This is a genomic window from Bradyrhizobium sp. SZCCHNGR1005 (genome assembly GCF_032489995.1).
In the GTDB taxonomy this organism is placed as follows: domain Bacteria; phylum Pseudomonadota; class Alphaproteobacteria; order Rhizobiales; family Xanthobacteraceae; genus Bradyrhizobium.
In genome coordinates this window covers 1-115,343 of sequence record NZ_JAUEZC010000004.1, presented here as the reverse complement: position 1 = coordinate 115,343, position 115,343 = coordinate 1, and the positions used below count along the sequence as shown (strand labels likewise).

Below are 115,343 nucleotides of genomic sequence, written 5' to 3'. Positions count from 1 at the left end.
AATCTCGAGCGATTCGAGATCGGCAAGCGTGAGCCGGCGCTGGTGGCGTTCGCTCGCTACGCCTTCGACATGTCGAAATTCTCCAGCCAAGGCCACGATGTCGCGCTCGGCATTCGCGAGCGCTATCTGTGGGAATTGTTGGAGCCGGACGAGAACGACCCGATCTACAAGCAGATCCCGGGACAGTTCCGGCAGGAACTGCACGACCGTTTCCTGGCGCCGCTCTATCCCTTCGCCTTCGCCGCCCTGACCTTCGCGTTTCTGGGGGCCCCACGCACCACCCGTCAGAGCCGCAACTTCTCGATGGGCGGCGCAATTCTCACCGTGTTCGGGGTGCGCATGGCCGGCTTCGCCTGCTCGGTGATGACGGTCAAGACCCCGGTTGCCGCACTGGTCCAGTATCTCATGCTGTTCGGCGTCATCGGCCTCTCGGTCTGGATCATCGTTGGCGGCGTGGTGGTCGAGCCGCCGCCGGCCCTGATGGAGGCGATCAACAGGTCCAATGCGCGCATCGCGCGGCTGTTCGGAAGGCCGGCCACCGCATGAGCATGGTCACCAACACGCTTGGGCGCTATTTCGCCGGCCGGTTTCTGGTTTCAGCCATCGGCGTGTTCGCGAGCATTTTCGTGCTGCTCGTGCTGGTCGATTACATCGAGATGGTGCGCAGAACCTCCGGCATTGCCTCGGCCTCGGCGATCATGGTCGCGGAGACGTCGCTGTTTCGCGTGCCGCAGCTGCTCGAGAAGATGATGCCGTTCTGCGTCCTGATCGGCGCCATGACCTGCTATCTGGCGCTGTCGCGGCGGCTCGAACTGGTGGTGGCGCGCGCCGCCGGCGTCTCCGCCTGGCAATTCATCGCCCCGGCCCTGGTCAGCTCGATCCTGCTCGGGATCCTCGCCACCGCCGTCTACAACCCGGTCTCCGCCAACTTGCGGGAGTTGTCCAAGCGGATGGAAGCGGAACTGCTCGGCTCCGCGCCGGCCGGCGGCGTCCAAGATGCCTCCGGCTTCTGGCTCAACCAGATCAACAGTGACGGCCAGGTCATCATCAACGCCGCGCGCAGCGAGCAGCAGGGCGCACGACTGACCGGGCTCACGCTCTTCCGGTTCGATACGGACAACCAGTTCAAAGAACGAATCGAAGCGAGAGAGGCGACGCTCGAGGAAGGCCACTGGCTGTTCCGATCGGTGCGCCGATTCTCGCTCGATGAGCCCCCGGTCGATCAGCCGACCTTCATTTTGCCGACAACTCTGACGCCGGCCCAGGTCCGCGACAGCTTTTCCACCCCCGAAACTGTGTCGTTTTGGCAACTGCCGAGCTACATCCGTTCGTCGGAAAGCTCAGGCTTCGCGACCGCGGGCTATCGGCTGCAGTATCATAAGCTTATCGCGCAGCCATTTTTGCTGGCTGCGATGGTGATGTTGGCTGCGTCCGTGTCACTCAGGTTCTTCCGGATGGGTGGCGTTCAAAAAATGGTTTTGAGTGGCGTGGGCGCCGGCTTTCTGCTCTATGTGCTGTCGAAAGTAACTGAAGATTTGAGCAAGGCTGAGTTGATGCATCCGATCGCTGCGGCGTGGCTGCCCGTGTTCGTCGGCGGCCTCACCGGATTTTTGGCCTTGCTCTACCAGGAGGACGGTTAGTGCCGTTCGTCGCCGTCCGACAATCAGCTCTTGCCGCAGCCCGGCAGCAAGCCGTTGCGCGCTGCGCGTGCGCGCGCGCGTCTGTTGTCGTGTCCATTTTCTCGTCCGTTGTCCTCGGACCTCTGCTCGCCTTTGCGTTGACCCTGGTCGTTGCCGCCGCGCTCGACCTGGTCTCCGCCGCGCCCGCCTCGGCTCAGGGCTTCACCTACAATCCGCGCCCCCCGAAACCGGCTCCGCCGCGGGTGGCGAACGACAACCAGATGCTGGTGCAGGCGACCGAGGTCGACTACGACTACAACAACTCGCGGGTGTCGGCGGTCGGCAACGTGCAGCTGTTCTATAACGGCACATCCGTCGAAGCCGACCGGGTGATCTACGACCAGAAGACCAAGCGCCTGCATGCGGAAGGCAACATCCGCATGACCGACTCCGAGGGCAAGATCACCTACGCCAACAGCCTCGACCTCTCGGATGATTATCGCGACGGCTTCGTCGATTCGCTCCGCGTCGAGACCGAGGATCAGACGCGGATGGCGGCAACGCGGGCCGACCGCTCCAGCGGCAATTACACCGTGTTCCAGAACGGTGTGTACACGGCATGCGCGCCCTGTAAGGACGATCCGAAGAAGCCCCCGCTCTGGCAGGTCAAGGGTGCCCGGATCATCCATGATCAGAACGAGAAGATGCTCTATTTCGAGAACGCCCAGCTCGAATTCTTCGGCGTTCCGATGGCGTATATGCCGTACTTCTCGACCCCGGACCCGACGGTGAAGCGCAAGAGCGGCTTCCTGATGCCGGGCTTTTCCTCGTCGACAGCTTTCGGCTTCGGCGTCGAGATCCCATATTATTGGGCGATCGCGCCCGACTACGACGCGACCTTCACCCCGCGCATCACCTCCAAGCAGGGCGTTCTGCTGCAGGCTGAGTTCCGCCAGCGGCTGAACAATGGCGCCTACCAGGTCAAGCTGTATGGCATAGACCAGCTCGATCGGAACGCCCTGGCCGGTCAGCCCGGTGACCGCCAGTTCCGCGGCGGCGTGGAGACCCATGGCCAATTCGCGCTGAACGACAAATGGGCGTTCGGCTGGGACGGCGTCGCGCTGTCCGACTATTTCTTCATGTCGGATTACCGGCTGTCGCAGTTCAAGGATCCCTACACCTCGTTCATGAGCCTGCCGACGGAAGCGATCTCGCAGCTCTATCTGACCGGGGTCGGCAACCGCAGCTTCTTCGACGCGCGCACGATGTACTTCCTGAGCTTCTCAGGAAACCAGCAGACCGTGCCGGTCGTCTATCCCGTGATCGACTACCAGAACGTGTTCAACTATCCGATCCTGGGTGGCGAGGTCAGCTACAAGACCAATTTCGTCAACCTGTCGCGGCAGACCGCCGCGTTCGATCCGGTGAACACGACGGCCAGCACCACCGGCCTCTGCGCGGTCGCCTCGGCCGATCCGCTGGCGCGCCTGCCGTCGCAATGTCTGCTGCGCGGCGTTCCCGGCACCTATACCCGCCTCACCGGCGAGGCGCAGTGGCGCCGCTCCTATACCGACTCGATCGGCCAGATCTGGACACCGTTCGCGATCCTGCGTGCGGATGCGATCAATGCGAGCATTTCGAACCAGCCCGGCGTGTCGAACTTCCTGCCGACCGGAGACACCCAGGCGTTGCGGGTGATGCCGACCGTCGGCCTCGAATATCGCTATCCGTTCATCAACGTGCAGCCGTGGGGAACCACCACGATCGAGCCGATCGCGCAGGTCATCGTCCGCCCCAACGAGACCTATGCCGGCAAGCTGCCGAACGAAGACGCCCAGAGCATGGTGTTCGACACTTCGAACCTGTTCGCGGTGGACAAATTCTCCGGTTATGACCGCGTTGAAGGCGGCGGCCGCGCCAATGTCGGCGTCCAGGCCACCACCCAGTTCGACCGCGGCGGAACCGTCAAGGCGGTGTTCGGGCAGTCCTACCAGCTGTTCGGGCTGAACTCCTTCGCGGTGCGGGACGTCACCAACACCGGCGTCGATTCCGGCCTGCAACGCGCGGCCTCGGACTATGTCGCGAGCGTCGATTATTCGCCCAACCGGACCTATACGTTCAGCGTCCGCTCGCGCTTCGACCAGCAGACCGCGACCATTCAGCGCTTCGAGGCCGAAGCCAGGGCCAATTTCGATCGCTGGTCGGTCGGCGTGACCTATGGCGATTATGCCGCCCAGCCCGATATCGGCTATCTGACCCGGCGCGAAGGCATCCTCGGCAGCGGCTCGGTCAAGATCACGTCGAATTGGGTGGCTACTGGCGCCGCCCGATGGGACCTGCAAGCCAACAAGATCAATCAATATGCCGTCGGCGCAGGCTATGTGGACGATTGCTTCACGCTGGCCGCGAGCTATGTAACGTCCTACAATTACACGGCGGGAACCGCAGCCCCGACGCTCAATCACACATACATGCTGACGATCGGCCTGCGGACACTTGCCAATACGTCCGTTGGCTTCTAACAGCGCGGAGCGGTGTTTCGGAGGGGGAGTTCGGTCGCGGATCGAAGATGCGCCGCTTCACGTTTGAATCCGTTGCGAACAGCGAAGCTTGGTCATGACGATTTCTCTCTCTCTCGTTCGGTTTGTTGCGGCGGGCTGCATCGCCGCGGCCTGTCTCACCTGCGGCCCGTTCGAGGCCCGCGCCCAAAGCATCGTCGTCATGGTCAATGGCGACCCGATCACCGATTACGACATCGAGCAGCGCACGAAGCTCAACTTCCTGAGCACGCACAAGCAGCAGAGCCGCCAGGACGTGCTGAACGAGCTGATCGACGAAAGGGTGAAGATCAAGGAAGGCAAGAAGTTCGGCGTCGAACCCTCCTCGTCCGACATCGACCAGTCTTTCGCCAATATGGGCTCGCGGATGCGGCTAACGCCCGATCAGCTGGCGAAGTCGCTGGAGAGCCAGGGGATCCGGCCGGAGACCCTGAAAGCGCGCATCAAGGCCGAAATCGTTTGGACCAGCCTGGTGCGCGGACGCTACAAGGAGCGGCTGCAGGTCGGCGAGAAGGACGTTGCAGCGGCGGTGGCCGCTGCCGGCGGCGACGCCGAGCAGCAGGGACAGGCCTTCGAATACAAGATGCAGCCGGTGGTTTTGATCGTGCCGAAGGGGGCACCGCAGAGTACGTTCGAGGCACGCCAGAAGGATGCGGAAGCCCTGCGCGCCCGCGTGCAGACCTGCCAGGAGGCCAATTCCTATTTCCGCTCCATGCAGAACGCGGCGATCAAGGAAATCGTGGTCAAGACCTCGGCCGACATTCCGCCCAACTTGCGCAAATTGCTCGACGACACGCCGATCGGTCATCTGACCCCGCCGGAAGTGACCAAGCAGGGCGTCGAAATGGTCGCCCTGTGCGCGCGCAACCCGACGACCGTCGACACGCCGAAGCGGCGCGAGATGCGCGAGAAGATGTACACGGAGAAATATGAGGCGACGTCGAAGGCCTATCTGCAGGAAGTCCGCAAAGCGGCCATGATCGAATATCGCTGATGGTCAGGCCGCTCGCGCTGACATTGGGTGAACCCGCCGGCATCGGTCCCGACATCACCCTCAAGGCCTGGATACGCCGCAAGGAGCTTCAGCTTCCGCCCTTCTATGTTCTGGGCGATCCGGATTTTCTGGCGCAGCGTGCCAACCTGCTCGGGCTCGCCGTTCCGATCGCAGCAACGACGCCGGAAGCCGCCGCTGGCGCTTTCGCCGAGGCGCTGCCTGTGGTGCACACCGGGGTGGCCACCACTGCCCTTCCCGGCCGCCCGGACCAATCCAGCGCCGCATCTGCGATCGCCTCGATCCGCGCCGCCGCCGGCGACGTCACGGCGGGTCGCGCCAGCGCCGTGGTCACGAATCCGATCGCCAAGGCCGTGCTCTATCGCGCCGGTTTCCGCCATCCCGGACATACGGAATTCCTCGCCGAACTCGCCGCCGTGGACGGCAAGGTTCCGCAGCCGGTGATGATGCTGTGGTCACCCATGCTGGCGGTGGTGCCCGTCACGATCCATGTGGCGCTGCGCGATGCGATCGAGCAGCTCTCGAGCCCTCTGATCACCTCGACGGCGCGTATCGTGGCGGCAAGCCTGCGCCGTTATTTCGGCGTCACGCGGCCGCGCCTTGCGATCTCCGGGCTCAACCCGCATGCCGGGGAGGACGGCACGCTCGGCACCGAGGACGATGAGATCATCGCACCTGCGATCGCCACGTTGCGCAACGCCGGGCTCGATGTGCAAGGACCACTGCCGGCAGACACGATGTTTCATGAGGCCGCACGCAAGACCTATGACTGTGCGATCTGCATGTATCACGACCAGGCGCTGATCCCGATCAAGACGCTGGCTTTCGACGAGGGCGTCAATGTTACCTTGGGCCTGCCCTTCATCCGCACCTCGCCCGATCACGGCACGGCCTTTGCCATCGCAGGCACCGGCAGCGCGAACCCTGACAGCCTGATCGCAGCGATCAAGCTTGCCGCGCGCATGGCCGCCGCCGTCTCATGAGCGCGATCGATGATCTCCCGCCTTTGCGCGAGGTCATTCGCGAGCTTTCGCTTTCGGCGCGCAAGTCGCTGGGCCAGAACTTCCTGCTCGACCTCAACCTGACCGCGCGGATCGCGCGCGCAGCAGGACCGCTCGACGAGGCCACCGTGGTCGAAATCGGCCCCGGACCGGGCGGCCTGACCCGCGCCCTGCTCGCGCTCGGCGCGCGGCATGTGATCGCCATAGAGCACGACGAGCGCGCGATTCCGGCGCTGGAGATGATCGCCGAGCGCTATCCCGGCCGGCTCGAGATCGTCTGCACCGATGCGCGGACCTTCGATCCGAAGCCCTATCTTGGCACGAGCAAGGCCAAGATCGTGGCCAACCTGCCCTACAACATCGCGACCAATCTCCTCATCGGCTGGCTCTCGGTCGAACCCTGGCCGCCCTGGTACGAGACGATGGTGCTGATGTTTCAGCGCGAGGTTGCCGAACGCATTGTCGCGCGCGAGAACGAGGAAGCCTATGGACGACTCGGCGTGCTCGCGAACTGGCGCTGCGAAACCAAGATCCTGTTCGATATCTCGCCATCGGCCTTCGTGCCGCAACCGAAAGTCACCTCCTCCGTCGTGCGCCTCGTGCCGCGCCCCGTGCCCGAACCGTGCGAGCGCCGCGCGCTCGAGCAGGTCGCGGCGGCCGCGTTCGGCCAGCGTCGCAAGATGCTGCGGCAAAGTTTGAAGTCATTGCCTGCCGATCCGGCGCGGCTTGCTGCCGCAGCCGGTGTCGACCCGACCCGCCGCGCGGAGACCATTCCGGTATCAGGCTTTGTTGCCATGGCGCGCGAATTGACGAATATTCGGGCCGAAAACAGCTGATCAAATCCAATCAATTCAAGGGAGAAAACCGATGGCATTGATGCGCCGGCAGTCGCTGGTCAAGTTTGACGCGCCGCTTTGCGAAACCATCGTCGAAACCCCGAAGCCGCAGGGACGCGAGGTCCTGGTCCGCGTCGAGCGCTGTGGCCTCTGTCATTCCGACCTGCACATCCAGGACGGCTATGCCGATCTCGGCGGCGGCAAGCGGCTGGACACGACGCGTGGCATGACCCTGCCGTTCACGCTTGGGCACGAGATCGCGGGGATCGTCGAGGAAGTGGGTCCCGACGCCCCGCGGGAGCTGCTCGGCGCCAAGCGCGCCGTCTTTCCATGGATCGGCTGCGGCCAATGCCGCGACTGCGCCAATGGCGACGAGAATCTCTGCACCAGGCAGCGGTTTCTCGGTGTTTCGATCGACGGCGGCTTCGCCACCCACGTCTTGGTGCCGGACGCCAAATACCTGCTCGAATACGACCCGCTTCCGGTCAACCAGGCCGCGACCTTGATGTGCTCCGGCGTCACCGCCTACGGCGCGCTGAAGCGGCTGGTCGACCGCCCGCGGCAGCGCAATCTGCTGCTGATCGGCCTCGGCGGCGTCGGCATGATGGGCCTGTCGTTCGCACAGGCTATGTTCAAGCAGCCGATCTCGGTTGCCGATCTCAGCGCGGCCGCGCGCGAAACCGCGCTGCAGAACGGCGCGGCGGTCGCCTATGATCCGGCCGAGCCGGAGGTCGCAAGGCGCATCCTGAAGGAGACCGACGGCGGCTTCGATGAGGTGGTCGATTTCGCCGGCAACGAGAAGTCGATGGCATTCGCAGTCTCCGTCCTGGCGCGGGGCGGCAAGATCGTGGTCTCCGGCCTGATGGGCGGACAATTCACCCTGCCGATGGTGCAATGGGTCTACAAGCGGATGACCATCGAGGGCTTCATGGTCGGCACCCTCGCCGAGAGCCACGAACTGATGGCGCTTGCGCGCGCCGGCAAGATCAAGCCGCCGCCGATGCGGGAAGAGCCGATGAGCGACGTGCAGACATGGATCGACGCGCTGCGCGCCGGCCAAGTGGTGGGACGTGTGCTGCTCAAGAACTGACGACCGCGCATCCACCTCCGCCAAGCGGAGGTTCGGCTCTGCGGCGCAGCAGCATCTCGCAACGTCTGAGCAGCTAGCCAAGGTTGCTGGTAGCTGTGATCAAAACGAGGAGGCGAAGGATGCGGCCTGTGATCTCACAGGTCACAGATCTGCGCTCGAAATGATGCCCAAACCGCACCATTCTCACGTCGCGATGTGGGAAAAATGCCGCATCCACAATTGAAAACACCGAGCCGGAATTAATCCGGATTTGCGGCTCATTGCGACCCAACTTCTCTCCGAGAACGCAGCGTTCGATCGCGTATCCGGAGTGATGAATGGCAAAACGAACTGCACGATTTGCATTCGCCATCATTCCCGCGATCGCTGGTAGCGCCCTTCTGATCTCGCTGGCTTGCGCCACCCTCGCCGTTGCGGCCGACGACTGCCTCCCCGAACCCACCGGCGACAAGCCTGACGGCCAGCACTGGTATTACCGCTTCGACCGCGCCAAGAACCAGCGCTGCTGGTATCTGAAAGAGCGGGCGTCGAACGGGACGCCGGTCGTCAAGCAGGCGCAGCAGCCGTCCGCCTGGGACTTCGCTCAGCCGGCGCCGCCGAAGGCCGGGCCGCGCCGAACGGATACGGCCGCACCGCGCACCTCTTCGGCCTCCACCGACGCGCCGATGCGTCTGCGCAACGATGACGATGCCGGAACGGCGCAGAAGACCGCGATCTCGGCGCCCGCCACGACAACCGAACGAGCGGGCCTCGAAAGCCCGGCCGATGCCATGGCGGCCATGCCATCGCCTGCGGCTCAGTCGCAGCCGCTCGACGCTGCCATGCCCGACCCCGGACCGGCAGCGGCCACGCTCACCGGCGACGATGCCGCGCTCGATCCGGACACGAACGCTGGCGCACCGCAGCCGGAGGCGGCTACGATCCCCCCGGCCAAGCCGTCAAAGCCCGTCGCGCCAATTCCCATGCTGCTGCTGGTCGTGGTCGGCGCCCTGTCGATCTCGGGCCTGATGGCGAGCGGCCTTTATCGCTTGGGCAGGATTGGACAACGGCGACGGCGCAATGCGAACTGGCAGATGGCGATCGCCAGGACACGCCGCGCGCGCAGCAAAATGCGTACAAAGGCAAAGCCTGCCCATGTCGCTAGCCGGCCCACAGGCGGCAAGAAGAAACCCGTGAGGGCAGCCGCGCCGCGCGTCGTTGCGCACGCATCGGCGCCCGTCGAGATGGCGCAGGCCTCAACGACCATCGACAACAGAAGCGGACTTGCAGAACTGCTCGAAACCCGCGCGGTCAAATCAGCGACAACGCCGGCCGACTTGCCGGCAACCGCTCGGGCCCATGAGGTGACCGGCTCCGGCCGGGCTCCGGCGAACGCCCCCGATCATGCTGCGGCGATCGAGGACAATCTAGACTCCCGCGGTGGACAGTCCGCCGTCCGAGCCTTCGATCCGATGACGCCCGGCAGTTCTGCAGCTGTCGCGCTCGATCGGCGGGTCATCCATCCTGATACGGTCGAGGAGCTGGAACATCTGCTAGGATCTCGTGCCGTCAAACCGGCCAATCCCGCAGCTTACGAGGCGGATCCGTCCGCAGCGCGCCCGAGCGCAGCGCCGACCATCCTCGATCGCGCCGCTGAAATTGAAAACCTGCTGGAATCCGCCGGCGCATCAGCGGTGCGGCCCGCTGCAGCGACACCTCCCGCAAACCTTCACGTCGCATCTGGCGGCGGCCAGCAAGCGGCGCTGGAAGACACCGACCCAGCCGCCGAACTGATAGATCTCCTCGAATCGCGTTTCGCTCCGCCTGAAGATCGCCCGCCGGCCGCCGAGTTCGCGGCCGCCGCCGCTCAATCGCGCTCCGACGAGTTGCCGCCATGGCAGCGCATTCCGATCACAGCGTCCAATGACGATGACGCAGCGTTGCCTCCGCTCGACTTCATCCCGCGCCCGCAAGCATTGCGTCCCCGCACCCGAGACGTGAAACAGGACCAGTCCCTCGACGGCATCCAGGACATCTTGGCGCGGCTTGCACGCCACGGGTAAACCTGCGCCAGACTTGCGCGTCAGGAATCCAGCTGGCGCTGCAGCTTGCGAACGAATGTGGTGAGTCCGACGCGACGCTCGCGCTTCAACCGTTCGGCTTTGAGGATCGATTGAACCTCTGCAAATGCCTCGTCGATATCGTGATTGATCACGATGTAATCGTACTCGGCCCAGTGACTCATCTCGTCGCTGGCGCGGCTCATGCGGGCACGGATCACCTCGTGGGAATCCTGGGCGCGGGTGTGCAGGCGCTTTTCAAGATCGGCGGCTGAGGGCGGCAGGATGAAGACGCTGACGACGTCGGCGCGCGCCTTCTCGCGCAGCTGCTGGGTGCCCTGCCAGTCGATGTCGAATAACACATCCTGTCCGGCCGACAGCGCCGCCTCGACTGGCGCGCGCGGCGTGCCATAGCAGTTGCCGAACACAGTCGCCCATTCGAGGAGTTCGTCGCGCTTCACCATGTCGTCGAAGCGGGCCAAGTCGACGAACAGATAGTCGCGGCCATCGACCTCACCAGGTCGTTTCGCGCGTGTCGTCGCCGACACCGACATCTGCAGCCCCGGCATGCGCTCGATCAACAGGCGCGACAGCGTGGTTTTGCCGGCGCCGGACGGAGACGACAGCACGAACATCAGCCCGCGCCGCTCCACTCCATCGAAGCTGCCGCCGTGAGCCGTCATCCGTCACTCCAAATTCTGAACCTGCTCGCGGAATTGCTCGACCACCGTCTTCATCTCGAGGCCCGTATTGGTCAGTTCGATATCGTTCGATTTCGAACAGCAGGTGTTGACCTCGCGATGGAATTCCTGGGAGAGGAAATCGAGCCTGCGGCCGACAGCGCCCCCCTTCTTGAGCATCTCGCGCGCCTGCGCGACGTGCGAGGCGATGCGATCGAGTTCCTCGCGCACATCGGCCTTCGCGGCGATCAGCAGGGCTTCCTGGGCAAGGCGGTCGGCATCGAACCGGTCGGAGGTTTCCAGCAGCGCCGCAACCTGTTCGGCGAGCCGAGCCTTCACGGCCTCCGGCTTGCGGCCTGGCGATGCTTCGGCCTTCTGCGCCAGCGCCTCGATCTCGGTGACCCGCTGGTTCAGGATCTGCCCGAGCGTTTCGCCTTCGCGGCGTCGCATCTCGACCAGATTCCTCAGCGCCGCGTCGAACGCGGCAATCGCCGCATCCCGTGCAGCCTTGTCCTCGGCCTCGTCGCTCTCCGGCTCGACCACCTCGATCACACCCTTGATCGCAAGCAGCCCGTCGATACTGGGCGCCACCGCATCCAGCTTGCCGGCAAGCGAGCTTGCGACCTTGACGATGGAGGCGAGCACATCCTCGTTGACCCGCACGGTCGAGCCGGCATCGGCGCGCTTGACGGTCAGATTGGCGTAAATCGTTCCGCGCGACAGCACCTCGGCGACCCGCTTGCGGGCGAAGGCCTCGACGTCGTCCCAGCCCTGCGGCAACCGCAACCGCACATCCAGCCCCTTGGCGTTGACCGACTTCAACTCCCACTCGAACGCGTAAGGTCCGCTCGCCCCGTGACTTCGGGCAAAGCCGGTCATGCTCGACAGCCCCATTTGATCAATTTCTCCGGCAGATCAGGTGGCGGCAGATTCGCCGCATAAAAGTTGCGCGAACCTTAAGGCCTTTTGCCGAAATGTTAAGTCCGGTTCTGCAGCTGCGAATGGTGGGTGCAAGGCTACTGCGGAACCGCAGGCGCCGCCGGTTGAACCGCCCCTTGTCGTGCACCAGCCCCGCCCGTGCGCGACGCCGGCTTCCTGGCAGCCGGCTTTGGAGCGGGGGCGCTCGCGGTCGGCTCCGTCGCAGCCGCATTGGCGTTGGCCGGTGGCGCGTCTTCCGGCTCGACCGTGTCGTTCTGGGTCTGCTTCTCCATCGCCCGCAGCCGGGCGACGTTCTTCTGGTGCAGGTCGTAGGTCTCGGTGAAGGCGTGGCCCCCGCTGCCGTCGGCGACGAAATAAAGGTCGCGCGTGCGCGCAGGATTGGCGGCGGCTTCGAGCGAGGCACGCCCTGGATTGGAGATCGGCCCGGGCGGCAGGCCCTCGATCACATAGGTGTTGTAAGGCGACGGCTGCGTGATCTCGCTGCGCTTGATCGGTCGTCCTAACGTGCCTTTGCCCCCAACAAGACCGTAGATGATGGTCGGATCCGACTGCAGCTTGATCCTCTGCTTCAATCGATTGACGAACACCGCAGCGACACGGCTGCGCTCGTCCGGCTTGCCGGTCTCCTTCTCGACGATCGAGGCCAAGGTGACCAATTGCTCCGGCGTCTTGATCGGAAGGTCGGGGCTGCGGCGCTCCCAGATCTCGGCAAGAACGCGCTTCTGCGCCTGCTGCATGCGCTGGATCACCTGATCGCGGCTGGTGCCGCGCGGAAATTTGTAGGTCTCCGGCAGCAGAGTTCCCTCGCGCGGAATTTCGCGCACGCCGCCGGAAAAGATGTCGCTATCGGACAACCGGGCCACGATCTGCTCCGAGGTCAGCCCCTCGGGAATCGTGACCGAATGCTGCACCACCTTGCCTTCGACGATCACCCCGATCACGTCGCGCAACGATGCGTTCTTCTGGAAGGCGTATTCGCCCGGCTTCAGGTCCGAGCTCGCCTTGAGCGCAAATACGCTGCCGATGAACACCCAGGGATTGACGTCGATGACGCCCTCACGCGTCAGCACGTCGGCGATGTCGCGCTTGCCGGCACGCGCGGGGATGTTGACGATCTTGTCTTCCTGCAGCGGACCGGGCGCTTCGATGATCTGCCGGCCGTAGTAGTAGACGGCGCCGGCTCCGATCATCGTGAACAACAGCAGAGTAATGATGGCGTTGCCGACGACCACAAACGGATTGCGCGCCCGATCCGAACGCCGCGGCGGTGGCGGAACCTGCTCCGGCTCGAGCGCGGCGCGCGGACTGCGGGGCGAGATGGGCGGCCGTTCACTCATCGATGCAACCTTCAGTCCTGTCGCCAAGTGCGGCGAATTTGAAGTTCCGACCGGTTTCTCAGCGCGTTCTTCATCGGAACTTCAAATCCTAAGCCGCACTCGATTCAGGTGGTTCTGCTAGCGCTCTACGGTTCCGATGTCGCAAACGAATCTAACTGCGATAAGATGCGAACCTCGGAATCGAAACACTAGTCGTGGCTTGCGATTCCTCACGCAAGCGACCCGAACTCTACGCCCACCTAACGATTCGTTGTCGAATACGGCGAAACGGTGGTTGCGCCGCGCATCGACCTAGCCGCGCATCGACTTAGTTGACGACCCGTCGCAGGATCAGAGAGGCGTTGGTGCCTCCAAATCCGAACGAGTTCGACAGCACGATGTTGATCTCGCGCTTGCGTGGGGCCTGCGGCACGAGATCGATCGCTGTCTGCACCGACGGGTTCTCGAGATTGATGGTCGGCGGCGCGATATTATCCCGAATCGCCAGAATGCTGAAGATCGCTTCGACGGCCCCGGCCGCACCGAGCAAATGGCCGATCGAGGATTTGGTCGAGGACATCGTAACCTTCGAGGCCGCGTTGCCCAGCAATCGCTCCACCGCACCGAGCTCGATCTCGTCACCAACCTGGGTCGAGGTGCCGTGGGCGTTGATATAGTCGATATCGGCAGCGGTGATGCCGGCCCGTTTCATCGCCGCACTCATGCTGCGGAAGCCGCCGTCACCGTCGGGCGCCGGCGAAGTGATGTGATAGGCATCGCCAGAGAGGCCGTATCCCGTCACCTCTGCGTAGATCCGTGCCCCCCGCGCCTTGGCATGCTCGTATTCCTCGAGCACCACGATGCCGGCCCCCTCGCCCATGACGAAGCCGTCACGATCCTTGTCATAGGGCCGCGACGCTCGCTCTGGAGTATCGTTGAACGCGGTCGACAGTGCACGCGCAGCGCAGAAGCCAGCGATACCGATCCTGCTGATCGGCGATTCAGTGCCGCCCGCGACCATCACGTCCGCATCGCCGAGTGCGATCAGACGGCTGGCGTCGCCGATCGCGTGCGCACCGGTCGAACATGCCGTGACCACGGCGTGATTCGGCCCCTTCAGGCCGTGCTCGATCGAGACGTAGCCGGAGGCAAGATTGATCAGGCGCCCGGGGATGAAGAACGGCGAGACCTTGCGCGGGCCGCGTTCCTTCAAAAGAATTGCCGTTTCGGCGATGCCCGTCAGTCCACCGATGCCGGCGCCAATCATGGTGCCGGTAGCGCAGCGGTCCTCTTCGGTCGCCGGGTGCCAGTTGGCGTCGTCGAGCGCTTGGCGCGCCGCGGCCATCGCAAAGATGATGAAATCGTCGACCTTGCGCTGGTCCTTGGGCTCCATCCACTGGTCGGGATTGAACGTGCCATCGCTGCCGTCACCCCGCGGCACCACGCAAGCAATCTTGCTAGGCAGATCGGACACGTCGAACGTCTCGATCCTGCGGGCACCGCTCCTGCCTTCGAGGATGCGTTTCCAGGTCGTTTCAACACCGCAGCCGAGTGGCGACACCATGCCGAGGCCCGTAACGACAACCCGCCTCATCTTTGTTTTCTCCAGACCGGGCCTGAGGCGCGACCGCGTCCAATTGATCGAAAGCGCGCGTCAGGCTGTTGTTTGCTGTGCATCACGTAACGGAAATTGCGCCGCTTCCGGATCGCGCAGCCCGCCAATAGCAAGAAACCGGTCGGCCGCATGCAACGGTCCGGCCGGTTTCGCTTGAGATCGCCGAGGCGTCAGCTCTTGGCGTTCTTTTCCAGAAACTTCGTGGCGTCGCCGACGGTCAGGATGGTCTCCGCCGCGTCGTCCGGAATCTCGCAGCCGAATTCTTCTTCGAAAGCCATCACAAGCTCGACCGTATCGAGGCTGTCAGCGCCGAGATCGTCAATGAAGCTCGCGTTGTCGACCACTTTGTCGGGCTCAACACCGAGGTGCTCGACCACGATCTTCTTTACCCGCTCGCCAATCTCACTCATCGTCCAAACCTCGTGCTTGTTCCCTTAAGATCCGACCCCCGGATGATGGCGTCATCCCGGCTGGTAAACTTCCTTCGCGATCGCGCAAAACAGATGTGCCCCGCAGTGAGCCCCTTTCCGAAATCCGCCGACCCCTGCGGACCAAGACTTCGGAAGCGGGACCACCACAAACTCCATAAATCCAGTGCACCTCCGATTGATGGTCCCGCAGAGGGACCTCAGATCGGTCGCACCAGCCGACGGAAGGCCCGGCGAACGACGGCAAGCTTCGCCCCGCCAATATACAGGGTTTGGAAATCCTGCAATGGCGTTCTTTGTCCCTCCGTTGGCGGTTCGGTTATCATACCCACAAAACCTTCATTATCAGCACGGCCTGGGACGTCTTTTCGCCGCATTCTTCCCAGGGCCCATCCAGATGCCCGGCGGCTCAGATCATCGCCATGCCGCCATTGACGTGGATGGTCTGCCCCGTCACGTAGCCGCCCTCGTTCGAGGCGAGATAGACCGCAGCTGCAGCAATATCCTCGGGCGTACCGAGGCGTGCGGCCGGAACCTTGGTCAGGATGGCTTCCCGCTGCTTCTCGTTGAGCGCGTCCGTCATGGGCGTCTTGATGAAGCCTGGGGCGATGCAGTTGGCGGTCACGCCGCGCTTGGCGTATTCGGCCCCGAGCGTCTTGATCATGCCAATGATTCCCGCCTTGGAGGCGCTGTAGTTGCCCTGCCCGGGATTACCGGTCACCCCCACGATCGAGGTGATCGCGATAATTCGGCCAAATCGCTTGCGCATCATCAGCTTGGTGGCGGCGCGCGCCAGGCGAAAGGTTGCAGTCAGATTGACCTTGATGACCTCGTCCCAGTCTTCGTCACGGAGTTGGACGAACAGGTTGTCGCGGGTGATGCCGGCATTGGCCACCAGGATATCGAGCTGCCCCATGGCCTGCTCGGCAGCCGGGACCAGTGCCTCGACCTCGGCAGTGTCCGAAAGGTTGCAGGGCAGCACATGAACACGCTCGCGGAGCTCGACAGCCAGCGTTTCCAGCACCTCGCGCCGCGTACCGGAAATCGCAACCGTGGCGCCCTGCGCATGCAGCGCCTTGGCGATCGCGTTTCCGATGCCCCCGGTTGCCCCAGTGACCAGCGCGGTCCTGCCACTCAAATCGAACATCCAACTCTCCTCAACGCCGCGTCAGTTGCGGCCGCACTTACGCCGCCGTCGCGGCGATCAAAGCATCTTTCGCAGTCGCGATGTCGGCAGGTCCCCCAACGGCAATTCCAACCGCCCCATCTGCAATACGCTTGACCAAGCCGCTCAGCACCTTCCCGGCTCCGATCTCGAAGAACCGGGTGACGCCCTGGGCGGACATATAGGCGATCGACTCGCGCCAGCGCACCGTCCCCGTCACTTGCTCGACCAAGCGCCTCCGGATCTCGTCGGGATCGCTGATGGGCGACGCCAGGACGTTGGAAACCAGCGGCGAAACCGGCTTGTGGATCGTCACCTTGGAAAGAGCTTCGGCCATGACCTCGGCGGCCGGCTGCATCAACTTGCAGTGGAACGGCGCGGACACCGGCAGGAGCATTGCGCGTTTGGCTCCCCTGGCGCGGGCAATCTCCACCGCACGGTCGACGGCGGCCTTATTGCCGGACACCACGACCTGGCCCGCACCGTTATCATTGGCGGCTTGGCAGACCTCGCCTTGCGCCGCCTCCGCGGCCACGGCCACGGCGACTTCATACTCCAACCCCAAAAGCGCGGCCATCGCCCCCACCCCGACGGGTACCGCCTTCTGCATGGCCAACCCGCGGGTCCGCAACAGCCGGGCCGTGTCGGCAACCGTCAGGCTGCCCGCCGCAGCCAGCGCCGAATATTCGCCGAGCGAATGCCCAGCAACGAACGCCGCATCCCGGCCAACGGAAAAACCCGCCTCCGTTTCCAAGACGCGCAATGCCGCGAGCGACACGGCCATCAACGCCGGCTGCGCATTCTCCGTCAATTGCAGGGTCTCAGCCGGCCCATCCCAGATGATCGCAGTCAGCTTCTCGCCCAGCGCGGCATCGACTTCGTCGAACAGGGCACGCGCCACCGGGAAATTGTCGGCAAGGGCCTTGCCCATGCCAACCGACTGAGAGCCCTGCCCCGGAAAAGTAAATGCTGCCGTCATCGGCCGCTCCTCGAAACGTTCCGAAATCCCTAGAATCCGCTAAATTTGGAATCCGCTGACTTTGGCCGGAAAGACACCGCCGGAGGCGCGGATGTCAAGCGCATGTCACGTTTCAGCCGCTCTCCCCCCACCGAATCAGGCAGGATTCCCTTGCCATCGGGCCGAAAATGGGTATAAGCGCGCCATCCGTGGGTCCCGAGCCGGGAGCTGAACGGACGGTCTCAGCAAAATCACCTCGATCAGGCGACTTTGATGTGGCAGGGCCAGTCGGCCCGTCGTCCCGTGTTTCCGCCTTCTGAGCTGACGTCTACGAGTCCTTTCCATGAAGGGCTCGAAGGGCTTGACGCCGGGCTCCGCGCCAACTTGGAAAGGACATCCATGCCGCTTTACGAGCATGTCTTTCTCGCGCGTCAGGACGCGAGCACCCAGCAGGTGGAAGAACTGACGACCCAAATGACCGGCATCGTCGAGGGACTCGGCGGCAAGGTCACCAAGACCGAGAACTGGGGCGTTCGCTCGCTCACCTACCGCATCAACAAGAACCGCAAGGCTCATTTCGTCCTGCTCAACATCGACGCGCCGTCAGCGGCGATCGCCGAGATCGAGCGCCAGGAGCGCATCAGCGAGGACGTCCTCCGCTATCTGAGCGTCCGCGTCGAAGAGCTCGAGGAAGGCCCGTCGGCCATGATGCGCAAGGCTGACCGCGATCGCGAGCGCGATGACCGTGGCGGCGGTTTCCGTGGCGATCGTGACGGCGGAGGCTTCCGCGGCGATCGCGATGGTGGCGGTTTCCGCGGCGATCGCGGCCCGCGCCGGCCCCGTGACGAAGAAACTCCGGACGAGGAGTAAGAACAATGGCTGAAGCTCCTGCACGTCGCCCCTTCTTCCGCCGTCGCAAGACCTGCCCGTTCTCGGGTCCCAACGCGCCGAAGATCGATTACAAGGATTCCAAGCTCCTGATGCGTTATGTGTCCGAGCGCGGCAAGATCGTGCCGAGCCGGATTACCGCGGTATCGGCCAAGAAGCAGCGTGAGCTTGCGCGCGCGATCAAGCGCGCCCGCTTCCTCGGTCTGCTGCCTTACGTCATTCGCTAAGGCGTCTGCAGTCGGCGGCCGCGTAGGCTGCCGACTGCATCTCACTTGCTCATAAGGCTTCCGGATCGTCCGGTCGCCGATGGTTGGGGTCAAGCTGACCTCTAACCGCTCGAAAGGAGCGGGACAGCTGATGATTGGACTGTTCGCCATTGCGCTTGCGGCCGGCGCTGCGTCGGCCTTGATGTTCGCCTCGATCATTTCGGGCGCGCTGATCTCGCTCGTGCTCTATTGCCTGGCTCCGCTGCCCCTGATGGTTGCGGCGATCGCCTGGGGCCCGCTTTACGCCGCGATTGGCGGCATTGCGGCCGCGACTTGCCTCGGCGCAGCGGTCAGCTTCTCCTACTGCATTGCTTTTTCCATCGCGGTGGCGTTGCCGGCGTGGTGGCTCGGCCATCTTGCCCTGCTCGGACGTCCGGCCGACAACCATGCCCCTGGGGCGCCACTTCAGCCGGCAGACGCTGCAGCCGCCTTTCAATGGTACCCGATCGAGCGCATCCTGCTTTGGATCGCCGGGGTTGCTTCACTGACGACTTTTGCCGCCCTGCTCACACTCGGTAGCGACGCCGCGACAATCACCGGCACCTTGCACCGGGCGCTCTCGCGCGTCGCAAGCGCGGCGGATTCGCCGATATCGGCAGATGCCGATCAATGGATCGATGCGCTGATCAAGGTCGCGCCGGCCTTTGCCGCTATCTTTGCCACGGCGACTTTGACCGTGAACCTATGGCTGGCCGCCAAGATCGCCGCGACCTCCGGCCTGCTCCGTCGTCCCTGGCCCGACCTCCGCAGCGTCGCCTTGCCGCCGCTGACGGTCGCTGCACTGTTTGCGGCGATCGGCTTCAGTTTTGTCGGAGGTCTGGTCGCGATCATCGCAACGATCGTCACGTCGGTGCTCCTGGCGGCCTATGCGCTGACCGGTCTTGCAGTGCTCCATACGCTGTCGCTCACCTGGAGCGCCCGTCCGCTCTGGCTCGGCCTGATCTACGCGCTCATCTTCACACCGATCTGGCCGATATTGTTTTGCGCATTAGCCGTGCTCGGCCTCGCCGATCTTGCATTTGGGCTACGCCAGCGATTTTGGCAGCGCCGGCCGCCACCTTTGCCAGTCCCCTAACTTCAACCCTCGAACCTGAACAGTACGACAAGGAGAATACCGATGGACGTCATTTTGTTGGAACGCGTCGCCAAGCTCGGCCAGATGGGCGAGATCGTAAAGGTGAAGGACGGCTTTGCCCGCAACTTCCTCTTGAAGCGCAAGAAGGCGCTTCGTGCGACGGCCGAGAACAAAGCCAAGTATGAGGGCATGAAGGCCGAGCTTGAGGCCAACAACATCAAGGCCAAGTCGGAAGCGAGCAAAGTCGCCGAGAAGATTGACGGGCGCGACATCATCATCATCCGCCAGGCCTCCGAAGCCGGCCAGCTGTTCGGCTCGGTCTCCGTGCGCGACATCGTTGTGGCGCTTGACGCGGATGGCATCACCGTCAGCCGCCCGCAGGTCTGGCTCGACGCTCCGATCAAGGCGATCGGTCTGCAGAAGGTGACGATCGCTGTTCACCCGGAAGTCGAGGCATCGATCACCGTGATCGTGGCTCGCAGCGCCGACGAAGCCGAGCGGATCAAGCGCGGTGAAGACATCTCGACGCGCCAGGAGGATCTCGATGCAGCGGCCGAAGCGCTAGCGGCCGCCGGCGAGTTCTTCGATCCGGAAGCCCAGCAAGAGGATGTTGTCCCGGCCGGCGAGTCCGCGTCATAGTTTTCTCAAAGCGTGTCAAAGCAAGAGCCCGGCCTCGACGGCCGGGCTCTTTTACGTTCTGCGTAATCGCTAATATTTGCCTGACAACGGCCACGCCCTCAATGCGAGGCCGGCGATGACGGGACGGCCGGATCGCTCGCTGCGCTCGATGGCGGCGGTGCAGTCGGGATCGATTGTGTGACCGTCGGCGCAGCGGCCGGCGGCACCGGATCGGCCGGCTGCACGGCTGACTCCCTTGTCTTCGAGCTCTCGGTCGCGGGCGCCTCAACCTTCGGCGTCTCCACACGATCCACTGACCCCGTATTCTCAGTCCGCGACGGCTCCGTCTTCGGAGCTTCCAGCGCAGCGTCGGACGGCTGCCCGGCCGATGCATCGGGCTTTGAAGCGTCGTCGCCGGACGGCTTGCCGTGTTTCCGCTTGGTGACGGACCTGCGGCCCTCGACCGCGGGATGTTCGGCCGCAGGCTGCTGACCGTCGGCATCGGTCCCCGCCTGCGTCGCAGCCCCATGCCGCGACATGCGCTTGCGGTGGCCGCTGCGCGGCGCCGGCTCGTTTTGCGAAGCCGCTCCCTCGGATTCCGGAGCAGCTTCACGCACCTCCGACGCGGCGGCCGGATGGTGTCGGCGCCCGCGCCGCGAAGGTTGCGCTTGTTCGGGGCCGCCCGGTCCCGTCTCCGAACGAGACTCCGGTTTCGGATCCGGCTTTGCTTCCTTGCCGTCCTTGCCTTTGCCCATGTAGCGGGCGTCGGTTGCCCCGTTCGACAGCAGGTAGTTGGCGAGCACGCCGGCCATCTCGGGACTCGTCGTGTAGTGCTGACGAAGGAAGCCCGGCAACGATCCCGGTGCAGTGCTCTTCACGAGGCCCCGCGGACTCTTATGGCAAGCCACGCAAGTTCCGGCGAAGATCTGCGACGGGCTCTTGCCAGCCTCGAGATTTTCCTGCGCCTGTATCGGCCCTGCCATGCAGAGCGTAAGCATCACCGCGCCCAAACCCAGCGCCCGGCCCACCATTCTCGTTCTCCAGCTGCGGTCCCGACCGCGCGCCTCGCGATCGTTCAAGGGAATAGTCGCGCCCGTGCTTTCGCTCACCATCATGGCGAAGATCAAATCCGAAACCGCCTCAAATTCATGTCTTTGCCGGCGATCCCTCATCCCTCACATGCGCGTGCCGTGAGGAGCGATAAGCGCGGAGCGCCGCATCGGCGCTTGCGGCGTCACCTTTTAGCGCAATATCGTGCGAAGGAAAGCGCGCAGATGCGGTACGGGCGAATGTCACTTTTGGAATATCCGCTTTGTCTGCAACGCAGTACCGTCCGAACTGGGAGCTTACTATCATAAAAATCTGTTGAAAGGGAACCAATCGGTTCCCAACGCGTCGAGTGCGACGGCCGGGAAAGTCAGCATCTCACGGGATAGCTCGTTGGGTGGTGTAGATGGACCGTTTGTTGCGTAGCCTCTTGAGGGGCTTCATCCGCCGTGGTTCGGTCGAGTTCACGACCGCGGACGGCGTCAGATTCCGCTGCGGCGATGCCGCAGAAGCCTCCGTGGCTGCGCGGTTTCTGACCCGGCAAGCCCAACGCAGGTTGATCACCAACCCGGAGCTCGCGCTGGGCGAGATATACATGGACGGCAGCTTCGTCATGGAGCGCGGCTCGATTGCCGACCTGCTTGCGATCGTGATGGACCAGCCCGACGTGCTGCCGCGCTGGGCCAAACTGCAGTGGTGCTTGCGCTATCTGACCCGGCACTTCGGGCAGTTCAACTTCCGTGGCCGCTCCCGTACCAATGTCGCGCATCACTACGATCTCGACGGGCGGCTGTACTCGCTGTTTCTCGACGCCGATAAGCAATATTCCTGCGCCTATTTCGAGACGCCGGACACGACGCTCGACGACGCGCAGCTTGCCAAGAAGCGCCATCTCGCCGCGAAGCTCTTGCTCGACAAGAGCGACCGGGTGCTCGACATCGGCTGCGGCTGGGGCGGGCTCGGCCTGTATCTTGCGGAGACTGCCGGCGTCGATGTCACCGGTGTGACGCTGTCGACCGAGCAGGTCCAGGTGGCCAATGCCCGCGCGGCCGAGAAGAGTCTGAGCGACCGGGCCCGCTTCATCCTGCAGGACTATCGCGACGTGCCCGGCCCGTTCGACCGCATCGCTTCGGTCGGCATGTTCGAACATGTCGGGGTCGATTTCTACGAGACCTATTTCCGCCGCTGCGCCGAATTGCTCTCCGACGATGGCGTCATGGTGCTGCATTCGATCGGCCGCTCCGAAGGACCGGATGCCACCAATCCGTGGATCGCGAAATACATCTTCCCCGGCGGCTATATCCCGGCATTGTCGGAAGTGCTGCCGGCGATCGAGCGCGCGGGGCTCCTGGTCTGCGACATCGAAATCCTCCGCCTTCATTACGCCGAAACGCTGAAGGCGTGGCGGGAGCGTTTCATGGCGCGGCGCGAAGAAGCGGTGCAGCTCTACGACGAGCGGTTCGCGCGGATGTGGGAATTTTACCTGGCCGCATCGGAAATGGCCTTTCGCAAGCAGAACATGATGAACTTCCAGATCCAGCTCACGAAGCGGCAGGACGTCGTGCCGATGACCCGCGATTACATCCCGCATGAAGAGGCCCGCTTGCGCGCGCGGGAGCGCGGCAGCCGCCCCGTGCTCAAGATGGCCGGCGAATAGTCACACCGTCCCGCCGGAAGTCCCGCGTGCGGCAGTTCGCGGGCTCGTTCCGCCCAAAATCCGATGCAGTGAACCGCGGCCGAGCCGGGCCGCCGCCGGCGGGCGCAGCAGTTGCGCCCGCAGCGCCTCCGGCGTCGGGACCGGTTGGGCCGAGGCACGGGACTCCGCGACGTCATCGAAGGTGCGCACCAGCAGGGCCAGCCAGCTCCGGCTCTGCCGCTCCGACCGCCAGTTCCGAAATCGGCGCTTCATCTGCCGCCTCCTGCCCGCGGGAACGCCCTGCTCCCAAAGAAATACCGGTCCGTGTGAACTGGCTCACAGAGAATGCCGGCGCCTTTCCGTAAAGCCAGCGGAATGACGCGGAACACGCACCAGGCCATGCTGGACCCCCAGACCGACTTCAGCACCGATTACGCGCTGATCGCAGCCGGCGTGGGCGCTTCCCTCGTCGCGTTGCTCTATCTCCTGCTTGTCTGAGCCGGCCGAACGATCCGCCACGAGGTTAACGAAACCTTTCAAACTTTGGTCGGGGCGAAACGTTCCCGGTTCAGATCGGCGGGACCAATTCCCAAACTCGTGACGGCTCCTGCATTGCGCGGAACTTACCTCGGCCTCCTCCGGTCAAGCTTGGCATCCGGCGAAGCCGGATTCATCCACTGCTATTACCCGGCGGTGAATATCGGCGAGCTTTCGCTTTCGCTTCGGTGAGGACGGGCGCTTTATCGCCTCCCCTCGAAAGCTGTTAAACACGCTGTCATGGCCGCCACTGATTCGAACGTTCTGAAACTGTCTCCCGACGCTTCGGCGCCAGCCTATCGAAGCGCACCGCACAATATCGAAGCGGAGCAGGGTCTCCTGGGCGCCATCCTGGTCAACAACGACGCGTTCTACCGCGTCTCCGACTTCCTCGAGCCGAAGCATTTCTTCGAGCCGATTCACCAGACCATCTTCGAGACGGCCTCCAGCCTGATCCGGATGGGCAAGATCGCCACGCCCGTGACGCTCAAGACCTTTCTGCCCGCGGATGTCGACATCGGCGGCATGACGGTCGGCCAGTATCTGGCACGGCTCGCGGCGGAAGCCACCACCATCATCAACGCCCAGGATTATGGGCGCACCATCTACGACCTGTCGCTGCGCCGCGACCTGATCGGCATCGGCGAGGACATGGTCAACGTCGCCTATGATGCGCCGGTCGATTTCACACCCCGCACCCAGATCGAGGATGCCGAGCGCAGGCTGTACGAGCTCGCGGAATCCGGCCGCTACGATGGCGGCTTCCAGAAATTTTCCCAGGCGCTGACCGTCGCCATCGACATGGCTGCCAAGGCCTTTCAGCGCGACGGCAAGCTGTCCGGCATCTCGACCGGCCTGCGCGATCTCGACGCCAAGATGGGCGGCCTGCAGCACTCCGACCTGATCATCCTGGCCGGCCGTCCCGGCATGGGCAAGACCTCGCTCGCCACCAACATCGCCTACAACGTGGCGCAGGCCTATCGCGGCGAGCTGCAGCCCGACGGCTCCATGAAGGCCGTGAATGGCGGCGTGGTCGGGTTCTTCTCCTGCGAAATGAGCGGCGAGCAGCTCGCCACCCGTATCGTCGCCGAACGCAGCGGCATCCCGTCGAGCCTGATCCGCCGCGGTGGTATCACCGAAGCCGACTTCGAAAAACTGCGGGAATGTTCGATCGAGCTGCAGTCCCTGCCCTTCTATGTCGACGAGACCGGCGGCATCTCCATTTCGCAGGTGATGGCCCGGGCGCGGCGGCTGAAGCGGCAGAAGGGGCTCGACCTGCTGGTCATCGACTACATCCAGCTCTTGAGCGGCTCCGGCAAGCGCGGCAATGACAACCGCGTGCAGGAGATCACCGAGATCACCACCAGCCTGAAGGCGCTGGCCAAGGAGCTCAACGTCCCCATCATCGCGCTGTCGCAGCTCTCGCGCCAGGTCGAGAACCGCGACGACAAGCGCCCGCAACTTTCCGACCTGCGTGAATCCGGCTCGATCGAGCAGGACGCCGACGTCGTGCTGTTCGTCTACCGCGGAGAATATTATCTCGCCGCCAAGGAGCCGCGCCCGGGGACCGAGGAACACGCCAAGTGGCAGACCGAAATGGAATTGGCTCTCGGCAAGGCCGAGGTCATCATCGGCAAGCAACGTCACGGTCCCACCGGCACGGTCGAATTGCACTTCGACGCCTCGGTCACGCGGTTCGGTGACCTCGCTCATGACGGCATGGCACCCAGCCACGATTACTAACCTTGCGCGGTTGAACGGGAACGCTGCGGCGCGTAAAAGCCCTCCATGACAGTTCCAAGCCCGAAACCGGCTGGCGACGTGGACGCGCCGGCGCTCGAACCGGATCACGTGCCGCCCAGCGCCACCGGCGTTTTGACCGTCGGCCTCGATGCGCTGGCGGCGAACTGGCGCAAGCTGGAGAAGACCGCGGTGCCCGCGGAATGCGCCGGCCTGATCAAGGCCGATGCCTATGGTTGCGGCACGGCGCCAGTGGCACGCGCGCTTGCCGCCGCCGGCTGCAAGACCTTCTTCGTCGCCACTTTGTCGGAGGCGCGTGCTGCCCGCGCTGCGCTGCCCGACGCGGCCGCGCTCTATGTGCTCAACGGCTTCTTCCAGAACACCGGCGACGAGTACGCAAAATACAATTGCCGGCCGGTGATCGGCGACCTTCATGAGCTCGCCGAGTGGGACATGTTCTGCCGCCGCACCGGCTGGAACGGCGGCGCCGCCATCCACATCGACACCGGCATGAACCGGCTTGGTCTCACCATCGGCGAGGCGCAGAGCATCGTGCCGCGGATCCGAGCCGGCGACCACGGCATCACTCTGGTGATGAGCCATCTCGTCTCCGCCGAACAGCTCCAGGCGCCCATCAACGCACGCCAGCTCGCTGCCTTCCGTGAGATCGCCAGTGAATTCACCGGCGTGCCGGCTTCGCTCGCCAATTCGTCCGGCACGTTCCTCGGCGCACAGTTCCAGTTCGATCTGGTGCGGCCGGGCGCTGCGCTTTATGGCGTCAACCCGACCCCCGAAGCCGACAACCCGATGCAGCCGGTCGCGGACATCAAGGCCCGCATCGTTCAGCTCCGCGAACTCGAGCGCGGCGACACCGTCGGCTACGGCGGCACCTGGACCGCGCGCCGCCCGACCAGGATTGCGGTGATCTCGGCGGGTTATGCCGACGGCTATTTCCGCGCCGCCGGCTCCAACGACGGCACCCGCGGCGCCGACGTGATCATCGCCGGCAAGCGCTGCCCGATCGCCGGGCGCATCTCGATGGATCTGATCGCGGCCGACATCACCGATGTGCCGCCGAAAACCGTCAAGCGCGGCCATATGGCCACCCTGCTCGGCGAGGGCATCACGGTCGACGAACTCGCGCATCATTTCGGCACCATCGGCTATGAGGTGTTGACCAGCCTCGGCAAGCGCTATACGCGCGTCTACAAGGGTGAGCCGGCTGCGGCACAGAGCGCGTGAGAACATCACGTCCTCCTGCCGATTGAAGCTGCCATTCATCCTGTCATCGTCACCGGGCATAGCTGCGCGATCTCGCGGCGCCTGACGCCCGAGGGATGTATCCTTCATGACCCTCTTCAAATGCGAGGGCGCAGGGAAGGCCGGGAGCTCGCCGCTCCCATGGCCCGCCTGCAACAAAAAAAGCAGGCGGCAGTCACCACAGGATCGGCCGAGACATCCCGGCCTTCCCTGCGCGACGGTTTTAACGGCTGCTTCGCGTTCTCCCCGGTGCGCCGGGCTTTCTGGCCACCGTCATCCGCGCGAGACAGAGCCTCGTCGCGAACTTGATACTAGCGTCGGAGTATCAGGACCGCGCGACTTGACCGTACGCCTCGAAGACCGTTCGTCTGACGGTCCCGAAGCGTCCATCACAGCCCGCCTCTACGTATCGTGACGACGCGTACGCCCCTCTGCATGAGGCGGGTTGCCGGTAGAGAACCACGATTTCTGAAATTGCGAAACAAGAATATTTTTCGCTGGAGATCTGGACAGGCCGAGTCATGTTGAAAACGCTCGCGAACTTCGTGTTTTGGCGCGCACCTTTTTGAGCAGGACATGCTGGCCGCCAAGCTGTCTTACATCAAAGGCGAACGGGAAATCCTGGCGGTCTGGACGACCACGCGACATGACGAAAGGGATGCCGATCTGCTGCCCCTCGTTGGCATTGCCTACGAGACGGACGCGCTGCCGTTCGGTGAACTGAGGCGGCATTGGCAAGCAGCCGCGCTGGAGTCCCTTCAGCCGGAAATCGATCAAAAGGAAGCTTGGGCTCGCGGGGTTGGCTAACCGCACCGCCGAAGTCTTATCGAACGCTTTCCAATGACGGAATCGAAGATAGCGCTCCGATCAGAACAGCAGACCTAGCCCGGAGGAGCGAAGCGATGTCCGGGTTGCCGGCCACGCCAATATCACTTGCCGCAGCGATATCCGGGGCCGTGGCGGCGCAAGGATGCACTCATAGCTGCGAAGGACCCGCATATCGCCAACTCATGCGAGGCACCTGCTCGCTGCCTGAAGCGGAACGCCCCCTCCCTGCGGTGAACAACTACAACCCGGCCAGGAAAGAGAGCAGCGCCTCGTTCACCTGTTCCTCGGCTTCGAGTTGAGGCCAATGGCCAACTCCTTCGAGCATCTGAAAACCACGCAGGTCAGAGAGAGAAGCCCGGAGAGCGGTCTCGCTTGGCTGCGAAACGCGATTGAGACCGTCCTTTGAGCCGGTCAGGAAGTAGGAAGGCTGCCGAATCGTGGCCCCCGCGAATGCACGGGCGCGGGCAAAGAACGGATCGATCGCACGGTAATAGTTTAGACCGCCTCGGAATCCTGTTCGAGAGAACGCGCTGATTGCCTCCGCGATGTATGTCGGATCGATCGTCCGGAGCGGTTCGGGCGCTCGCCGAAGCAACCCTCTCGCTCGATCGAAGGGATCCCAGCGGGTCTCATCAGGTGCTTGGCCCGATGTCCAATAGTAAACACCCGGAATCGTGGTCGCCGCATCTGCCCATGCGTCCTCAGCCTCAGGACGCATCTGCGCGAACATGTAGAAGTCGTGTTTTCCGGCAAGTCGGAGTTGTTCAAGAAAGCTCGGGCCGCGAAGCGATCGGAATGGAGCGCTCAAGCCGAACACTGCCGAAAAGCGATCCGGACGCATCATCGCGGCGTTCCACGCCACATTGGCTCCAAAGTCATGCCCGACGACCACGGCCGAGGGTATCTCCAGCCGGTCCAGAAGGCCGACGAGGTCGCCGACCGTGTCGAACGGCGTGTAGGCCTCAGCACTTGCTGGAGCGCTGCTGCCACCATAGCCTCGCATGTCGGGCGCGATCGCCCGCCACCCGGCATCTGCCGATGCGAGCATCTGTGAGCGCCATACCGACCAGATGGCGGGAAAGCCGTGACAGAACAGGACAGCGCGGCCGTGGCCCGTCTCTGCGACCTGAAGTTCTGCGCCGCCGACATCGATCTGCGAAAGTTTCATGCCAATCCTTCCGCTCCCGTTCGAACCTTCGGGCGGGAACCGGCGCAAGCGACAGAGCCCATCATGCCCATGCCCTTCCTACCCCACCTCGAAGTGGATAGCGCATTCGGACGTCGATCGCAAAGTGAGCCCGCGTAGTTTGACGGCAGCGCCAGATGTCAGTTGCCGCGGAAGCCAGCATGTCGGATTGGCGCGACCGGCATCACCGAGGATTTCGTCCCGTCATGCCCAAGCTCCTCGAGCGGGCGATTGCCCACTTCCAAAGCAATTCGCCGACCGATGATGCGAAACACGGCTCTCTGCTGTTTGCGGACGTGAGCGCCGCACTTCTCGCCATGCGCATTGCTCCCACATCGAGCCTCGCCGATCTGGTGCATGCGGGCGCGGAAGCGAATACTGGACCTCCAATTCGGAGCTGATGTGGGGCATGCCTGGATCCATGCTGGCCGCAGTCCACTTGGCGGAGGTGATGCAGGAACGCGGTAGCGCCGGCTGTTCGAAGTGAAGGCAGCCCGGCTGCTCGCCGATCCGGCTGAGACGCCACAAGGTCCACTTTGGACACGGGATCTCCACGGTGCCCTTTGGGATTGCATCGCGGACGAGCCTTGTTTCCCGACTATCGACGCATCTAATCGCCGTCAGCGCTACAACATATGCTGCAAATCTACCTTCCTCATTCTGCCAAATCAGCGTTACTGCCCGATGCCAAATCCGCCGGGCTCCACATCGCCCGGCGCGACGGGCGGTGCGTAGGGGCTGGTGTCGACGCGGTCGTCCTCCGGACGATAGCGATAACGGGGAACGATGTTGTAGTCGGGAATCCAGTAAGGATCTCGCCTCACCACGGGCACGATGACCAGCCTGTGCCGCCAAACCGGCCTGTGCAGCGCAGGTCGAACCTCAACTCGCGCCTCAACTCGCGGGCTGGCGGCGGCTGCAGCACTGAGCACCACCACCGTCCCCAGCGCCCACGTGACGGTCGTCATTCTCATGCGGTTGGATCTTCCTGGCCAAAGAGCCAAGTCAACGAGCCCCGTTCACGATCGTTCCGGAGTACGTCGAGGTTTGATCCGGACCAGAAGACTACTCTTCCAGGTCCTCAAAGCTGCGGACGTTCTCGGCGCGACGCGCAAGCTCATCGAACCGCATTGCGGCCTTCAACAGCGCGTCTCTGGTTTCGCCCTGACCTGAGCTCTCCGCCTTGGCCCGGAACTGTTCGGCTCGTTTGCGAAAATGTTCGGGTGAGTAGCTGCGCTCAATTCCCATGACGCTCCCTCAAAAGCCCATTCGTTCTGGGCCTTGGCTGCGCCGGATTCACCATCGCATCTCTCGGTCCAATCTTTTGGAACGTGCGCGCCGGGAGAGTCAAAATCAACAAAACAATAATTAGCTCAACAACTTAATAGCAACTTCGCCACATTCGGCGGATTGTGACCCAACCTATGTTAATGTACCTCATGCGCTTAGTTAGTAAGTGACGCATCTTACGCCTTACTGATGAGGATCATCGGGGATGGGTCAGCTTAGCAGAGGCGAACGCCTCCAAATCATGCTGTCGGCGATGGAGCTTCGGGCTGTCGATACGTGGCGTTTTGCCAAGCGGATGCCGAGCAGAGCGTCAGCGATCCGGGAATTGCTGAAGCGTGGTCTTGAAGCCGAGGGATTTTCTGAAGCCACGGAACATCAGAGGTCCAAGGACTTCTCAGTTCTCCCGGATTGAGCCCCCGCGCCGGCCTCGACCAACGCTATTATCTTCGGCATGGGTCGTCCGACCAGGTCCGCTTCAGAATGATCGTCGGCTTTCCGCGCTGGCCGGACGATTCTCCAGCCAGCCATGACTTGCAAAAGCGGGTCCGCGTCGGGAATTAGGAACTTCGTAGCGCCCGCCTCTGTTGCCGGACATGTCAGCCGTGGCAAACCTGCTCATGCGAAGGCAGAAGCTGCTCGAGCAGCTTGAGAGTGCCACAGCACAGCCCGACCGCGAGGAAATCGAACGTCAACTCGAGCAGATCGAGACGGCGCTGGAATTGCTCGAGTGGTTACCGTCGAGCAAGGATCCGGGCAAACCGTGATGTCGATCCCCCAAATCTCGCTGCAACAAGTCCTTCTGCAACGCGATCCAACGGGCTTGAAGCGCTCGATGATAACTATATTTGCGGTCCCTGCTTGCAATGCGGTTATGCGTCTATATATTAGATTTATTCGATCAGCCGCTGTGCCTTGTTGAATGCGCCCGCGGGCTCCTTTCCCAAAGACATCGTCGAAATTGAATTTGTTCGCGCGATAACCGCACGACGAACGCGCGTGTGCGCTTTGGAGAAAAGAATGACAACGGGTACTGTGAAGTGGTTCAACGGCCAAAAGGGCTTCGGGTTTATCCAGCCGAACGACGGCGGCAATGATGTGTTCGTGCACATCAGCGCGGTCGAACGCGCCGGGCTTTCCGGGCTGGCCGAGGGCCAGAAGCTGACCTTCGAGATCAAGTCCGATCGGATGCGCGGTAAGGTCAGCGCGGACAATCTTTCGCTGGCATAAAAAAGCAGCGCCTTTCCACGGATGTACTGGAAGGCGTTACGCCCGCTCAACCCCTGGGGTTGAGCGGGTTTCTGGTTTTGGACGGTTTGGGGTTTGAACGGCGGGCGGCCGCCTCCTAGAAGCTGATAAAGGATATAGCCGCCAACCGCGCTCCTGATCCGATTTTAGAACTTGAGGCTGTCACTCGGCACAGCTTACTCGGTGTAAGTCCGCCAACGCTCCGCCCTTCGGTAGATGCTCCCCGCCAGACATCGGCGCGCGCGATCGATCTGGGCCTCGGTTGCACCGTGACTACGCGCGTACATTTCGGCGACTGCCGCCGTATATTTCTCGACGTAGTATCGCACCTCCGAACAGGATATCCGTTGTACGAGCCCCGGCTCGCTGGCCGCCTGCACCTGCGAACTCATCGCCAAAATCAGCGCCCCCGCGCCGATCGCACGTCGTCCTCCCACCCACAGAACCGGCTGCCAGGACGCCTGAATCGTGCGGCTCGCGCAAATTAACAATGGTGGGAGCGCGCAAAGTTTGTGGACATTGTTGCTGAGAAGCGTCATCCGCAGAGCTCTCGGCTTTCAATGCTATCGGCTCGTTCCTTGCGTGGAACCGCTCGTGCCGCATCAGTCGGCCCGCCAGAGTCCCCGCCTCCAATCCGATGCGATCGCTCTGCTGCGCTCTCGCTGCCTCACCACGGCATAGCGGATCAGGCATCGCCGACGCGCCGCGCTATTTCTTGTTGGCGTCGAGCACCTTCTTGCAGCCGTCAGCGAGCTGGGCGTACTGCTTGTTCAAGCAGGCGATGATGCGGCCGCCGCCGGGGGTGACGGTCGCGCAGTATTTCTCGTAGTCTGCCTTGCACGCCGTCCTCTGCTCTTCGGTCAGAGCCTGGGCGACAGCGGCCTGCGACAGGCCGACCAGGGCAGTGACCAAAACGCCGTATCCGAGCTTTGACATGAAAATCCTTCCGGTGCCCGCTGCGTTGCTCCCGTCATCATGAAGATCGCCACCTTCAACATCAACAACATCGGGCGACGGCTCCCCAACTTGCTGCGCTGGCTCCGCACCGCCAAGCCCGATGTGGTCTGCCTGCAAGAGCTCAAATGCACTCAGGAGGCGTTTCCGATCGAGGCGATCGAGAAGGCCGGCTACCGAGCGGTGTGGCACGGGCAGAAGACCTGGAACGGCGTTGCCATCCTTGCGCGCAAGACCGAGCCGGTGCTGACCCGCACCGCCCTGCCCGGCACCCCCAAGGACACCGATGCGCGCTATATCGAATCCGCGGTGCGCGGCATCGTCATCGGCTGTCTCTACCTGCCGAACGGCAATCCGCAGCCCGGTCCGAAATTCGACTATAAGCTCGCCTGGTTCAAGCGTCTGCACAGGCACGCGGCCAAGCTCATCAAGAGCGAGCTGCCGGTGGTGCTGGCCGGCGACTACAATGTCGCGCCGACGCCGCTCGATATCTATCCGACCAAATCCTGGGACAAGGATGCGCTGATCCAGCCCAAGAGCCGCGCTGCGTTCAAGGCGCTGGTGGATCAGGGCTGGTGCGATGCGATCCGCGAGCTCTATCCGGACAAGCCGATGTTCACGTTCTGGGACTACAAGCGCAACCGCTGGCCGCGCGATGCCGGCCTGCGTCTCGATCATCTGCTCTTGAGCCCGCAGCTTGTGCCACGCCTGCTCAAGGCCGGCGTGGACCGCGCGGTGCGTGGCGAAGACGGCGCCAGCGATCACGCGCCGGCATGGGTCGTGCTGAAGTAGCGCTGAGATCATGATGCGATTAGGAAGAATCGCATCATGATCTCATCTGTTTGATTGCGCATGATCGCCGCACAAACGCCTATGGCGTTTGTCGCGAGGGAAAACCGGTTTCCACTTTTCCGGATCGTGCTCTAGTCCCGTCCGGCGTCCATGATCGCCTGCGCGAGCCGCGCCGGATCGGAGAAGCAAAGCTCGTGACTGCCGGGGACTTGCACCAGTCGGAATAGCCCAAGCTTGCTCGATAGCCGCGGATGCCATGGCAGGCTGTGTGGCAGCGCGGTATCCTCTGTGCAGTTGATGTAGGACTTGGCGATGCTCATCTCTGCCGGGTTGGTGCGCAGTCCGATCTTGTCCGTGAAGGTCTTGTTCGGATGCGGATTGAGCACCTCATAGGCGCGGGTGGCAGTCGCGAGATCGGCGTCGTTGATGAAGGCCTCGCGCCAGACCGGAAACGGCAGAACCACAGAGCCGTCGCCGCGCTCGGCGCTGATCGCGTCGAACAGCGCAACATAATGCGGCGGCACCATGTCGTTGAGTGACTCGCCGTCATTGGGAACGAAAGCGTTCCAGTAGACCAGCCTGCGGATTCGCGCCGGCACGCGATCGGCGACCCCGGTGATGATCATACCGCCATAGGAATGGCCCATCAGAATGATCTCGTTGAGGTCCTTCTCGGCGAGGTCATCGACGATGGATTGGATCGCCTCGTCGAGGCAGATCGTCTTCGGGTCGCCGGGCCGATTACCCCTGATGGTTGGCAGATGCACGGTGTGGCCCGCAGCACGAATATGCGCCGCAACCGGCTCAAACTCTGCACCCGTGTGCCAGGCGCCGTGGACCAGGACGTAGATTGACATGGTCGGTTTCCTTTGCAGGATATTTGACAGCTGAGCAGCCAGTGTGGCGCAGCGGCGGATGCCGCGCTTGGCTGGAACTGAACCCAATTGGCTTGGGAGCGAACTGGTGCCGGGTGTGCAGGCGCTACAGCGGAGCTGGAATACCGAGGCGGTCAGGCCGGCCGAGCAGTTCTCATTCTACCGCGAGGCGATCTGCCAAGCTTTCATGAATCTCACGCCGGAGTGGCCGAAGGGGGCCGCCTTCCCGGCGCGTGTCGAGAATGTGCAGTTCGGCGACGGTGCCGTAAACCGGGTCACCTTTCCCGAGCATACCGTGCGGCGGCTGCCATCCGACATCGCCGCGTCCAGCCGGCGCTGCTTCTACCTGAATCTCAAGCTCGCGGGCCGCTGCCGCATCCTGCAGGACAGTCACGAGCTCAGCCTCTCCTCCGGGCAGGTCGGCATCTTCGACAGCGACCGGCCGTTCACGCTGATCCATGATCGCGGACCGGTCCTCGGCGTCGCCTCGTTCAAGGTCCCCGCCGAGGCCCTAAACGATCGGTTGGGACCGTCGGGATCCGTCCCGCCGACGCGTGTGTCCGACGATCCTGCGCTCGGGACACTGATCGTGGAGAGCGCGCGATCCTTGAACGCCAATGCCCTGCGCATGCCGCCGGCGGACGCGGCGGCTCTGTTCGGCGTGCTGCTCGATCTCGTCGCATTGGCTCTGGCGCGCCGCAGCCGTGGCAACGCGCGCGAAGCAAGCTCCTTCGCGGACGCGACCGCGCTGGCATTGCGCCGCGCCATCCATGAGCGGCTGCGCGAGCCGCGCCTGACCGTCGCCAGCATTGCCACTTCGGTCGGGATCAGCGAACGCTATGTGCACAAGCTGCTCGCGCGGGCCGGCACAAGCTTCTCCGAATTCGTGATGGAGCGACGTCTCGACGGCGTCGCGGCGGAGCTGCGCGACCCCGCTCACACCCGTCGCGACATCGGCAGCATCGCTTTCGACTGGGGCTTTGCCGACCTCTCCCATTTCACGCGCCGGTTCAAGCATCGCTTCGGCGTGCGGCCGCGCGACTGGCGGGAGGGGAAGTAGTTCAACTGATCGGCCGCGGCGGCATCCGAGGACGCGCGCAGGGCACAGATCACGCCGTCAGCCGCTTGGCGTTGGCGGCGACGTGCTCGCGGTAGCGGTCGACGACCACAGCGGGGCTCGCGCCGGCCATCAGCTCGGCGGTGGCTTCCAGCGCAGCGACGATCTTCTCGGTCACCATCAGCTCGGCCTCTTCGCCGGTATCGGCGTCGCAGCGCGCGAATTTCTCGAGCCGCAGTCGGATCACCTCAGCCGCCTCCATCGCGAGCAGCGCCCCCGCAAACCAGGGGAAGCTGTCCGTGAGCGGCGCGCTGCTGTCCGGCGCGCCAGAAGGATTATCGTCCATCGTGTGCGGCTCCAAAGTCCGAGGAACTGACGTGACAGCATGGGCCTGAAACTCTAACAGCCGGCACGTTCAGAGGCAGGCTTTTTCGCAACCCTTGGCACTTGCCATTAACCATGCCGATCGCACCGGTCTGAAGCCCACGCGACACCGCCGCGCCCGGTGCCCGGTCCGGTATCCGGCGCCAGCATCACGCACTTCGGCTGTCGGGCCAGACCTGCTCCAGATTGGTCGACCGCTCGGGCAATCCCTCGGTCAGGACCGCGGTGCCGCCACACACCGGCAGATGGACGACGAGGCTTGCCGCATCCGGAACGTCGGGCCGCGGCGTCGCGTTCAACAGCAGGATCTCATCGCGCGTGCGCCTGATCTCCTTGAACTCGTAGCTGAACGCCGCCGAGTTGCGCGGGTATTCGCGCCAGATCTGCCCTTGTTTCCTGAAACTGCTTTGGGTGCCGGCATAGACATCGGCGTAAGACAGGCAGGCCGGAATGTTCAGCGTCTTGAGCACGGCCTCGCCGACATTCGAGACCGCGGGAAGCGCGCTGTTCACCGCTCCGATGGCGGCCAACACGGTCGTGGCCGCGGCGGCAAGGATCGCCAGCAATCCCCGCGTCGTCATGCGCGACTGCGCCTTGGGGGAAGAAAGCTTGGGGGAAGAGAGATGTGCATGGGCCATGACTGCGCTCTCCGCGTCTTGGCAAGTAGCGCGCAACAGGTGGCCGCCGATTGCCGCCAACCGAGGTCCGTTCACGGAAACCTAATCTGGCGCAAATCCGGCTTGGCGAGTGTGACGCAGCTCACAACCTTCGATTTCTCGATGGGCGTGGCGCTACGGGAAGACGAGCCGCGCCGCACATCGCCGCTGCGCGCCGCAGAAGCTGCTGGAATAGCCCGGCCGCGGCACCCAATTATGCTAAGACGTGGTCCCGATCCTCCCGCTAACGATTCCCTTCCCTTCATGGCCAAGAACGCACTGTCCTTTGTCTGCCAGAACTGCGGCGCGGCCTATTCGCGCTGGCAAGGCAAATGCGAGGCCTGCGGCGAGTGGAACACGCTGGCCGAAGAGGACACCACGGGCGCGACCTCGGCGCCGGTCTCGCTGCGCTCCAAGCGCAAGGGCCGGCACTTCCAGCTCGAAAGCCTATCCGGCAAGAGCCTGGACGCTCCCCGCCTCTCCTCCGGCATGACCGAGCTCGATCGCGTTACCGGCGGCGGGTTCGTGCGCGGCTCGGTGCTGCTGGTCGGCGGCGATCCCGGCATCGGCAAATCGACGCTTCTGACGCAGGCGACCTCCATGCTGGCCCGCGCCGGCCACCGTGCCGTCTATATCTCCGGCGAAGAAGCGGTGGCGCAGGTGCGGCTGCGCGCGGAGCGCTTGGGGCTGGCGGACGCGCCGGTGCAGCTCGCCTCGGAAACCTCGGTCGAGGATATCATCTCCACGCTGTCCGAAGGCACGGTGCCGCGGCTGATCGTGATCGACTCGATCCAGACCATGTGGACGGACACGGTGGAGTCCGCCCCCGGTACCGTGACCCAGGTCCGCGCCTCCGCACAGGCCCTGATCCGCTTCGCCAAGAAGTCGGGCGCGGCGATCATCCTGGTCGGCCATGTCACCAAGGATGGCCAGATCGCCGGGCCCCGGGTGGTCGAGCACATGGTCGACGCGGTGCTGTCGTTCGAGGGTGAAGGCTCGCAGCAGTTCCGGATCCTGCGCGCGGTGAAGAACCGTTTCGGCCCGACCGACGAGATCGGCGTGTTCGAGATGACCGGTCTTGGCCTACGCGAGGTTACCAACCCCTCGGAGCTGTTCCTGTCCGAGCGCGATCTCGGCAGCCCCGGCACCGCCGTGTTTGCCGGCATCGAAGGCACCCGTCCGGTGCTGGTCGAGATGCAGGCGCTGGTGGCGCCGACCTCGCTCGGCACGCCGCGCCGCGCCGTGGTCGGCTGGGACCCGAGCCGGCTGTCGATGGTGTTGGCGGTGCTGGAGGCCCATTGCGGGGTCAAGCTGTCCGGCCATGATGTCTATCTCAATGTCGCCGGCGGCTTGCGCATCCATGAGCCCGCCGCGGATCTCGCCGCGGCCGCCGCGCTGGTCTCTTCGCTGGTCAATGCGCCCTTGCCGCCGGACGCGGTCTATTTCGGTGAGATCTCGCTGTCCGGCGCGGTGCGACCGGTGGCACAGACCTCGGCGCGTCTGAAGGAAGCTGCCAAGCTCGGCTTCGGCCGGGTGGTGCTGCCCGAACAGGCGCGCGGCGAGATCGGCGGCGATGCCGGCCTTAGTCTCAACACCGTTGGCGGGTTGACGTCCCTGGTCGCCGAAATCGCCGCGCGCGGCGTTCCACGGGGCCGACCAGACGGCGCGAGGCAGGAGAATGGCCGTAAGCTTACGGAAAAAAATGCCACACCAGCGAGATTCCGCCGCCAGGACGGCTAGCCGCATCGTGACGTTCCCGTGACTCGCCGCTATACAACCCCGCAACCGGGGCTACCCACAGGATCGTGCCACCTTGCGGCCTTGTCGGGGAACCGCCCGCTCTCCCAAGAGAGCATGGCCGTGCCGCCGATTCGGAAGACGACCTTTGACCAGTGAAGCGGACCTGACCAGCCGATGCCGATAACGATCCTCGATCTCATCCTGCTCGGCGTCATGCTGATTTCGGGACTGCTCGCGATGGTCCGCGGCTTCATGCGCGAGGTACTGTCGATCGCGGCCTGGGGCGCCGCCGCGTTGGTAACGCTTTATTCATTCTCGAAGCTGCTGCCGACCGCGAAGACCTATTTCAACAACGACACGGTCGCGAGCGTGGTCGTGGTCGCCGGTACCTTCATCGGTACCCTGATCGTGGTGTCGATCATCACGGTCCGCATCTCCGACATGATCCTGGATTCGCGAATCGGTGCGCTCGACCGCACGCTCGGATTCCTGTTCGGACTGGGCCGCGGCCTTCTGATCGTGGTGGTCGCATTCCTGTTCTTCAGCTGGCTGGTGCCGGAAAAGCAGCGGCCCGATTGGGTCACCGGTGCAAAATCCCGCGTCGTCCTGCAGGGAACCGGGGATTGGCTGATGTCGCTCTTGCCTGACGACCCCGAGAACACCATTTTAAAGAAATTCAAGAAGAACAAGCCGGAAGACGACCAGACTGACACCGAGCCGCCAGCAGCAGGCGGTGATGGGTACTCAAAGCCTGCCCGCGACAGCTTGAAAAAGCTGATCGAGAAGCCCGCGGCCAAGTGAGGCCGAGGCCTCGCCTAGCAAGGCGGCATGTGAACGAGACCCAGAAGAGAGGCGCGATGGACCAGAACCACGATTCTTCCGGCGAAGCCCAACAAGCGGATCTGGACTTTGGACCTCCCCCCTACCTACGAGACCCCGACCTAGATGGAGACACGCTGCGCGAGGAGTGCGGCGTGTTCGGCATTTATGGGCACGACGACTCCGCCGCGATCACCGCGCTCGGCCTGCACGCGCTTCAGCATCGCGGCCAGGAGGCCGCCGGCATCGTCTCCTATGACGGCTCCCGCTTCCACAGCGAACGACGGCTCGGCTTGGTCGGCGATACCTTCTCCCGCCGCGAGGTGATCGAGCGCCTGCCCGGCAATGTCGCGATCGGCCATGTGCGCTATGCCACGACCGGCGCCACCATCCTGCGCAACGTGCAGCCGCTGTTCGCCGAGCTCAACGCCGGCGGCTTTGCGGTCGGCCACAACGGCAACCTCACCAACGGCCTGACCTTACGCCGCGAGCTGGTGCGCGCCGGCGCCATCATGCAGTCGACCACGGACACCGAGGTGATCCTGCATCTGGTCGCGCATTCCCGCCGCACCAATTTCATCGACCGCTTCATCGAGGCGCTGCGCGCCATCGAGGGCGCCTATTCGCTGGTCTGCATGACCAACAAGAAGCTGATCGGCGCGCGCGATCCGCTCGGCATCCGCCCGCTGGTCTATGGCGAGCTCGAGGGCTGCCCGATCCTGGCCTCCGAGACCTGCGCGCTCGACATGATCGGCGCGCGCTACATCCGCGACGTCGAGCCCGGCGAAGTCGTGATCTTCGACGAGCAAGGTATGCACAGCCACAAGCCGTTCCCGCCGAAACCGGCGCGGCCCTGCGTGTTCGAATACATCTATTTCGCCCGCCCCGATTCCATCGTCGGCGGCCGCTCCGTCTACGAGGTGCGCAAGGCGTTCGGCGCCCAGCTTGCCCGCGAAAGCCATGTCGATGTCGACGTCGTGGTGCCGGTTCCGGATTCCGGCGTGCCGGCCGCGCTCGGCTACAGCCAGCATTCCGGCGTGCCGTTCGAGCTCGGCATCATCCGCAACCATTATGTTGGCCGCACCTTCATCCAGCCGACCCAGAGCATCCGCGAATCCGGCGTGCGCATGAAGCACTCGGCCAACAAGGCCGCGATCGCGGGCAAGCGCATCATCCTGATCGACGACTCGCTGGTGCGCGGCACCACCTCGAAGAAGATCGTGCGCATGATGCGCGACGCAGGCGCGACGGAAGTGCATTTCCGCCTGGCCTCGCCGCCGATCCTCTATCCCGACTATTACGGCATCGACCTGCCGGACCGCGGCGGCCTGCTCGCTGCGACCCATTCGCTGGAGGAGATGCGCGAGCTGATCGGCGCCGACTCGCTCGCCTTCCTGTCGATCGACGGCATGTACCGCGCCATGGGCGAGCCCGCGCGCGACCCGGCCAGCCCGAAATTCTCCGACCACTGCTTCACCGGCAGCTATCCGACCCACCTCACCGACCAGGCCCTGGTGGAGCCGCAGCCGCGGCAGCTGTCGCTGCTGGCTGAGGCGAGCTGACGCGCAGCGTCATCCCGGGGCGAGGCCGCAGGCCGTGAACCCGGGATCTCGAGCTTTTTTATCCGTGCCCATTACGATCGGGATTCCGGGTTCGATGCTTCGCATCGCCCCGGAATGACGGCCGTTATGCCTATGGGCTTGTCCTAGCCGGTCACGTCTGTAAAACCGCGCCAACCAAGACGCGGAAACAGCCATGTCCCTCCCCCTCGCCTCCCGTATCGCCCTCGTCACCGGCGCCTCGCGCGGCATCGGCTATGCCACCGCGCGCGCTCTGGCCCGCGCCGGCGCGCATATCGTCGCCGTCGCGCGCACCCAAGGCGGGCTCGAGGAGCTCGACGACGAGATCCGGAAGGAGACCGGCAACGGCGCCACGCTGGTGCCGATGAGCATGACCGACACCGACGGCATCGCGCGGCTCGGCGCGGCGCTGCACGAGCGCCACGGCAAGCTCGATATTCTCGTCGGCAATGCCGGCGTGCCCGGCCCCTCCTCGCCGCTCGGTCATATCGACCTGAAGGCCTGGAACGATGCGGTCGCGGTCAATGCGACCGCCAATTTCCAGCTGATCCGCTGCATGGAGCCGCTCTTGAAGGTCTCCGACGCCGGCCGCGCCCTCTTCGTGACCTCCGGTGCCGCGCACAAGGCATCGGCCTATCTCGGCCCTTACGCCGCCAGCAAGGCCGCGCTGGAGACCTTGGCGCGGGTGTGGGCTCACGAGACCGAGCGCACGCCGCTGCGCGTCAATCTGTTCAGCCCGGGACCGATCCGCACCCGCATGCGCGCTACGGTGTTTCCCGGCGAAGATCCTGACACGCTCGACACGCCCGAGCAGGTCGCCGAATTCATCGTGCCGATGTGCCTGCCAAGCTGGACCGAGACCGGCAAGCTCTACGACTACAAGAGCCGCACGCTGAAGAACTTCCAGCCGCCGGCCTGAGCAGTTGCAGGGCGGCAACTTCGACGGCTACTTGGCGTCCTCGTCCTCGCCGGCCGCGACCTTGACGAGGCTGATCGCGCGCTCCGGGCAGGCAACGACGCACAGGCCGCAGGCCAGGCAGCGGTCGCTGCGCGGCGTATAGGCCGTCTTCATGCCGTGAACCCGAACGCGCAGGCGGCCGACGAAGGACAGCGCGCGGAAGTCGGCCGGCTCGATCGCCGTAACGTCGAATACGTCGTAGGGACAGACCTCGACACAATCGCCTTTAGCCTCGCATCGATTGCGATCGACAACGGGGACGTAGGCGCCGGGCATGGCCTGGCATTCGGTCCCCGGACGGTCGGGATGCCGCGCGGCCTTGCGCACCTTGGCCGGATTGGCTCGCTTGGAGCGACGCGGCTTGGCGACGGAGTCCGGCACACCGCCGGCTGCTGGGATCAGCTCGGAGTCACGCATCGGCGGTCAACACCATGATGTTGCCGCCGGGATCACACAGCCGATGCTGATCGCCGTCGCCCATGACGTCGATCCGTCCACGCCACCGATGGCTGTAAACGCCACCGCCTCTCATCAGGCTGCGACAGAGTCAGAGCAGTCACCATGGTCTCCATTCGGCGAGGCCGTTGAAGCTTGCCTTCCCAGGAGTGCACATGATCCGAACGCGCAGGGGCATCAGCGGGAGGCCGCGCATGGCTACTTCCTGTCCTGCCTGGCGTTGGCCGGCGTCTGATGATCGCGCGCCGCCACCAGCTCCTTGCGCAGTTTCTCCTGCTCCTCCCACGTCAACACCGGACGCTGTTCGTCACGGGGCACGTCGTTCACGGGAAGATAGTTGTAAGTATTGCCGAACCGCTCGGCCTCCGACGGCATCACGCCCGAGGACGCGCAGCCGGCAAGCGACAGTGCGGCGATCAGCCAGGCCGCCGCTGCACGCGCGCGGCGTCCGACCGCCGCCGCTTCAATCCGCGACATCTCGATGCGGACGATCATCGCACCGCTGCTCCCACATCGGCCGGATGAAGCTCCGCGATACCGAGCGTGCGCCCCGCCCCTGGCAGCCCGGGCGGGCTCTTCGTCCAGGGATAGCCGCGTCTGCCCATCTGGTAACCGCGATCGAACAGCGCGCCCATATAGGCCCGGTCGAACGGTCCATCTGCCTGCACCGTAAAATCGTCCGGGATGCTGGCGAGATTGAAATCAACGCCGTTGAATTTGGTGATGGAGTAGATGCGGTAAAGATCTCCGATGCCCTGGTTCTTGATCAGGGTGGACAGCGAGCGCTGCGTGACCGAGAGCATGTCGGCACCGACGTTCTCCCATTGCGGGTCGATGCGAGCGTTGCGAATGACGAACAGCCGCGCGCCGCGCGATGCGCGCCCGGCCCGCTGGCTCGCAATCAGGCGCTGGATCGACGGGCCGATGAAGACCTGCCGGGTGACGCCGCCATCGACATGAAGCTCGTCATAATCCTTGTCGCCGATGCGAACCTTGATGCGCACCGGTGCGAACGCACCGGGCACGGTAGCCGAGGCCAGCAGCACCTGGCGAAACAGCGCGATCGCCTCGGGCGTATCGACCGCAGCGATTCGGCCCATATCCCACAGCACCGGCCGCTGGGCATCGAGGTCGGTCGTCCCGATCAGCAGGACACGCCCCTTGCTACTCTCGCGGGCGACATCGCGCAGGAAGTCGCGATCGACATATTTCTCGATCAGGTTCGAGAGCGGCGCATTGTCGGCCAGTGCCGCTCCCTGCAGCAGTCCGGAGACGTTGACCGTGAAGATGTCCTTCCGGCCATAGGTGGTGAAGATCTCGCGCAGCTTGTCGTCGCGCTCGCGGCCGAGAAACACGAACGGCGCAATCAGCGCACCCGAGCTCACCCCGGTCACCATGTCGAACAACGGCCTCTTACCGGACTCGCTCCAGCCGACCAGAAGGCCCGCGCCGAACGCGCCATTCTCCGCGCCGCCGGAGATCGCGAGGAAGTTGAGCTGCCGCGACGCCAGGGCATTCGCGGAGGCGCGTTGCACGAGCGTGTCGGCAAATGCCGGCGTCGCCTCATCGCCCCAATACCGGACGTCTCGGAAGCCGACCGGATCGAGGTGGCCGGAAGCCATCTCCGGCGGCGCAGTGCGGGGCATGAGCGCGGCGCAGGCCGCGAGCTGGGCGGACGCCAAGATCGCCCCGGCGATCCGAAACAGTTGCGCCGCGCGGCTGCGGAACGATACCTCTCGCCCGGGCGCGGTCGCGCCTATCGCCCCCCTGGGCGTGGCCAACGCAGGAAAGCCCCGCGACATCAGGTCGAGACGCATCATACCCCTGGATACCTTGGCCGCTCATTCCTAGATAAACTACTCTAATAATGTTCCACAACTTCCCGCCCACGTCCACTAAAGTTAGATCAAATTCTCTAGATTAGAGGACACGGAAGTGTTTCTTTATGTTTCCAGGGCTGAGCAGCGGACGGCGCCATGAGGAAGGTCGACCCGGTCAAACACGAACAGCGGCGCCAGGAGATCATCCAGGCGGCGCTGCGCTGCTTCGTCAGGAACGGATTCCATGGTGCAAGCACGACCGACATCTGCGCCGAAGCCAAGATGAGCCCGGGGCACCTCTACCATTACTTCCCCAGCAAGGAGGCCATCGTCGAGGCTCTGGTGCAGAGTGACCTCGCCCATGCGGCCTCGCGCGTCGAATTGATCCTGGCATCTCCCGACATCGTCGAGGCGTTGCTGAGAGAGATCGAGGACACCAGCATCCATCGGCCTGAAGCCCAGGTCCTGAGTGCCGAGGCGCTGGCGGAAGCCTGCCGGAATCCGTCGTTCGCACGCATCGTCCAAGAACATGCGCGCGCGATACGCGCCCTGCTTGTCGATTTCCTCATCAAGGCGCAGCGCCGCGGTGAGGTCGATCCTGCGCTCGATCCCGAAGCCGCCGCCAACATTCTCTCTGCCGTGGTCGACGGCGCCCGCGCGCTGCCGATCCGCAATCCCACCGTCGACATCAAGAAAAGCACGGAGCATTTGCGGATCATGCTCAACCGCTTCCTGAGGCCGCCGGCGACGCCGATGCGACCTCCCGCGGGAAGCAGCAAGCGCCGGGCCTGTGGCCCCCTGGGTCTGCTGAAGAAGAAATGACCGGCCTCGCGGACCGTCCCGCGGTGCGCGCCAACTCGACAGATCCCGGCCTGCGCAAGGCCCGCCCTGGACGGGCGCCGCGATTGACTCCGCTCACCGCCCGCGATTGACTGCAATCAACAAGCAGCTGACCACAGCTCACAGGGAGGATGCCATGACGCGCGCCTTGCGCGAACTCGCGAGCATTGTCGCCCGGTTCGTTCCGCTGGTGGTTGCAGCCTTCCTCATCCTGCTTCCGCGTTTTGCCGGGGCCGGCGAGATTCCGACCTTCGCCGTCGACCCGTCCTGGCCCAAGCAGCTCCCCAACAACTGGATCATCGGCCAGGTCGGCGGCATCACCGTCGACTGGCAGGGCCATATCTGGATGATCCATCGGCCGCGCTCGCTGACAGACGACGAGAAAGGCGCGACGCTGACGCCGCCCCGCTCCAGATGCTGCATCCCGGCGCCGGCCGTGCTCGAATTCGATGTCGACGGCAATCTGCTCCGCGCCTGGGGTGGTCCGGGCGACGGCTACGAATGGGTCGGGCGCGAGCACGGCATCGAGGTCGACGAGCGCGGCTTCGTCTGGATCGGCGGCAATGCAGACAACGACAACGCGATCCTGAAATTCACCCTCGACGGGAAATATGTCGGGCAGATCGGCAGCATCGCGCCGAGCAAGGGCTCCAATGACACGACGCAACTCGGCAAGCCGGCTGAGACCGCGATCGACAAGGATGCCAACGAAATCTACATCGCCGACGGCTACGGCAATCGCCGGGTGATCGTGTTCGACGCGACGACACTGACCTACAAGCGGCACTGGGGCGCCTATGGCCACGTGCCTGACGACGCCAAGCAGCCGCCCTACGATCCGAAAGCGCCGGTCGCGCAGCAGTTCGGCAACCCCGTCCATTGCGTGAAGATCGCGGGTGACGGGCTGGTCTATGTCTGCGACCGCATCAATGACCGTATCCAGGTGTTCAAGAAGGACGGCACCTTCGTCAAGGAATGGTTCTTCGAGAAGAACACGCTCGGCAACGGCGCGGTGTGGGACCTCGCGATCTGGCCCGATCCGAAGCAGAGCTACTTGCTCTCGGCCGATGGCGAGAACAACGAGATCCGCATCATCGATCGCAATAACGGCAACGTGGTCGGCAGCTTCGGTCATACCGGCCGCAGCGCAGGCCAGTTTCACTGGGTGCACGCGATGGCCGTGGACAAGCTCGGCAACGTTTATACCGCCGAGGTGGACACCGGAAAACGCATCCAGAAATTCAGATTGACCTCGGACGCGCTCCGATAAACCCAAAAATGCAGGAGCCGGATCGTGGACGCGGCCCCGCGCCTTTTTGCGCATTGCTGCCGCACGCAAGAGGAGCTATCGAACGAAGATCAGCAAAAGCCCCGCTCAAGAGGGCAGCGCTGGACACAACACCAGGGAGGATACAATGACGACGACCTATGCGCGGCGGCTCGCGATGCTGCTCGCCGCCACCACGCTCGGCTTTGCTGGTCACGCTTCCGCCGACGACAAGACCGTCAAGATCGGCGTGCTCAACGACATGTCGAGCCTCTACGCCGATATCGGCGGTCCCAATTCGGTGGCCGCAGTCAACATGGCAGTGGAGGATTCCGGCCTCAAGTCCAAGGGCTGGACCATCGAGGTCATAAGCGGCGACCACCAGAACAAGCCTGATGTCGGCGTCAACATCGCAAGGCAGTGGATCGACAGCCAGAAGGTCGACGCCATCGCCGATACGCCGAACTCCGGCGTCGCGCTCGCCGTCTCCAATCTGGTCAAGGAGAAGAACGCGATCCTGCTCAATTCGGGCGCCGCGACCGCAGACCTCACCGGCAAGGCCTGCAACGCCAACACCGTCTCCTTCACCTACGACACCTACATGCTCGCCAACGGCACCGGCAAGGCGCTGACCAAAGCCGGTGGCGATACCTGGTTCTTCCTCACTGCGGATTACGCCTTCGGTGCGGCACTGGAGCGCGACACCACCGCAGTCGTCACGGCGAACGGCGGCAAGGTGCTCGGCAGCGTCAAGCATCCGATCAACTCGTCCGACTTCTCCTCCTTCCTGCTGCAGGCGCAGTCGTCGAAGGCCAAGGTCGTCGGGCTCGCCAATGCCGGCGGCGACACCACCAATGCGATCAAGCAGGCTGCCGAATTCGGCATCGTCCAGGGCGGCCAGAGGCTCGCGGCGCTGCTGCTGTTCGTCACCGACGTGCATGCACTCGGCCTCAAAGTCGCGCAGGGCCTCACCTTTACCGAGTCCTTCTATTGGGACCTGAACGACAAGACCCGCGCCTGGTCGAAGCGCTTCATGGAGGCGTCGCCCAAGCATACGATGCCCTCGATGACGGTCGCCGGCAATTACGCCGCCGTGCTGCATTACCTGAAGGCGTTGGAGGCGCTTGGCGGCAATCCGCATGACGGCGCCAAGGTGGTCGCCAAGATGAAGGAGATCCCGACCGACGATCCGCTGTTCGGCAAGGGCCCGCTGCGCACCGATGGCCGCCGCCTGATCCCGGCCTATCTGTTCGAGGTCAAGAAGCCCGAGGAATCGAAGTACCCTTGGGACTACTACAAGCTGATCGCAACGATTGCGCCGGAAGATGCCGCCAAGCCGCTGGAAGCGAGTGACTGTCCGCTGGTGAAGAAATGACGGCGCATAATTTCTGTATGTTTCGCCTGTGTCGGACCGGAAACTTTTGAGCCATCGGCGAGGTTCGCGTGTTGCGAACCTCGCCGCTGTTTCTCCTCGCGCATCACGCATCCGCAGCGCGATCGCTGAGAGTCATGCGAAGGAGAAGCGCCTGTGATCAAGAGATAGTTACTGACCGGTGCCGTGGAGGCGCGCGCGCTCACGAGAACGACACATCGCTGTCACCTACCGCGACTAAATGCCGCAGCGCGACAGCACACGTTCTTTTAGGGCCAGCCGAATGAAAATCAGACTTCTTTCCACGGTCGCAGTTTCTGCGCTCGCCATCACGATTGCATGCACCGCTCCTGTCTCCGCGGATCAGGACGAACGGGGCCATCAGCATGCACATGACGGAGACACCGCGACACCGATCAAGCATCTCGTGATCATCTTCAACGAGAACCGTTCCTTCGACCATTATTTCGCGACCTATCCGAACGCCGGCAATCCGGCCGGAGAAATTCCCTTCAAGGCCAAGCCGCATACGCCGAAGGTGAACAACCTCGCCAACGCCAATCTCCTGGTCAACAACCCGAACTCGACCAACACGGCCAACGGCACCGGCGCGACAGACCCGTTCCGCCTCGACCGCACCCAGGCCAACACCCGTTCCCAGAACCACGCCTACACGCCCGAGCAGCAGGCCTACGACAACGGCAAGGCTGACCTGTTCCCGAAATTCACGGGCCGCGGCACCGCCGGCGGTGCCGGTGCCTTCGGCACCAACGGCCAGGTGATGGGCTATTTCGACGGCAACACCGTCACGGCATTCTGGAATTACGCTCAGAACTTCGCGATGAACGACGCCGCCTATACTGACACCTACGGCCCGTCGACGCCCGGCGCGATCAACGTGATCTCCGGTCAGACCAACGGTGCGCAGAACATCGTCGGCTCGTCATCATCGATCGCAGACGGCCAGGGCGGCCTGACGCTGATCGGCGACACCGATCCCGCCTATGATTCCTGCTCGAGCACGACGAGCACGGTCTTGATGTCGGGACAGAACATCGGCGACCTGCTCAACGATGCGAAGATCAGCTGGGGCAGCTTCATGGGCGGCTTCAACCTCTCTCTGACCAACACCAACGGCACGACCGGCTGCGCGCGCAGCACCTATTCGAGCAACGTGGCCAGCACCATCACCGACTATATCCCCCACCACGCCTGGTTCCAGTATTACAAGTCGACGGCTAACCCGACCCATGCGCGGCCGAGCTCGCTTAGCGCAATTGGACACACGTACAAGGCCGACGGCAAAACCGTCGATCCGGCCAATCACGCCTATGACCTCGAGGACTTCTACGCCGCGGTCTCGGCCGGCAATTTCCCCGCCGTTTCCTACATCAAGATGCCGGCCTATCAGGACGGTCATCCCGGCAATTCCGACCCGCTCGACGAGCAGGCCGGCAACGTCGAGCTGATCAACTTCCTGCAGCAGCGTCCGGACTGGAAGGAGACCGCGGTCATCGTGACCTATGACGACTCCGACGGCTGGTACGACCACGCCTATGCGACGCCGACCAGCGCCTCCTACGACTCCAGCGCCGATCAGGTCAACGGCGCCGGCCTGTGCGGCACCGGTGCTGCCACCCAGCCTCAGCCCAAGGGCCTCAACGGCACGCCCGTCAACGGCCGCTGCGGTCCGGGCACGCGGGTTCCGTTCATCGTGATCTCGCCCTACGCCAAGCAGAACTACGTCAGCCACACGCGCATCTCGCAGGCTTCCGTGGTGCGCTTCATCGAGGACAACTGGTTGCACGGCCAGCGCCTGGGCCGCGGCTCGTTCGACGCCAGCGCCGGATCGATCATGGACCTGTTCGACTTCGAACATGATCACGACGATGAGGCGAACAAACTGTTTCTCGATCCGACTGCGGGCACCGTCATCGTGAGCGTGCCCGAAGGCCATCACCACTAGATCATGATGCGATTAGAACGAACCGCATCATGATCTCATCTCTTTGATTGAGCATGATCTCCGCGCAAACGCCTATGGCGTTTGTCGCGAGGGAAAACCGGTTTCCACTTCTCCGGATCATGCTCTAAGCGATCAGAACAGACATATGAACGTTCACATGTCGTGGCTCCTCGGCGCCGGCCTGCTCTGCATGGCCGGCGCTGTCTCCGCGCTCGAGGCGCAGGGAGTTCCTGGAGCCAATCCGAACCCGATCCACCTCGTCCGTCCGCACACTGCCCCGCTCTCCGCGATGGCGCAGCTCGGCCGGCAGATCTTCAACGACGCCTCGTTGTCGTCGTCGGGGGCGCTGTCATGCGCGTCCTGTCACAGTGCGGATCACGCTTATGGCCCACCTACTGACGAGCCGGTCATGCTCGGCGGCTCGACCCTGTCGCAACAAGGCGCGCGCGCGGTCCCATCGCTGACCTATCTCGAGCGTCAGCCGAATTTCAGCATCGGCCCCGATAAGGGCGACGACGAGAACCTCGTCGACCTGGCGCAGATGGCTGCGATCGCACAACAAGCCCCGCGCGCGAAGAAGATCGCGACGCAGAGTGCAGCTTCGGCGGCGAACATCGTGCCGCAAGGCGGCCTGTTCTGGGACGGACGCGCTGACACGCTGCAGGATCAGGCGCTGTTTCCCCTGCTCGACCGGCGCGAGATGGACGGTGGCAGCATCGAAACCGTCGCCGGCAAGCTGCGCCACGCGCCCTATGTGGAGAGCTTCATCGGCCTGTTCGGCGCCAACATCTTCAACAATCCCCGACTGCTGGTCTCGGAGGCGATGTTCGCTGTCGCCCGCTATCAGCTCGAAGAGCCGAGCTTTCATCCCTACAGCAGCAAGTTCGACTACTGGCTGGAGGGCAAGGCGCAGCTGAGCGCGAGCGAACTGCGCGGCCTGCAATTGTTCAACGATCCCGACAAGGCCAATTGCGCCGGCTGCCATCCTTCCAGCCCTACCCGCGACGGGCTGCCTCCTCTCTTCACCGACCATCAGTACGAGGCACTCGGCGCGCCGCGCAATGCAGCGCTGGCCGACAACCATGATCCAAGCCATTTTGATTTGGGCGCCTGCGGTCCGCAGCGCACCGACATCGCCGACCAGACGCAATATTGCGGCATGTTCCAGACCCCGACCTTGCGCAACGCGGCGACCCGCCGCGCATTCTTCCACAACGGCGTCTTCCGTACTCTGCAGCAGGTGCTCGATTTCTATAATTTCCGCGACACCAATCCTGAGAAGGTCTATCCGCGCGCGGCCGATGGCACCGTGCAGAAATACGACGACCTACCCGCGAAGTACCGAGCCAATGTCGACGTGACCGATCCGCCGTTCGACCGCAAAGCGGGGGAGAGTCCAGCGATAACCGCGCAGGACGAAGCCGACATCATCGCCTTCCTGAACACGTTGACCGACGGCTATCAGCCGAAGCCTTGAGCGGCCCGCCTGATCATCCCCTGATCGCTGGTGTCGCCTCTCGCCATCAGCGCAGCAGGGCCGCGAGCCGGCCGATGCCCTCCGCGATCGTCGGTTCCTGCGGCAGCGAATAGGACAGCCGGATCGTGTTCGCTCCGCTGCCGTCGTGAAAGAAAGCCGCACCCGGGACGAACGCCACCTTGGCCTCCTCGACGGCCCGCTCCAATAACGCCGCACCGGACATGGATTCCGGCAAGGTCGCCCACACGAACAGGCCGCCCTCCGGCCTGGTCCAGCTCACGCCCGACGGCATCTCGGCCTCGAGTGATCCCAGCATGGCGTCGCGCTTGCGCCGGTAATGCGCGCGCGCCGTCGCGATCAACTCGGCGTGCCGGCCGCCTTCGACCAGCCTGTGCATCACCATCTGATTGATGGCCGATACGTTCAGGTCGCTCGCCTGCTTGATGAGCACGAGACGGCCGATGATAGCGCGCGATGCGCAAACCCAACCGACGCGGAGGCCGGGCGCGACGGTCTTCGAGAACGTCCCGAGATAGATCACCCGCGAGCGGTCCAGCGAGCCGCTGCGGCCGGCATCGATGGCCTGCAGCGCCGGGAGCTCGTCCCCTTCGAGCCGCAGCGCCGAATAGGCGCTGTCTTCGAGCACCGGCACGTCGAGCTCGGCGGCCAGGTCCAGGATGTCGCCGCGCGCGGCCAGCGAGAGCGTATCTCCGGTGGGGTTGGCGAAGTCGGGCACGACATAGGCAAACTTGACGCGCGCGCCCGACGTCGCTTTCGCGGCCTCGTCGGCATAGGACGCCGGCGTCCGGTTGGAGGCGTGCGGGCGGATCACGTCGTAGCGCGGCTCGTAGGCCGAGAAAGCCTGTAGCGCGCCGAGATAGGTCGGAGCGGTGACCAGCGCCGTATCGCCGGGGGTGAGCAGCAGCTTGCCGAGGAAGTCCAGCGCCTGTTGCGAACCCGACGTGATGAGGATGTTGTCGGCCGACGCTGGGACGCCGCGCCCAGCCATGTGACCGGCAATCCATTCGCGAAGCGGAGCGTAGCCCTCGCTGACCGAATATTGCAGCGCCGCCGATGCGCCGGCCTGGTCGGCGAGAACCTCGCCATAGGCTTGCGTCGCCGCTGCTGCAGGAAACAGTGCGGGATCGGGAATCCCGCCGGCGAAGGAAATCACCCCAGGTCGTTCGAGCAGCTTGAGCAGCTCACGAATTTCCGATGCCTTCATGCGCTCGGCGCGGCGCGCGTAGATCGGTTGCCAGCTGGACATGATTCCACCCCGAGGAGCTTTGAGAGTTTATGTCAGTATAATTGACCTATTTTCGGCGAGACGCAAGACTCAAAATTCAATCAAAAGTTGAATTGTTATGCCGCAGATCCTCGGACGACAGCGAGGGGGCGGCGTCAGATCACGGGCCAGGGTCTTACGGCTGTGTGCGCTCGAGCTGCTCGTGCTTAAAGAGCCGAGCGCGCTTTACGAGGGTCGCTTGCGCTTGTGCGCAAACGGATTGGCCTTCTCGCGCAAGGTGATGCGAACCGGGGTGCCAGGCAGATCGAACGTGTCGCGCAGCGAATTGGTGAGGTAGCGCAGATAGGATTGCGGGATCGCGTCCGCCCGCGAGCAGAACAGCACGAAGCTCGGCGGCCGCGCCTTGGTCTGCGTGATGTAGTTGAGCTTCAGCCGCCGGCCCGAGACCGCCGGCGGTGGACTGGCCGCGATCGCCTGCTCGAACCAGCGATTGAGCGCCGAGGTCGGCACGCGCTTGTTCCAGACCGCATAGGCGCGGACGATCGCCTCCATCAGCCGGTCGATGCCCTCACCCATCAGGCCGGAGACTGCAACGATCGGAGCGCCTGCGACCTGCGGCAGCCAATGATCGGCATCGGCGCGCAGCGCCGAGATCTGGCCGGGCTTGCCGTCCATCAGGTCCCATTTGTTGACCGCAATCACCAGCGCGCGGCCCTCGCGCTCGATCAGATCGGCGATGCGCAAATCCTGCTCCTCGAAGCGGTTCTGCGCGTCCATCATCAGGACCACCACCTCGGCAAAGCGCACCGCGCGCAGCGCGTCCGCTACCGACAGCTTCTCCAGCTTTTCCTCGATCCGCGCACGGCGCCTCAGTCCGGCCGTGTCGTAGATGCGGAAGCCGCGGCCCTTCCAGTCGATCTCGACGGCGATGGAATCGCGCGTGGTGCCGGCCTCGGGACTGGTGAGCAGCCGCTCCTCGCCGAGCAGATGATTGATCAGGGTGGACTTGCCGGCGTTGGGACGGCCGACGATGGCGACCCGGATCGGCCGCTGCGCGCGCTCCTCGTCGGTCTCCTCGTGCTCGTCCTCATCAGACGCAGGAGGCACGAGCTGGCTCACGGCGTCATAGAGCTCGCCCATGCCTTCGCCATGCTCCGCCGAGATCTGGATGGGATCGCCGAGGCCGAGCGCATAGGACTCCATCGCGCCGGCTTCGCCGTGCTTGCCCTCGCTCTTGTTGGCGAGCAGCAGCACCGGCTTGTTGGCGCGGCGGGCGAAATCGGCGAAGGCGCGGTCGGTCGGGGTCAGGCCGACGCGGGCGTCGATCACGAAGAACAGAGCGTCGGCAAGCTCGATCGCGGTCTCCGTCTGCTCCTGCATCCGCGCGGTCAGCGAGCCCTTGGCACCCTCGTCCAGTCCCGCGGTGTCGATCACCGTGAAGGCGAGGTCGCCGAGACGGGCCTCACCTTCGCGGCGGTCGCGGGTCACCCCCGGCAGGTCGTCGACCAGCGCCAGCTTCTGTCCGACCAGGCGGTTGAACAGAGTGGATTTGCCGACATTGGGCCGGCCGATGATGGCAATCGTGAACATGATGATCCAATGCGCCCCTGGTGCGCTTTACGCCGAAAGCTCTAGCTCAATCGGCCAGCGACTGGAATGACGCGCCGGAACAGTCGGTCAAAGGATTAACGGCTGAAGGAGCCGCTCGGCATCGGCGCCGGGAATGAACCGGACGTGCCTGATTGCTGCTGCGGCTGGGCGGCCGTTGTATCGTCCTGGGGCGGTGCCGTGGTGCGGCGGCGGGCGATCTTCTTGGGCTTCGGCGCGGGCGGCACGCCTGCGGCGCCCTCCTCGACCGCAGCGGCCTCGCCATCCTGCGGCGGCTGGTCGACCGGCGCGGCAGCGGTGTGCCTGGCTTTCTTGCCCTTCTTCGCCTTAGGCTCCTCGGCCGGCGGAGGCTGCACAGGCTGAGCCGCCTGCTGCTGCTCCTCGGTCTGCTGCTTTTCGACCTCGCCCTTGTAGAGCTCCTTCGGCACGCCCTGCTCGAGCCCGGGCACGCCCTCCGGAAACACCGGCTTGCGGTCGCCGGGCAGCTTCTTCTTGGTGTCGAGAAAATCGAGCAGATCGCTCGGGTCGAAACTGCCGCCGCTCGCACAGCCGCCCAGCACGCTGGAGAACGCGAACAGGATGGTGGCGGCAATCAAGCGTTGGTGGCGGCGCATGGTCGGTCCCCCGTTCAAACGTAAAGTCCTGCCGTCGGGCTTCGTCAGCTCTTGGCCACGGGCGGCAACAAGGCCTGCAGCGCCTCCGCGCGCGAGCGCAGCGCCGGCGGCGTCTCGCCATCGAGCGCGATCATGTCCAGCCATTGCCGGGCCGCAGCCGCATCATTGCCGCGCCATGCGGAGAGGGCCAACAGCTCCCGCGCGGCGTGCCGGAACGGTGCGCCAGCCCCGGTGTCGCCTTCCAGGCGCTGCTTCATGTCCTGATAGCTTGCCGTATCGACGAGCAGGCCGGCGGCGCGAAGCCGCGCCAGCGCCTGCTGCTCGCCGCCGATGCTGCGGTCGGCCGCCAATTCGTCGTAGAGCTTGGCCGCCGCCTGCTTGTCACGTGTCGCGGCCTCGGCAGCCTCGCGGAAACGGGCCAGCATGCGATAGCCGGACGGCGCCCTGCCGGCCAGATCGGCGAACGCCTTTTCCGCCTCGGCGTGCTTGTTCTGGTCAGAAAGTTCCACGGCCTTGTTGAAGGCGGCGCCCGCATCGGCGGCCTTCTGCCCCTCGAGATATTGGTAAGCGCGCCAGCCGCCGACGCCGGCGACGACCAGGAGCGCCACCGCAATGATGAAAATCGAATACCGGTCCCACAGCTGCTTGAGCTGCTCGCGGCGGACCTCTTCGCTTACTTCATCAAAAAATTCAGACACTTAGCGATGTCCCATGATAACCGCTGTGAGGTGTTTCGCGTGCGGTATTAACGTGCCGGCGAGCGCCCAGCCCCCGATATGTGGCGCCGATACCGCGCCGATATGGCGGAGGCAAGGCCGGCCTTGCGGAATCAAGAGCTTAATACCGGTTTTGCGTCGCTCCCGCCGGAACGCGGCTATCATGCCCTCACCGCTTCGCGCAACTGCCTTCTGATCCCCTCGCGTGGAACGGGCTCGGTTCTCAGGTCTTGGTCTTCATGTCGTAGACATGTTCGGCGGCCGGAAAGGCGCGCGAGCGGACATCCGCCGCATAGGCCGCCACGGCCTCCTCGATGGCGGGTCCGAGATTACCGTAGCGGCGAACGAATTTCGGCACTTTCGGCGACAATCCGAGCATGTCCTCCAGCACCAGCACCTGACCGTCGCAAGCTGCGCTGGCGCCGATACCGATGGTTGGAATAGCGACGTCTTGCGTGATCTTGCGCGCCAGCGGCTCGGCGACCGCCTCGATCACCATCGAGAAGGCGCCGGCCTCGGCGATTGCGCGCGCATCGTTCTCGATCGGGGCCCAGCTGTCCGCCTCGCGCCCCTGGGCCTTAAAACTTCCGAGGGTGTTGATCGATTGCGGTGTCAGACCGATATGCCCCATCACCGGAATCCCGCGCTCGGTCAGAAACCGCACCGTCTCGGCCATCCGCACGCCGCCTTCGAGCTTGACCGCGCCGCACTGCGTCTCCTTCATGATCCGCGCCGCCGAATGGAACGCCTGCTCTTTACCGGCCTCATACGAGCCGAACGGCATGTCCACCACGACCAGCGCCTGGCGTGAACCGCGCATGACGGCGCTCCCCTGCAGGATCATCATGTCGAGCGTGACCGGCACGGTGGTCTCGAAGCCATGCATGACGTTGCCGAGCGAATCCCCCACCAGGATCACATCACAATGCCGATCGACCACCGCCGCAGTGTGGGCGTGGTAGGAGGTCAGCATCACGATCGGCTCGCCGCCCTTGCGGGCCCGGATGTCGGGAGCCGTCTTGCGCCGGGTCGTGGATTGGACCGACATCGTCAGCTCCCCATCACGGGAATGCCGAGCACGACCGGGTGGAAGGCGAAGGCTAGCGCCAGATAGGCGACGATCCCGACCACTACCGCGATCAGATCGTTGCCGATGCCGCCGACAGGAATCGGCGGGGCGCCCGGATCGGCACGGCGCTTCAGCGAGATGCGATCGTACACCGCCCAGGCCAGGATCGAACCGAACAGAACGATGCCGCCGAGATCGCCATTGGCGAGCAGATGGCCGAATGCCCATAGCTTCACGCCTGCCAGCATCGGATGCTTGACGGCCCTATAGATGCGGCCGCGGACATAGGCTGCGACGACCAGGATCACCGCCGGCAGCATCAAGGCGATGTTGAGATGCTTCAGAAATTTCGGAGGATTCCATACGGCCTGGAACTCGTCGGCGCGATAATGCGCAAAGCCCCAGACGATCAAGGCGAGGCCGGCCAGCGCCACCAGCGAATAGACGATCTTGTAGGTCCCTTCGCCCATGGACGCGATCAACCGCGCCCGCGCCCCGCGCTGCGCCGTGAACACATGGGCGCCAAGAAATAGCACCAGCCCCACCACCATCACCAGAAGTCCCACGATCGATCCCCCTCTTGCGTGCTGGCGTCAGTCAGACCCCCGTATCATTTTTGGTGGTCGCATCGCAATGTGTCGGCAGCAGTCCGCACTTCAAGTCACTGTTTCTCCGACGACGTCTTCCCGAGGTCGCGATTATCGACGTAGCGGATCGCGATGGGACGCCCGGCGAGCGCGCCGCCCAGATTGGATGAGAACTTGAGCGGCAGGCACGACTGGAGCGAACTGTTGATCGCCTTCAGATAGGTATCGCGCGTATCGGCCGAGACACCTGACGTCGCGTAGGTCAGCCGCGGTGAGCCGATCATCTCGCCGTCGCGCTTGAAGCTGAAGCGCACCGTCATCTGCATGCCCTCGCGCGCGGCATCCGCCGCCGGCGGCGTCCAGCAGGACCTGAGCGCTGCGAACAGATCGCCGATATTATCGAGATCGTGGTCGGGCTTCTGATACTTTGCCGCCTGATCCTTTGCAGGCACGCTCTGCACCGTGAGCTGCAGATTCTCCCCGTACGGATAGTCCATTTCCGGTATGCACGGCCACGGCCCATAGACGCCGCAATAGGACGGCGTGCACGGCCCTTCGTCGAGCACGCTGCAGGGCGTGTGGGCAAACGGCACCGGATTGATCTGGCGAGCGCGCCGCTGTGCGGAAGCCATCGCGGGGACCAGCAGCAGCAGGATCAGGCAAAGACGCAGCATGGATGACACCAGGGATCGCTCACGAGAAGGTGGTCGCGGCGCCCGCCGACACAAGACCAATCCCGTTCACGTCTGCGCGTTCCGTCTCCTCGCGCGGCCGACTCGACCCTGGCGCCGGAACTTGGTTAGATCACGGCAACTGCGACCTCACGAAAGACGAAATATGAGCCCGTCCACACGCCAGACCACGATCAACATCATCAATCCCAACATGACGGAATCGATGACCGCGCTGATCGCGAAGGCTGCGCAGACGAGCGCGAGCCCGACGACGCGCGTCGTCGGCCGGACTGCGCGTTTCGGCGCCGCTTCGATCGAGGGACATTACGACGAGGCCCTGGCGACCATCGGCATGTTGAAGGAAGTGGCCGAGGGCGATGCGGCCGGCTGCGACGCCCATGTCATCGCCTGCTTCGGCGATCCTGGCCTGCTCGCCGCGCGCGAGCTCTCCGCCGCACCCGTGCTCGGCATTGCGGAGGCGGCCATGCACGCCGCGAGCTTCGTCGCCACCCGCTTCAGCATCGTCACCACGCTGTCGCGCACCAAGATCATCGCCGAACATCTGGTGCGCAACTACGGCATGGAGCATAGTTGCCGCAAGGTTCGCGCCGTCGATGTGGCGGTGCTCGATCTCGACAAGCCGGAGGCCAATGTCCGCGGCATTCTGCTCGACGAATGCCGCGATGCGCTTGATAACGACGGCATCGGCGCGATCGTGTTGGGCTGCGCCGGGATGGCGGATCTTGCGCAGGAGCTGTCCGGCGAGCTCGGTATTCCCGTGATCGACGGCGTCGCCGCGGCAGTGCGCTTTGCCGAAGCGCTGGTGGGACTGGGGCTGAAGACCTCCAAGCACGGAGATCTCGCCTTCCCCCTGGCCAAGGCCCGCACAGCGATTTGAGGTCCTGCCCACCCGGGCAGTTACGAAACCGCGGATGACGCTCCACATTTGGGATCACCCCTGTTTGGAGCCGCCCATGTCCAATCTGCCCGTGTCCGATCTGTCCGCCCTCACCTCGCTGTCGTCAGCCCTCAACGCCATCGTCGTACAAGCCGCTGGCGCGGTCGTGTCCGTCCACTCCCACCGCTCCCGTGCGACCGGCTTCGTCTGGAAGCCCGGCCTTGTGGTCACCGCCGAGGAGGCACTGGCCGACGAGGGCGAGATTACGCTGGTGTTTGCCGACGGCAGCACGCGACCGGCGACTATCGCGGGCCGCGATCACACCACCGACGTCGCCCTGCTCCGCTTCGAGGCTGCGGGCCTTCCCGGCACGCTCACGCCCGCAGGACTCAAGAACGCGGTGCCGCCGCTTGCCTCGCTTGCGGTGGTCGTCGCAACTGATGATGGTGCGCCAACCGCGGCGCTCGCGATGGTCTCGAAATCGGCCGGCGCCTGGCGCAGCCTGCGCGGCGGCGAGATCAGCGCGCGTATCGAGCTCGGCACCCGCCTGCGCCGCAGTCAGGAGGGCGGCTTGGTCCTCAGCGCCGATGGCAGGGCCATCGGCATGGCGGTGCTGGGTCCGCGCCGGACGCTGGTGATCCCTGCGGCCACGATCGAACACGTTGCCGGCAGGCTCGAAACCCACGGCCGGATCGCGCGCGGCTATCTCGGCGTCGGCCTGCAGCCGGTGAAGCTCGATGACGGCATCGGCGCGATGGTGATGAGCATCGACAAGAACGGCCCGGCGGCGGCCGCCGGCCTGCGCCAGGGCGATGTGCTCACCGCGCTCAACAATCAGTCCTTCAGCAGCATGCGGGCCTTGATGCGCGAACTTGGCCCCGACAGTGTCGGTGCCGTGGTCGACGTGGCGGGCCTGCGCGGCGGCGAGCCGGTCCGCTTTGCGCTCACCATCGGCGAGAGGCCGGCCGCGTGACGGAGGAGACGAGGCCGCCGATCGTCATCGCGATCAATCTCGACGATCCCGATCTTGCGGACCGGCTTGCGGCGCTGCTCGGAAAAGTCGGCGGCCTGCGCCTGGCGGCGCCGGGCGAGCCTGCCGATGTCGTCGTGGTCGCGCCGCAGCCTGCCGAGGACGGTACCGCCGACAGTTTTCAGCTCACCGCGCGCGAACGCGACGTGCTGGCCCTGCTCGCCGAAGGAGCTTCGAACAAGGAGATCGCCCGCGCGCTCGGCATCTCCGTGCACACGGCCAAATTCCACGTCGGCTCGTTGTTGGACAAGCTCGACGCCACCGGCCGCACCGATGCGGTCGCCCACGCCGCGCGGCACGGGATCATCAATTTGTAGAGCTACGGCTTGTCATTCCGTAGAGCGCAGGTCCATCCACTGGTCATTCCGGGGCGCGCGGAACGCGCTCGTTCCGCGCAACATGACGCGAAATGGATTCCGGGCTCATCGCTTCGCGATGCCCCGGAATGACGAGGTGGACAGCCTTTGTCCTCGCGAGGACGACCGACCTTAGATGATCAAATCACGCCCGCTTCTTCACGTCCTTGACGTTGGAGAAGGTGATGCCCTCGGCGCGCTCCTTGGTGTAGCCGAGATAGAACTCGTTCTTGGCCAGGAACACCGGATCGCCATCGACGTCGTCGGCGACGCCGGAATTGTTGGCAGCGATGAACGCCTCCAGCTTCTTCTTGTCGTCACACGAGATCCAGCGCGCCAGCGAGAATTCCGAGACTTCGAATTCGACCGGGAGTGAATATTCGGCATCGAGCCGCGCCTTCAAGACGTCGAGCTGCAGCGGGCCGACGACGCCGACCAGCGCCGGTGCACCATCGCGCGGCCGGAACACCTGCACGACGCCCTCCTCCGACATCTGCTGCAGCGCTTCCTTCAGTTTCTTCGCTTTCATCGCGTCCGTCAGTCGCACGCGGCGGACGATTTCCGGCGCAAAGCTCGGCACGCCGACGAAGGTCAGGTCCTCGCCCTCGGTCAGGGTGTCGCCGATGCGAAGCGAGCCGTGATTGGGAATGCCGACGACATCGCCGGCAAAGGCCTCATCCGCCACCGAACGGTCCTGCGCGAAGAAGAATTGCGGGCTCGACAGCGGCATGGTCTTGCCGGTGCGCACCAGCTTCGCCTTCATGCCGCGGCTGAGCTTGCCCGAGCACAGCCGCGCGAAGGCGATGCGGTCTCGATGGTTGGGATCCATGTTCGCCTGGATCTTGAACACGAAGGCGCTCATGCGCGGCTCGGCCGCGTCGACCTTGCGCAGGTCGGAATCCTGGGCGCGCGGCGACGGCGCATAGCGCCCGAGGCCTTCGAGCAGATCGCCGACGCCGAAATTGCGCAGCGCGCTGCCGAAATAGACCGGGGTTAGATGGCCCTCTCGGAACGCCTCCAGCTCGAACGGCTTGCAGGCTTCCCTGACCAGTTCGAGCTCGTCCTTGATCTGGCCGATATCGAGATTGGCATTGATCTTGGAAAGTTCGCCGATCTCGATCTGCTGCGCAGCACCGGTCTTGGCGCCGCCGCCTTCGAGCAGGCGCACGCCGCCGTCACGGATGTCGTAGGTGCCGATGAAGTCGCGGCCGCGGCCCACGGGCCACGTCATCGGGGTGGTGTCGAGCGCCAGCGTCTTCTCGATCTCGTCCATCAGCTCGAAAGTATCGCGGCTCTCGCGATCCATCTTGTTGATGAAGGTGATGATCGGGATGTCGCGCAGGCGGCAAACCTCGAACAGTTTTCGCGTGCGCGCCTCGATGCCCTTGGCGGCGTCGATCACCATGACCGCGGAATCGACCGCGGTCAGCGTGCGGTAAGTATCCTCGCTGAAGTCCTCGTGGCCCGGCGTGTCCAGCAGGTTGAACACGAGCCCCTCGAACTCGAAAGTCATGACCGAGGTGACGACCGAGATGCCGCGCTCGCGCTCGATCTTCATCCAGTCCGAGCGGGTGTTGCGGCGCTCGCCCTTGGCTTTGACCTGTCCGGCCAGATTGATGGCACCGCCGAACAGCAGCAGCTTTTCCGTCAGCGTGGTCTTGCCGGCGTCCGGATGCGAGATGATGGCAAAGGTGCGCCGTCGTGCCACCTCGTCGGAGAGCGGCGAGCGGATTGGCGTTTCGGTCATAAGCGCGGAATCGGACATGAGGCGGCGAGCGTCTTGAGGGCGTCGGACGTGATGTGTGACGGGAAGCGCGCGGGATCACGGCCGCCGCGCACCCTTCATATAGGGGTTTTGCAACGCAACTCCAACCGGTGAAATGCCGCCCGAGCGGTCGCTTCGGTCACTGCCGCAGCACCGAGACCAGCCAATAGGCCAGCGCGGCGACCAGGGCCGAGGCCGGAATCGTGAAAATCCAGGCATAGACGATCGATCCGGCCACGTTCCAGCGAACGGCCGAGGCCCGGCGGGCCGCTCCGACCCCGACGATGGCGCCCGTGATCGTGTGGGTGGTCGAGACCGGCACGCCCAGCGCGGTCGCCATGAACAGCGTGATCGCGCCCCCGGTCTCGGCGCAGAAACCCTGCATCGGGGTCAGCTTGGTGATGCGCAGGCCCATGGTGCGCACGATCCGCCATCCGCCCATCAGGGTGCCCAGCGCCATCGCCGCCTGGCACGACAGCACGACCCAGAATGGAATGCCGAAGTCGCCCCCGAGATACCCCTGCGAATAGAGCAGCACCGCGATGATGCCCATCGTCTTCTGGGCATCGTTGCCGCCATGGCCGAGCGAATAGAGCGAGGCCGAGGCGAACTGCAGGATGCGAAAGGCCCGGTCCACCGCAAACGGCGTGGAGCGCACCGAAGCCCAGGAGACGATCGCGACCAGGATCATGGCCAGGACCAGCCCGAGCAGCGGGGACAGCACGATCGCAAGCACCGTCTTCGACAGCCCGCTCCACACGGTCGCCGACAGACCCGCCTTGGCCACCCCTGCCCCGACCAGGCCCCCGATCAAGGCGTGGGAGCTGGACGATGGAATGCCGGCCGCCCAGGTGATCAGGTTCCAGGCGATGGCGCCGAGCAGCGCGGCGAAGATCACCTGCGCGTCGACGACCGAAGGTTCGATGATGCCGGTGCCGATGGTCTGGGCGACATGCAGACCGAACACCCCGAAGGCAATGAAGTTGAAAAAGGCCGCCCAGAACACCGCATATTGCGGCCGCAGCACCCGCGTCGACACGATCGTCGCGATGGAGTTGGCGGCGTCATGCAGCCCGTTCAGGAAATCGAAGGCGAGCGCGACCGCGATCAACCCGACCAGGAGCGGAAGACCGAGAGGAGCATCCACGACGGCGCCCTACACCTGTTCGATCATGATCGAATTGATCTCATTGGCGACGTCGTCGAAACGGTCGGCGACCTTCTCCAGGTGGTCGTAGATCTCGGCGCCGATGATGAAGTCCATGGTGTTGGCGTGGCGGTGCTTGAGGAACAGCTCCTTCAGCCCGATGTCGTGGAGATCGTCGACGCGGCCCTCGAGCTTGGTCATCTCTTCGGTGATGGCGGTGATCATCGGCACGTTCTGGCCGATCGCCCGCAGCAGCGGCAAAGCCCGGCCGGTCAGATTGGCGCATTCGACCAGGAGCCCGCCCATCTCGCGCATGGTCGGCTCGAACTCCTTGACCTCGAACATCATGACCGCCTTGGCGGTCTGCTGCATCTGATCGATCGCGTCGTCCATCGAGGTGATCAGACTCTTGATATCTCCGCGATCGAACGGCGTGATGAAGGTCCGGCGAACAGCCGTCAGCACCTCGCGGGTGACGTTGTCGGCCTCGTTCTCGAACTGGTTGACCCGTTGGCAGTGCATAAGGATGTCATCGCCACCCTTCAGCATGTCCTGCAGCGCCAGTGCCCCCTCGATCACCACCTTGTTGTGGCGAGCGAACAGGTCGAAAAAGCGCTCCTCCTTGGGGAGGACGGCGCGAAACAAGTGCAGCATAAGACGAGATCCATCGATCGGAAACGGGCCGAGGGCGGCCCGTCACAAATCTGTCATAACGCGGATCGCGTTCCGATAGAAGCGGAAGCCTCGTCGTCCACCGCTTTCTTGGGCAAAAAATTGCTGCAATATCAACGGCTAGAGCGAGCGCCGAAACAAATGGGCGATCTCGCCGACCACGCCGCGGCGGAAGGTCAGCACACAGGCGACGAAGATCACGCCCTGGATCACTGTCACCCACTGGCCGAACCCGGCCAGATATTGCTGCATGGCGATGATCACGAAGGCGCCGACGACCGGTCCGAACACCGTCCCCAGACCACCGACCAGGGTCATCAGCACGATCTCGCCCGACATCGACCAGTGCACGTCGGTCAGCGAGGCGTTCTGCGCCACGAACACTTTCAGCGCGCCGGCAAAGCCTGCGATCGTCCCCGACAGGATGAAGGCCAGCAGCTTGTACTGGTCGGTCTTGTAACCGAGGGAGATGGCCCGCTGCTCGTTTTCCCGGATCGACTTCAGCACCTCGCCGAAGGGCGAGTTGATGGTCCGGAAGATCAGCAGAAAGCCGGCGAGAAAGCCCACCAGCACGACATAGTACAGGACCGTCGACTTCGACAGATCGAAGATGCCGAACAGGTGCCCCTGCGGGATGCCCTGGATGCCGTCTTCGCCATGGGTGAACGGCGTCTGCAGATAGATGAAATAGAGCAACTGCGACAGCGCCAGCGTGATCATCGAGAAATAGATGCCCTGGCGCCGGATCGAGATATAGCCGGTGACGACCGAAAGCGCGAAGGCTCCCGCGACGCCGACCAGGATGCCGAGCTCCGGCGGCAAGCCCCACACTTTCAAGGCGTGCGCGCTGCAATAGCCGGCCGTGCCCAGGAACATCGCGTGGCCAAATGACAGCAGGCCGCCATAGCCGATCAAGAGGTTGAAGGCGCAGGCGAGCAGCGCAAAGCACAGCGCCTGCATCACGAAGAAGGGATAGATCCCGGTCCACGGCACCAGCGCAAGCAGCGCTGCCATGATGACGAAGGCGATCATTTCGTCGCGCATCGCGCGCGGGGTGATCGGCAATGTAGCGTCGGTGATCGAAGTCATGTCAGGCGGCCCGTCCGGTCAGACCCGTCGGCTTCACCAGCAACACCAGGACCATGAGTACGAAGACCACGGTGTTGGAAGCCTCGGGATAGAAATACTTGGTCAATCCCTCGATCACGCCGAGCGCAAAGCCGGTGATGATCGAGCCCATGATCGAGCCCATGCCGCCGATCACGACGACCGCGAAGACGACGATGATGAGGTCGGCCCCCATCAGCGGGCGGACCTGGTTGATCGGCGCCGACAATACGCCGGCGAGCGCGGCAAGACCGACACCAAGCCCGTAGGTCAGCGTGATCATGCGTGGCACGTTGATGCCAAAGGCACGCACCAAGGTGGGATTTTCGGTCGCGGCGCGCAGGTAAGCACCGAGCCGGGTGCGCTCGATCAGGAACCAGGTGGCGACGCAGACGACGAGCGAAAACACGACGACCCAGCCGCGATAGACGGGCAAGAACATGAAGCCGAGATTCATGCCGCCGCGGAGCTGCTCCGGGATCGAATAGGGCAGACCAGAGGAGCCGAAATAGTTCTGGAAGACGCCCTGCACGATCAGCGCGATGCCGAAGGTGAGTAACAGGCCGTAGAGATGGTCGAGGCCGGCCAGCCACTGCAGGAGCGTGCGCTCCAGGATCATACCGAAGATCCCGACCGCGATCGGCGCCAGGATCAGCGCCCACCAATAGCCGAGGCCGGTGACGTTCAGGAGAAAATAGGCGCAGAACGCGCCCATCATGTAGAGCGCGCCATGGGCGAAGTTGATGATGTTGAGCATGCCGAAGATGACGGCAAGCCCGAGACTGAGCAGCGCGTAGAACGAGCCGTTGATCAGTCCGACCAGAAGCTGTGCGTAGAGGGCTTGCATCCTTGGTGTCTCTTCGTCGTTTCGCTCGTCGTCGATTGCGTTGGCGTCGTTTGGCGACGTCTATCCTGGTGCTTTCCGTCCCGGCATCCGTCGGCGCAAGGCCTCGACGTCCGTCAGACGCCGAGATAGCTGTGCAGCTTGTCCATATTGGCCGGCAGTTCGGCATTGGAAAAGCCGTCGATCACCTTGCCGTGTTCGACGACGAAATAGCGGTCGGCCACGGTGGAGGCGAAACGGAAGTTCTGTTCGACCAGGAGGATCGTAAAGCCCTCCTTCTTCAGCCGCGCGATGGTGTGGCCGATCTGCTGAATGATCACCGGAGCGAGGCCCTCGGTCGGCTCGTCCAGCATCAACAGGCTCGCACCGGTGCGCAGGATGCGCGCGATCGCCAGCATCTGCTGCTCGCCGCCGGAGAGCTTGGTCCCCTGGCTCTTCAAGCGCTCCTTCAGGTTCGGAAACAGCTCGAAGATCTGCTCGAGCGAAAGTCCGCCGGCGCGGACTACCGGCGGCAGCAGCAGGTTCTCACGCACGTCCAGGCTCGCGAAGATGCCGCGCTCCTCCGGACACAGCGCGATGCCGAGCCGCGCGATCTTGTCGGAGGTCATGCGGATCAATTCGCGCTCGTTGAAGCGCACCGAGCCTGTGCGCTTGCCGATGATCCCCATGATCGACTTCAACGTCGTGGTCTTGCCGGCGCCGTTGCGGCCGAGCAGCGTAACCACCTCGCCGGCATTCACGTTGAAGTTCATGCCGTGCAGGATGTGGGATTCGCCGTACCAGGCCTCGAGATTCTTGACCTCGAGAATGGTGTCGGTCGCAGTGGTCTCTGCGCCTCGGGTCGCGACCATCACCTCAGGCATGACCGGCTCCCAGATAGGCTTCCTTGACCCGTTCGTCCTTGGAGAGTTCGGAATAAGGACCTTCGGTCAGCACCTGGCCGCGCGTGAGCACGGTGATGATGTCGGAGAGATTGGCGACGACGCTCAGATTATGTTCGACCATCAGGATGGTGTACTTGGCGGAGATCCGCTTGATGAGCGCCGCGATCTTGTCGATGTCCTCGTGCCCCATGCCGGCCATCGGCTCGTCGAGCAGCATCATTTCCGGATCGAGCGCCAGCGTCGTCGCGATCTCAAGTGCACGCTTGCGTCCATACGGCATCTCGACCGCCGGCGTGTTGGCGAATTCGCTCAGGCCCACGTCGTTCAGAAGCTCGTGCGCCCGGCCATTGAAACGGTTCAGCACCGACTTGGAACGCCAGAAATCGAACGAGCTGCCGTGCTGGCGCTGCAATGCGACGCGGACGTTCTCCAACGCCGTCAAATGCGGAAATACCGCCGAGATCTGGAACGAGCGGACCAGCCCGAGGCGCGCGACATCGGCCGGCGCCATCGCGGTAATGTCCTGCCCGTTATAGACGATCTTGCCGGCCGAAGGCCGCAGGAACTTGGTCAGCAGGTTGAAACAGGTGGTCTTGCCGGCCCCGTTCGGGCCGATCAGCGCATGGATGCTCCCGCGGCGAACCTTGAGCGAGACATCGCGTACGGCGAAGAACCCCGCGAACTCCTTGGTCAATCCGTGGGTTTCGAGAATGAACTCATCAGCCAAACAAATTTCCCCCTGCCCGGCGCCATCAAAGCGGACGCCCGGATCATTATTCGTTCTCGGCTGACCCTTTGGAAGCCTGGACATTTCCTTTGACTATCCTAGGCCGGCCGCCTCCTGGCGCGGAATATGCCGTCAAACGAGGCAGTTAGGCAAGGCGGAAAGCTGTGCATTCACATCCCCGCGGCGAACATTGACCTGTCGTTGAATAAGCCAGCCAATTCGCGCTCTCAGAGAATCTCTTGCGCTCGTCTGCCGCCTGATCCGATGCGATTCACAGCCGGAGCGCAGCTTAGACATTTCGAATGCATCATGGCTTCGCGTCGTCCGACAAATTGAGCAGTGCGATCTCAAGTTGCTTGCTCAGGCTGTCTACGCATGTCCGCTGCATGTGCGCGCGACTACATGAGGCTCCGCGCCCGCGATCGATCGTGAACCCGTGCACCGCACGCGTGGCAACACCAGGACGGATGATCAGCTCGATTGAAATCCCCGCGACCATGTGGGAGCCGATCCAACCAATCATTTTACCGAGCCGACATTGCGAATCCGGTATTGAAGGCTGTATGTGCTCCTGCAATTGCGAACTCGGACCCGCATTGAAGCGGCCGGGCAAAGGCCATTTGATTCGGGCTGCGAGCTATGGAATTTGAGAGTGCCGGCCCTTCGGTTGTCAAATCCATCAGGCAGCGCGTTTTGCTGAACGCTTGGTTGCGCGCGAGGCAGAACGAACGGCCCTTGCCCGGGCTCGCCGGCTTTCACCCCGAGGACATCGCCGACGAGTTGCCCGACATGATGCGCTTCGCTGTCGAAACCGAGGGGGCAAGCGTTCGCTTTTTCATCACCCAGGAAGGCGCACGCCTGACCACTACCTACGGCGGCGACCACCTTCGGCCAGAGGAGCGGATCAATCGCTATCTGGACGATGCAATCGGACCGGAACGTTACGCCCGGGTCGCGCCGTACTATCTCGCCTGCGTCCGCCACAGACGGCCGACCTATTCGATCGCGACGGTTTGCGATGCCGATGGCAAGGAGGTCAGCTTCGAACGGCTGCTGCTTCCATTTGGCAACGACGACGGAGTCGAACAGATCGTCGGCTCCTACAAGTCCATCAGCATCGAAGGCGCGTTCCGGCTGGCTAATCTGATGGGACCCGACGCGCGCTGCGCACCCGTGCGGGCGGTCAACACCGTGATCAACGTCGAAACCGTCATGCAGTCCGCGCTCGGTGCCGACGATGACGTCGACATCGTCGAGGCCAGCTGATCTGAACTTCAGATACGCCCGGCCCCTACTTCGCAGCCTTTACCTCTTTGGCATAGATGTCCGGCTTGAATCCGACCAGGAGCTTGCCGCCGAGATCGAGCACCGGACGCTTGATCATCGAGGGCTGCGCCAGCATCAGCGCGATTGCCTTGCTTTCGGTGAGATCTTCCTTGTCGGCGTCGGGCAACTTCTTGAAGGTCGTGCCGGCACGATTGAGCAGCGTCTCCCAACCGAGTTCGTCGCTCCATTGCTTGAGCCTGCTCTTCTCGATTCCTGCCGTCTTGTAGTCGTGAAAGTCATACGCGACGCTGTGGTCGTCGAGCCAGGCACGCGCCTTCTTCATGGTGTCGCAGTTCTTGATTCCGTAAATCGTGATGCTCATGCAAGGCGTCCTCAAAAGCCTGTGTACAGCCGCAGCTCTCGCACCGTTCGCGACATTTTGCCATCGTGCCAGGGCTTGAACTGACCGGCTTTTGACAGCTGCAACAGCAAGAGTTCCATGGGTAACTTGTCGTCGTGCTTTGCCACGAAACTGTCCGCAGAGCATTACAATTTCTTCGCATCGCCCGCGTATCAGGCCCGCAGCAGGAGGCCGCGATGGGCAAGATCATGGTACGTTGTCCGCAGACCGGGCAGACCATCGAGACGGGAATGGAGATGGATGCCGCGCGCTTTCAGCGTATGCCGGTGTTCTTCTCGCGTTCATATTGCCCGCACTGCCGCATCCACCATGAATGGTTTGCCGCCCATGCCTGGGTCGAGGATAGCCGTCACGGCAAATCGGTCGAGGTGGCCTGACCACCAGCCGCGGCTCGTCCTGCAACGCCAATCCGTGCTTAGAAGATCGAGTTTCAGATTATCACGAACGCATTCACTCGCCGGGATCACTGCTCAGCGGGGAGTTCGAATCCCCGGGCATCAGGCAAGGAAACAGCTCCTTGAACTTGAACTCGGTCTCGCCCGGTTCGCGGTCGAAGCGCAAAACGACGTCGAAGCGCTTGCTCGACCAGTGCGCCGGAAGGTCCTGCTTATTGCTGACCGGCAGCCGCGGAAGAATATCGGAAACGATGGCCTTGTGCTCCCAGGACACCAGCACGACGCCGGAGAGGTTGAGCAGCGCCGCTACGAGCGCAGCCTCGTGGCCCTTGCCAAACGTGATGTCCGGCTTCGATAGCCCGACCCGCGCAGCGAGCGACTGCACCGTTTCATACGGCCGGCGGCTCGGCTCGGAGTCTCTGGTGCCGCTGTCGGGATCGGCGGCATAGATCGCGTGTGGCGTGGGATAATCGGTTCCACCGAGCCCGCTGCCGAACAGCGCGGTCCATGCCCCCGCCCGCTCCCAGCCGCTGATCACCAGCGCTTTCGGATCTTCCTGACCCTTGTGGGTGAGGCCGGGGCCGGTGATGTCACCATCAGGTTTTTCGGCATGGCGGATGATCAGGATGGTCAGCGCGTTCATGTTGTCCTCCCTGTTGCGTGCGTGACGCACGGATCCAGTGGGTGGGCGTCGCACGAAGTTTAACAACTTCCGCGGGAACGCATACCGTCTTCAAGGCCGCGCTTCGCCCAGCGATGGCGATCGAATGTCAGGCTCTGGTGCGTCGCTCGCCGCCGCCCATGCTGGGCTGTCCGATCCAGGCGCGGTTCAGAAACCGCACGGTGAGTGGCGGCTCAGCCCGGCCGCCGATCCGCACCTGCGCCTCCTGATAGGGGCCGACGGTCCGGAGCGCGTCCGGCAGCATGGGATAGATGCGCCGCAGCCAGCGCACTGCCCGTTGGGCGCTGCGCTGCTCCGCCGTGCCAAACGGCAGGTCGAACGCAAGACGCAGCCGCTCCGGCAGCATCTGCGCTGTCAACGCACGATACCAGAATGGTGGAGCCAGCCGCGTGGCCGCGCCGGAAAAGATGCGATGGGCGATGTCGCGCGCGGCCGCGCTGACGGTGAGAACGTCGGACTCCAGCATCTCAGTCGCGTAGGCCTGAAACCCGCCCCAAGTCGGTGCGAGCGCCTCCTGTGGAATGCCGAACAGAGTCGCAAACAGCTTCGCCTCGGTCCAATAACGCTCCCGCTCCACGGGGCCGAGCGGAGCCAGCATCAGATCATGCGCCAGCAGCGCCGTTTCCACCAAAGTGGCATGAACCCAGCGCAATGCATTGACCTCGTTGGCACAATAGCGCGAGCCAGCAGCGAACGGCCCGACGGTCTCGGGCATCTCACCCACCACCGCCGCGTGCCGCCGGTACAGCCGCTGGGCCACCGCAATCGCCTGATCGCGGGTGCCGAACACCATGGTGAAGACGATGTTGAAGGTGCGGTGGAAACGCCCAAGCGGATCGGCAAATACGTGCGACTGATCGGCGATGCCCGCCGCGACCCAGGGATGCGCCAGTTGCAGCAGTAACGCGCGCCCCGCTCCCAAGAAGATCGCGGCCTCGCGATTGACCTGCCACGTCACGCTCTCAGGTCCGAAGATTCCGCCGCCGCGCGCTTCGGGCGCGGCGCGCACCATCTCGAGGCAATGATCGAAATCTGCTGCCGAGACGGTCACGGCCGTTTCGGGATCTCCAGCCCACGCTGGACTGCCGGTCGCGCCAGCCCGTGCTCCAGCCAGGCCGGCACATGTCGCAGGTCGTCAAAGGCAACGAGCTCGCGCGCGCCGTAGAAGCCGATGAGGTTACGGACCCAGCCGAGCGAGGCGATATCGGCGATCGTATACTCGTCGTCCATGATCCACTGCCGGCCGGCGAGCCGCCCCTCGAGCACGCCGAGCAGGCGCTTGCTCTCGGCGACATAGCGCTCCAGCGGCCGCTTGTCGGCGATCTCCTTGCCGGCGAATTTGCGGAAGAAGCCGACCTGGCCGAACATCGGCCCGATGCCGCCCATCTGAAAATGCACCCATTGCAGCGTGTGCCAGCGTCGCGCCGGATCGGACGGGAGGAGCTTGCCGCTCTTCTCGGCGAGATAGTGCAGGATCGCCCCGGACTCGAACAGACCAAGCGGCTTGCCGCCCGGTCCGTCGGGATCGATGATCGCCGGAATCTTGCCGTTCGGATTGAGCGAGAGGAATTCAGGTGACTTCTGCTCGTCCTTGCCGAAATCGACCGTATGAGCCTCGTATGGCAGACCGATCTCCTCGAGCATGATCGAAACCTTGCCCCCGTTCGGGGTCGGCAGTGAATAGAGTTGCAGTCGATCCGGATGCTGCGCCGGCCAGCGCCTGGTGATCGAAAAGCTGGAGAGATCGGTCATCTTGTGGCTCGCGCGAAATGGCTCGACGTCAATCTATGACGCAGGAGCCAAGGGGCAAGGCCCCCCTCTTGGGAACGGCACAGCTGCAAAGCGAGTTACAGCAATAGCACAGGAGGAGGACATCATGCCCAGTCCGACCTATGAGCTGATCGCGCAGGCCATGACGGAGCGCAAACAGGTGCTCTGCGTGTACGAGGGCTTTGCCCGCGAGGTGTGTCCAATCATCCTGGGCCACAAGAACGGACGGGAGAAGACGCTGGCTTTTCAGTTCGCAGGCGCCTCCAGCAAGAACTTGCCGCCGGGCAGGCGATTGGAAGTGTCTGGAGCTTGCAAAGATGAGCGATGTCACACTGCGTGCCGGCCCCTGGTATTCAGGCAGCAGCCACACCGAGGCGCAACACTGCGTCGATGACGTCGATATCGATGTGAACCCGGAGAGCCCTTACGACCCGAAGCGGCGACTCGTAACCAACGTCGGTTCATCTCGGTCCCGCAAAAGACCCCGGCGTTGATGCCGCTTATTGCGGCTCGCGCGTCCGCGTCCGCAGCAGCGCCGGCAGTTTCGCCGTCGCATCGTGCTGCTCGAGCTTCACGACGGCCCACCGCAGCAGCGCGCTGGCGCCCTGCTTCACCAGCACCTTCATGCCGCGAAAGCTGAAGTCGATCACCACCTCATGATAGCGCATGCCCTTGCCGCCCTTGACCAGGCCAAGGTCGCGCACCAGGCAATAATGCCCATCGCTCATCCGCGCCATTCGGGTGTTCTCGAACATGGCTTTACCATGCACCGCTTTGCCAATCCGTCAATCTTGACAGGAACGACTCATGAACCGAGCACTTGGGAGGCCGGACGGCGCGGTGCATAAGGCAGCGTCGGCCCGTAGCCGAAGCGCAGGACGAGGTCCGGGCGCTTGGCCGTCCCGATCAGCCGTGCGAGCTCCGGCCGCAAGCTCGCCACCTCAATGGGCTGGTTGATGAAGGCAAGCTTCAATCCGAGCCGCGTCGCCTCAAGCGCGAAGCGCTGGCACGCCTGTCCCACTTTGATCCAATGCGCAGATGTGGCTTCGTCGCCGATGAAGATCGCCAGACCGGCCGAGGATGCGATCTGGCGCGCATATCTATCGTTCTCCGAAGCAGCACTGATCACATGGTCGAAGGCGATGCGGCCCAATGCGGTCGGCAAAGATGGATTTCCGCTCGCAGCCGAGAACAGTCCGTCCCCCATCTCCATGGCGCTGCGAGGATTGAAGCGTACCCACTGCTCAAGCTCGCGCATGAAGGCGGGATTGGCCATCTGCGCGGAATTACCGGCAATCACGAGGTCTCCGATCTTCGCCATCTCCGCGCGCGCAGTGACGACGACAAGATTGACGCCTGGTTCGGCACCGGCGGCTTGCAGCTTAGCGAGATCGGCGGCAGGGACCGTGCGGCCATCATAATCCGCGCGCGTCGACTGCCGTTTCGCGATGGCTGCAAGCAACGGCTCCGGCCGGGGCTGTCCGCTTGCGAAGGCGTAGCGCACCCCAGACGCGTCCGGCAGCACGGCGATCTCACCGGGACGACCGCTCGCAGATGCTGCAGTCGCAAGGTTGGTCGCAGCGCAGCCGAGGCTGACAAAAAGATGATGATCGTCCGGATCGACGACCGGCGTGCGCCTTGCAAAATCCGGCAGGATGTCGATCGCCTCGCCGGTCACACGAAAGCGCCAGGGCTGGGTATTGTGGCTATTCGCCGCGAGGACAGCGTAACGGATCACATCGGCGATGTCGGACGTCATCGCTGCGCGGAGCTGCGCAGAATAGGCCTCGTAGTCCGCCATCGATCCGGCCGCCCTGCGCCATGCCGAGAGGCCCGTGCCGGCGGCAAGCAGAGTGCCGGCGCCAATGAGCAAGGTTCGTCTGTTCATGCGGTGTCGTGCCGAAGCTAAAAGCGCCGACACGAATTCTGCATCGGCTCTCCGGCCGATGCGTTGCCGCAGATCAAGCTGCTCCGCAGCGCTCCGAAAACAGGACCCGTTTAGCCGCCCTTCTCGTCATCCAGGCTGACGAGCACCGCGGCATTGGCAATGATGATCGCATCGACGCCCTGCTCGGCTGGAATTTCCAGCCCGCCTTTCACGGCGGTGACTTTGACCGTGCCATAGGGCAGCTCCTTGGCGACCGCGTCGGTGTCGACAGTCTCAGGATTGGGTACCGCAACCGTGACGTCAACGAACATGTCGTGCGGCGTCTTGCCGAGCAGGCGGAAAAAGCCCACGCTCGAATGGCGGATCGCGTCCGAGACCGCGCGCTTCGCAGCCTTCGTGGCATCGCGCCCGTGCACGTCGACACCCATGCCCATTTCGGTGATACAGCGCACGCGTGCCATGAAAACATCCTCTCAAAATCGGCTCATTGGTTCAGAGCTACGGCGGCTTTGGCGGCGCGTCGCGAGCGACACTCCAGCGCCTTCACCGTCAGCGCCACGACGACGAGCGCGCCGCCGAGACAGCTGACGCCGATCCAATGATGCGTGGTCCAGGCGAACGTTGCAACGGCAGAACCGAAAGCTCCGCCAAGAAACATGCCGGTCATGAAGATCGTGTTGACCCGGCTGCGCGCCTCCGGATCGAGCGCAAAGATGATGTGCTGGTTGGAAATCAGCGCGCTCTGAATGCCGAAATCGAGCAGGACGACGCCCAGCGCCAAGGCTGCAAGCGTAGCCCACAGGCCGAAAATAACCCACGCCAACAACACCAACGTGGCGCCGAGCCAGATCATGACGTGCGGGCCGCGGCGATCCGCGGCTTTGCCGGTGAACGGCGCAGCGAGAACGCCGACCGCGCCGACAACTCCGAACAATCCGGCGACATCAGCACCAAGATGGAATTGGGGACCTTGCAGATAGAGCGCCAGAATGGTCCAGAAAGCGCTGAAGGAGCCGAACAGCGCCGCTTGCACCAGGGTCGACGTGCGCAGTGCGGGCTGCCGCATCCACAGCGTGGCGAGCGAACGCAGCGCGGTGTGATAGCCCATTCGCGAGGCCGCCGCATGATCCGGCAAGGCGACCGCCATCAATAGCGCGGCCACCAGTGCGAGCGGGACGCCGAGCCAGAACATGTCGCGCCATCCGGCATGCTCGCCGACGAAGCCCGACAGGGTACGGCTGAACAGGATGCCCAGCAGAAGTCCGGACATCACCGTGCCGATGGTCGCGCCGCGCCGTTTGGCAGAGGCCAGCGATGCCGCGAACGGCACGATCTGCTGCGCGACGGTGGCGCCGGCGCCCGTCAAAAGCGAGGTGATCGCAAGCCAGATCGCCGAGGGCGCAAGCGCCGTTGCAGCGAGCGCCGCGGCAAGCAGGACGAACTGAGCGATGATCAGCGTGCGGCGCCGGTGGATATCGCCGAGCGGCACCAGGAAGAACAGCCCCAGGGCATAACCGAGCTGGGTGGCGGTCGGAACGTAGCCGGCCGCCGCCTGGCCATGGAACTCGCGCTCGATCAGCCCCAGCATCGGCTGGTTGTAATAGATATTGGCGACGGCAATGCCGGTCGCCGCCGCCATGGCGAGCAGCGTCCCGCGCCCAATCTCGCCTGCCCTGGCGACGGGCTGCTTCGTCTCGACCGCTTTCATCCTGGAAATCCCTTTTCCTGCTGCAACGCAATAGCAGGAAAGGTCGCGGCAAATCGACTGTCGGTCGGGATAGCAGCCCTGTGCTGCCTGTATGACCGAAGCCCTTGCGGCGAGCGCAGAAGCTGTTCGCGATGGAGGATTTGGGGCCATGATAACCGCAAAGCGCTCTCGCAGGTATTGCCTCTCGCCGATACCCAGCGCTACGGGCTGGTCGGCTCCTGTGCGAGGACATCGCCGTGGAATGCCGCCTCCGCCTCCTGCCGCAGGCGCTCCGGCTCCTCAAGATAGCGCGGCGAATAATGGAAGGTCGTGAGCCGCCTCGCGCACGCCTTGCGCGCGAGCTCGCCGGCTTGCGTTGCGGTCAGGTGCCGGCGCTGACGGGCGATGTCCTCGTCAGCTCCCGCGAACGCGCTCTCGATGAAGAGGTGATCGGCCTCCTTCGCAAGCATAAGGACGTTCTCGACATTCGCCGGCGTGAAGGCAGCATCGGTGACATAGGCGATGCGCTGTCCCGGCCCGCTCTTGAGCACATGCCGACGTAATCGGCCGAGCAGTTCGACGCGACCATTGCCGACATCGATCAGCGTCTCATCGCCCTCACCTCGCCGCGCAGCACTCTTGGCGCGATTGAGCCAGGGCCCAACCTGCAGCCCCAGTGCATTCACCCCCTCAGTCCAGACGTTGACACGCAGGGCTTCCTGCAACGCGAATCCCAGGCAAGGAAGGCTGTGCTCCAGCATCCGCGACTCGATCCGCACCTCGCCATCGTCGAACACGACGCCCTCGGGCAATGGGGTGAGACCCAGCGGCCGAGCTTCGAATGCGTCACGCGCCCTGAACGTGACCGATCGCGTCAGACGGTCTTCGACGAACTCAGCCGCGACGATCGAGAAATCGGGCGAATTCTCCCCGAGCAGATTCCATTCATAAGCGGCGAGCTTGGCGGCGATGCCATCGATCAGGCCTGCCGGCCCGACGATACGAAGAACTCCTTCATGGTTGAGACGCACTCGCAGCAACCGGTCGAAGCCGCAGAAATGGTCCAGGTGACGGTGGCTGACGAAGACGTCGCTCACCCGCAACAACTCCCGCGCCGACAACGGACCGAGGTCGCCGAGATCGAACAGCATCGCGCGACGGCCAAAGCGAAAATCGACGTAGAGGCCGGGATCGCCGAATACATCATTGATCAGACGCGACTGGACCAACCAGCTCATGGTGACCTGCTCATAGTGACCTGCTCATGGGAGCTGCCCGATGGTTGAGCCCGCCGTCAAATCTATGGCACGGTGACGATACGGGCGTTCAACTCTCTGAACGATCTGTATACCACTCTCCTTCAACAGCCGTCGCCAGCCAATGCGAGCCCTGGCGGAGCGTGCCGATGCACAGCATCACGTGTGCGGATGCAGATGGCCGCGTCGGCTATTCGGGCTGCTCAGAGCGACCATGTTGAATCAGCCCGATGGAAGTGATCGAACGGAACGATGAGGCGCTGAGCGCCTCAAAACCTTGCTGCTTTTCGAGTCTGCAAAATGTAAAGCGATCCCGCGCGGCGATTCCATAATCGGGCCGCGCGGCTGGCCATCGAAGGCAGACCTGATCCGACCAGCCGTCCGACCTCGGCCGCCCGGTCCAAGCCACGGCCCACTTCGCAATTCCGCCCTTCAGCATCAGATGTCGCCCGCTGCCGTGACGAGCCCGCGGCGCGACGCAATGATCGCACGGTCGATCCGCGCCACCTCGGCAGCGGGGATGACATACTCGTCGCGATCGCGCCAGGCGAAGACGACGAAGGTCGCAAACGCACCGACGGCGCCCAGCGCAACCATCCACCAGATGTGCCAGATCAGCGCAAACCCCATTACGGTCGCGAAGAAGGCACAGACGAATCCGGTCGGTGAATTGCGGGGCATCTCGATGTCCTCGTATTCCCGCGGCTCCTTCTCGCGAAGCTGCTCGGCCGTGGCCTTTTCCTTGATCGTCCAATAGGCGTCGAGCCCGGTCACATTGGGCAGGACGGCGAAATTGAACGCGGGCGGCGGCGAGGACGTCGCCCATTCCAACGAACGTCCGTCCCAGGGATCGCCAGTCCGATCGCGTAGCAGTTCGCGATCACGGATGCTGAAGACAAGCTGCAGGATCTGCAGGACGACTCCGATGACGAGGAGCACCATTCCAGCACCGGCAGCCAGCATCCATGGCCGCCATTCGGCGACATCGTAGTGCTGCATGCGACGCGTCATCCCGAGAATCCCGACCGCATAGAGCGGCACGAAGGTCGCATAGAACCCGGCAAGGGTGAACCAGAACGCCGCTTTGCCCCATCCCTCATGGAGGCGGAAACCGAAGGCCTTCGGAAACCAGTAGGTCATGCCGGCAAACGCCCCGAACAGGACGCCACCGATGATGACATTGTGGAAATGCGCCACCAGGAACAGGCTGTTGTGCAGCAGGAAATCCGCCGGCGGCATCGCCAAGAGCACGCCCGTGAGCCCGCCGAACAGGAACGTCACCATGAAGCCGACCGACCACAGCATCGGTGTCGAATAGCGGACACGACCGCCATACATCGTGAACAGCCAATTATAGATCTTCACGCCGGTCGGGACCGCAATCACCATGCTGGCAATGCCGAAGATGGCGTTCACCTCCGGCCCCGCCCCCATCGTGAAGAAGTGATGCAGCCAGACCATGAACGAGACGATGCAGATCGCCATGGTGGCCAACACCATCGAACGATAGCCGAATAACGACTTGCCGGAAAAGGTCGGCACGATTTCCGAATAGATGCCGAACGCCGGCAGCACCAGGATATAGACCTCGGGATGGCCCCAGGCCCAGATCAGGTTCATGAACATCATGACGTTGCCGCCGGCTTCATTGGTGAAAAAATGGAAGCCGAAATAGCGGTCCAGGATCAGCATGGTCAGCGTCACTGTCAGGATCGGAAACGCCGCCACGATCAGGAGATTCGACGCGAGCGTGGTCCAGCAGAACATCGGCATCCGCAGGTAGCTCATGCCTCTGGTGCGGAGCTTGAGAATGGTGGTCACGAGGTCGATGCCGGCTCCTGCAACGGCTGCGAGCTGGAAATCTCCAGCGCCCACAGGTAATAATCGACGCCCACGCCGGGCGAATAGGTCAGCTCCGACAAGGGCGGGAACGGCAGCCACCCGGTGCGCGCGAATTCGCCGACGACGAGTGAGAGATTGACCAGGAGCGCACCGGTCGCAGTCAACCAGAAGCCTACCGAGTTCAAGGTGGGGAATGCAACGTCACGGACCCCGAGCTGCAGCGGGACGACGAGGTTCATGAGCCCGATCACGAACGGCATCGCCACGAAGAAGATCATGATCGTGCCGTGGGCGGAAAAGATCTGGTCGTAATGTTCCGGCGGCAGATAGCCGTTGGAGTGAAACGCGATCGCCTGCTGCAAGCGCATCATGACGGCGTCGGTTCCGCCCCGCAGCAGCATCACGAAGGCGAGCAGCACATACATGATGCCGATCCGCTTGTGATCGACGCTGGTGATCCACTCCCGCCAGAGATAGGGAATGTAGCCCTTGATCAGCACCCACAGCAGAACGCCGAGAATCACGGCAAGCACCACGCCGGCGGCGACCAGGGGAATCGGTTGATCGAATGGAATTGCCGACCAGGTGAGCTTGCCAAGCATCGGTCGCTCCGACGTGTGCGGCTGCCGATCCGGAATCGCTCGGTAGCCGGCCGGTTCCATTGGCGCGTGCCCGGATAAAGGGCCACGCGTCTACATTGCCCGTTGAATACGGAAAAGAACCGATTCGGTTCCAGAGAGTTTCGCGAGACGCGTCACCCGGATGAGGCGACCTTATGGCGGCTGCGCGCCGGTCAACTTCCGCTTTATCGACTTTATCGACCGGGGCCGAGCGCGCTCGCTGCTTGGCACTGCCCGCCGCGGCCACCATCCGCATCACCGCGTCTGGGCCGGCAAGGCCGCAAACGAATCGGATGAAGGCTGCTGCGAGCGAATGTTCGGAATCCGAAGCACCGATTACTCATCCGAGTCCATTTGACAAATTGCCAAAACGAAACCGCCGCGGAGGGGTTTCCTTCGCGGCGGTTTTGATGTGGGGTTTGTGAAGAGGTGTTGGATTGTCCTTTGCAGGCCTGGCGGCGACCTACTCTCCCAAGGCTTGAGCCTTAGTACCATTGGCGCTGAGGAGTTTAACGGCCGAGTTCGGGATGGGATCGGGTTCAGGCTCCTCGCTAAGACCACCAGGCCGGCGAAGGACAACGGGTAAGAAGCAAGCTGTTCGATCGCGATGCGATCGAGGTCCAAATGGACACTGACAATGAGAGCAATCAAGCCGATCGAACGATTAGTACCGGTAAGCTGCATGCATTACTGCACTTCCACATCCGGCCTATCAACGTGGTCGTCTTCCACGGTTCTCAAGGGAATGCTCGTTTTGAGGTGGGTTTCCCGCTTAGATGCCTTCAGCGGTTATCCCGTCCGTACATAGCTATGCTGCACTGCCGCTGGCGCGACAACAGCTCCACCAGAGGTACGTTCACCCCGGTCCTCTCGTACTAGGGGCAAATCCTCTCAACATTCCAACACCCACGGCAGATAGGGACCGAACTGTCTCACGACGTTCTGAACCCAGCTCACGTACCACTTTAATCGGCGAACAGCCGAACCCTTGGGACCTTCTCCAGCCCCAGGATGTGATGAGCCGACATCGAGGTGCCAAACGACGCCGTCGATATGGACTCTTGGGCGTCATCAGCCTGTTATCCCCGGCGTACCTTTTATCCGTTGAGCGATGGCCCATCCACGCGGGACCACCGGATCACTATGACCGACTTTCGTCTCTGCTCGATTCGTAGATCTCGCAGTCAGGCAGGCTTTTGCCATTATACTCGACGAACGATTTCCGACCGTTCTGAGCCTACCTTCGCACGCCTCCGTTACTCTTTGGGAGGCGACCGCCCCAGTCAAACTGCCCACCATGCGCTGTCCCGATCCCGGATGACGGGATGCGGTTAGATATCCATAACCATTAGGGTGGTATTTCACATTGCGGCTCCACCCGAGCTGGCGCCCGAGCTTCAAAGCCTACCACCTATTCTACACAAACAGTCACGAATACCAGCGCAAAGCTACAGTAAAGGTGCACGGGGTCTTTCCGTCTGACCGCAGGAACCCCGCATCTTCACGGGGAATTCAATTTCACTGAGTCTATGTTGGAGACAGCGGGGAAGTCATTACGCCATTCGTGCAGGTCGGAACTTACCCGACAAGGAATTTCGCTACCTTAGGACCGTTATAGTTACGGCCGCCGTTTACCGGGGCTTCGATTCAAGGCTTGCACCTCTCCTCTTAACCTTCCGGCACCGGGCAGGCGTCAGACCCTATACGTCATCTTACGATTTCGCAGAGCCCTGTGTTTTTGTTAAACAGTTGCCACCCCCTGGTCTGTGCCCCCACTGCATGCTTGCGCATGCAATGGGCCTCCTTATCCCGAAGTTACGGAGGTAAATTGCCGAGTTCCTTCAACATAGTTCTCTCAAGCGCCTTGGTATACTCTACCAGTCCACCTGTGTCGGTTTCGGGTACGGTCTGATGTGGAGGCTATTTCCTGGAACCCCTTCGAGGCCCGACCAATCCGTTAAGGTCGGACAACACACGGGATTCGTCACCATCCACTGGCTGCAGAATATTCACTGCATTCCCATCGACTACGCCTTTCGGCCTCGCCTTAGGGACCGGCTAACCCTGCGAAGATTAACTTTACGCAGGAACCCTTGGACTTTCGGCGACACTGTCTTTCACAGTGTTTGTCGTTACTCATGCCAGCATTCGCACTTCTGATACCTCCAGGCGCTCTCACGAGTCGCCCTTCGCAGGCTTACAGAACGCTCCGCTACCGCGCATCTTGCGATGCACCCTAAGCTTCGGCTCGTGGCTTGAGCCCCGTTACATCTTCGGCGCAGAAACCCTTATTTAGACCAGTGAGCTGTTACGCTTTCTTTAAAGGATGGCTGCTTCTAAGCCAACCTCCTGGTTGTTTTGGGATTTCCACATCCTTTCCCACTTAGCCACGAATTGGGGGCCTTAGCTGTAGGTCAGGGTTGTTTCCCTCTCCACGACGGACGTTAGCACCCGCCGTGTGACTCCCGGATAGTACTCTCAGGTATTCGGAGTTTGGTTGGGTTTGGTAAGACGGTAAGTCCCCCTAGCCCATCCAGTGCTCTACCCCCTGAGGTATTCGTCCGAGGCGATACCTAAATATCTTTCGCGGAGAACCAGCTATTTCCCAGTTTGATTGGCCTTTCACCCCTAACCACAAGTCATCGGAGCCTTTTTCAACAGGCACCCGTTCGGTCCTCCAGTGAGTGTTACCTCACCTTCAACCTGCTCATGGCTAGATCACTAGGTTTCGGGTCTAATACAACGAACTTGGCGCCCTATTCAGACTCGCTTTCGCTGCGCCTACGCCTATCGGCTTAAGCTTGCTCGTTAAATTAAGTCGCTGGCCCATAATACAAAAGGTACGACGTCACCCAGAACGCATCTTGGGCTCCGTCTGTTTGTAGGTGTCCGGTTTCAGGTCTATTTCACTCCCCTCGTCGGGGTGCTTTTCACCTTTCCCTCACGGTACTGGTTCACTATCGGTCGCTGAGGAGTACTTAGGCTTGGAGGGTGGTCCCCCCATGTTCAGACAGGATTGCACGTGTCCCGCCTTACTCGAGCATGAATGATTGAATTACCCATACGGGGCTATCACCCTCTGAGGCCCTGCTTTCCTGACAGGTTCTGGTTGTCGTTCATTCATGACTGGCCTGGTCCGCGTTCGCTCGCCACTACTAGCGGAGTCTCGGTTGATGTCCTTTCCTCCAGGTACTTAGATGTTTCAGTTCCCTGGGTTCGCTTGAAACCTCCTATGTATTCAGAAGTCTCATACCTTCTCTTGATAACCGGAAATCCAAGACCTCACGGCCTCGAATTCTCTCAGTATCTGATCAAACTCCAAAACCAAGGTCTTGGAGTTCCGGCTATCGAAGGTGGGTTTCCCCATTCGGAAATCCGCGGATCAAAGCTTCTTCGCAGCTCCCCACGGCTTATCGCAGCGTAGCACGTCCTTCATCGCCTCTCAGCGCCAAGGCATCCACCGAACACCCTTAAGGCACTTGATTGCTCTCATCATCAATGTCCACACACTCGGCAGAATGTTCACCGCCCTCACCTCTCCCGAAGGACAGGCGTCAAGGCGGCGCGGACACTGATTTAGAAAGACCAGCTTGCTTCTTAAGATCGAACCGATAGCGAGGCGGTCAAGCTTCGCTAACAGAGCCGTTTACAACAACACGAAAGCTTCACAGCTTCCGTCTTGCGCCGAAACGGCCCGGAGATAGTGAAGGTCACGCACAGTTTGATGCCGAAAGCTCCCGCTCGATTGCTCGAGTGAATGCCCTCAGCCTGCACGATCCCAACTCGGATCGATCTCCTCTTCACGATGTCAGATAACACGCAGCCTCAAGTCCTAGTGAGGACAATGAGATGCGAATTGGTGTCTCGCGGACGATGTCGAACCTGCGCTCTCTCAAGCTGCCGACCGGCAATCAAACCATCTGGTGGAGCCAGACGGGATCGAACCGACGACCTCATGCTTGCAAAGCACGCGCTCTCCCAGCTGAGCTATGGCCCCGTAACCAGAAGACGAATGCCATGCTGCGCCAGAAAAGTGGTGGGCCTGGGAAGACTTGAACTTCCGACCTCACGCTTATCAAGCGCGCGCTCTAACCAACTGAGCTACAAGCCCTTAACGCTTAACGAGGCTTGCGGTGCCGCGATCCACGGCGCTGTCGCGCCCGATCGTTGCGCTCAGCCCCTGGCGCGTGTTCGTCCGCGAAGAAAGAGAAACGAAGACGGCGAAATCCCGCCAATGGAGCTCATCAGGATCTGGCGATCGTGATGGCCCCTGAATGTTTCTAAAACGATCCGATAGTGAACGTGATGTTCACTGAAGGATCATCCTTAGAAAGGAGGTGATCCAGCCGCAGGTTCCCCTACGGCTACCTTGTTACGACTTCACCCCAGTCGCTGACCCTACCGTGGTCGGCTGCCTCCATTGCTGGTTAGCGCACCGCCTTCAGGTAAAGCCAACTCCCATGGTGTGACGGGCGGTGTGTACAAGGCCCGGGAACGTATTCACCGTGGCGTGCTGATCCACGATTACTAGCGATTCCAACTTCATGGGCTCGAGTTGCAGAGCCCAATCCGAACTGAGACGGCTTTTTGAGATTTGCGAAGGGTTGCCCCTTAGCTTCCCACTGTCACCGCCATTGTAGCACGTGTGTAGCCCAGCCCGTAAGGGCCATGAGGACTTGACGTCATCCCCACCTTCCTCGCGGCTTATCACCGGCAGTCTCCTTAGAGTGCTCAACTAAATGGTAGCAACTAAGGACGGGGGTTGCGCTCGTTGCGGGACTTAACCCAACATCTCACGACACGAGCTGACGACAGCCATGCAGCACCTGTGTTCCGGGCTCCGAAGAGAAGGTCACATCTCTGCGACCGGTCCCAGACATGTCAAGGGCTGGTAAGGTTCTGCGCGTTGCGTCGAATTAAACCACATGCTCCACCGCTTGTGCGGGCCCCCGTCAATTCCTTTGAGTTTTAATCTTGCGACCGTACTCCCCAGGCGGAATGCTTAAAGCGTTAGCTGCGCCACTGGTGAGTAAACCCACCAACGGCTGGCATTCATCGTTTACGGCGTGGACTACCAGGGTATCTAATCCTGTTTGCTCCCCACGCTTTCGTGCCTCAGCGTCAGTATCGGGCCAGTGAGCCGCCTTCGCCACTGGTGTTCTTGCGAATATCTACGAATTTCACCTCTACACTCGCAGTTCCACTCACCTCTCCCGAACTCAAGATCTTCAGTATCAAAGGCAGTTCTGGAGTTGAGCTCCAGGATTTCACCCCTGACTTAAAGACCCGCCTACGCACCCTTTACGCCCAGTGATTCCGAGCAACGCTAGCCCCCTTCGTATTACCGCGGCTGCTGGCACGAAGTTAGCCGGGGCTTATTCTTGCGGTACCGTCATTATCTTCCCGCACAAAAGAGCTTTACAACCCTAGGGCCTTCATCACTCACGCGGCATGGCTGGATCAGGCTTGCGCCCATTGTCCAATATTCCCCACTGCTGCCTCCCGTAGGAGTTTGGGCCGTGTCTCAGTCCCAATGTGGCTGATCATCCTCTCAGACCAGCTACTGATCGTCGCCTTGGTGGGCCTTTACCCCACCAACTAGCTAATCAGACGCGGGCCGATCTTTCGGCGATAAATCTTTCCCCGTAAGGGCTTATCCGGTATTAGCACAAGTTTCCCTGTGTTGTTCCGAACCAAAAGGTACGTTCCCACGCGTTACTCACCCGTCTGCCGCTGACGTATTGCTACGCCCGCTCGACTTGCATGTGTTAAGCCTGCCGCCAGCGTTCGCTCTGAGCCAGGATCAAACTCTCAAGTTGAACTTGAAGCTTTGAACCGGCTGATCACAACGTTTGACGAGGTCCCACCTATCAATCACCCACGCTTCACAGCGCAAATGATCATGGTGTTACCTTTGAAACATTGTCCGCCGAAGTCTTCTCGTCCGATCTCAGAACCAAAAGCCGAAGCTCTCAACCCCAAGACCCGCAAGGACTCCGCCGTCCACGTTTCTCTTTCTTCATCTTCACTTGTCAAACAGCCTGCGCTTCGAAGCCATAAAGGCTGCGAAGAGCTTCAACCTCGATTATTTCGGTAGCGAGGAAGTCCCGAAAGCCGGGGCGCTTCACATAGCTTATTTTCCGAGATCGTCAAGGGCCAACCAGAAAATAACTTCGTCCCGAAAGTTCAGGCCTCAGTCATCAGTGATGTCCGGCTGGCGTGGCGGGGTGATAGTGCGATGCCGCATTCGACACAAGAACTTTTTGCGACGCCTGTGAATATTTCTGGATAACCCCGCATCGCGCAGCGCGCGCAATGCACAAGGCGGCTCAATCTCGCAAACGCGTCCTGGTCATCGCCGCATGTTCCGACTGAGAAAACTGCTGAAGCGAAGGCATGCGCCCCGCCCTTACCCGCGACTTCGTCCCCGCCAGATCAATCCGTAGTACGCCAGTTGCACGACGAGCGCCGCAGTGAAGCCCGCCGGATACCCCATCCAGACGCCCTCCAGCCCAACCCAACGCGACAGCAGATCGGCAGCCGGCAATTGCACCAGCCAGATCCCGGCCAATGCAATCACTGTTGGCCAGACGACCGTTCCGGTCGAGCGCATGACGCCGGCAAGAACCTCGCTGACACCCGCGAGCACATAGCTCCACAGCGAGATCAGCAGCGCGCGCTCGGCAATCGCCAATGTTGCGGGATCGACCACGAACCACGATAGAACCGCCCGCGAAAACACGCCGAGCGCGATCACCGTCGAAATTCCTACGGCCAGGTCGAGCGTGATTGCGATCCGCGTGACCTTTCCCAGGCGGTCGGGCTTGCCTGCACCGATCGCCTGTGCAGCAAAAACTGTCGCGGCGAGCCCGAACGCCTGCATGGGCACGAGCAGATATCCGACCACCTGATTGACGGCGCCATAAGCCGCAGTCGCGCTCGATCCGAACGGGTTGATCAGTGCGACCATCGCCACTTCCGACAGCGAGGTCACCGCGGTCTGGATCCCGCCGGGCACGCCGATTCCGAAAAACGGCGCAGCGATCTTGGAATCGATACGAAGCCGACGCAGGAACTCCCGGTCGACAGCCATAGGATGCCGCCGCACGCGCAGATAGACGATGAGGCACGGCAGCGATATGGCGCAGGCGATGAAGCTCGCCCATGGAGCACTCGTCACGCCAAGCTGCGGCAGTCCGCACCACCCCTGGATCATGGCCGGCGTCAGCACCAGCGTGATACCGATGTAGATGACCATAACCAGAAGCGGTGTTTGCACGTCACTCGTGCCGCGCAAAAGAAACATATACGCAAAGACCAACGTCACCGCAGGCAACGAGATGAAGGTCACGCGCGCATAGTCGATGGCGGAGGTCATGATGTCTTGCGGCGTGGCCATGATCTCGAGCAACTCCGGAGAGATGCGATAGCCAACGATCGCGACGGCAACGCTGAGCAAGGCGCAGACAGAAAGCGTCGTTCCAGCGGCGCTTTTGACTTGAAGAATGTCCCCTGCCCCATGGGCCCGCGCGACCAGCACGACGCCACCGGAAATCAGCCCGATCAGAAAGGAGACGAGGAGAAAGAAGATCGGAAAGAATGCGGACGCAACGGCCAGCGCCGATGGCCCAAGGAGTTGGCCGAAATAGATGGCCGTGATCGTGCCGGACAGCAATTGCAGCGCCGCACTTGCAGTCTGCGGGATCGCAAACCGCACCATCTCCCGCCATAGCGGCGCCTCGCCGGTCGAGTTGGACCGCTCGGCTGCCGTCAGTCGCACTGCTGCCGACCGATCTTCAACCGACGCTGCTTCCGTCCGGGTGGCCGCAGCGTTCGGCAAGGCGGTGCTCGGCGCGCCGCGCGTGCTGCTCGGCGTCATAGCTGTGTAACCGGATCGACCCGCGCGGTTCGTTGGCTTTGCCTTGCGCCGAGCGCTGGAACGTCTCGCCGAAACATCGCAAGAGGCAACTTGGGATCGGCGGCGATCGCCATCAGCAGTTCAACCACATCGTCCAACAAACATTTCATCGCCGTCGCATCAAAGCGATGCGGGCTGAAGACCAGCCGGAAGCCCAGCCGCGCGGCCGGTGCAATCACGAGGCATAATGGAAAATCAATGCCCGCTTCGAAGCTGCCGGTCGCGGTGACCCTGACTTCAGCCGGCGGCACAGCTGTGCTGCTCGCAAGCGAACTCCCGGTCGGATAGTTCTCAAAGACAACGACCGATTCGAACAGAGCCTGGTCCGACGGCACACCGACCCAATGTTGAATGTCGCTCAACAGACTTCGGTCGTACACCTGTTCCTCGGCCTGCCGAACCTGCAAATCCGTCAGCCAATCCGTCACGAGCATTCCCGGATCTATATGAATACGCCGCGGCAGGATGTTGGTGCACAATCCCAGGATCTGCTCGACGCCGGGCAATTCGCCGGGGCGGACAGCGGTCGTCATGCCGAACACGATCTCGTTCTTGTTTGCTTGACGCACGAGAGCCAAAATCCACGCGCCCTGAACAAGGGTATTCATTGTCAGGTGCTGAGTTTGGGCTGTGGCCTGGAGCCGTGCGGTCAACCGCTCCAAGAGTATCGCGCGATGCTCCGCGCATGCATCGGCCGGAGCTGTTGGATCACCTGGCGGCAAATTCAACCGATAGGGCAAGGCTGCACCTTCCAGGCGGTCGAGCCAGAACGCACGGCTAGCGATTTGATCGGCGGAGACGAGCCAGGCGAGATAGTCGCGAAACGATCTGGGTACAGGCATGGCCGAGCGAACTCCGCGCGCGGCGAGATAGAGGTCCATGAACTCCCGCAACAGAGGCGCAATCGACCAACCATCGAGGAGCAGATGGTGAAAGCTCAGAACCAGGGTGTGCTGTGTGGACGCGTGGCGCAGAAGGCTCGCACGCAGCACGTCTCCCGCAGCAAGATCGAGCCCCTGCTTTCGATCCTCGGAGAGAAACTCCTGCAGATGCTGCTCGGCAATGTCAGCCGCGGCCACCGAATTGTCAGTGGCGGACCAGCGCGGCTTTGCGTTCCGCCGCACGACCTGCAATGGCTCCCCCTCGTCGTCCGGAAAGGCGACGCGCAACGCAGGATGCCGAGCCGCCAATTCGTACCATGCTGCCTCTAACGCAGCACAATCGAGCTCGCCTTCCAGATGCAGCCAGATCTGCTCGTGATAAGCTACGCTATCCGGTGACCGCCGGGCGTGCGCCAGCATGATCCGCTGCATCGGCCCGAGCGGCCAGATGTCTTCGATATCGGGATAGTGCTGCTGCAGGGCAGCAAGCCGCGCCTCGTCGAGGCGAACCAACGAGAAATCGGACGGTGTAAATTGCCCTAACGGGCGTGCAGCGCAGTGGCGGATCACCCCGCGCAAGGCTGCCGTGAAGCGCTCGGCCAGATCGTCGATCGAGGCCCGATCATGCGCCGCCGGCCACCAGCGCCACTCGAGCTTCAGCCTGGCGCCACTGATGAGCGCCACCACCTCGAGCAGATGGTCCCTGCCCCGCTCCGGTGCGATCTGAACGCCCGAACTCTCGCCCGCGAGACGCCAGCCTTGCTCCGTGGTTTCATCGAAGCGTCCGAGATAGTTGAAGCTGATCGCGGCTCGTGGCAGCGATCGCAAGACGTCCACGGTCTCGTCGTTGAGATAGCGCAACAATCCCCAGCCGATGCCACCTTGGGGTACCCGGCGAAGATGCTCCTTGATGCGCCTGAGCGCGATGCCTGCCGCCAAGCCGCCATCCCTGAAATCGGCAACGTCCAGTTGTCCCGCATCGAGCCGAACCGGAAACATGGTGGTGAACCAACCGACGGTCCGCGACAGATCTACGGCCGCAACCATGTCTTCACGACCGTGGCCCTCAAGATCGACAAGCGTCGCGGTCTCGGTCTCGCCTCGGGCCGCACGCCAATCGGTCAGTGCGACGGCGAGCGCTGCGAGCAGAGCGTCGTTGATACGAGTATGATAGGCCTTCGGCACGATCGTGAGCAGCGCTTCAGTGTCTTCAGCAGACAATCCTGTCGTCAGACCTTCGGTTTCACCATAGGTTGCAAAGCTGAAATCAACGGCGTGGTCGGTCGGAAATTCCGGCGCATCCCGACAGGTGGCGGTCCAAAAATCGAGTTCGTCCAATACTTCCGCCGAGTGCGCATGGCTTGAAATTCGTGTGGCCCATGTCCCGAACGAAGTGGTTTTGTTGGCAAGAGTGATCGTCTCGCGGCGTTCGAGCTGATCGTAGCCGGCCATGAAATCCTCGATCAGGATGCGCCAGGACACGCCGTCGACGACGAGATGGTGGATGATGAACAGAAGCCTGCCGGGGGCCTCGGCACCGAAATCGAACCAGGCGGCAACAACCAGCCGGCCGGCGCTGGGGTCGAGACCTTGCTGAAGCGCGGTCGCTGCAATTTCCAGCTGAGATATTCGCGCGGCGGGGGCGAGCTCCGCAAAATCGAAATGTGAGAGCGTGACGGAGACCTCATCAACCGGCAAAAGCTGCTGCCGCCAGCCGGCCTCCTCTCGGACAAATCGGCTGCGCAGCGCATCGTGATGGATCAGGAGCGATGCGAGCGCGCGCTCGAGGTGAGCCTGTTTGATATCAGCCGGCACTTCAAGCAGGACAGACTGGTTGAAGTGGTTGATCGGTCCCGGCTGTTCGAAGAACCAGCGCTGAATCGGAGTCAAAGGTGCACGGTCCGGCGCGCTATCGACATCGACGACAATTTGCGATCGATCCGCGACCTGGGCCAGTGTCGCGACGGTCTGGTATTGAAAGATCTGCCGCGGCGTGATCGTCACACCGCTGGCGCGCGCACGCGAGACGAGTTGCATGGATTGGATCGAGTCGCCTCCGAGCTCGAAGAAGTTGTCATTGATGCCGACGCGGTCGAGGCCGAGGACCTCGGCGAACAGGCCGGCCAGCACGGTCTCGACCGGATTGCGCGGCGGCTGCTCGCCGGCCCCGCGATTGCGGTCGGGCGCCGGCAACGCGTTGCGGTCGAACTTGCCGTTCGGGGTCAACGGCAGCCGGTCCAGCCGCACGATCGCCGACGGCACCATGTAGTCCGGCAGCCCCTGTTGCAGCTGGCGGCGCAGCTCGCTGATGTCGGCCGAGGCTTCCGGATCCGCCACCACATAGGCCACCAGCCGCTTGCCGGCGCCATCCTCGCGTATGACAGCTGCAGCCTGCGTCACGCCGGGCTGCGCCAACAGCGCCGCCTCGATCTCGCCGAGCTCGATGCGGAAGCCACGCAGCTTCACCTGAGTATCCAGCCGCCCCAAGAACTCCAGTTCGCCATCGGCGCGCCAGCGCACCAGGTCTCCGGTGCGGTACAGCCGCTCGCCGGGCGTGAACGGGTTCGGCAGGAAGCGCTCCGCCGTCAGCCCCGGCCGCCGCAGATAGCCGCGCGCGACACCGATGCCGCCGATATGGAGCTCGCCGGCCACCCCGACCGGCACCGGCTGCAGTCGCCGGTCCAGCACATAGCTCCTGGTGTTCGGCAACGGACGGCCGATCGGCGGCCGGCCAGCGCCGTCGCAGCGGAACATGGTGGTGCACACGCTGGCTTCGGTCGGACCATAGGCGTTGAATACCTGCCGCCCCGCCAGCCATGGCCGCAACAGCTCCGCCGAGCAGGCCTCGCCGCCGACGAGCAGCGTCTTCAGATCCTTGAACTCGGCGACAGGCAAGGCGGCCAGCGCCGCCGGCGGCAGCAGCACCGTGCTGATGCGCTGCCGCAGCAGCAGCTCGCGCAACGGCTCGCCCGGCATCAGCTCGTGCTGGGCCGCCAGCACCAGCGCCGCCCCGACCCGCCAGCTCATCACCAGGTCCCACACCGCCGCATCGAAGCTGATCGAGGCGAACTGCAGGATGCGGTCGCTCTCCTCCAGCGGCAGCCGTGCCAGCTGCGCGTCGGCAAGGTTCATGATGCCGCGATGGCTGATCATCACCCCCTTCGGCTTGCCGGTCGAGCCCGAGGTGTAGATCACATAGGCCAGATGATCGGCATCGACACCGCTCATCGGCGCCGTCTCGGGATGCGCGGCAATCGCCTGTCCATCGACATCGAGCCGCACCACGATCGCATCGCTCGCCGGCAGGCGCTGCAGCAGCGCCTCCTGCGTCAGCAGCACCTCAACCTTGGCATCATCCAGCATGTAGGCCAGCCGCTCGGCCGGATAGCGCGGGTCGAGCGGCAGATAGGCCCCGCCCGCCTTGAGGATGCCGAGCACCCCCACCACCATGTCCAGCGAGCGCTCCACACACAGCCCGACGATCACGTCGGGGCCGACGCCCAGCCCGCGCAGATGATGCGCCAGCTGGTTGGCGCAGCGATCGAGCTCGCCATAGCAAAGCTCGTCATCTTCCCAGATCGCCGCAACCGCATCCGGCCGGCGTTCCGCATGCGCGGCGAACAGCTCGTGCAGGCAGACATCCTGCGGGTAGCTCGCCGCGGTGTCGTTCCAGTCCACGATCAGCCGCCGCCGCTCGGCCTCGCTCAGCAGATCGAGCGCAGACAATGGTCGGTCGGGCTCCGCCACGATCCCGTCCAGCACCCGCATGAAGTGCTCCACCAGCCGTGCGATCGTGCTGTCCTCGAACAAATCGGCGGCATAGACCAGCGAGCCCTGTAGCGCGCCATCGGCTTCCGCCAGCGACAGCTCCAGATCGAACTTGGCCGCCACCGTTCCGGTCGCGAACGGTTCGATGGAAAGGCCCGCCATCCGCCCTGCCCGCTGCGGCATGTTCTGCAGCGCGAACACCACCTGGAAGATCGGCTCCCGGCTCAGGTCGCGAACCGGATGCAGCGCCTCCACCAGCTTCTCGAACGGCAGGTCCTGATGCGCATAGGCATCGAGCGCGGTCGCCTTCACCCGCCGCAGCAGTTGGCGGAACGACGGCGCACCCGCAAGATCGGTGCGCAGCGCCAGCATGTTGACGAAGAAGCCGATCAGGTTCTCCGTCTCGGCCCGTGTCCGTCCTGCGATCGGCGTCCCCACCACCACATCGTCCTGGCCGCTCCAGCGCGCCAGCACGACGTCGAACGCCGCCAGCAGCACCATGAACAGGGTCGCGCCCTCCGCACGCGCCAGCTGCGACAGCGCCACGGTGCGCCTCTCGTCGATCGTGAAGCGATGCAAAGCGCCGCGGAAGCTCGGCACCGCCGGCCGCGGCCGGTCGGTTGCAAGCTCCAGCCCGGCCGGTGCGCCGGACAGCTGCTGCGTCCAATAGCCAAGCTGCCGCTGCAGCGTCTCTTCCGCCAACCAGCGCCGCTGCCACACTGCATAGTCGGCATATTGGATCGGCAGGGCTGGCAATGGCGAGGAACGTCCCGCCGCAAAGGCCGCATATAGCTGCTCCACCTCCCCGACCAGCACCCCCATCGACCAGCCGTCCGACACCACGTGATGCATCGACAGCACCAGCACGTGGTCCTCGGGCGCCAGCTGCAGCAGCGCCGCCCGCAACAGCCGGTCACGGGCCAGGTCGAACGGCTGCTGCATGATGCGCTCCGCCCGCTGCCGCGCCTCCTCCGCGGAGACCACAACCGGCTCCAGCTCGACCTGCCAGGGCGGATCGATCCGCTGCACCGCGCTCTCACCCTGCGGCTCGAACCGCGTCCGCAACACCTCGTGCCGTCGAACCACCTCGCTCAAAGCCGCCGACAGTGCCGCGCCATCAAGCCGGCCCACCAGCCGCACCGCCGCCGAGATGTTGTAGGTCCCGCCCGCAAGCCCAAGCTGCTCCACAAACCAAAGCCGCTCCTGACCATGCGACAACAGCAACGGCGCATCGCGCGGAGCGCACGGGATATCCCGAACGACACGCCGTCCTTCGGCAGCGGCGGCCATTCGCCGCTGCAGCAGTTCACGCCGCAACGATGCAATGTTGGTCATCCCATGCTCCCGATCACGGCCTCGGATTGGTCGCGCTTGGCGCTGACATCGTCCAGATCCTGCAAGGCGATCTTGAGCTCTTCGGCTGTCATCGACTCGATATCGCCGGCGAGCGCCTCTTCAACATGCAGCGCAATGTCAGCCACCGTGGGTCCCGTGAAGATCACACGGACAGGCAGCTCAATTCCAAGCGTGGCCCGCACCTGGCCGATGAGCTGCATCGCCAGCAGCGAATGGCCTCCGAGCTCGAAGAAGTTGTCATTGATGCCGACGCGGTCGAGGCCGAGGACCTCGGCGAACAGGCCGGCCAGCACGGTCTCGACCGGATTGCGCGGCGGCTGCTCGCCGGCCCCGCGATTGCGGTCGGGCGCCGGCAACGCGTTGCGGTCGAACTTGCCGTTCGGGGTCAACGGCAGCCGGTCCAGCCGCACGATCGCCGACGGCACCATGTAGTCCGGCAGCCCCTGTTGCAGCTGGCGGCGCAGCTCGCTGATGTCGGCCGAGGCTTCCGGATCCGCCACCACATAGGCCACCAGCCGCTTGCCGGCGCCATCCTCGCGTATGACAGCTGCAGCCTGCGTCACGCCGGGCTGCGCCAACAGCGCCGCCTCGATCTCGCCGAGCTCGATGCGGAAGCCACGCAGCTTCACCTGAGTATCCAGCCGCCCCAAGAACTCCAGTTCGCCATCGGCGCGCCAGCGCACCAGGTCTCCGGTGCGGTACAGCCGCTCGCCGGGCGTGAACGGGTTCGGCAGGAAGCGCTCCGCCGTCAGCCCCGGCCGCCGCAGATAGCCGCGCGCGACACCGATGCCGCCGATATGGAGCTCGCCGGCCACCCCGACCGGCACCGGCTGCAGTCGCCGGTCCAGCACATAGCTCCTGGTGTTCGGCAACGGACGGCCGATCGGCGGCCGGCCAGCGCCGTCGCAGCGGAACATGGTGGTGCACACGCTGGCTTCGGTCGGACCATAGGCGTTGAATACCTGCCGCCCCGCCAGCCATGGCCGCAACAGCTCCGCCGAGCAGGCCTCGCCGCCGACGAGCAGCGTCTTCAGATCCTTGAACTCGGCGACAGGCAAGGCGGCCAGCGCCGCCGGCGGCAGCAGCACCGTGCTGATGCGCTGCCGCAGCAGCAGCTCGCGCAACGGCTCGCCCGGCATCAGCTCGTGCTGGGCCGCCAGCACCAGCGCCGCCCCGACCCGCCAGCTCATCACCAGGTCCCACACCGCCGCATCGAAGCTGATCGAGGCGAACTGCAGGATGCGGTCGCTCTCCTCCAGCGGCAGCCGTGCCAGCTGCGCGTCGGCAAGGTTCATGATGCCGCGATGGCTGATCATCACCCCCTTCGGCTTGCCGGTCGAGCCCGAGGTGTAGATCACATAGGCCAGATGATCGGCATCGACACCGCTCATCGGCGCCGTCTCGGGATGCGCGGCAATCGCCTGTCCATCGACATCGAGCCGCACCACGATCGCATCGCTCGCCGGCAGGCGCTGCAGCAGCGCCTCCTGCGTCAGCAGCACCTCAACCTTGGCATCATCCAGCATGTAGGCCAGCCGCTCGGCCGGATAGCGCGGGTCGAGCGGCAGATAGGCCCCGCCCGCCTTGAGGATGCCGAGCACCCCCACCACCATGTCCAGCGAGCGCTCCACACACAGCCCGACGATCACGTCGGGGCCGACGCCCAGCCCGCGCAGATGATGCGCCAGCTGGTTGGCGCAGCGATCGAGCTCGCCATAGCAAAGCTCGTCATCTTCCCAGATCGCCGCAACCGCATCCGGCCGGCGTTCCGCATGCGCGGCGAACAGCTCGTGCAGGCAGACATCCTGCGGGTAGCTCGCCGCGGTGTCGTTCCAGTCCACGATCAGCCGCCGCCGCTCGGCCTCGCTCAGCAGATCGAGCGCAGACAATGGTCGGTCGGGCTCCGCCACGATCCCGTCCAGCACCCGCATGAAGTGCTCCACCAGCCGTGCGATCGTGCTGTCCTCGAACAAATCGGCGGCATAGACCAGCGAGCCCTGTAGCGCGCCATCGGCTTCCGCCAGCGACAGCTCCAGATCGAACTTGGCCGCCACCGTTCCGGTCGCGAACGGTTCGATGGAAAGGCCCGCCATCCGCCCTGCCCGCTGCGGCATGTTCTGCAGCGCGAACACCACCTGGAAGATCGGCTCCCGGCTCAGGTCGCGAACCGGATGCAGCGCCTCCACCAGCTTCTCGAACGGCAGGTCCTGATGCGCATAGGCATCGAGCGCGGTCGCCTTCACCCGCCGCAGCAGTTGGCGGAACGACGGCGCACCCGCAAGATCGGTGCGCAGCGCCAGCATGTTGACGAAGAAGCCGATCAGGTTCTCCGTCTCGGCCCGTGTCCGTCCTGCGATCGGCGTCCCCACCACCACATCGTCCTGGCCGCTCCAGCGCGCCAGCACGACGTCGAACGCCGCCAGCAGCACCATGAACAGGGTCGCGCCCTCCGCACGCGCCAGCTGCGACAGCGCCACGGTGCGCCTCTCGTCGATCGTGAAGCGATGCAAAGCGCCGCGGAAGCTCGGCACCGCCGGCCGCGGCCGGTCGGTTGCAAGCTCCAGCCCGGCCGGTGCGCCGGACAGCTGCTGCGTCCAATAGCCAAGCTGCCGCTGCAGCGTCTCTTCCGCCAACCAGCGCCGCTGCCACACTGCATAGTCGGCATATTGGATCGGCAGGGCTGGCAATGGCGAGGAACGTCCCGCCGCAAAGGCCGCATATAGCTGCTCCACCTCCCCGACCAGCACCCCCATCGACCAGCCGTCCGACACCACGTGATGCATCGACAGCACCAGCACGTGGTCCTCGGGCGCCAGCTGCAGCAGCGCCGCCCGCAACAGCCGGTCACGGGCCAGGTCGAACGGCTGCTGCATGATGCGCTCCGCCCGCTGCCGCGCCTCCTCCGCGGAGACCACAACCGGCTCCAGCTCGACCTGCCAGGGCGGATCGATCCGCTGCACCGCGCTCTCACCCTGCGGCTCGAACCGCGTCCGCAACACCTCGTGCCGTCGAACCACCTCGCTCAAAGCCGCCGACAGTGCCGCGCCATCAAGCCGGCCCACCAGCCGCACCGCCGCCGAGATGTTGTAGGTCCCGCCCGCAAGCCCAAGCTGCTCCACAAACCAAAGCCGCTCCTGACCATGCGACAACAGCAACGGCGCATCGCGCGGTACCGGCAACAACAGTGGCGCTGATGGCGCTGGCGCGAGCTGCAGCCGCTCGGCCAAGCCTGCGACCGTGGGCGACTCGAACAACGTGCGCAAAGGGACTTGGACTGCGAGTTCCTGCTGTGCACGGGCCACCACTTGGGTCGCAAGCAGTGAATGTCCCCCGAGCGCGAAGAAATCGTCATTGACGCCAACGCGATCAACACCGAGAACATCGGCGAAGATAGCCGCCAATGTCAGTTCAGCCGCGTTGCGGGGCGCAATGTAGTCATCCTCTCCGTGCCGATCCGGCGCCGGCAGCGCATTGTAATCGAGCTTGCCGTTCGAGGTCAGCGGCAAACGATCGAGCCGCATCACAGTCGAAGGCACCATGTAGTCCGGAAGGGATTGCTGCAGTCGAGCGCGCACCTCACTCACATCGAGGGCGACATCCCGAGACGGCACCACATAGGCGACAAGTTGCTTGCCGGCAGTGCCGTCGCGTACCACCACGGCTGCTCGCTCGACCCCGGGCTGCGCCAGCATCGCTGCCTCGATCTCGCCGAGCTCGATACGGAAACCGCGGATCTTCACCTGATGGTCAATGCGGCCGAGATAATCGAGCTGACCGTTCGCCCTCCAACGCACCAGGTCGCCGGTACGGTAGAGCCGCTCACCCGATGCAAACGGGCTTGGCACGAAGCGCTCGGCCGTCAGGCCGGGCCGGCCGAGGTAGCCGCGGGCAAGGCCTGCGCCGCCAACATAAAGCTCGCCCGCAACCCCGATCGGCGCAGGTTCGAGCCCCCGGTCGAGAACGTAGGTCTGCAGATCGGGAATCGGGCAGCCAATCGCGCTCGCGGCGGCCTCGACATCCGCCCGCCTGACGGGCCGCCAGGTCACATGGACCGTGGTCTCGGTGATGCCGTACATATTGATGAGTTGTGGCTGCGTGTCGCCATGCCGCTCGAACCAAGGCGCAAGCTCGGCAAAATTCAGCGCCTCGCCACCGAAGATCACAAAGCGGAGCGCCAGCTCCCGGGCCGCATCGCGATCGGCCCGGATCAGCCCGGCGAAGGCCGACGGCGTCTGATTGAGGACCGTGACGCCTTCGCGCGCCAAAAGCTCATGAAACAGATCGGGCGACCGGCTGATCCAGTAGGGCACCACCACCAGCCTGCCGCCCTTGAGCAGCGCACCCCACACCTCCCAGACAGAAAAATCGAAGGCGAGCGAATGAAACAAGGTCCAGACGTCCTCTGGGCCGAAGCTGAACCAGGCATCCGTGGCAGCCAACAACCTGGTGACACGATCATGGGGAATGAGCGTGCCCTTGGGCTTGCCGGTAGAACCTGACGTGTAGATGACATAAGCGAGGTTGTCGGACGCGCAGTTGCTTGCCGGCGCCGTCTCAGGATGGCGCGCGATATCTGGCCAGTCGCGGTCGAGTTGCACCACGATGGCGTCATTCGCAGGCAGGCGATCGCCGCGGCCTTGCTGGGTGAGCAGGATCCGCGCCCTGGCATCATCAAGCATGTAGGCGAGCCGCTCGGCCGGGTAGCTCGGGTCGAGCGGTAGATAGGCGCCGCCCGCCTTGAGGATGCCGAGCAGGCCGACCACAGCGTCGATCGAGCGCTCGAGATAAAGGCCGACGACGACCTCGGGACCGACGCCGAGTTCCTGCAGGTGATGCCCTAGCTGATTGGCGCGACGATCGAGTTCACCGTAAGTCAGCGTCTCGCTTTCGAAGCTGAGCGCAACCGCGTCCGGCGTCCGCGCAGCCTGCGCAGCAAACAGCTCGTGCAGCACAGCTGTCGAATAGCTCGCCGGCGCTGGGTTGAACTCCGTCACGACCTGGCGCTGCTCGTCCTCGCTCAGTAATGACATCGCCGACAGCGGCCGCGCCGGATCGACGATGATCTGATCCAGAATCTGCTCAAAATGACCGATCAGCCGTTCGATCGCCGACGCCTCGAACCGCTCGGCATCATAGATCAGCTTGACCAGCAGCGACTGTTCGCCGATGACCTGCAGGGTCAGCGGATAGTTGGTCCGCTCGGACGTGGTGACACTCCTGATCCGCAAGGTCCGCGTGAGAGCGGTCACCGCGGATAGTTGCGTCGGATAGTTCTCGAATGCGACAATGCTCTCGAACAGCGGTGTGCCATCCGACACCTCGCTCCAGCGCTGGACCAGGGACAGCGGGCTATATTGATGTTCCAGCAACTCCGTCTGGCGCGCCTGGACCTCGCGCAGCCAATCCAGCACATGGTGATGACGCGGCAGTGCGATACGCAGCGGCAGCGTGTTGACGAACAGGCCGACTGTGCGCTCGACGTCCGGTATATCAGCTGGGCGTCCTGATACCGTGACGCCGAATACCACGTCATCCCTGTCGCAGTAGCGGCCAAGCAGCAGAGCCCAGGCTCCCTGCACCAGCGTGTTGATGGTCAATTTGTGATGGCGTGCGAAGCTCTCGAGCGTGGTCAACTCCGTCCCGATCACGTGGCTATGCTCGGCATAACGCTCGCTTCGCGTGGCGTCAGGCTGGGGTCGCGCCAGGAGCAAGGAGGTCGGCGTGTCGAAGCCTGCGAGACGCTGCCGCCAATAGGCTTCCGCCGCCGGCATGTCCTGGCGCTGCAGCCAGGCGATGTAGTCACGGAACGGACGCACCGGAATCAGCTGCGGCGCCTCACGCCGGCTCAGAGCGACGTAGGCAGCAAAGACGTCATCGAGCAGCAGCGGCATCGACCAGCCATCGAACAGGATGTGATGGCTGTTCCAGAGCAGGCCGTAAGCGCGCTCACCGGTTCGGATCAAGCAGAGCCGCATCAGCGGCGGGCGGTCGAAATCGAAGTTGCGGGCCCTCTCGGCCTGCTGCAGCTCCGTGAACCGAGTCTCCTGCTCAGCAGCAGGCAAGCCTCGCCAATCCTCGCGCGCGAAAGGCAGCACAGCCCTGCGCAAGACGACCTGTAGCTGTATTGCCAGATCCTGGCCGACAAAGGCGCTCCGCAGCACGGCATGACGCGCCACCGCCAGTTGCCAGGCCTGCTCGAAGGCATCGACATCGAGCGCTCCCTCCAGCCGACAGGCCAGCGAGATCACGTAGAGCGCGGAGTCGGGCTCGTAGAGGCTATGGAACAGCATGCCCTGCTGCATCGGCGACAACGGATAGATGTCCTCGACCTGCCGTGGGCCGCCGACTGAGGCGATGAGGCGATCGAGTTGCTGCTGACCGATCCTGGGCTGTCCCTTGGTCTTGCTCGTATGCATGTTCATCGATCGGCTCCGATCTCAGAGAGTGAGGTGGCCCTGGAGGAGTGGGAAATCAGACAGCGTGAAGCCGCCATCGCTGATTTCGCAGTGCTCGATCAGAGCCTGCAGGTATGCGACAAGACCCGCTGCAAGAGCCTCGATGGTCGATGCGTCGTGAGATGCCGGACTGTAGAACCACTGCAGTTGCAGGCGGCCGTCGCGGACATGGGCGGAGACGTCGATCAGATGCGCCCGCCTGTTGCGCCCGTCCTGTTGGGCGCCGACGTCTTCCGGCGCAAAGCGCAAGGCCCCTGCTCCGCCGCTGCCGTCGAGCTGGCCGAGATAGTTGAAGCTGATCTCGGGGCTGACCTCCGGCACGGCTGCGCCAGCGAGATAGCGCAGCAGGCCATAGCCGATGCCGCGGTGGGGCACGGCCCGCAATTGCTCCTTCACCACCTTCAGCGCCGCGCCGGCATCGGATGTGCCTTCGACCTCGAGCAGCACCGGGAACAGGCTGGTGAACCAGCCCACCGTGCGCGAGACGTCCAGCTCGGCAAACAGCTCCTCGCGGCCATGGCCTTCGAGCGCAACCAACAGCCGTCGTTGTCCGGTCCACTCGGCACAAGCCTCGACCAGCGCCGTCAGCAGCACGTCGTTGATCTGGGTGTGATAGACCCCGGGCACGTCCTGCAGCAGCGCCCGCGTCTGCGCCGCATCCAGCGTCACGCTCACCATGCGCACCGTGTCGGCACGGTTGGTCCCGCCGTCATGGTCGCGCGGCAGACGGGACGCCTCCGCCCAGGGCTGGCCCTGCCAATAGGCCAGCTCGCGCTGCAAGCTCTCCGAGCCGGCATGCACCACCAGCCGTTCGGCCCAGGCCCGGAACGAGGTGGTCTTTGCCGCCAGCCTGACCGGCTCACCTTGCTGCAAGGCCGAGAGAACAGTGGCGAGGTCCTCCAGCAGGATCCGCCACGACACCCCATCCACCACCAGATGATGGACGATCAGCAGCAGCCGCCGGCCCTGGGAGCCGAGATCGAACAGCCCGGCGCAAAGCAAGGGGCCATCGGCCAGATCGAGGCTCGCCTGCAGCCGGTCGGCATGCTTCTTAAGCGCCGCGGGCTGCACCGCCGCGCCAAGCTCTGTGAGATCGATGGCCTCGCAGGCGAGCTGAACGGCAGCATCGTCCTGCCCATGCAGCTGCCGCCAGCTCTCTCCCTGCCGATGGAAGCGCAGCCGCAGCGCATCGTGATGGCGCAGCAGATGGACCAGGGCCTGTGTCACCAGTCCAGGCGTCAGCGCCGCAGCCGCATCCAGCAGCACCGTCTGGTTGAAGTGATCCGGCGCTGCGAGCTCCTGCTCGAAGAACCAGTGCTGGATCGGGCTCAGCGGCACCTCGCCGGTCACCAGCCCCTGCTCGGCCGTGACCGCCGTCGCATGACCGGCGACCGCCGCAAGCGCTGCGATGGTCTGCTGCTCGAACACCTGCCGCGCCGTCAGGCTCAGCCCGGCCCGCTTGGCCCGCGCCACCACCTGGATCGACTGGATCGAGTCGCCGCCGAGTTCAAAGAAGTTGTCGGTGACGGAGACGCGTTCCAGCTTGAGCACCTCGCGCCAGATCGCGGCCAGCGCGGCTTCGGTGGCGTTGCGCGGGGCGATGATCTCGCCCCGGCCCTGCCATTCCGGCGCCGGCAGCGCGTTGCGGTCGAGCTTGCCGTTCGGCGACAATGGCAGCCGGTCCAGCCGGACGATCGCCGACGGCACCATGTGGTCCGGCAGCATAGCCTGCAGATGCCGCCGCAACGCGTCGGCCTCGCAGCGCGCATCGTCGCGTGTCGTGACGTAGCCGACCAGCCGCCGCTCGCCGCTGTCCTCGCGCACCACCACCGCGGCCTGCTCCACCTCGGCATGGGCCGAGAGCGCCGCCTCGATCTCGCCGAGCTCGATCCGGAAGCCGCGGATCTTGACCTGGTGATCGATGCGGCCGAGGTAATCCAGCGCGCCGTCACTGCGCCAGCGCGCGAGATCCCCGGTGCGGTACAGCCGCTCGCCGGGCGTGAACGGATTCGGCACGAACCGCTCCGCAGTCAGCCCAGGCCGCCGCAGATAGCCGCGGGCAACACCGATGCCGCCGATATGGAGCTCGCCGGCCACCCCGATCGGAACCGGGTTGAGGCGATGATCCAGCACGTAGAGCTGGATGTTGCTGATCGGACGGCCGATCGGCACCTGCGTGGCGGCAGGCTCCAGCCGGCACGCCCACGCGCTGACGTCGACCGCAGCTTCGGTCGGGCCGTAGAGGTTATGCAGCCGGCACGACGGCAGCAGGTCGAGGAAGCGGTTCTGCGTCTCCACCGCCAGCGCCTCGCCGCTGCAGATGGTCGCGCGCAAGGAGCCGCATCGCTTCAGATCCGCAGCCTCCAGGAAGGCCTGCAGCATCGAGGGCACGAAGTGGACGATGCTTACCCTGGCCTGCTCGATCAGCTCGGCCAGATAGGCCGGATCCTGATGGCCGCCGGGCCGGGCGATCACCAGCTCGGCGCCGTGGGCCAAGGGCCAGAAGAACTCCCACACCGAGACGTCGAAGCCGAACGGGGTCTTCTGCAGCACCCGGTCGTCGGGCGTGAGTTGATAGGCCGCCTGCATCCAGGCCAGGCGGTTGACGATGCCGCGATGGGCGTTCATCACCCCCTTCGGCCTGCCGGTCGAGCCCGAGGTGTAGATCACGTAAGCGAGGTTGGCCGGCGTGCAGCTGGTGCTTGGCGCGGTGTCGGGATGGCGCGCGATCTCGGGCCAGTCGGCATCGAGCCGCACCACGCTCGCCGCGCCCGCAGCCAGGCGCTCGACCAGGTTCGCCTGGGTCAGCAGCACCGGCGCCATGGCGTCATCCATCATGTAGGCCAGCCGCTCGGCCGGATAGCTCGGATCGAGCGGCAGATAGGCTCCGCCGGCCTTGAGAATACCAAGCAGCGCGACCACCATCTCCAACGATCGCTCGGCCAGCACGCCGACCACGACGTCGGGGCCGACACCCAGCCCTTGCAGATGATGCGCCAGCTGGTTAGCACGGCGGTCGAGCTCGCCGTAGCTCAAGGTGGCGTCCGCAAAGCGCAGCGCGATTCTGTCAGGCGTGCGCGCCGCCTGGATCGCCAACGGCTCATGCAATAGCCCTTGCGGAGTACCCGCCGCCGTGGCGTTGAATGCGCTGACCACCTGCTGCTGCTCGGCATCGCTCAATAGCGACAGCGCCGAGAGTGGCCGGTCCGCATCGGCCACGATCTCCCCCAGCAGCCGCGCCAGGTGCTGGAGCAAGCGCTCGACCGCGGTTGTCTCGAACCGTTCGCGCTCCGCGATCAGGCGGAACGAGAGCTGCTCGCCGACCGTCACCTGCAGGGTCAGCGGATAATTGGTGCGCTCCAGCGGACGGACCTCGCTGATCCGGACCGTCTCGGCGAGCCCGCCCAGCGCCGACATCTCCGCCGGATAGTTCTCGAACGCCACGATGCTCTCGAACAGCGGCGTCGCAGCCGGCAGCTCGCTCCAGCGCTGCACCTCGGCAAGCGGAGAGTATTGGTAGTCGGTCAGCTCGCTCTGCCGCGCCTGCACCTCACCCAGAAACTCCAGCACGTTTGCCTGCTCCGGCAGCACCAGGCGCAGCGGCAGCGTGTTGATGAACAGCCCGACCGTGCGCTCCACCTCAGGCAACTCGGCCGGACGGCCCGACACCGTAACGCCGAACACGACGTCATTGCTGTCGCCGTAGCGGCCGAGCAGCAGCGCCCAGGCCCCCTGCACCAGCGTGTTGACGGTCAGCCGGTGCCGACGCGCGAAGCTCTCGATCGCGCCAAGCGCGATCTCGCAGGCCTGCTCGGCATAGCGGTCTTGGCTTTGCTCTGCAGGCGCCGAGGCCGCAGGACGGCCGAGCCCGAGCGAACTCGGCGTGCCGAAGCCGGCCAGACGCTGCCGCCAATAGGCTTCCGCCGCAGCCATGTCCTGGCGTTGCAGCCAGGCGATGTAGTCGCGGAACGGACGCAGCGGGATCAGCTGCGGCGCCTCGCGCCGGCTCAGGGCCACATAGGCTGCGAACACCTCATCGAGCAGCAGCGGGATCGACCAGCCGTCGAACAGGATGTGATGGCTGTTCCAGAGCAGGCGGTAGTCATTATCCCCGGTCCGGATCAGGCAAAGCCGCAGCAGCGGCGGAGATGCGAAGTCGAAGCCTCGGCTGCGCTCGACCTGCTGCAAGGCCTCGAACCGCGCCTCCTGCTCGGCAGCAGGCAAGCCTCGCCAATCCTCGCGCACGAACGGAAGCTTCGCTGCGCGCAACACCACCTGCAGCGGCACCGCCAGATCCTGGCCGACAAAGGCCGAGCGCAGCACCGCGTGACGGGCCACCACTGTCTGCCAAGCCTGCTCGAACGCATCGCCATCCAGCGCACCTTCCAGCCGGCAGGCCAGCGAGATCACATAGACCGCGCTCTCGGGCGCATAGAGGCTGTGGAACAGCATGCCCTGCTGGGTCGGCGACAACGGATAGATGTCTTCGACCTGCTGTGGCCCGCCGACTGAGGCGACGACGCGGTCAAGCTCGTCCTGGCGCAGTCCGGCCAGCGGGATGTCCGACGGCGTCAGGCCGCCGTCACTCGCCGCGCAGTGCGCGATCAGCGCACGCAAGGCTGCGACATGATCCTCGGCGAGCGCCGTGATCGTGGCGGCCTCATGCAGCTCGGAGCTGTAGAACCACTGCAGCTGCAGGCAGCCGTCGCGGACATGGGCGGAGACGTCGATCAGATGCGCCCGCCGGTTGCGCCCGTCCTGCTGGGCACCGACGTCTTCCGGCGCAAAGCGCAAGGCCCCTGCTCCGCCGCTGCCGTCGAGCTGGCCGAGATAGTTGAAGCTGATCTCGGGGCTGACCTCCGGCACGGCTGCGCCAGCGAGATAGCGCAGCAGGCCATAGCCGATGCCGCGGTGGGGCACGGCCCGCAATTGCTCCTTCACCACCTTCAGCGCCGCGCCGGCATCGGATGTGCCTTCGACCTCGAGCAGCACCGGGAACAGGCTGGTGAACCAGCCCACCGTGCGCGAGACGTCCAGCTCGGCAAACAGCTCCTCGCGGCCATGGCCTTCGAGCGCAACCAACAGCCGTCGTTGTCCGGTCCACTCGGCACAAGCCTCGACCAGCGCCGTCAGCAGCACGTCGTTGATCTGGGTGTGATAGACCCCGGGCACGTCCTGCAGCAGCGCCCGCGTCTGCGCCGCATCCAGCGTCACGCTCACCATGCGCACCGTGTCGGCACGGTTGGTCCCGCCGTCATGGTCGCGCGGCAGACGGGACGCCTCCGCCCAGGGCTGCCCCTGCCAATAAGCCAGCTCGCGCTGCAGGGCATCGGAGCCGGCATGCGCCGCCAGCCGTTCGGCCCAGACCCGGAACGAGGTGGTCTTCGCCGCCAGCCTGACCGGCTCGCCCCGCTGCAGCGTCGAGAGAACAGTGGCGAGGTCCTCCAGCAGGATCCGCCACGACACCCCGTCCACCACCAGATGATGCACGATCAGCAGCAGCCGCATGCCCTGCTCCCCAAGATCGAACAACGCCGCGCGCAGCAAGGGGCCGTCGGCCAGATCGAGGCTCGCCTGCAGCCGGTCGGCATGCTTCTTCAGCGCCGCGGGCTGCACCGCCGCGCCAAGCTCTGTGAGATCGATGGGCTCGCAGGCGAGCTGAACGGCAGCCTCGTCCTGCCCATGCAGCTGCCGCCAGCTCTCGCCATGGCGATCAAAGCGCAGCCGCAGCGCATCGTGATGGCGCAGCAGATGGCTCATTGCCTCGCTCACCAGTCCAGGCGTCACCGCCGCAGCCGCATCCAGCAGCACCGTCTGGTTGAAGTGATGCGGCGCTGCGAGCTCCTGCTCGAAGAACCAGTGCTGGATCGGGCTCAGCGGCACCTCGCCGGTCACCAGCCCCTGCTCGGCCGTGACCGCCGTCGCATGACCGGCGACCGCCGCAAGCGCTGCGATGGTCTGCTGCTCGAACACCTGCCGCGCCGTCAGGCTCAGCCCGGCCCGCTTGGCCCGCGCCACCACCTGGATCGACTGGATCGAGTCGCCGCCGAGTTCAAAGAAGTTGTCGGTGACGGAGACACGTTCGCGCTTGAGCACCTCGCGCCAGATCGCGACGAGCGCTTCTTCCGTGGCGTTGCGCGGCGCGATGATCTCGCCCCGGCCCTGCCACTCCGGCGCCGGCAGCGCGTTGCGGTCGAGCTTGCCGTTCGGCGACAATGGCAGCCGGTCCAGCCGGACGATCGCCGACGGCACCATGTAGTCCGGCAGCATCTGTTGCAATTGGCGGCGCAGCTCGCTGATGTCGGTCGAGGCTTCCGGATCCGCCACCACATAGGCGGCGAGCCGCTTGCCCGCGCCATCCTCGCGTATGACAGCTGCAGCCTGCGTCACGCCGGGCTGCGCCAGCAGCGCCGCCTCGATCTCGCCGAGCTCGATGCGGAAGCCACGCAGCTTCACCTGGCTATCCAGCCGCCCCAAGAACTCCAGCTCGCCATCGGCGCGCCAGCGCACCAGGTCTCCGGTGCGGTACAGCCGCTCGCCGGGCGTGAACGGGTTCGGCAGGAAGCGCTCCGCCGTCAGCCCCGGCCGCCGCAGATAGCCGCGCGCGACACCGATGCCGCCGATATGGAGCTCGCCGGCCACCCCGACCGGCACCGGCTGCAGTCGCCGGTCCAGCACATAGCTCCTGGTGTTCGGCAACGGACGGCCGATCGGCGGCCGGCCAGCGCCGTCGCAGCGGAACATGGTGGTGCACACGCTGGCTTCGGTCGGACCATAGGCGTTGAATACCTGCCGCCCCGCCAGCCATGGCCGCAACAGCTCCGCCGAGCAGGCCTCGCCGCCGACGAGCAGCGTCTTCAGATCCTTGAACTCGGCGACAGGCAAGGCGGCCAGCGCCGCCGGCGGCAGCAGCACCGTGCTGATGCGCTGCCGCAGCAGCAGCTCGCGCAACGGCTCGCCCGGCATCAGCTCGTGCTGGGCCGCCAGCACCAGCGCCGCCCCGACCCGCCAGCTCATCACCAGGTCCCACACCGCCGCATCGAAGCTGATCGAGGCGAACTGCAGGATGCGGTCGCTCTCCTCCAGCGGCAGCCGTGCCAGCTGCGCGTCGGCAAGGTTCATGATGCCGCGATGGCTGATCATCACCCCCTTCGGCTTGCCGGTCGAGCCCGAGGTGTAGATCACATAGGCCAGATGATCGGCATCGACACCGCTCATCGGCGCCGTCTCGGGATGCGCGGCAATCGCCTGTCCATCGACATCGAGCCGCACCACGATCGCATCGCTCGCCGGCAGGCGCTGCAGCAGCGCCTCCTGCGTCAGCAGCACCTCAACCTTGGCATCATCCAGCATGTAGGCCAGCCGCTCGGCCGGATAGCGCGGGTCGAGCGGCAGATAGGCCCCGCCCGCCTTGAGGATGCCGAGCACCCCCACCACCATGTCCAGCGAGCGCTCCACACACAGCCCGACGATCACGTCGGGGCCGACGCCCAGCCCGCGCAGATGATGCGCCAGCTGGTTGGCGCAGCGATCGAGCTCGCCATAGCAAAGCTCGTCATCTTCCCAGATCGCCGCAACCGCATCCGGCCGGCGTTCCGCATGCGCGGCGAACAGCTCGTGCAGGCAGACATCCTGCGGGTAGCTCGCCGCGGTGTCGTTCCAGTCCACGATCAGCCGCCGCCGCTCCGCCTCGCTCAGCAGATCGATTTCGGACAATGCTCGGTCCGGCTTGCAGGCAATCTGATCAAGAAGTTGCAAAAAATGACCGATCACACGGTCGATGGTCGCGCGATCGAACAGATCGGTCGCATACTCGAGGGAGCATTCGATGCCGGACGGCACCTCCTGCACATACAGCGTGAGATCGAATTTTGCCGTCTGATGTTCGGCATCGGCTTCAATCCGGCTGACGGCGACACCCGGCAATTCCAGGGAGTCGAACGGCGTGTTCTCGAATGACAGACAGGCCTGGAATAGCGGATGTCGCGACAGGACGCGTTCCGGCTGCAATGCATCGACCAGCTTCCCAAACGGAATGTCCTGGTGTGAATAAGCCCCGAGCGCGGTCTCCTTGATCCGACCGAGAAAATCCCTGAACGTAGGATCTCCGGAGAGTTCGCAGCGCATGACCAGCATGTTGACGAACATTCCGGTCAGGCCTTCCAGCTCCAGCCGAGAACGACCTGCAACCGGAGACCCGACGAGAATATCCTGCTGGCCGCTGTAGCGAGAGAGCAAAAGCGAGAACGCAGCGAGGAACACCATATACAAGGTTGCGTCTTCGCGGCGTGCCAAGGCCATGAGCTGCGCACGCAGCTCACCTGATACGACGAACGGCACTGTCGCGCCCGCAAAGGACTGCACCGGCGGCCGCGGCCGGTCGGTCGGCAACTCCAGCGTCGTCGGAGCACCAGCCAGCTGGCCGCGCCAGTGGTCGACGTAGCGACTGAGAACGTCGCCATCGAGCCAGTTGCGCTGCCACAGCGCATAATCGGCGTATTGAACGGCAAGGTTCGGCAGCGACGCAGTGCGCCCCTCCACTTCGGCGCGATAGAGCAGCCCAAGTTCCCGCAACAATACCCGGAGCGACCACCCATCCGAGATGATGTGGTGCATGTTGACCAGCAGAAGATGCTCCCGTTCGCCGAGCTTGACGAGCATGGCACGGAGCAGCGGCCCTGTGCGAAGATCGAAAGGTTGCCTGGCATGATCGTTGATCAGCCGGCGTGCCTCGATCTGCCGTTCTTCGCGCTCAAGCGCCCCAAGATCGGTGAACCCGATCCGAAACGCCTGCGTCTCGTCGATCACCTGGACGCCGCGGCCATCCACGAGCTCGAAGCGGGTACGCAGGTTCGCATGGCGACGCACGATCTCTGAGAACGCACACTGCAGCGCGGGCCCATCTAACAGACCGTCGAGGCGAAGCGCACCAGCCATATTATAGGCCGCCCCTACATCTTCGACCTGGTCGAGAAACCAGAGCTGCTCCTGGGCATACGACAGCGGAAGAGTCCGGACGCGTGGCCCTGGGACGAGTGCTGGCGCAACCAATCCGGTCTGCTGGCGCTGCGCTTCATCGATCTTCGTCGCCAGCATCCTGATCGTCGGCGCCTCGAACACTGCCCGCAGAGGTATCGCCACCTGGAATACGGCATTCACCCGTCCGATCAGTTGCGCCGCGATCAAGGAGTGGCCGCCGGACGCAAAGAAGTTATCGTCGACACCCAGCTCCGAGAGCTGCAGTACGTCGCACCAGATTGCGGATACGACCTCCTGAACGCCCCCCGTCGGCATCGTGCGCTGATCATTCGACTGAGGCGTCGGCTCCGGCAAGGCGGCACGGTCGACTTTCCCATTCGCTGTCAGCGGCAAGGAGTCCAGCACCACGATGTGCACGGGCACCATGTAGTCCGGAAGCGACCTTTGCAGGTGCTGTCGCAGCGCATCTGTCGAGAGCGTCCGGTCCGGCTTTGCCGCGACGTAGCCGACGAGCTGCTTGCCGGTCGCGGTGTCGCGCGCCAAGACCGCCGCTTGCGCGACGCCGACATGATGCCGTAACGCGGCTTCGATCTCGCTCAGTTCGATGCGGAAGCCACGGATTTTTACCTGGCCGTCACGCCGCATCAGATACTCGATAGCGCCATCGGCAAGGCGGCGCACGATGTCGCCTGTCGCATAGAGCCGGCCACCGGCCCGACCAAACGGATCAGGGATGAAGTTTTCGGCGCTCAGAGCCGGCCGGCCCCAATAGCCGTGGGCGAGGCCGGCGCCGCCGACATAGAGTTCACCCGCGACCCCAATCGGGACGGGCTGGAGCGCGGCATCGAGCACGTAGCAGGTGCTGTTGGCGATCGGACGGCCGATCGGAATCGCTCGCGCATCAGCTGGGACGGCCTTGACCTCCATCCACGTGCTGAAGGTTGTGCCCTCAGTAGGTCCATACAAATTCAGCAGTCGCCGCGGCGCGCCGTGCTCGAGCACGGTGCGTACGGCCTGCGGGTCCGCCGCTTCACCGCCGAACAACACATCCCTGACGGACGCGAAGATGTCAGGAGCCTCCTGCGCCAGCCGATTGAACAGCGCCGTGGTCACGAACACACTATCGAGACGTCGCTCCCGCACGGTGGCGGCGAACCGGCTCGGCGAAAGTGCAGTGTCCCGATCAATGATGACGATGCAGCATCCGTTGAGCAGCGCCGCCCACAATTCAAACGTGGCCGCATCAAAGGACGGGCTCGAAAGATGGCTCACCCGATCGCCTGGCGAGAGCGCGATGTAGTCGGCTCCAATGGCCAGACGCGCGATCGCCCGATGCGGCACCGCAATGCCCTTGGGAAGCCCAGTCGAGCCCGATGTATACATTACGTAGGCGACCGCTTCGCCGCCCAGCTCAGCCGACGGCTGCGCATCCGTATAAGGCGCATCGGCCACGCGGAGCGAGGGCAGTTCAGCCGGAGCGCATCCGCCTGGAGCAACGACGACCGCAGCCAAGCCGGCGTCTCTTACCATGAAGGTCAGGCGCTCCTCCGGGTAGCTCGGATCGAGCGGCACGTAGCAGCCACCGGCCTTTAGGATTCCGAGCATGCCCGCGATCAGGCCGGCCGAGCGCTCGCCGGAGAGGCCAACGGCTGCGCCAGGAACGATGCCAAGTCCGCGTAGGCCGGCGGCGATCCCGTTGCTCCAGGCATCGAGCTCGCGATAGCTGATGCGGCGCCCTCCATCATCCACCGCGATTGCATTCGGATAGCGCACGGCTTGGTCGGCAAATATCTCGTGCAGGCTGCGTTCGGCTGGATAGCGCCGTGCCGTGTTGTTCAATTCAACCAAGAGCTCGCGTCGTTCCAATTCGCTCAGCAGCGGGAGATCGCGAATCCGCCAATCCGGATTGGCAGCAATGGCGTCCAGCAGTTGTGCGAAGTGGCACGCCAGGCGCTCGATCGTTGTTTGATCGAACAGCTCGGTCGCATATTCGATCGATACGTCCAGACCTCGCTTCGCGTCGTAAACATGAACAGTCAGATCGAACTTGGCCTGCTTATTCTCGGCAGGGATCGGCGTCAGTTGCAAACCAGGAATGACAAGCCCCTCGAACGGCGCCTGCTGAAGCGCGAACATCACCTGGACCAACGGATGCCGAGCCATGTCGCGGTCCGGCTGAAGCGCTTCGACGAGCCGCTCGAATGGCAGGTCCTGATGCGCATAGGCATCGAGCACTGTCGTCTTGACCTGTTGCAGCAGCTCCCTGAAGCTCTGCTGGCCGGAGCAGTTCGCGCGCAGCACCAAGATATTGGCGAAGAAGCCGATCAATCCCTCGAGCTCATGCCGGCGCCGGCCGGCGACCGGCGACCCGACGAGAATGTCGGTCTGACCGCAATAGCGCGACAACAGCAGCTGAAATGCGGATAGCAGCACCATGAACAGAGTGGCATTCTCCTGTCGGGCCAGGCGCTGAACCGCTGTGACAGTCGCCTCCGCGATGGAGATCCGATGATGAGCGCCGGCGAACGTTGGGTCCGGTCGTCGCGAGCGATCGGTCGGAAGATCGAGTTGGGGAGACGAACCTGCCAGGCGCTCGGTCCAATAGGTGAGCTGGCGCTCGAGCGCGTTGCCTCGGAGCCACTGCCGCTGCCAGAGCGCATAATCAGCATATTGCACCGGTAACGGCTCGAGCGGAGAAGGCTTCCCTGCGCGGAAGGCCTGGTACAGCGCGGTGACCTCTCCGATCAGAACCTCCGACGACCACGCATCCGAGATGATGTGATGCATGGCGAGTAGCAGGAGGTGCTGCTCGGACCCAAGCCGGATCAGCCGGGTGCGGAAGGGTGGCGCCGCGCTGAGATCGAATGGTTCAGCAGCGTGCTCTCGGCTTTGCCGATCCAGCTCAGCGTTCTGCTCCTGCCTGGAAAGATGTGAGAGGTCCAAGACATCGAGCCGATACGACGCCGCAGGATCGACGATCTGAACGGCGCGCCCGCTCACCGTCTCGAACCGGGTCCGCAGCATTTCATGCCGCCAAACGATCTCGCTCAAAGCTTGCTCAAGAGCATTCGCGTCGAGTTCGCCCTCGAGCCGAAGTGCGACGGCGACATGGTAGGAGGAGCCCGCACTGCCGAGTTGCTCAAGAAACCACAGTCGTTCCTGTGCAAAGGACAAGGGCAGCTCGCTCGTACAGCGAGGCACGACCGGCGGCAGCTCGCTGTTCTGCGAGCGGATATCTTCAAGAAACGCGGTGATTTCCTGCTGACGCGCGCGGACCTCATCAATCCGTTCGCGCGTCATCACGCCGCGAGGAGCACGGTAACGTACCTGACCATTTTCAGACCAGATCTGGACGCCGTCGCGCCGCAGCAGGGAGAGCAGGTTTTCAATCATCAGATGATCCCTTCCTCCAGTTCGGCTTCCGCTTCGACGGCAAGCGGTCCGGCATTCGCCCAGCCAAGAACCTCGATCCGGTCGGCAAGCTGGCCAAGCGTCGTCGTCTCGAACATCGCCTTGAGCGGCAGGGCCACCTGCAATTCCCTTTGCACGCGGGCGATGGCGCGCGTCGCCGACAGCGAGTCCCCCCCGAGCTCGAAGAAGTTGTCGGTGACGGAGACGCGTTCCAGCTTGAGCACCTCGCGCCAGATCGCAGCGAGCGCGGCTTCGGTGGCGTTGCGCGGGGCGATGATCTCGCCCCGGCCCTGCCATTCCGGCGCCGGCAGCGCGTTGCGGTCGAGCTTGCCGTTCGGCGACAATGGCAGCCGGTCCAGCCGGACGATCGCCGACGGCACCATGTGGTCCGGCAGCATAGCCTGCAGATGCCGCCGCAACGCGTCGGCCTCGCAGCGCGCATCGTCGCGTGTCGTGACGTAGCCGACCAGCCGCCGCTCGCCGCTGTCCTCGCGCACCACCACCGCGGCCTGCTCCACCTCGGCATGGGCCGAGAGCGCCGCCTCGATCTCGCCGAGCTCGATCCGGAAGCCGCGGATCTTGACCTGGTGATCGATGCGGCCGAGGTAATCCAGCGCGCCGTCACTGCGCCAGCGCGCGAGATCCCCGGTGCGGTACAGCCGCTCGCCGGGCGTGAACGGATTCGGCACGAACCGCTCCGCAGTCAGCCCAGGCCGCCGCAGATAGCCGCGGGCAACACCGATGCCGCCGATATGGAGCTCGCCGGCCACCCCGATCGGAACCGGGTTGAGGCGATGATCCAGCACGTAGAGCTGGATGTTGCTGATCGGACGGCCGATCGGCACCTGCGTGGCGGCAGGCTCCAGCCGGCACGCCCACGCGCTGACGTCGACCGCAGCTTCGGTCGGGCCGTAGAGGTTATGCAGCCGGCACGACGGCAGCAGGTCGAGGAAGCGGTTCTGCGTCTCCACCGCCAGCGCCTCGCCGCTGCAGATGGTCGCGCGCAAGGAGCCGCATCGCTTCAGATCCGCAGCCTCCAGGAAGGCCTGCAGCATCGAGGGCACGAAGTGGACGATGCTTACCCTGGCCTGCTCGATCAGCTCGGCCAGATAGGCCGGATCCTGATGGCCGCCGGGCCGGGCGATCACCAGCTCGGCGCCGTGGGCCAAGGGCCAGAAGAACTCCCACACCGAGACGTCGAAGCCGAACGGGGTCTTCTGCAGCACCCGGTCGTCGGGCGTGAGTTGATAGGCCGCCTGCATCCAGGCCAGGCGGTTGACGATGCCGCGATGGGCGTTCATCACCCCCTTCGGCCTGCCGGTCGAGCCCGAGGTGTAGATCACGTAAGCGAGGTTGGCCGGCGTGCAGCTGGTGCTTGGCGCGGTGTCGGGATGGCGCGCGATCTCGGGCCAGTCGGCATCGAGCCGCACCACGCTCGCCGCGCCCGCAGCCAGGCGCTCGACCAGGTTCGCCTGGGTCAGCAGCACCGGCGCCATGGCGTCATCCATCATGTAGGCCAGCCGCTCGGCCGGATAGCTCGGATCGAGCGGCAGATAGGCTCCGCCGGCCTTGAGAATACCAAGCAGCGCGACCACCATCTCCAACGATCGCTCGGCCAGCACGCCGACCACGACGTCGGGGCCGACACCCAGCCCTTGCAGATGATGCGCCAGCTGGTTAGCACGGCGGTCGAGCTCGCCGTAGCTCAAGGTGGCGTCCGCAAAGCGCAGCGCGATTCTGTCAGGCGTGCGCGCCGCCTGGATCGCCAACGGCTCATGCAATAGCCCTTGCGGAGTACCCGCCGCCGTGGCGTTGAATGCGCTGACCACCTGCTGCTGCTCGGCATCGCTCAATAGCGACAGCGCCGAGAGTGGCCGGTCCGCATCGGCCACGATCTCCCCCAGCAGCCGCGCCAGGTGCTGGAGCAAGCGCTCGACCGCGGTTGTCTCGAACCGTTCGCGCTCCGCGATCAGGCGGAACGAGAGCTGCTCGCCGACCGTCACCTGCAGGGTCAGCGGATAATTGGTGCGCTCCAGCGGACGGACCTCGCTGATCCGGACCGTCTCGGCGAGCCCGCCCAGCGCCGACATCTCCGCCGGATAGTTCTCGAACGCCACGATGCTCTCGAACAGCGGCGTCGCAGCCGGCAGCTCGCTCCAGCGCTGCACCTCGGCAAGCGGAGAGTATTGGTAGTCGGTCAGCTCGCTCTGCCGCGCCTGCACCTCACCCAGAAACTCCAGCACGTTTGCCTGCTCCGGCAGCACCAGGCGCAGCGGCAGCGTGTTGATGAACAGCCCGACCGTGCGCTCCACCTCAGGCAACTCGGCCGGACGGCCCGACACCGTAACGCCGAACACGACGTCATTGCTGTCGCCGTAGCGGCCGAGCAGCAGCGCCCAGGCCCCCTGCACCAGCGTGTTGACGGTCAGCCGGTGCCGACGCGCGAAGCTCTCGATCGCGCCAAGCGCGATCTCGCAGGCCTGCTCGGCATAGCGGTCTTGGCTTTGCTCTGCAGGCGCCGAGGCCGCAGGACGGCCGAGCCCGAGCGAACTCGGCGTGCCGAAGCCGGCCAGACGCTGCCGCCAATAGGCTTCCGCCGCAGCCATGTCCTGGCGTTGCAGCCAGGCGATGTAGTCGCGGAACGGACGCAGCGGGATCAGCTGCGGCGCCTCGCGCCGGCTCAGGGCCACATAGGCTGCGAACACCTCATCGAGCAGCAGCGGGATCGACCAGCCGTCGAACAGGATGTGATGGCTGTTCCAGAGCAGGCGGTAGTCATTATCCCCGGTCCGGATCAGGCAAAGCCGCAGCAGCGGCGGAGATGCGAAGTCGAAGCCTCGGCTGCGCTCGACCTGCTGCAAGGCCTCGAACCGCGCCTCCTGCTCGGCAGCAGGCAAGCCTCGCCAATCCTCGCGCACGAACGGAAGCTTCGCTGCGCGCAACACCACCTGCAGCGGCACCGCCAGATCCTGGCCGACAAAGGCCGAGCGCAGCACCGCGTGACGGGCCACCACTGTCTGCCAAGCCTGCTCGAACGCATCGCCATCCAGCGCACCTTCCAGCCGGCAGGCCAGCGAGATCACATAGACCGCGCTCTCGGGCGCATAGAGGCTGTGGAACAGCATGCCCTGCTGGGTCGGCGACAACGGATAGATGTCTTCGACCTGCTGTGGCCCGCCGACTGAGGCGACGACGCGGTCAAGCTCGTCCTGGCGCAGTCCGGCCAGCGGGATGTCCGACGGCGTCAGGCCGCCGTCACTCGCCGCGCAGTGCGCGATCAGCGCACGCAAGGCTGCGACATGATCCTCGGCGAGCGCCGTGATCGTGGCGGCCTCATGCAGCTCGGAGCTGTAGAACCACTGCAGCTGCAGGCAGCCGTCGCGGACATGGGCGGAGACGTCGATCAGATGCGCCCGCCGGTTGCGCCCGTCCTGCTGGGCACCGACGTCTTCCGGCGCAAAGCGCAAGGCCCCTGCTCCGCCGCTGCCGTCGAGCTGGCCGAGATAGTTGAAGCTGATCTCGGGGCTGACCTCCGGCACGGCTGCGCCAGCGAGATAGCGCAGCAGGCCATAGCCGATGCCGCGGTGGGGCACGGCCCGCAATTGCTCCTTCACCACCTTCAGCGCCGCGCCGGCATCGGATGTGCCTTCGACCTCGAGCAGCACCGGGAACAGGCTGGTGAACCAGCCCACCGTGCGCGAGACGTCCAGCTCGGCAAACAGCTCCTCGCGGCCATGGCCTTCGAGCGCAACCAACAGCCGTCGTTGTCCGGTCCACTCGGCACAAGCCTCGACCAGCGCCGTCAGCAGCACGTCGTTGATCTGGGTGTGATAGACCCCGGGCACGTCCTGCAGCAGCGCCCGCGTCTGCGCCGCATCCAGCGTCACGCTCACCATGCGCACCGTGTCGGCACGGTTGGTCCCGCCGTCATGGTCGCGCGGCAGACGGGACGCCTCCGCCCAGGGCTGCCCCTGCCAATAAGCCAGCTCGCGCTGCAGGGCATCGGAGCCGGCATGCGCCGCCAGCCGTTCGGCCCAGACCCGGAACGAGGTGGTCTTTGCCGCCAGCCTGACCGGCTCGCCCCGCTGCAAGGCCGAGAGAACAGTGGTGAGGTCTTCCAGCAGGATCCGCCACGACACCCCATCCACCACCAGGTGATGGACGATCAGCAGCAGCCGCTTGCCCTGCTCCCCGAGATCGAACAGCCCGGCGCAAAGCAAGGGGCCGTCGGCCAGATCGAGGCTCGCCTGCAGCCGGTCGGCATGCTTCTTCAACGCCGCGGGCTGCACCGCCGCGCCAAGCTCGGTGAGGTCGATCGGCTCGCAGGCGAGCTGAAGGCCGGTCTCCTCTTGCGCATGCAGCTGCCGCCAGCTCTCGCCATGGCGATCAAAGCGCAGCCGCAGCGCATCGTGATGGCGCAGCAGATGGCTCATTGCCTCGCTCACCAGTCCAGGCGTCACCGCCGCAGCCGCATCCAGCAGCACCGTCTGGTTGAAGTGATGCGGCGCTGCGAGCTCCTGCTCGAAGAACCAGTGCTGGATCGGGCTCAGCGGCACCTCGCCGGTCACCAGCCCCTGCTCGGCCGTGACCGCCGTCGCATGACCGGCGACCGCCGCAAGCGCTGCGATGGTCTGCTGCTCGAACACCTGCCGCGCCGTCAGGCTCAGCCCGGCCCGCTTGGCCCGCGCCACCACCTGGATCGACTGGATCGAGTCGCCGCCGAGTTCAAAGAAGTTGTCGGTGACGGAGACACGTTCGCGCTTGAGCACCTCGCGCCAGATCGCGACGAGCGCTTCTTCCGTGGCGTTGCGCGGCGCGATGATCTCGCCCCGGCCCTGCCACTCCGGCGCCGGCAGCGCGTTGCGGTCGAGCTTGCCGTTCGGCGACAATGGCAGCCGGTCCAGCCGGACGATCGCCGA

General features: G+C 64.0%; 84 protein-coding genes, 2 tRNA genes, 3 rRNA genes and 1 pseudogene (1 of these 90 running past the window's edge). 36 read left to right on the top strand and 54 right to left on the bottom strand.

All coding sequences use genetic code 11. The features are described 5' to 3' along the window. The 8 genes from lptF to QXZ85_RS18240 all read left to right on the top strand — a co-directional run. Window positions 1-546, top strand: the 3' end of a protein-coding gene (gene lptF, locus QXZ85_RS18275; protein WP_315704198.1) for an LPS export ABC transporter permease LptF. Its footprint begins 624 nt before the window's first position; only the last 546 of its 1,170 coding nucleotides appear in the window; the start codon falls outside the window, past its left edge; it ends in the stop codon at window positions 544-546. Next, entirely contained in the window at window positions 543-1,640 is a 1,098-nt protein-coding gene (gene lptG, locus QXZ85_RS18270; protein ID WP_315704199.1) for an LPS export ABC transporter permease LptG, read from the top strand. Before lptF ends, lptG begins: the two co-directional genes overlap by 4 nt. Then, window positions 1,640-4,141, top strand: coding sequence for an LPS-assembly protein LptD (locus QXZ85_RS18265; protein WP_315704200.1), 2,502 nt, complete (start codon window positions 1,640-1,642; stop codon window positions 4,139-4,141). The genes lptG and QXZ85_RS18265 overlap by 1 nt, the downstream gene beginning before the upstream one ends. Before the next feature lie 67 nt (window positions 4,142-4,208). Continuing rightward, window positions 4,209-5,171 carry a SurA N-terminal domain-containing protein gene (locus tag QXZ85_RS18260; RefSeq protein ID WP_315704300.1) on the top strand — a complete coding sequence of 321 codons (963 nt, stop codon included), beginning with the start codon at window positions 4,209-4,211 and terminating at the stop codon, window positions 5,169-5,171. Continuing rightward, the gene (pdxA, locus tag QXZ85_RS18255; protein WP_315704201.1) at window positions 5,171-6,172 is read left to right on the top strand and encodes a 4-hydroxythreonine-4-phosphate dehydrogenase PdxA; all 1,002 of its coding nucleotides are present in this window, start codon (window positions 5,171-5,173) and stop codon (window positions 6,170-6,172) included. The genes QXZ85_RS18260 and pdxA overlap by 1 nt, the downstream gene beginning before the upstream one ends. Beyond that, complete coding sequence (gene rsmA / locus QXZ85_RS18250) at window positions 6,169-7,026, top strand: 16S rRNA (adenine(1518)-N(6)/adenine(1519)-N(6))-dimethyltransferase RsmA (protein ID WP_315704202.1); 858 nt, start codon at window positions 6,169-6,171, stop codon at window positions 7,024-7,026. The genes pdxA and rsmA overlap by 4 nt, the downstream gene beginning before the upstream one ends. Before the next feature lie 31 nt (window positions 7,027-7,057). After that, window positions 7,058-8,116 (top strand): alcohol dehydrogenase, encoded by a 1,059-nt coding sequence (locus QXZ85_RS18245; protein ID WP_315704203.1) that lies wholly within the window; start codon window positions 7,058-7,060, stop codon window positions 8,114-8,116. 317 nt (window positions 8,117-8,433) lie between these two features. Further along, the gene (locus QXZ85_RS18240; RefSeq protein ID WP_316174579.1) at window positions 8,434-10,158 is read left to right on the top strand and encodes a hypothetical protein; all 1,725 of its coding nucleotides are present in this window, start codon (window positions 8,434-8,436) and stop codon (window positions 10,156-10,158) included. A 20-nt stretch (window positions 10,159-10,178) separates the two neighbouring features. On the opposite strand, the gene gmk is transcribed toward QXZ85_RS18240, so the two are convergent. From gmk to fabD, 7 genes are all read right to left on the bottom strand, one after another. Beyond that, the gene (gmk, locus tag QXZ85_RS18235; RefSeq protein WP_315744443.1) at window positions 10,179-10,838 is read right to left on the bottom strand and encodes a guanylate kinase; all 660 of its coding nucleotides are present in this window, start codon (window positions 10,836-10,838) and stop codon (window positions 10,179-10,181) included. 3 nt (window positions 10,839-10,841) lie between these two features. Next, window positions 10,842-11,729, bottom strand: a complete 888-nt coding sequence (locus QXZ85_RS18230; protein WP_316174577.1) for a YicC/YloC family endoribonuclease — start codon at window positions 11,727-11,729, stop codon at window positions 10,842-10,844. 122 nt (window positions 11,730-11,851) lie between these two features. Then, window positions 11,852-13,111: an endolytic transglycosylase MltG gene (gene mltG, locus QXZ85_RS18225; protein WP_315704207.1), complete on the bottom strand. Its 1,260-nt coding sequence runs from the start codon at window positions 13,109-13,111 to the stop codon at window positions 11,852-11,854. Window positions 13,112-13,418: 307 nt separating this feature from the next. Beyond that, window positions 13,419-14,684 carry a beta-ketoacyl-ACP synthase II gene (gene fabF / locus QXZ85_RS18220; protein ID WP_315704208.1) on the bottom strand — a complete coding sequence of 422 codons (1,266 nt, stop codon included), beginning with the start codon at window positions 14,682-14,684 and terminating at the stop codon, window positions 13,419-13,421. Between the two features lie 191 nt (window positions 14,685-14,875). Continuing rightward, window positions 14,876-15,115: an acyl carrier protein gene (locus QXZ85_RS18215; RefSeq protein ID WP_008969609.1), complete on the bottom strand. Its 240-nt coding sequence runs from the start codon at window positions 15,113-15,115 to the stop codon at window positions 14,876-14,878. 427 nt (window positions 15,116-15,542) lie between these two features. Beyond that, complete coding sequence (gene fabG / locus QXZ85_RS18210; RefSeq protein WP_315704209.1) at window positions 15,543-16,280, bottom strand: 3-oxoacyl-[acyl-carrier-protein] reductase; 738 nt, start codon at window positions 16,278-16,280, stop codon at window positions 15,543-15,545. Window positions 16,281-16,317: 37 nt separating this feature from the next. Beyond that, window positions 16,318-17,277 (bottom strand): ACP S-malonyltransferase, encoded by a 960-nt coding sequence (fabD, locus tag QXZ85_RS18205; RefSeq protein ID WP_315704210.1) that lies wholly within the window; start codon window positions 17,275-17,277, stop codon window positions 16,318-16,320. 378 nt (window positions 17,278-17,655) lie between these two features. Between fabD and rpsF the strand changes: the two genes are divergently transcribed. The 4 genes from rpsF to rplI all read left to right on the top strand — a co-directional run bounded on the left by rpsF (window position 17,656) and on the right by rplI (window position 20,124). Next, window positions 17,656-18,126 (top strand): 30S ribosomal protein S6, encoded by a 471-nt coding sequence (gene rpsF / locus QXZ85_RS18200; protein WP_315704211.1) that lies wholly within the window; start codon window positions 17,656-17,658, stop codon window positions 18,124-18,126. A 5-nt stretch (window positions 18,127-18,131) separates the two neighbouring features. Then, window positions 18,132-18,371, top strand: coding sequence for a 30S ribosomal protein S18 (rpsR, locus tag QXZ85_RS18195; protein WP_008963441.1), 240 nt, complete (start codon window positions 18,132-18,134; stop codon window positions 18,369-18,371). A gap of 130 nt (window positions 18,372-18,501) precedes the next feature. Further along, window positions 18,502-19,485 carry a DUF2232 domain-containing protein gene (locus tag QXZ85_RS18190; protein ID WP_315704212.1) on the top strand — a complete coding sequence of 328 codons (984 nt, stop codon included), beginning with the start codon at window positions 18,502-18,504 and terminating at the stop codon, window positions 19,483-19,485. Window positions 19,486-19,527: 42 nt separating this feature from the next. Next, window positions 19,528-20,124 carry a 50S ribosomal protein L9 gene (gene rplI / locus QXZ85_RS18185; protein ID WP_315704213.1) on the top strand — a complete coding sequence of 199 codons (597 nt, stop codon included), beginning with the start codon at window positions 19,528-19,530 and terminating at the stop codon, window positions 20,122-20,124. Between the two features lie 98 nt (window positions 20,125-20,222). Here rplI and QXZ85_RS18180 read toward each other — a convergent pair whose 3' ends face one another. After that, the gene (locus QXZ85_RS18180) at window positions 20,223-21,134 is read right to left on the bottom strand and encodes a hypothetical protein (RefSeq protein WP_315704214.1); all 912 of its coding nucleotides are present in this window, start codon (window positions 21,132-21,134) and stop codon (window positions 20,223-20,225) included. Between the two features lie 422 nt (window positions 21,135-21,556). On the opposite strand from QXZ85_RS18180, the gene QXZ85_RS18175 reads away from it, so the two are divergent. Then, complete coding sequence (locus tag QXZ85_RS18175; RefSeq protein ID WP_316174575.1) at window positions 21,557-22,807, top strand: cyclopropane-fatty-acyl-phospholipid synthase family protein; 1,251 nt, start codon at window positions 21,557-21,559, stop codon at window positions 22,805-22,807. Here the strand turns inward: QXZ85_RS18175 and QXZ85_RS18170 are convergent, their stop codons facing one another. Next, window positions 22,808-23,059: a hypothetical protein gene (locus QXZ85_RS18170; RefSeq protein ID WP_315767781.1), complete on the bottom strand. Its 252-nt coding sequence runs from the start codon at window positions 23,057-23,059 to the stop codon at window positions 22,808-22,810. A gap of 102 nt (window positions 23,060-23,161) precedes the next feature. On the opposite strand from QXZ85_RS18170, the gene QXZ85_RS18165 reads away from it, so the two are divergent. From QXZ85_RS18165 to QXZ85_RS18150, 4 genes are all read left to right on the top strand, one after another. Further along, entirely contained in the window at window positions 23,162-23,284 is a 123-nt protein-coding gene (locus tag QXZ85_RS18165; protein WP_315767920.1) for a hypothetical protein, read from the top strand. A gap of 279 nt (window positions 23,285-23,563) precedes the next feature. Then, complete coding sequence (locus QXZ85_RS18160; RefSeq protein ID WP_315767779.1) at window positions 23,564-25,066, top strand: replicative DNA helicase; 1,503 nt, start codon at window positions 23,564-23,566, stop codon at window positions 25,064-25,066. A 45-nt stretch (window positions 25,067-25,111) separates the two neighbouring features. Then, entirely contained in the window at window positions 25,112-26,305 is a 1,194-nt protein-coding gene (gene alr / locus QXZ85_RS18155) for an alanine racemase (RefSeq protein WP_315767778.1), read from the top strand. A 594-nt stretch (window positions 26,306-26,899) separates the two neighbouring features. Next, window positions 26,900-27,130: a hypothetical protein gene (locus QXZ85_RS18150; protein WP_315767777.1), complete on the top strand. Its 231-nt coding sequence runs from the start codon at window positions 26,900-26,902 to the stop codon at window positions 27,128-27,130. A 259-nt stretch (window positions 27,131-27,389) separates the two neighbouring features. Here QXZ85_RS18150 and QXZ85_RS18145 read toward each other — a convergent pair whose 3' ends face one another. Then, window positions 27,390-28,319: an alpha/beta hydrolase gene (locus QXZ85_RS18145; protein WP_315767776.1), complete on the bottom strand. Its 930-nt coding sequence runs from the start codon at window positions 28,317-28,319 to the stop codon at window positions 27,390-27,392. A gap of 224 nt (window positions 28,320-28,543) precedes the next feature. On the opposite strand from QXZ85_RS18145, the gene QXZ85_RS18140 reads away from it, so the two are divergent. Continuing rightward, entirely contained in the window at window positions 28,544-28,738 is a 195-nt protein-coding gene (locus QXZ85_RS18140; protein WP_315767775.1) for a hypothetical protein, read from the top strand. A gap of 273 nt (window positions 28,739-29,011) precedes the next feature. On the opposite strand, the gene QXZ85_RS18135 is transcribed toward QXZ85_RS18140, so the two are convergent. Continuing rightward, on the bottom strand, window positions 29,012-29,311 hold the full coding sequence (locus QXZ85_RS18135) for a hypothetical protein (protein WP_315767774.1): 300 nt from the start codon (window positions 29,309-29,311) through the stop codon (window positions 29,012-29,014). Between the two features lie 91 nt (window positions 29,312-29,402). After that, entirely contained in the window at window positions 29,403-29,585 is a 183-nt protein-coding gene (locus tag QXZ85_RS18130; protein ID WP_315767773.1) for a hypothetical protein, read from the bottom strand. A 644-nt stretch (window positions 29,586-30,229) separates the two neighbouring features. Here QXZ85_RS18130 and QXZ85_RS18125 point away from each other — a divergent pair. Together QXZ85_RS18125 and QXZ85_RS18120 are read left to right on the top strand one after the other, a co-directional pair. Beyond that, window positions 30,230-30,391: a hypothetical protein gene (locus tag QXZ85_RS18125; protein ID WP_315744520.1), complete on the top strand. Its 162-nt coding sequence runs from the start codon at window positions 30,230-30,232 to the stop codon at window positions 30,389-30,391. 253 nt (window positions 30,392-30,644) lie between these two features. Beyond that, window positions 30,645-30,854 (top strand): cold-shock protein, encoded by a 210-nt coding sequence (locus tag QXZ85_RS18120; protein WP_315704220.1) that lies wholly within the window; start codon window positions 30,645-30,647, stop codon window positions 30,852-30,854. A gap of 194 nt (window positions 30,855-31,048) precedes the next feature. Here the strand turns inward: QXZ85_RS18120 and QXZ85_RS18115 are convergent, their stop codons facing one another. Beyond that, window positions 31,049-31,264, bottom strand: coding sequence for a hypothetical protein (locus QXZ85_RS18115; RefSeq protein WP_315744518.1), 216 nt, complete (start codon window positions 31,262-31,264; stop codon window positions 31,049-31,051). A 316-nt stretch (window positions 31,265-31,580) separates the two neighbouring features. Further along, a complete protein-coding gene (locus QXZ85_RS18110; protein WP_315704221.1) occupies window positions 31,581-31,808 on the bottom strand; it encodes a cysteine rich repeat-containing protein in 228 nt (75 codons plus the stop codon). Window positions 31,809-31,847: 39 nt separating this feature from the next. Here QXZ85_RS18110 and QXZ85_RS18105 point away from each other — a divergent pair, with 39 nt between their 5' ends. Next, window positions 31,848-32,618 (top strand): exodeoxyribonuclease III, encoded by a 771-nt coding sequence (locus QXZ85_RS18105; protein ID WP_315807335.1) that lies wholly within the window; start codon window positions 31,848-31,850, stop codon window positions 32,616-32,618. A 131-nt stretch (window positions 32,619-32,749) separates the two neighbouring features. On the opposite strand, the gene QXZ85_RS18100 is transcribed toward QXZ85_RS18105, so the two are convergent. After that, window positions 32,750-33,475 carry an alpha/beta hydrolase gene (locus QXZ85_RS18100; RefSeq protein ID WP_315766647.1) on the bottom strand — a complete coding sequence of 242 codons (726 nt, stop codon included), beginning with the start codon at window positions 33,473-33,475 and terminating at the stop codon, window positions 32,750-32,752. Window positions 33,476-33,581: 106 nt separating this feature from the next. On the opposite strand from QXZ85_RS18100, the gene QXZ85_RS18095 reads away from it, so the two are divergent. Further along, a complete protein-coding gene (locus tag QXZ85_RS18095; protein WP_315766659.1) occupies window positions 33,582-34,553 on the top strand; it encodes a helix-turn-helix domain-containing protein in 972 nt (323 codons plus the stop codon). A 49-nt stretch (window positions 34,554-34,602) separates the two neighbouring features. Here QXZ85_RS18095 and QXZ85_RS18090 read toward each other — a convergent pair whose 3' ends face one another. Next, window positions 34,603-34,896, bottom strand: coding sequence for a hypothetical protein (locus QXZ85_RS18090; protein WP_315704226.1), 294 nt, complete (start codon window positions 34,894-34,896; stop codon window positions 34,603-34,605). Window positions 34,897-35,083: 187 nt separating this feature from the next. Continuing rightward, a complete protein-coding gene (locus tag QXZ85_RS18085; protein ID WP_315704227.1) occupies window positions 35,084-35,572 on the bottom strand; it encodes a hypothetical protein in 489 nt (162 codons plus the stop codon). Window positions 35,573-35,854: 282 nt separating this feature from the next. Here QXZ85_RS18085 and radA point away from each other — a divergent pair, with 282 nt between their 5' ends. The 4 genes from radA to QXZ85_RS18065 all read left to right on the top strand — a co-directional run bounded on the left by radA (window position 35,855) and on the right by QXZ85_RS18065 (window position 40,648). Beyond that, the gene (gene radA / locus QXZ85_RS18080; protein ID WP_315761732.1) at window positions 35,855-37,330 is read left to right on the top strand and encodes a DNA repair protein RadA; all 1,476 of its coding nucleotides are present in this window, start codon (window positions 35,855-35,857) and stop codon (window positions 37,328-37,330) included. A gap of 174 nt (window positions 37,331-37,504) precedes the next feature. After that, window positions 37,505-38,131, top strand: a complete 627-nt coding sequence (locus tag QXZ85_RS18075) for a CvpA family protein (RefSeq protein ID WP_315704229.1) — start codon at window positions 37,505-37,507, stop codon at window positions 38,129-38,131. 56 nt (window positions 38,132-38,187) lie between these two features. Beyond that, window positions 38,188-39,711 carry an amidophosphoribosyltransferase gene (gene purF / locus QXZ85_RS18070; RefSeq protein ID WP_315704230.1) on the top strand — a complete coding sequence of 508 codons (1,524 nt, stop codon included), beginning with the start codon at window positions 38,188-38,190 and terminating at the stop codon, window positions 39,709-39,711. 193 nt (window positions 39,712-39,904) lie between these two features. Further along, the gene (locus tag QXZ85_RS18065) at window positions 39,905-40,648 is read left to right on the top strand and encodes an SDR family NAD(P)-dependent oxidoreductase (RefSeq protein ID WP_315704231.1); all 744 of its coding nucleotides are present in this window, start codon (window positions 39,905-39,907) and stop codon (window positions 40,646-40,648) included. 27 nt (window positions 40,649-40,675) lie between these two features. Here QXZ85_RS18065 and QXZ85_RS18060 read toward each other — a convergent pair whose 3' ends face one another. The 3 genes from QXZ85_RS18060 to QXZ85_RS18050 all read right to left on the bottom strand — a co-directional run bounded on the left by QXZ85_RS18060 (window position 40,676) and on the right by QXZ85_RS18050 (window position 42,963). After that, entirely contained in the window at window positions 40,676-41,104 is a 429-nt protein-coding gene (locus tag QXZ85_RS18060; RefSeq protein WP_315744425.1) for an ATP-binding protein, read from the bottom strand. A 237-nt stretch (window positions 41,105-41,341) separates the two neighbouring features. Continuing rightward, the gene (locus tag QXZ85_RS18055; RefSeq protein ID WP_316174574.1) at window positions 41,342-41,638 is read right to left on the bottom strand and encodes a hypothetical protein; all 297 of its coding nucleotides are present in this window, start codon (window positions 41,636-41,638) and stop codon (window positions 41,342-41,344) included. Beyond that, on the bottom strand, window positions 41,635-42,963 hold the full coding sequence (locus QXZ85_RS18050; protein ID WP_315744424.1) for a patatin-like phospholipase family protein: 1,329 nt from the start codon (window positions 42,961-42,963) through the stop codon (window positions 41,635-41,637). Before QXZ85_RS18050 ends, QXZ85_RS18055 begins: the two co-directional genes overlap by 4 nt. Before the next feature lie 156 nt (window positions 42,964-43,119). Here QXZ85_RS18050 and QXZ85_RS18045 point away from each other — a divergent pair, with 156 nt between their 5' ends. The 5 genes from QXZ85_RS18045 to QXZ85_RS18025 all read left to right on the top strand — a co-directional run bounded on the left by QXZ85_RS18045 (window position 43,120) and on the right by QXZ85_RS18025 (window position 49,885). Then, window positions 43,120-43,785 carry a TetR/AcrR family transcriptional regulator gene (locus QXZ85_RS18045; RefSeq protein ID WP_315704235.1) on the top strand — a complete coding sequence of 222 codons (666 nt, stop codon included), beginning with the start codon at window positions 43,120-43,122 and terminating at the stop codon, window positions 43,783-43,785. A 154-nt stretch (window positions 43,786-43,939) separates the two neighbouring features. Continuing rightward, window positions 43,940-45,073 carry a hypothetical protein gene (locus QXZ85_RS18040; RefSeq protein WP_316174572.1) on the top strand — a complete coding sequence of 378 codons (1,134 nt, stop codon included), beginning with the start codon at window positions 43,940-43,942 and terminating at the stop codon, window positions 45,071-45,073. Between the two features lie 145 nt (window positions 45,074-45,218). Continuing rightward, window positions 45,219-46,445 carry an ABC transporter substrate-binding protein gene (locus QXZ85_RS18035; protein ID WP_316174570.1) on the top strand — a complete coding sequence of 409 codons (1,227 nt, stop codon included), beginning with the start codon at window positions 45,219-45,221 and terminating at the stop codon, window positions 46,443-46,445. A gap of 280 nt (window positions 46,446-46,725) precedes the next feature. After that, complete coding sequence (locus QXZ85_RS18030) at window positions 46,726-48,408, top strand: alkaline phosphatase family protein (protein ID WP_315704238.1); 1,683 nt, start codon at window positions 46,726-46,728, stop codon at window positions 48,406-48,408. 157 nt (window positions 48,409-48,565) lie between these two features. Then, window positions 48,566-49,885, top strand: a complete 1,320-nt coding sequence (locus QXZ85_RS18025; protein WP_315704239.1) for a cytochrome-c peroxidase — start codon at window positions 48,566-48,568, stop codon at window positions 49,883-49,885. Between the two features lie 46 nt (window positions 49,886-49,931). On the opposite strand, the gene QXZ85_RS18020 is transcribed toward QXZ85_RS18025, so the two are convergent. The 7 genes from QXZ85_RS18020 to QXZ85_RS17990 all read right to left on the bottom strand — a co-directional run bounded on the left by QXZ85_RS18020 (window position 49,932) and on the right by QXZ85_RS17990 (window position 56,399). Then, entirely contained in the window at window positions 49,932-51,152 is a 1,221-nt protein-coding gene (locus QXZ85_RS18020; RefSeq protein WP_315704240.1) for a PLP-dependent aminotransferase family protein, read from the bottom strand. A gap of 204 nt (window positions 51,153-51,356) precedes the next feature. Continuing rightward, entirely contained in the window at window positions 51,357-52,724 is a 1,368-nt protein-coding gene (der, locus tag QXZ85_RS18015; protein WP_315704303.1) for a ribosome biogenesis GTPase Der, read from the bottom strand. A gap of 92 nt (window positions 52,725-52,816) precedes the next feature. Next, entirely contained in the window at window positions 52,817-53,353 is a 537-nt protein-coding gene (locus QXZ85_RS18010; protein ID WP_315704241.1) for a hypothetical protein, read from the bottom strand. 44 nt (window positions 53,354-53,397) lie between these two features. Continuing rightward, complete coding sequence (locus QXZ85_RS18005; RefSeq protein WP_315744421.1) at window positions 53,398-54,051, bottom strand: tetratricopeptide repeat protein; 654 nt, start codon at window positions 54,049-54,051, stop codon at window positions 53,398-53,400. Between the two features lie 241 nt (window positions 54,052-54,292). After that, window positions 54,293-55,117 carry a 3-methyl-2-oxobutanoate hydroxymethyltransferase gene (panB, locus tag QXZ85_RS18000; protein ID WP_315704243.1) on the bottom strand — a complete coding sequence of 275 codons (825 nt, stop codon included), beginning with the start codon at window positions 55,115-55,117 and terminating at the stop codon, window positions 54,293-54,295. Window positions 55,118-55,119: 2 nt separating this feature from the next. Continuing rightward, window positions 55,120-55,704, bottom strand: a complete 585-nt coding sequence (locus QXZ85_RS17995) for an NnrU family protein (RefSeq protein WP_315704244.1) — start codon at window positions 55,702-55,704, stop codon at window positions 55,120-55,122. 95 nt (window positions 55,705-55,799) lie between these two features. Then, entirely contained in the window at window positions 55,800-56,399 is a 600-nt protein-coding gene (locus QXZ85_RS17990; RefSeq protein WP_315704245.1) for a hypothetical protein, read from the bottom strand. Window positions 56,400-56,562: 163 nt separating this feature from the next. Here QXZ85_RS17990 and QXZ85_RS17985 point away from each other — a divergent pair, with 163 nt between their 5' ends. The 3 genes from QXZ85_RS17985 to QXZ85_RS17975 all read left to right on the top strand — a co-directional run bounded on the left by QXZ85_RS17985 (window position 56,563) and on the right by QXZ85_RS17975 (window position 58,644). Next, on the top strand, window positions 56,563-57,297 hold the full coding sequence (locus QXZ85_RS17985; RefSeq protein ID WP_315704246.1) for an aspartate/glutamate racemase family protein: 735 nt from the start codon (window positions 56,563-56,565) through the stop codon (window positions 57,295-57,297). Window positions 57,298-57,373: 76 nt separating this feature from the next. Then, window positions 57,374-58,270 (top strand): S1C family serine protease, encoded by an 897-nt coding sequence (locus QXZ85_RS17980; protein WP_409977498.1) that lies wholly within the window; start codon window positions 57,374-57,376, stop codon window positions 58,268-58,270. Further along, complete coding sequence (locus tag QXZ85_RS17975) at window positions 58,267-58,644, top strand: helix-turn-helix transcriptional regulator (RefSeq protein WP_315704247.1); 378 nt, start codon at window positions 58,267-58,269, stop codon at window positions 58,642-58,644. The genes QXZ85_RS17980 and QXZ85_RS17975 overlap by 4 nt, the downstream gene beginning before the upstream one ends. Before the next feature lie 184 nt (window positions 58,645-58,828). Here the strand turns inward: QXZ85_RS17975 and QXZ85_RS17970 are convergent, their stop codons facing one another. The 7 genes from QXZ85_RS17970 to QXZ85_RS17940 form a co-directional block, all read right to left on the bottom strand. Beyond that, the gene (locus QXZ85_RS17970) at window positions 58,829-60,448 is read right to left on the bottom strand and encodes a peptide chain release factor 3 (RefSeq protein WP_315707306.1); all 1,620 of its coding nucleotides are present in this window, start codon (window positions 60,446-60,448) and stop codon (window positions 58,829-58,831) included. 139 nt (window positions 60,449-60,587) lie between these two features. Further along, window positions 60,588-61,595: an anion permease gene (locus tag QXZ85_RS17965; protein WP_315761742.1), complete on the bottom strand. Its 1,008-nt coding sequence runs from the start codon at window positions 61,593-61,595 to the stop codon at window positions 60,588-60,590. 9 nt (window positions 61,596-61,604) lie between these two features. Then, window positions 61,605-62,249, bottom strand: a complete 645-nt coding sequence (locus QXZ85_RS17960) for a DUF47 domain-containing protein (protein WP_315707308.1) — start codon at window positions 62,247-62,249, stop codon at window positions 61,605-61,607. Window positions 62,250-62,387: 138 nt separating this feature from the next. Continuing rightward, window positions 62,388-63,356 (bottom strand): branched-chain amino acid ABC transporter permease, encoded by a 969-nt coding sequence (locus tag QXZ85_RS17955; RefSeq protein ID WP_315707309.1) that lies wholly within the window; start codon window positions 63,354-63,356, stop codon window positions 62,388-62,390. 1 nt (window position 63,357) lies between these two features. Next, window positions 63,358-64,221: a branched-chain amino acid ABC transporter permease gene (locus QXZ85_RS17950; RefSeq protein WP_315707310.1), complete on the bottom strand. Its 864-nt coding sequence runs from the start codon at window positions 64,219-64,221 to the stop codon at window positions 63,358-63,360. Between the two features lie 113 nt (window positions 64,222-64,334). Continuing rightward, window positions 64,335-65,081: an ABC transporter ATP-binding protein gene (locus tag QXZ85_RS17945; protein ID WP_315767766.1), complete on the bottom strand. Its 747-nt coding sequence runs from the start codon at window positions 65,079-65,081 to the stop codon at window positions 64,335-64,337. After that, complete coding sequence (locus tag QXZ85_RS17940; protein WP_315707312.1) at window positions 65,074-65,829, bottom strand: ABC transporter ATP-binding protein; 756 nt, start codon at window positions 65,827-65,829, stop codon at window positions 65,074-65,076. The genes QXZ85_RS17945 and QXZ85_RS17940 overlap by 8 nt, the downstream gene beginning before the upstream one ends. A gap of 735 nt (window positions 65,830-66,564) precedes the next feature. Between QXZ85_RS17940 and QXZ85_RS17935 the strand changes: the two genes are divergently transcribed. Continuing rightward, the gene (locus QXZ85_RS17935; RefSeq protein WP_315745442.1) at window positions 66,565-67,095 is read left to right on the top strand and encodes a hypothetical protein; all 531 of its coding nucleotides are present in this window, start codon (window positions 66,565-66,567) and stop codon (window positions 67,093-67,095) included. A gap of 25 nt (window positions 67,096-67,120) precedes the next feature. Here QXZ85_RS17935 and QXZ85_RS17930 read toward each other — a convergent pair whose 3' ends face one another. Next, window positions 67,121-67,477 carry an ArsC family reductase gene (locus tag QXZ85_RS17930; RefSeq protein WP_315745444.1) on the bottom strand — a complete coding sequence of 119 codons (357 nt, stop codon included), beginning with the start codon at window positions 67,475-67,477 and terminating at the stop codon, window positions 67,121-67,123. A gap of 215 nt (window positions 67,478-67,692) precedes the next feature. On the opposite strand from QXZ85_RS17930, the gene QXZ85_RS17925 reads away from it, so the two are divergent. After that, window positions 67,693-67,893: a hypothetical protein gene (locus QXZ85_RS17925; protein ID WP_315707315.1), complete on the top strand. Its 201-nt coding sequence runs from the start codon at window positions 67,693-67,695 to the stop codon at window positions 67,891-67,893. Window positions 67,894-67,966: 73 nt separating this feature from the next. Here the strand turns inward: QXZ85_RS17925 and QXZ85_RS17920 are convergent, their stop codons facing one another. From QXZ85_RS17920 to QXZ85_RS17830, 19 genes and pseudogenes are all read right to left on the bottom strand, one after another. Continuing rightward, a complete protein-coding gene (locus QXZ85_RS17920; RefSeq protein WP_315745445.1) occupies window positions 67,967-68,554 on the bottom strand; it encodes a histidine phosphatase family protein in 588 nt (195 codons plus the stop codon). Between the two features lie 127 nt (window positions 68,555-68,681). Further along, complete coding sequence (locus tag QXZ85_RS17915) at window positions 68,682-69,644, bottom strand: oxygenase MpaB family protein (RefSeq protein WP_316174568.1); 963 nt, start codon at window positions 69,642-69,644, stop codon at window positions 68,682-68,684. Next, window positions 69,641-70,345: a glutathione S-transferase family protein gene (locus QXZ85_RS17910; RefSeq protein ID WP_316174567.1), complete on the bottom strand. Its 705-nt coding sequence runs from the start codon at window positions 70,343-70,345 to the stop codon at window positions 69,641-69,643. The genes QXZ85_RS17915 and QXZ85_RS17910 overlap by 4 nt, the downstream gene beginning before the upstream one ends. A gap of 518 nt (window positions 70,346-70,863) precedes the next feature. Beyond that, complete coding sequence (locus QXZ85_RS17905) at window positions 70,864-71,091, bottom strand: hypothetical protein (RefSeq protein ID WP_315707329.1); 228 nt, start codon at window positions 71,089-71,091, stop codon at window positions 70,864-70,866. 77 nt (window positions 71,092-71,168) lie between these two features. Further along, window positions 71,169-72,251 carry an Acg family FMN-binding oxidoreductase gene (locus QXZ85_RS17900; protein ID WP_315745449.1) on the bottom strand — a complete coding sequence of 361 codons (1,083 nt, stop codon included), beginning with the start codon at window positions 72,249-72,251 and terminating at the stop codon, window positions 71,169-71,171. 110 nt (window positions 72,252-72,361) lie between these two features. Next, window positions 72,362-72,712, bottom strand: coding sequence for a Lin0512 family protein (locus QXZ85_RS17895; RefSeq protein WP_315707321.1), 351 nt, complete (start codon window positions 72,710-72,712; stop codon window positions 72,362-72,364). 23 nt (window positions 72,713-72,735) lie between these two features. Next, a complete protein-coding gene (locus QXZ85_RS17890; protein ID WP_315745450.1) occupies window positions 72,736-73,959 on the bottom strand; it encodes an MFS transporter in 1,224 nt (407 codons plus the stop codon). A gap of 200 nt (window positions 73,960-74,159) precedes the next feature. Then, window positions 74,160-75,176, bottom strand: a complete 1,017-nt coding sequence (locus tag QXZ85_RS17885) for an MBL fold metallo-hydrolase (protein ID WP_316174566.1) — start codon at window positions 75,174-75,176, stop codon at window positions 74,160-74,162. 456 nt (window positions 75,177-75,632) lie between these two features. After that, window positions 75,633-77,638, bottom strand: a pseudogene (locus QXZ85_RS17880) (cbb3-type cytochrome c oxidase subunit I). Between the two features lie 468 nt (window positions 77,639-78,106). Continuing rightward, window positions 78,107-78,221, bottom strand: a 5S ribosomal RNA gene (rrf, locus tag QXZ85_RS17875). A gap of 78 nt (window positions 78,222-78,299) precedes the next feature. Then, a 23S ribosomal RNA gene (locus QXZ85_RS17870) occupies window positions 78,300-81,141 on the bottom strand. A gap of 436 nt (window positions 81,142-81,577) precedes the next feature. After that, window positions 81,578-81,653 (bottom strand) — tRNA-Ala (locus QXZ85_RS17865). Window positions 81,654-81,690: 37 nt separating this feature from the next. After that, window positions 81,691-81,767: transfer RNA gene (locus QXZ85_RS17860), tRNA-Ile, on the bottom strand. Window positions 81,768-81,986: 219 nt separating this feature from the next. Next, a 16S ribosomal RNA gene (locus QXZ85_RS17855) occupies window positions 81,987-83,475 on the bottom strand. Together the 16S, 23S and 5S rRNA genes with 2 tRNA genes alongside form the textbook arrangement of a ribosomal RNA operon. 590 nt (window positions 83,476-84,065) lie before the next feature. After that, entirely contained in the window at window positions 84,066-85,436 is a 1,371-nt protein-coding gene (locus QXZ85_RS17850; RefSeq protein ID WP_315767761.1) for an MATE family efflux transporter, read from the bottom strand. Window positions 85,437-85,531: 95 nt separating this feature from the next. Then, window positions 85,532-91,558 carry a non-ribosomal peptide synthetase gene (locus QXZ85_RS17845; RefSeq protein WP_316174565.1) on the bottom strand — a complete coding sequence of 2,009 codons (6,027 nt, stop codon included), beginning with the start codon at window positions 91,556-91,558 and terminating at the stop codon, window positions 85,532-85,534. Next, complete coding sequence (locus QXZ85_RS17840; RefSeq protein ID WP_316174563.1) at window positions 91,555-98,001, bottom strand: non-ribosomal peptide synthetase; 6,447 nt, start codon at window positions 97,999-98,001, stop codon at window positions 91,555-91,557. The genes QXZ85_RS17845 and QXZ85_RS17840 overlap by 4 nt, the downstream gene beginning before the upstream one ends. 15 nt (window positions 98,002-98,016) lie before the next feature. Beyond that, on the bottom strand, window positions 98,017-110,406 hold the full coding sequence (locus QXZ85_RS17835; RefSeq protein ID WP_316174562.1) for a non-ribosomal peptide synthase/polyketide synthase: 12,390 nt from the start codon (window positions 110,404-110,406) through the stop codon (window positions 98,017-98,019). Continuing rightward, window positions 110,406-115,343, bottom strand: a 4,938-nt coding sequence (locus QXZ85_RS17830) for a non-ribosomal peptide synthetase (RefSeq protein ID WP_316174560.1), incomplete at its 5' end; no start/stop codon positions are given. The genes QXZ85_RS17835 and QXZ85_RS17830, both read right to left, overlap by 1 nt.

Coding starts and splice junctions, on each gene's coding strand:
- lptG (WP_315704199.1), top strand. CDS start 543: ATGAGCATGGTCACCAACACGCTTGGGCGCTATTTCGCCGGCCGGTTT.
- pdxA (WP_315704201.1), top strand. CDS start 5,171: ATGGTCAGGCCGCTCGCGCTGACATTGGGTGAACCCGCCGGCATCGGT.
- rsmA (WP_315704202.1), top strand. CDS start 6,169: ATGAGCGCGATCGATGATCTCCCGCCTTTGCGCGAGGTCATTCGCGAG.
- QXZ85_RS18245 (WP_315704203.1), top strand. CDS start 7,058: ATGGCATTGATGCGCCGGCAGTCGCTGGTCAAGTTTGACGCGCCGCTT.
- QXZ85_RS18240 (WP_316174579.1), top strand. CDS start 8,434: ATGGCAAAACGAACTGCACGATTTGCATTCGCCATCATTCCCGCGATC.
- gmk (WP_315744443.1), bottom strand. CDS start 10,838: ATGACGGCTCACGGCGGCAGCTTCGATGGAGTGGAGCGGCGCGGGCTG.
- QXZ85_RS18230 (WP_316174577.1), bottom strand. CDS start 11,729: ATGGGGCTGTCGAGCATGACCGGCTTTGCCCGAAGTCACGGGGCGAGC.
- mltG (WP_315704207.1), bottom strand. CDS start 13,111: ATGAGTGAACGGCCGCCCATCTCGCCCCGCAGTCCGCGCGCCGCGCTC.
- fabF (WP_315704208.1), bottom strand. CDS start 14,684: ATGAGGCGGGTTGTCGTTACGGGCCTCGGCATGGTGTCGCCACTCGGC.
- QXZ85_RS18215 (WP_008969609.1), bottom strand. CDS start 15,115: ATGAGTGAGATTGGCGAGCGGGTAAAGAAGATCGTGGTCGAGCACCTC.
- fabG (WP_315704209.1), bottom strand. CDS start 16,280: ATGTTCGATTTGAGTGGCAGGACCGCGCTGGTCACTGGGGCAACCGGG.
- fabD (WP_315704210.1), bottom strand. CDS start 17,277: ATGACGGCAGCATTTACTTTTCCGGGGCAGGGCTCTCAGTCGGTTGGC.
- rpsF (WP_315704211.1), top strand. CDS start 17,656: ATGCCGCTTTACGAGCATGTCTTTCTCGCGCGTCAGGACGCGAGCACC.
- rpsR (WP_008963441.1), top strand. CDS start 18,132: ATGGCTGAAGCTCCTGCACGTCGCCCCTTCTTCCGCCGTCGCAAGACC.
- QXZ85_RS18190 (WP_315704212.1), top strand. CDS start 18,502: ATGATTGGACTGTTCGCCATTGCGCTTGCGGCCGGCGCTGCGTCGGCC.
- rplI (WP_315704213.1), top strand. CDS start 19,528: ATGGACGTCATTTTGTTGGAACGCGTCGCCAAGCTCGGCCAGATGGGC.
- QXZ85_RS18180 (WP_315704214.1), bottom strand. CDS start 21,134: ATGGTGGGCCGGGCGCTGGGTTTGGGCGCGGTGATGCTTACGCTCTGC.
- QXZ85_RS18175 (WP_316174575.1), top strand. CDS start 21,557: ATGGACCGTTTGTTGCGTAGCCTCTTGAGGGGCTTCATCCGCCGTGGT.
- QXZ85_RS18170 (WP_315767781.1), bottom strand. CDS start 23,059: ATGAAGCGCCGATTTCGGAACTGGCGGTCGGAGCGGCAGAGCCGGAGC.
- QXZ85_RS18165 (WP_315767920.1), top strand. CDS start 23,162: ATGACGCGGAACACGCACCAGGCCATGCTGGACCCCCAGACCGACTTC.
- QXZ85_RS18160 (WP_315767779.1), top strand. CDS start 23,564: ATGGCCGCCACTGATTCGAACGTTCTGAAACTGTCTCCCGACGCTTCG.
- alr (WP_315767778.1), top strand. CDS start 25,112: ATGACAGTTCCAAGCCCGAAACCGGCTGGCGACGTGGACGCGCCGGCG.
- QXZ85_RS18150 (WP_315767777.1), top strand. CDS start 26,900: ATGCTGGCCGCCAAGCTGTCTTACATCAAAGGCGAACGGGAAATCCTG.
- QXZ85_RS18145 (WP_315767776.1), bottom strand. CDS start 28,319: ATGAAACTTTCGCAGATCGATGTCGGCGGCGCAGAACTTCAGGTCGCA.
- QXZ85_RS18140 (WP_315767775.1), top strand. CDS start 28,544: ATGCCCAAGCTCCTCGAGCGGGCGATTGCCCACTTCCAAAGCAATTCG.
- QXZ85_RS18135 (WP_315767774.1), bottom strand. CDS start 29,311: ATGAGAATGACGACCGTCACGTGGGCGCTGGGGACGGTGGTGGTGCTC.
- QXZ85_RS18130 (WP_315767773.1), bottom strand. CDS start 29,585: ATGGGAATTGAGCGCAGCTACTCACCCGAACATTTTCGCAAACGAGCC.
- QXZ85_RS18120 (WP_315704220.1), top strand. CDS start 30,645: ATGACAACGGGTACTGTGAAGTGGTTCAACGGCCAAAAGGGCTTCGGG.
- QXZ85_RS18115 (WP_315744518.1), bottom strand. CDS start 31,264: ATGAGTTCGCAGGTGCAGGCGGCCAGCGAGCCGGGGCTCGTACAACGG.
- QXZ85_RS18110 (WP_315704221.1), bottom strand. CDS start 31,808: ATGTCAAAGCTCGGATACGGCGTTTTGGTCACTGCCCTGGTCGGCCTG.
- QXZ85_RS18105 (WP_315807335.1), top strand. CDS start 31,848: ATGAAGATCGCCACCTTCAACATCAACAACATCGGGCGACGGCTCCCC.
- QXZ85_RS18100 (WP_315766647.1), bottom strand. CDS start 33,475: ATGTCAATCTACGTCCTGGTCCACGGCGCCTGGCACACGGGTGCAGAG.
- QXZ85_RS18090 (WP_315704226.1), bottom strand. CDS start 34,896: ATGGACGATAATCCTTCTGGCGCGCCGGACAGCAGCGCGCCGCTCACG.
- QXZ85_RS18085 (WP_315704227.1), bottom strand. CDS start 35,572: ATGGCCCATGCACATCTCTCTTCCCCCAAGCTTTCTTCCCCCAAGGCG.
- radA (WP_315761732.1), top strand. CDS start 35,855: ATGGCCAAGAACGCACTGTCCTTTGTCTGCCAGAACTGCGGCGCGGCC.
- QXZ85_RS18075 (WP_315704229.1), top strand. CDS start 37,505: ATGCCGATAACGATCCTCGATCTCATCCTGCTCGGCGTCATGCTGATT.
- purF (WP_315704230.1), top strand. CDS start 38,188: ATGGACCAGAACCACGATTCTTCCGGCGAAGCCCAACAAGCGGATCTG.
- QXZ85_RS18065 (WP_315704231.1), top strand. CDS start 39,905: ATGTCCCTCCCCCTCGCCTCCCGTATCGCCCTCGTCACCGGCGCCTCG.
- QXZ85_RS18060 (WP_315744425.1), bottom strand. CDS start 41,104: ATGCGTGACTCCGAGCTGATCCCAGCAGCCGGCGGTGTGCCGGACTCC.
- QXZ85_RS18055 (WP_316174574.1), bottom strand. CDS start 41,638: ATGATCGTCCGCATCGAGATGTCGCGGATTGAAGCGGCGGCGGTCGGA.
- QXZ85_RS18050 (WP_315744424.1), bottom strand. CDS start 42,963: ATGATGCGTCTCGACCTGATGTCGCGGGGCTTTCCTGCGTTGGCCACG.
- QXZ85_RS18045 (WP_315704235.1), top strand. CDS start 43,120: ATGAGGAAGGTCGACCCGGTCAAACACGAACAGCGGCGCCAGGAGATC.
- QXZ85_RS18040 (WP_316174572.1), top strand. CDS start 43,940: ATGACGCGCGCCTTGCGCGAACTCGCGAGCATTGTCGCCCGGTTCGTT.
- QXZ85_RS18035 (WP_316174570.1), top strand. CDS start 45,219: ATGACGACGACCTATGCGCGGCGGCTCGCGATGCTGCTCGCCGCCACC.
- QXZ85_RS18030 (WP_315704238.1), top strand. CDS start 46,726: ATGAAAATCAGACTTCTTTCCACGGTCGCAGTTTCTGCGCTCGCCATC.
- QXZ85_RS18025 (WP_315704239.1), top strand. CDS start 48,566: ATGTCGTGGCTCCTCGGCGCCGGCCTGCTCTGCATGGCCGGCGCTGTC.
- QXZ85_RS18020 (WP_315704240.1), bottom strand. CDS start 51,152: ATGTCCAGCTGGCAACCGATCTACGCGCGCCGCGCCGAGCGCATGAAG.
- QXZ85_RS18010 (WP_315704241.1), bottom strand. CDS start 53,353: ATGCGCCGCCACCAACGCTTGATTGCCGCCACCATCCTGTTCGCGTTC.
- panB (WP_315704243.1), bottom strand. CDS start 55,117: ATGTCGGTCCAATCCACGACCCGGCGCAAGACGGCTCCCGACATCCGG.
- QXZ85_RS17990 (WP_315704245.1), bottom strand. CDS start 56,399: ATGCTGCGTCTTTGCCTGATCCTGCTGCTGCTGGTCCCCGCGATGGCT.
- QXZ85_RS17985 (WP_315704246.1), top strand. CDS start 56,563: ATGAGCCCGTCCACACGCCAGACCACGATCAACATCATCAATCCCAAC.
- QXZ85_RS17980 (WP_409977498.1), top strand. CDS start 57,374: ATGTCCAATCTGCCCGTGTCCGATCTGTCCGCCCTCACCTCGCTGTCG.
- QXZ85_RS17970 (WP_315707306.1), bottom strand. CDS start 60,448: ATGTCCGATTCCGCGCTTATGACCGAAACGCCAATCCGCTCGCCGCTC.
- QXZ85_RS17960 (WP_315707308.1), bottom strand. CDS start 62,249: ATGCTGCACTTGTTTCGCGCCGTCCTCCCCAAGGAGGAGCGCTTTTTC.
- QXZ85_RS17955 (WP_315707309.1), bottom strand. CDS start 63,356: ATGACTTCGATCACCGACGCTACATTGCCGATCACCCCGCGCGCGATG.
- QXZ85_RS17950 (WP_315707310.1), bottom strand. CDS start 64,221: ATGCAAGCCCTCTACGCACAGCTTCTGGTCGGACTGATCAACGGCTCG.
- QXZ85_RS17945 (WP_315767766.1), bottom strand. CDS start 65,081: ATGCCTGAGGTGATGGTCGCGACCCGAGGCGCAGAGACCACTGCGACC.
- QXZ85_RS17930 (WP_315745444.1), bottom strand. CDS start 67,477: ATGAGCATCACGATTTACGGAATCAAGAACTGCGACACCATGAAGAAG.
- QXZ85_RS17925 (WP_315707315.1), top strand. CDS start 67,693: ATGGGCAAGATCATGGTACGTTGTCCGCAGACCGGGCAGACCATCGAG.
- QXZ85_RS17920 (WP_315745445.1), bottom strand. CDS start 68,554: ATGAACGCGCTGACCATCCTGATCATCCGCCATGCCGAAAAACCTGAT.
- QXZ85_RS17910 (WP_316174567.1), bottom strand. CDS start 70,345: ATGACCGATCTCTCCAGCTTTTCGATCACCAGGCGCTGGCCGGCGCAG.
- QXZ85_RS17905 (WP_315707329.1), bottom strand. CDS start 71,091: ATGAGCGATGGGCATTATTGCCTGGTGCGCGACCTTGGCCTGGTCAAG.
- QXZ85_RS17900 (WP_315745449.1), bottom strand. CDS start 72,251: ATGAACAGACGAACCTTGCTCATTGGCGCCGGCACTCTGCTTGCCGCC.
- QXZ85_RS17895 (WP_315707321.1), bottom strand. CDS start 72,712: ATGGCACGCGTGCGCTGTATCACCGAAATGGGCATGGGTGTCGACGTG.
- QXZ85_RS17890 (WP_315745450.1), bottom strand. CDS start 73,959: ATGAAAGCGGTCGAGACGAAGCAGCCCGTCGCCAGGGCAGGCGAGATT.
- QXZ85_RS17885 (WP_316174566.1), bottom strand. CDS start 75,176: ATGAGCTGGTTGGTCCAGTCGCGTCTGATCAATGATGTATTCGGCGAT.
- QXZ85_RS17845 (WP_316174565.1), bottom strand. CDS start 91,558: ATGACCAACATTGCATCGTTGCGGCGTGAACTGCTGCAGCGGCGAATG.
- QXZ85_RS17840 (WP_316174563.1), bottom strand. CDS start 98,001: ATGAACATGCATACGAGCAAGACCAAGGGACAGCCCAGGATCGGTCAG.
- QXZ85_RS17835 (WP_316174562.1), bottom strand. CDS start 110,406: ATGATTGAAAACCTGCTCTCCCTGCTGCGGCGCGACGGCGTCCAGATC.